Here is a 115343-nt window from a genome sequence, read left to right as displayed (position 1 = left end):
CACGATTTCTTTTAATCGGTCGTAAGGTACATAACCCGGTAAGACCTGTCCGTTCATCATTAATGTTGGTGTGCCAGTTAACCCCAGCGCGCTAAAAGTTTGGTGGTTGGTCATTAGCGTGTTGCTTTGTTCTGTAGTGGTGTCTAGTTGCGCTTCTGTTCCCGTCTTCTTAGCTACGGCTTGCAGTGACGATTTTGTGTGGCTACCGCTTTTTGCCATCAATAGTCGGTCTACTTCAGGGAACGCTTCTGGGTTGTCTTTCCATACTTTCATCGCGTATAGCGCTGCGTTGGTATTTAGGCCCGAAACCTGTTGCTGCTTAAACGATAAGTACACATTAATAACCTTAATGTCACTATTTTCAGAGGCAAGTTTAACTAAGCCTTTTTCTAAGCGTTTACAGAAAGGGCAGTTGTAGTCGGTGAAGTTAATAATGACCGACTTGCCATCTGTGTTTCCGGTGATTGGGTGAGCGTCATTGTTGTATAACCAATCATGGCTTTTCGCTTGGGCTTTCTTCGCCTGTTCTTGACCTGCTACGTACTGCTCTAAACTGGTATGCAGCCCTGAAATCGTAGAAGGATTCTCCTTCAGAAATTGATTAATTTCTTCAAGTTGTTGAGTTTGTTCTTCGTTTAATTCTGCGAAGGCATTAGTACTCATTAGTGAGCCTAAAATCAGTGCGCTTATCAGATGCTTTTTCATATTGTCTTTTCTCTAATTCGTGATAATCGTGAGCGCTTATTGGGTTGCGCTCACATTAATATTGTTTGTTAAACTGGCTGAGTCGGTTTATTCACTTATCTTTGCTCTGTTTTTCTTTGTGAGCGAGTTAGGCAAAGTAGGTTCTTAACCACAGCCCTATAGGAGAAGTAACGCCTGTTGCGATACTGCTGATCTTTTCGTCTTTGATGATGACGATGCTTGGAGTGACATTAACGCCCCAAGTTCTGCTGATTGATCCAGAGAGATCATTGATAACAGGGAAGTCATACTCTTTTGCATCCAAGTAGCGCTGGACACGTTCGTCTGGACCAGACGATAGAGCGATCGAAACCACCTGATGGGAATCGCTGAAGCTATTGACGGTTGGGCTTACAAATTTGCAGGCACCACACCAAGTCGCCCAAAAATAGACAATGACTGGCTTACCATTTTTGCTTAGCTCGATAACATCAATATCCTCACCTTGGAGTGATTGACCTACGATTGGAATCGCATCTCCTTGAGGCATGCTTCTGCTGTGATAAAAATCCATAGCAAACGAAACCATGCCAACGATCAGTATCATTGAGACAAGTTCCTTTCCCCACTTCTTAAGACGACTTGGCTTTTTAGCCTCACCCTTTACAGGCTGGTCTTTGGTAGTGTTAGGCTTCTCTTCATTGTTGGGAGTCTTCATCACTTATCTCGCAGCATCGATGGCTTGAACGACAGTGTCACTGTCCAGAATCACGGGCAGTGGAATACCGCTTTTATAGCTTGGGCCATACACGATATTAAATGGCACACCAAATCGCCCATTACTTTGTAAGTATTGAGTGACACTTTCACTTGGTGTTGTCCAATCACCTTTCATCAACACAATGTCTTCTTGCTGTAGGTGGCTGTAGACAGGGTCTTGAAGGATGACGCCGATCTTGTTGGCTTTACAAGTGATACACCAATCAGCAGTTACATCAACAAACACCGTTTTGCCTTCATCAACGAGCTGAGGGATTTGCTTCGCATCCAGCTTTTGCCAAGCGAGATCGTCAACAATCGGAGTTGCCCAGTTATCAGCGGTGACACTACCGACGATCAATGCAGCACCAAGCACCAAGGTTGTGGTTGCCATGATAGGTATGAGTACTTTACGACCCAGTTTCATACCAATCCAAACCAGTACTGAAATCACGATAAACAGTGACAACAATATGGTTGGGAATTTACCAATGAATGAGCTAAGGAGGCTTGTTAGCCATAGGCTGGTGATGAACATCATTAAGCCAAATACCAGCTTAACTTTGAACATCCACGCCCCAGGCTTTGGAAGCAATTTGGTTAGGCTTGGGAATAGCGCAAAGATCAACCAAGGCGCACTCATACCGATACCAAGCGCGATGAAGATAGCCCATAACTCTTGATAGCTTGCTCCAAGTGCATACGCGACAGCGGTTCCTAGGAATGGCGCACTACATGGCGTTGCTAGTAGCGTCGCAAACATACCTTGAACAAAGTGGCCTGAATGTGAGTCATCGCCTTTGGTTGCCATCCAAGTGTTTAAACCTGATGGTAGTCTGAATTCGAATAACCCAAGCAGGTTAATTGAGAACAGCAAAGTAATGATCAGCATGAACCCGATGAACCAAACATTTTGGAACTGGATTCCCCAACCAATCGCATTACCACCCATTTTTAGAGCGGTCATACCTAGGGCTAACAGCGCAAATGATGTAATGACACCTGAAGCAGAAGCTAAGAATGAGAGTCGAATATGACGATTAGATGCACCTTGGTTTTGAATGATGCTGTTTAATTTCATTCCTAATACTGGCAACACACATGGCATGATGTTGAGGATCAAGCCACCAATTAAAGCAAAGCCAATCATCGCAATAAAGCTGGTGTTACTTGATTGATAGGCAATAGGCTCTGAGCCAACTTGAGCAGTCATTTCTTCAGCAAAGTTGGTATCTGAAACCGTGACGCTAACGGTGCGGTCCGTTAGGTCGACTTCACCGATCCAGTTGCTCACATCAAATACAGCCGTCATTGTATTGTCTGTGATGTGGACGCTTGGTTGAGAGAAAAAGTCATCAATTACTTCTTGCCCGTCAATCAACACCATCGGTTTATCCCAGCCATCTTTACTTGTCAGCTGAGTGACCAGTTGCTGCTTGCTCTTGTCCCAAAATAGACCATTGACCGAAGTGTGGTTAGCTTCTCGTGGAGATTGGCTCATCCCTTGGTTGAACAAGAACATGGCTTCTTCATCGAGCGCTAAGGTTTGTGGGTCAATCGGCAGTTCGATGTCGTAATCGGTTAACACACAGATATTAGTGCACGACGGAAAGGTGAACGATGCCTTGAATATGGCTGGCTTAGTGTTGTCTTTCAGTGTGAGTGTGACCGGAAAGCTGACGTGCTTTTTGTAGCCCAACGTCATTACGTCTAGCTGCTCGTAGTACTTAGGTATCGGCCAGTGCCACTCTACTGACTCAATGTTTGTTGAACCAGACCAGTCCCAGCTTGGCGGAATGCCACCTTCGCCTGGGCTGCGCCAATAGGTTTTCCAGTCGCCGTCGAGCACGACATCGAGCACGGTTTGGATCTTAGAGCCGTCATCCGACTGTTGACCCGTCGACATCATTCGCATCTTTACAGGCGGATGCTCAGGCACACTAAGCCAGCCCGTAGTCTGTGACAAGACGGTAAATGACGTCATAACCAAAAGGGCAGTGACTAAGGTTTTCGCGCATGTACGCATAGAGAATGCCAATGAATCGACAAACTTAGTTAGTAGTGTGTTGTACACAAATGTATCTCCAAAAAATAAATAAAAGGGTGTAGTAGCCCGGTTATTTACTCTCTAAATATACAGTGCTTTAGATGCAGTCGGTGTTTTGTCGGTCGAGTAGAGCGATGATTGTCTCTAGATAATCTCGATATGTGAGGAGGTAAATTAAACGCAATAGCAATAATAAGTACGAATGGGATCAGCCAACCGGTTTTGGGGGCGGCAAAGGTCAGCATTTTCGAACTCAGGCTGCATGAACTTGAATTGGGGGACGTTAACATTTTTGAGGCTTCTAAGCCGAAAACGCTGGCGTATAGAGCCGACATTTTTTCTGAAGAAGCAATGTCGGTTTGGGGATTACTGGTCTCTGTATGAGTTTGTGCGCCAACTAGGGCTGATTGACTATTAGTGGATGCAGATAACGATACTTTCTTTACGGCCAGAGTGCTCGCCAGACAAGTTACGATAACCAGTCCGGTAAGGAAGAGCGCCCAAAGCGAATGCTTTTGTCGGCGGTTCTGTGTGGATAAGAAAAGCAGCGATGTGTTCAGCAAATTAGTCAGTAATCAAATCTGTTAGTCGTTAAAGCGAGCTCATTGAATTGTGGCTAGCTTAGATAAGTTCTCTTCGCGCCACAAGTCATAAAATTGTTAAAGTGAAACCATGTATAAACTAGAGAAACTATATAAACGCGGGAAACTGCAGATACACGATAAACGACGCATAACCCCCAACTCATGCGAATACGACATTGAGCTGTAGCTAAAGTTCACAACAACTGAAAGTTATCGCTAATTTATTCTGTATCGAGTGGTTTATTCGCGATGAGGTGATACAAAAAAGCCCAACAGATCTTATATGAACGTGTTGGACTTTAATCATTGGTGCTTTAGGAAAGGCTTAGTGAGTGCGGCGAGGGCCGTTACGTACTAAATCTTTACCGTTATCAAACACTTCTTTGGTGATCCAGCGAGCAAGCAGAACTTTGTGGCTGCTGTTGAATACAGCAACGAAGTGACGACCATCTGAATTATTGGTTGCCATGCCTACACCTTCAACGCCTTCAAGGCCTAAACCGCCAGCTTCCACTGAGATTAGGAACTTTTCTAGTTCTTCTAAGGATTCGATAATATCAAGTTCGTTGTTCATTTCTATACTCTCTTGCTGTTAGCTAACATCGGATTTAAGGCGTTTTTGTGCATGTGCTTAAGTGACGATATTGGCTGTTGTTCTTTGTTGGTTGCGTACTCTACAGATCATAAGAGGGGATTGGAACTCTCAAATATTAGATACGTACTGATATTTTGCGAATTTTTAACACAACATACGTTTAAATGCTTGTTATCCATATTCTTTTTACTACTATTTAAGGGGTCAATTTAGACATTCATAGGAATTAACATGATAAAGGTTTGGCGTTGTCTATTTTTAATGTTGGCGTTTGTTGCATCAGGGAGTTTTGCACAAAGTGTCGATAAAATAGCAGAAGTACAAGACCAGCTAATGCTGGACCTAACAACATTAGAAACAGCGCACGATGCTGAGAAGCCGTTTCTAGAAGATATATTAAGACGAAAGAACCAAGCACTACGTAAAGAGATTTCCTCCCAATTATCATCCGATAAGAAGGAAGGCTTAGACGCTGTTCTTGCCCAACAGGTAGAGCTTTTACAACATTTACTGTCATTGAACGAAGTTAAAATTGTCTCTATGAGCAAAGACAACCGTTCGGCTGAGGGGGATTCAAAAAAGCGTCTTGAATTGTTGATTCAAAAACGTATCGGAATGATGGATGATTACTATCAGCAACTCTCTAAAACCTTAAGTTGGTCAAAAGATCGAGGCGTTGATGTATCGGCTGCGGAAAGTCAGTTAAAAACCGCATTGGTTTCTCGTTCTCAATATCTGACCAATGCGATCCTGTATACCGACACGCAGCGTCAAGATCTAGAGCGTCGCTTGTCTTTTGTTAGTGAAGACGAAAAGGCGACAATAAAAACTGAGTTAATACGTTTCAGCGAACGAACCAGTGTAATGGTTGCCAGCCTAGAGACAAGTATCTCTATGATGGCCCCGTTTGGTGTGGATGTCACTTCGTATAAGCGCATTCTATTAGCGACTACTGGGGACATTAACGCCGATGTGTTGGATGTCGATGTTGCACTGGATCTATTGGATAGCTGGCTTCGATCGTTCAGTTCATGGGCGTTTGACAACACGCCTTCATTTATCGTTAAACTCGCTCTGTTTCTCGGTATTTTATACGTAACTCGCCTCATTGCTAACGTGGCTCGTAAGACTGTTCGTAAGAGTGTCTCGCACTCTAAAATGGACTTTAGCGTATTGATGCAGGAGTTCTTCGTATCCATCGCATCTAAAGCGGTCGTGTTTATTGGTTTGCTTATCGCTCTGTCTCAAATTGGGATTGAGTTAGCGCCACTATTAACCGGTTTCGGTGTTGCGGGTGTCATTATTGGTTTCGCATTGCAAGACACACTATCTAACTTTGCGTCAGGTTTGATGATCTTGATCTATCGTCCTTATGATGTGGGCGACATGGTTAAAGTGGCCGGCGTTCAAGGCACAGTAAAAGATATGAGCTTAGTGTCGACGACCATTCAAACCATCGATAACCAACGCTTGGTGATCCCGAACAACAAGATTTGGGGTGACGTTATTAACAACATCACAGCAGAGCGTGTGAGACGTGTGGACATGGTGTTTGGCATTGGTTATTCCGATGACATCGATAAAGCGAAAGCGGTATTAAACGACATCATCATTGCGCACCCTCTAGTACTTAAAAAGCCAGAACATATGATCAAGCTTCATACCTTGAATACGTCATCTGTCGATTTCGTGGTAAGACCTTGGGTTAAAACAGACGATTACTGGGATGTGTATTGGGATGTGACGGAAACCGTGAAGAAACGCTTCGATGAAGAAGGCATCACTATTCCATTCCCTCAACGTGATGTGCATGTTTACAACCACGAAGAGAGCTAATCCGGAGAGAACTAAGTTCGGCGTATCGTCGACTTCTTAAAGTGAAATTAAATGGACGCTGAATAAGCGTCCATTTTATTTGCTGTCAGTTTATACCAATCACAGTAAGTAAGTGATCAGAAATAGCGCAGGAAAAAGGCTTGAGAACAAGGCTGCTCTTTTCGACGAGAAGTTTTGATAAGTAGTTATTCTACAATCAAAAGTTCTAACGCCGTTATCGAGCGTTTTAACCAGCTAGGGTGAACAGTTATTTACTACGATTGGTATTATATTGAGCTTCATTCTTTTATCTCACTTCAACCATCTTAGAATTACGTTATGATGGGGCAGGCTCAGTTTGGACAGTTGAAATCGAATGGATGATTCACAGCAAAAAACGAATACTAGAAATACTACGGTAAGAAAAGCGACACGAATTGAAAGCGTTATGAACTCTGCGATGTGGCATTTAACCCAGAGGGATATGACGGAAAGCGAGCTGATTGCAAAGCTGAAAGTGAAAACCGACAATCAAGAATGGATCGATGAAATTTTGGGTACTCTGAAAGGCTTTGGGTATCTCAAGTCTGACCAAGTGTTTGCAGAACAATTCGTGGAACAAGCATTCTCTGGTGAATTTGGTTCTCGATACATTGTCGAAAAACTGAAGAAGAAAGGCCTGACGGATTCAGTGATTTCTGATGCCATACATAAGGTGTCCTTCGAAAAATCTATTGATGAGCAGAGCATCTTGATAGATCGAATCAACCACTATTACACCAGCTTTACCATGAGCCGTGAAAAGCTGGTTGCGACACTGCAAAAGCGTGGTTTTAGTTATCAGCAGGTAAAAGTCGCGATTGACCAGCACACGCAGTCGCATGAACTGAAGAGTAATATCCAAATCAAAGCTGAGAAAGCGGATTTGGAAAAAGAAGTGCTCAAGTATGCTCGTAAAGGCAAAGGCTTGACCGCTATCCAGCAAGAGCTAAGACAACGACAAATTGACACCAGTGAGTTGTCATCGTTAATCGACCGATTAATTAACGAAGAGCAATTGGATTTTTATTCTTCTTGTTTAGAACAGTTGCAGAAAAAATCCTATGACCTTAACGATCACAAGGAACGTTCAAAGGCTTACGCGATGTTAAGTCGAAAGGGTTTCTCTTCTGACGAGATCAAATTTGCTCTAAGTGAAGGCAATGAGTAGCGCGCGTAATTGAATTCAAGAAAAGTTGAGATCAAGAAACATCGAACGTTAAAATATAAACAGAAGAAGGGCACCGAAAACCTTGTTTTAACGTGTCGTGTGCACGTTCTCTGCAATACCTAAACCATTGCGCAAGGCAAATTGAATAAGGTCATTGTGACTGTTTAGATTCAGCAAACCTAACATGCGGTATTTGTGTGACTCAATGGTTCTCGAGCTTAAGTGAAGCTTATCAGCACACTCTTTTGCACTAAAGCCTTGAGCAATTAGCGCCAGAACCTTGGTTTGTTTTTTGGTGAGTAACAATAGCTTCTCACTGTCATCTTCTAATAAGTTTTCGTTTTGTTTGAGTGTTCTGGCTAACGTTGAATGTTGCCAATAACAGAGCCAAAGTTCACAGACTAACTTTAAGCGTTGGATGTCTTCAAGAGCGAAGGTGGTGTCGTTGTCGTGAAAGTTAGTAAAAGACAATGCACCCCAGCGTTGGTTAAACAGCTGCAAAGGAATGATGCAGTGCCACCTTCCCCCTTCTTTATAGAGCTTCTTTAACACGTAGTTTTTGCTTGAAACGAGTTCGTTGCTGGTAAAAGCGAGATAAGTTTCATTGGTTTTTAAAAGTTTGAGGTAATCAAGGTAGTTACCACCGACCATACTCTTTATATCAACAGGAGGTATGTGTGCTTTGGAAACTGAGCACGTTTTTCCTTCTTCAAGTAAGACCATTGAATTGGGGTAAAGTGTTAAACGATCAATCCCAAACCAATCGAGTACATCAAAGCTTGCTTCTGACCAAGTTGTTTGAAAGTTTTTTGGATCGCTATTAATGAGAGATGTCGATTGTTTCATTAACAGTTGTTCAAAACTAAGGTTTAAAGCAGACACATTTTTCCTTTATAGATACATTCATTTGGTCAATGCACAAAAGATATTCGTTCGAGTAGCTCAGTGCAAGATAAGATTATTATATATATCATAGGTTCTAATCTAAAGTTTTTTATAACTCTTAGTTCTATAACGTTGAGTGATAAGCAGTACATATACTGCATCAATTGAACGGTGTTTTTTAATAAGATCGGGCATTTCTATAGCCGAGTAAACACTGTGATAAGTTTAAGGACATTACTGCCTATTTCAGTCTCGATGTTGAGCTTTTTTCATCCGACTACACACGCAAATAATTCTCCAATGTTTGTGTATGCTCAATCACCCATTCATTCAAATGTACTTTCAACACAACTTCGTTCTGCTCAACCCAATCGAGCGGGAACCGTTGAATTCAAGTCCTCTTATACTCAGGCTAGTATTTGGGCGCACACGAGTGCCTATTCGCTCGATTACTATCAGAACCAGTCAAATATTGCTGTTCAGTGGCAAGCTTCTCCTGTCTGGAAATCCGAGCTGGATTACCGAGTTTTGACTGCAAAAAATAATGGTTTAGACAATTTTGTGATGGGGTTTCATGACCTGTTTCGCATTGGCCAGAATGGTCGCGATCAAGTGGCTGAAGATCAGTTCACCATGGATTTTCATAATGCAGGTGTGCATGTGTCTGGTTTTGAAGGTGATGATTTAACCAACGCACTGACGTTCTACAATGAGATTCTGCTTTATTCTAGGGGGCCAATGTCGCTCTCTGCTGGTGGCTCTTTGTTTTACAACAACGTAAGAAGCGGGCAATTTGCCAGAACAAGCTTCGAACAAGGCGTTCAACTCAATTACAGCTATATCACATCAAGGCATAACTTTTTTTCTACGGTAGGCTTGGTTCACCGTAACGGTGATGACTACTTAGTTGGTTTAGAAGGCTTAAGTTTTGAAAATGTAAGCGCTAGTTGGGCGGTGGGGTATGAGTATGTATTTAACGCTCGGCACAGTTTGTTACTTGAGTCTTTAAATTATCAAGGGTGGGCAAAGGATGAACCCGATTTCTCAGAACCTTCCAATGAAGTAGTTGTGGGTTATCGATATCGTTTTAACCAATTCGCCATCGAAGCCTTGATGATTGAAAACATTCGTAACATGGACAACAGTACTGACATCGGGTTTACGATTGGCTTGCGTTTCTCAATATAAAAGCCATATCAACATATCATTATGTAATTTAATTCATCATGGCTATAAAATTTGAGTAAATTTACGGTATATCAATAACGTAATTTTTTGAACAATAGCGCCACTCCAAAAGGCCGGACTAACAAGGCCGAATCAATATATACAGGTAGTGGTTATCATGAAAAAGACATTAGTAGCACTTGCGATTGCAAGCATTTCAAGTTCAGCTTTTGCTGTAAACACAAGCAGCCAAAACAGCCAGAACGAAGATATGTTTGCTTTTAACCCAATGCATAAAGATCAGTTCTCAGTATCTGGCTCTTTCGGTGTTGGTGGTTACTACGATACTGGCTCTAAAGCTTTTTACGATGACTGGGCAACAGGCCTTACTCTTGCAGTTAACTACCGTAACAACCGTATTGTTGGTTACTTCGAAACTGACTTAATGGTGAACTACACGACAGACAACAACGTATCTGCGAATGACGCAGCAACAGCTGGTTGGACAAACGGTATCGATACTGGTCCAGCAACAGATGTAGATAAAGCATGGCTAGGTTTCGATACTGGTTTCGGTATCGCTTCATTCGGTTGGGAAAACGACACAGCACTAGACAAAGTGGATGGCGCTGGCGATAACACTTACGAGTTTGGCGCTTCTGCTGGCGATGCTTCTGATGCATTCAACGTAGTTAAATTCCAAGGTGCAACTAATGGTATTGCTTACGCAATCTCTTACTTTGAGACTGATGACGATCATAACGACGCAGACAAAGGTGTGAACGGTTACGTTGGTATCGAGCAGGAAGTATTTAGTGTATACGCAGGTTACGAAGCTCGTGACGATGAGAAAGATTACGAAGTATACACTGTAACCGGTAGCATGAAGTTGGGATCAATGAAGTTAGGTCTTAACTCTTGGATCGATCAGGATGATGAAATGAAGAATACTGGTTTCTACTTCTCTGGTGGATACTCACTGAGTGATGATCTGACCATCGCAGCAGGTTACGCTTTCAATACTAACGAAGAAGACAATCTATCAGACGTAGACTCTTCGTACATCAACGTCGCAGCTATGTACCGTATTGCCGATAACGCAGACATGGGTATCGATATCAAGCAAGACATTGAAGGCGCACGTTCAACTGGTAACACGCAATACGACGAAGAAACACACGTATTCGCTGCTGCATACTACTACTTCTAAGAACTTGAACTCGCGAGAGTTTAAGAATTTATAAGACATTTGATGATAATGGTGTAATAGCTTGCCCGGTCGTTACACCATGCTCTCTTCTTTTTGCAGTGTAAGCATCCACAGTTCGGCATGTGGTATGTCACTCAAGTGCTACGAGTGGAATTATTATCTGGAGAAATGTAATGATTAAAAGCATTACAGCCAAGGGTGTTATTTATGGAAATGATACCCTGTTTACGTGTAAACCGAATCGTAATGGATTATTTGAATTGGCGCGTAAACATGGAAGAGTCGCAGGTACTCGCCCACAAGATCTCAAGAATAAGGTTTATACTGAATCTCTTGATGAAGCTTGGAATCTACTCAAAACAGAGAAGTTTTATATTGTTTTGACGGGGCAAGTATTTGGCATTCATCGAAAATCATTGCGAAGTGCTGATTCTGTTGATGTTGAGTTTGATACTGAAATTCGCTCGACATGTGTCACGGTATAGAGCCAAAGCTGAATACAAAAAGGACGATAAACTATCGTCCTTTTTTCGTTTTAGTTTTGGCTAAACCTTGGCTACAGAGGCTCAAACACAATCTATCAACTGTTGTTATCGGTCGTAGTTATCGCCCGTATTGCCCAACGATGAATTGCTCAAACTCATCACACATCTGATGGTTTGATTTGTCATTATTCGTTAACTCGCTTGTCCCATCAACGATCGATATCTTCGCATTCAAATCAGCAACTGGCGCACGCTCTCTTGTCGACAGTTGTTTGATTTTTTGCTCCTCAATACCCCAAGCTTCATCTGGCGATAAGTTGCACTCGTCAGCGAGGTATTTGGCATTAAAACCTTCCCCTGTCAGGTTTTCGATTGTCCCATTATGATCCACGCTATTTCCTTGGTGCCAATAGTGCTTAGCTAGCAAAGGCCCGATCTCTGGGTTATCCGTTAAGTATCCAAACTTGTCGGTGAAATACGCACGAGTTTGATACACCGCCATATGAGCCAACAGGTAACCTTGATACGCGCAAGAGGCTTCATCCGACAATAGGTGCGGGATCGCCATTAATGGGCGAGGGCTACAAGCCAATCCAAGAATCTTTTTCTCACTGCTACGAGCAAGAGCTGTAATTTTTTCAGGTGTCAGATCTTCATCCGCCAATTCGTAAAGTGCTCGCTCGAAATACGGAACTACTAAAATGCTGCGTTCTTGATAAGCTCTGAAGGGTTGTTTGTTATCGATGATTGCTTTGATTAACTCATCTGGTACTGCTTGGCCATCTGCATTGATCGCGTATTGTTTGAGCCAATCGGCGTCATTCAACAAGCTGTCACAAAACATGGATTGTGTTTCGGCATAAGCCATCGAGGTTGGTGCAAACTCTTGAGAGAAACACGGTGCATTCATTTTTACGTTAGCAAAGTGCGCAGCGTGACCACCTTCGTGAAATAGTGTATTGATGCCATCATAACCGCTGCCAACTTGATCGGGCTTTGCGTTGCTTGTGAAGTTAACTTGAGCGGCTACCCAAGTGTCTTGATCGTAGAAAGAAGGGATAGGTCCATGGCAGAAGCCATTAGGGTACTTACCTTTGCGATCAAGCAGATCCAATTTTAATGTAGCTTGAGAGTATTCTATGTTGAGGCGGCCAAAAGATTCAATCCAGCGTCGAAGGGACTTTGAGAATGGAACATAAGGATCGAGATCATTCATAACGTCACCTGCAAAAGAGTAGGTAAAGTTGTGGGCTTGAAGTGCATTCTCTCCTTTCTGCTCTGTCAAATTGACTAGGCTTTGCTTATGGCTATCACGCGTACGTGCTTCGAAGTCGTCCAGGATCGTAAACAGTTGCTCTGTCGTCATCTGTTCGGTTTTCACCACTGAGTAATCAAAAAAGGTTTTAAAACCCAGTGATTGAGCAAATTGATTACGCTTTTTGATTAGCTCAATGAAACCATTCACCAGCAACCACTGTTCTAAGTCGAGCAATGTTTGGTGTGCAGAAAGCCTGACCTTTTCAGTACTATTGGTTCTAACTGTTGAACCTAGAACGGGCAACGAGCCTTCTGTTTCTTCACCCGCCTCATTGACGTAAGTCATTATGTGATTTTGTTTTTTCTCAAACATTTCCGCTTCGAATTTGATGAGGTCAGCTTTCAGTTTCTGAGATTGTTGAGATTCAATCGCGTGAGATTTAAAGGTTGCTAGCCAACCATTCAATCCTGTTAGCGTACTCTCTTTTTCTTGGGGGTCTTGAATCTCATCGATAGCAGAAAGCTGGGCTTCGATAGCAGTAATTTTCTCGGCAGAACTAAGAAACTCAGTCCACTGGGTTTGTGCAAATGTTGACCCATCGTGGTCATCACTTATTCCCATGTAAGTATCCCAAAAGAAGTCTTCTTTTGCTTTGTGAGTCGCAAGATAATCTTGATTTAATTGGTTGAGATAGTTCGTTGCAGTCATGATGTTCCTTGAAAAATAACGCCTGATTTTCAAGATTATGACACATTCATAGGACGTATTTTGTGACGTTGCATATAACGGAATGTAAGTCACAATATCTCGGTTTACATTACGGCGTATGTGTGTAATGTAATTAACTGTTAATGATTTGTTGTTTGCTAGTATTGATTTTAAATAGTTCGCTGATTTCTCCAACCTTTAATTGAGTAAATTGATGTACTCAAGGTCAGCGCTTTTGTAAGGAAGAGGTTTAGGATGGATCCTATTTTATATATCGAAGTTGGTGGTGTTGTTTGGCAAGTATTTCCTGATGGTACTTGGCTTCAATTACCTGCTACGCAGTCAAAAGTTGAAGGCGTGCAAGTCGTCAATATTGAACCTCAGAATTTGCAAGAGGCTCAGCCCTTAACTGAACCACAAATAGAAGCTGTAGAGCAACAGTTGGAAGAGGTTGTCAGTCAACTCGTCAATAACATCGGAAGCACTCCTCAGCAACAGAATTCTGCGAACGATCAGCCTAGTTCTAGCGCTTCCTTTATTGCTTATGTCCGCTCCACATTAGATGAAACCCTCGCAGATGCGGGCTTTGATACTCGTCCCACTGAATATGAAGAGGAAGACACCACTTCAAACGATGGGAATCTAGATGCGCTGTTACCTAGTGCAGAACTGACCGTAGATATACTTGATGGCGGCGACGGTTACGAAAACCAGTTTGAAGTACCAGGTGTCACTATTAAGGGTACGGCTGTGGATGTTCGTGATGGACGAACAGTTGCAATTACCATCACCGATGTTAACGGCAACACATTAACTACCACCGCGATCACAACGAACGAAACTTATGTTGTGAATGGTGTCGATCTTACTTCTCTGGCTGAAGGCGATCTCCAAGTTGATGCGATCATTGCCGATGATTTTGGTAATAGTATCACTGCCAATGACTCCACAATCAAAGATACGCTAGCGACAATCGATGTCGACTTTGATGGCTTTGGTGATGAGTTTTATAACAAATTCGAAGTCAATAACGGTGCCTTAGTAGGTACAGTAACTAATGTTGAAGATGGTCAAACTATCTCCATCACGATTACGGATAGTAAAGGCCTGTCTGTGAGTTACTCAACAATAGTGTCTGGAAATAGCTGGACGCTCGAAAACCAAGATTATTCCAATTTCGCCGAAGGTGAACTCACTGTTGTTGCAAGTACCATCGATATTGCCGGAAACCCAACGTCAGCTAGCGATACCATTGTTAAAGATACGATTGACCGAATCCTTGTCAGATTCGATGGATTTGGCGATAACTATTATAACGAAAATGAAGTTAGCAAAGGCGCACTGATTGGTGCGATCTTCAATGTCGAAGATGGTCAAGCTATTGATATTACGATTACAGATAGTAATGGTTTGTCTGTTAACTACACCACAGTTGTTTTTGGCAATTTTTGGAGTCTGAAAGACCAAGATTACTCTGGCTTCGCGGAAGGTGAGTTGACGGTTGTCGCTGCCACGACGGATGTAGCTGGCAATACGATTTCGTCTACCGACACAATTATTAAAGATACCTTAGTGAACATTGGTGTTGATTTCTCTGCATCTGCTGATGAGTTTTATAATCAAGCTGAAGTCTCCAATGGGGCGTTGGTTGGTACTGTGGCAAATGTGGAAGACGGTCAAACTATATCTATCACGATCACAGATGCTAATGGCAAGTCGGTTGATTATTCAACTGCGGTATCCGGTGGTAACTGGACCCTGACTGGCCAAGATTACTCAGGTTTTGCAGACGGCGAGCTAACGGTTGAAGCTACGGTTACGGACATTGCCGGTAATACTGCTACTTCTAGCGATACTATCGTCAAAGATACACTGGCGGATATCAGTGTCGATTTTGAGGGCTTTGGCGATGAGTATTACAACTCTGCTGAGGTCAGTAATGGCGCATTAGTTGGAACGGTGACCAATGTTGAAGATGGCCAGACAGTATCAATCACCATCACCGATGTTGATGGTAAATCAGAAAATTATACCGCGACAGTGACTGGTGGCGAATGGACATTAGTCGGTCAAGACTATTCCACTTTTTCTGAAGGTACGTTAACAGTTGAAGCTACGGTTTCAGACGTTGCGGGTAATACGGCAACTTCTAGCGATACCATCGTCAAAGATACGTTGGCTGATATCAGTGTCGATTTTGATGGTTTTGGTGATGAGTATTACAACTCAACAGAGGTGAGTAATGGCGCATTGGTTGGTACGGTGACCAATGTTGAAGATGGCCAAACAGTGTCAATCACCATCACCGATGTTGATGGCAAGTCAGAAAATTATACCGCTACAGTCAACGCTGGTAACTGGACTCTGACTGGCCAAGATTACTCAGGTTTTGCAGAAGGCGAGTTAACGGTTGAAGCTACGGTTACGGACGTTGCGGGTAATACAGCAACTTCTAGCGATACTATCGTCAAAGATACACTGGCGGACATCAGTGTTGATTTTGATGGATTTGGTGATGAGTATTACAACTCCGCCGAAGTGAGTAATGGCACTTTGGTCGGAACGGTGACCAATGTTGAAGATGGCCAAACAGTGTTAATCACCATCACCGATGTTGATGGCAAGTCAGAAAATTATACCGCTACGGTCACCGCTGGTGAATGGACATTAGTCGGTCAAGACTATTCCACTTTTTCTGAAGGTACGTTAACAGTTGAAGCTACGGTTTCAGACGTTGCGGGCAATACGGCAACTTCTAGCGATACCATCGTCAAAGATACGTTGGCTGATATCAGTGTCGATTTTGATGGTTTTGGTGATGAGTATTACAACTCTGCCGAGGTCAGTAATGGCGCATTAGTTGGCACGGTAACCAATGTTGAAGATGGCCAAACAGTGTCAATCACCATCACCGATGTTGATGGTAAGTCAGAAAATTATACCGCGACAGTGACTGGTGGCGAATGGGCTCTAACTGGCCAAGATTACTCTGCTTTCGCTGAAGGCACGCTAACAGTAGAAGCAACGGTTACGGACGTTGCGGGTAATACAGCAACTTCTAGCGATACTATCGTTAAAGATACACTGGCGGACATCAGTGTTGATTTTGATGGATTTGGTGATGAGTATTACAACTCCGCCGAAGTGAGTAATGGCGCATTAGTTGGCACAGTGACCAATGTTGAAGATGGCCAAGAAGTTTCAATCACTATCACCGATGTTGATGGCAAGTCAGAAAATTATACCGCGATAGTTTCTGGTGGCGAGTGGAGTCTCATTGGTCAAGATTATTCAGCCTTCGCTGAAGGTACGTTAACAGTAGAAGTTACGGTTACGGACGTTGCCGGCAACACTGCTACTTCTAGCGATACGATCGTCAAAGATACACTGGCGGATATCAGTGTCGATTTTGATGGCTTTGGTGATGAGTATTACAACTCTGCCGAGGTGAGTAATGGCGCATTAGTTGGCACGGTGACCAATGTTGAAGATGGCCAGACAGTATCAATCACCATCAACGATGTTGATGGTAAATCAGAAAATTATACAGCGATAGTTTCCGGTGGCGAATGGACTCTAACTGGCCAAGATTACTCTGCTTTCGCTGAAGGCACGCTAACAGTAGAAGCAACGGTTACGGACGTTGCGGGCAATACTGCAACTTCTAGCGATACCATAGTTAAAGATACTTTGGCGGACATCAGTGTCAATTTCGATGGTTTTGGTGATGAGTATTACAACTCTGCCGAGGTCAATAATGGTGCATTGGTCGGCACGGTGACCAATGTTGAAGATGGCCAAGAAGTTTCAATCACCATCACCGATGTTGATGGTAAGTCAGAAAATTATACCGCGACAGTCACTGGTGGTGAATGGACTCTAACTGGCCAAGATTACTCTGCTTTCGCTGAAGGCACGCTAACAGTAGAAGCAACGGTTACGGACGTTGCGGGCAATACGGCAACTTCTAGCGATACCATAGTTAAAGATACGTTGGCGGACATCAGTGTCAATTTCGATGGATTTGGTGACGAGTATTACAACTCTGCTGAGGTCAGTAATGGCGCATTAGTTGGCACGGTGACCAATGTTGAAGATGGCCAAGAAGTTTCAATCATTATCACTGATGTTGATGGCAAGTCAGAAAATTATACCGCGACAGTCACTGGTGGTGAATGGACTCTAACTGGCCAAGATTACTCTGCTTTCGCTGAAGGTACGTTAACAGTAGAAGCTACGGTTACGGACGTTGCGGGCAATACGGCAACTTCTAGCGATACCATCGTTAAAGATACGTTGGCTGATATCAGTGTCGATTTTGATGGTTTTGGTGATGAGTATTACAACTCCGCCGAGGTCAGTAATGGCGTATTAGTTGGCACGGTAACCAATGTTGAAGATGGCCAAGAAGTTTCAATCACTATCACGGATATTGATGGCAAGTCAGAAAATTATACCGCGACAGTCACTGGTGGTGAATGGACATTAGTCGACCAAGACTATTCGGATTTTGCAGAAGGTATCTTGACTGTAGAGGCTACAGTTACGGACGTTGCAGGTAATACTGCTACTTCTAGCGACACCATAGTGAAAGATACGTTAGCGGACATCAGTGTCAATTTCGATGGTTTTGGTGACGAGTATTACAACTCTGCTGAGGTCAGTAATGGCGCATTAGTTGGCACGGTGACCAATGTTGAAGATGGCCAAGAAGTTTCAATCATTATCACTGATGTTGATGGCAAGTCAGAAAATTATACCGCGACAGTCACTGGTGGTGAATGGACATTAGTCGACCAAGACTATTCGGTTTTTGCAGAAGGTATCTTGACTGTAGAGGCTACAGTTACGGACGTTGCAGGTAATACTGCTACTTCCAGTGACACAATCGTCAAAGATACACTGGCGGACATCAGTGTCGATTTTGATGGCTTTGGTGATGAGTATTACAACTCTGCCGAGGTCAATAATGGCGCATTGGTTGGTACGGTGACTAATGTTGAGAATGGCCAAACAGTATCAATCACCATCACCGATGCCGATGGTAAGTCAGAAAATTATACAGCGATAGTTTCCGGTGGCGAATGGACTCTAACTGGCCAAGATTACTCTGCCTTCGCTGAAGGTACGTTAACAGTAGAAGCTACGGTTACGGACGTTGCGGGCAATACGGCAACTTCTAGCGATACCATCGTTAAAGATACGTTGGCTGATATCAGTGTCGATTTTGATGGTTTTGGTGATGAGTATTACAACTCTGCCGAAGTCAGTAATGGCGCATTAGTTGGCACGGTGACCAATGTTGAAGATGGCCAGACAGTATCAATCACCATCACTGATGTCGATGGTAAGTCAGAAAATTATACCGCGATAGTTTCTGGTGGCGAGTGGACCCTGACGGGGCAGAACTACTCAGGTTTTGCTGAAGGCGAGTTAACGGTTGAAGCAAGCGTTACGGACGTTGCCGGTAATACTGCTACTTCTAGCGATACCATCGTCAAAGATACGTTAGCGGACATCAGTGTCGATTTTGATGGTTTTGGTGATGAGTATTACAACTCTGCCGAGGTCAATAATGGCGCATTAGTTGGCACGGTGACCAATGTTGAAGATGGCCAAGAAGTTTCAATCACTATCACCGATGTTGATGGTAAGTCAGAAAATTATGCCGCGATAGTTTCCGGTGGTGAATGGACATTAGTCGGCCAAGATTACTCTGCTTTCGCTGAAGGTACGTTAACAGTTGAAGTTACGGTTTCAGACGTTGCGGGCAATACGTCAACTTCTAGCGATACTATCGTCAAAGATACACTGGCGGATATCAGTGTCGATTTTGATGGTTTTGGTGATGAGTATTACAACTCTGCCGAGGTCAGTAATGGCGCATTAGTTGGCACGGTGACCAATGTTGAGAATGGCCAGACAGTATCAATCATTATCACGGATATTGATGGCAAGTCAGAAAATTATGCCGCGATAGTTTCCGGTGGCGAATGGACTCTAACTGGCCAAGATTACTCTGCTTTCGCTGAAGGCACGCTAACAGTAGAAGCAACGGTTACGGACGTTGCGGGCAATACGGCAACTTCTAGCGATACCATAGTTAAAGATACGTTGGCGGACATCAGTGTCAATTTCGATGGTTTTGGTGATGAGTATTACAACTTAGCCGAAATTACTAATGGTGCCTTGGTTGGCACAGTGACCAATGTTGAAGACGGTCAAACGATCACTATTACCATCACCGATAGCCTTAATGTCTCCCAAGTTTATACGACCACAGTAGTTGGCGGAAACTGGACGCTGACAGGTCAAGACTATTCGGGATTTGCAGAAGGAATCTTGACCGTAGAGGCTAGCGTTACGGATGTTGCGGGGAACACGGTCACTTCTAGCGACACAATAGTGAAAGATACGCTAGCCAGTATCACCGCAGAATTTGATGATGCCGATAACATACTCAACACCGAAGAGGTTCAATCTGTTCGTCTACAAGGTGTTGTTCAAAATGTAGAAAATGGACAGCCTATTACCGTCACAGTTACCGATAGCAATAATCAGTCTATCACGTTACAAACCGTAGTTATTGCAGGTGCTTGGAGCATCGATGATATCGATCTGTCTGCGTTTGCTGATGGCAATATTACGGTAGAGGCGGTTACCGTTGATATTGCGGGTAATGAAACGACGGGGACTGACAGCACAGGGCAAATTAATACCGTACCGCCTGTTATTGATATTGATACCTTGTCTGGTTTCAACATCTTGGATTTCCGTAGCGGCGATTTAACCACCATGCAGGGGACAACCGATGTCTCCGAAGGCTTACCTGTTTACATCGAGATCAATGATGGTACTCAAACGCTGACTTTTGTTGGAGTCGTGGATGCGTCAGGTGGCTGGCTAGTCGAGAATATTGATGTCTCTAGCTTAGACCCATCTACTGAGTGGATTATAGATGCGAGAGTGGCCAATTTGATTGGCAATGAAGTCAGCGATGACATGCCAAGTATTATACTGCCAGGTTCAGTCTCATTTTCTGAAAGCACGGTCGGGATCTTCGGAGATCAAACCCAAGTTGCTGACATCAATATTCAGTTTGCTGACGAGTTCGCTTTTAGTGCAAACCAAGTCTCTGCCGAGGGAGTGACGTCTCAAGGTCAATCTATCGCTATTGCATTAGAGTCTGACGGCCAAGTGCTCAAAGCAACACGAACCGATGGAACACTGGTTTTCGAAGCTAAGATTGTTGGAGATACCGTTGAGATCACCTTTTACCAAGCGGTTGACCAACAAGCTGGTGAAGAGTTACTTCAAACGTCGATCATTATCGAAGGTCTTCAGATTGATGACGATGGAACCACTGAGCTCGTTTTAGGCGAATTACCGATCACGATTCTAGATTCCGAACCTTTGCTGTTCGGCGAGTCTTACTCGATGGTTGAAGGTGAAATATCGTCAGGCAACGTTCTTAGCAATGACATTGACCTTGATACTGCTCTAACCATTAGTAGCGTCGAAGTTGGTGGAGTCAGCAAGGACATTTCAGGTGCAACTCCTGCGGTGTTCAATACCGGGGATGGTGTATTGACCGTATTTGCCAATGGCCAGTGGACCTTTGAAGCAAATCGAAATCTAGATCATAACCAAGACCATACCGTTATCTTCAATTACGTTGCCGCTGACTCTAGTGGTGATTTTGGCTCTGCAACGGCGACCATTGATATCACTGATGGTGCGGCAGGACAGATATTGGATGATTCGAAAACGGTGACGGAAGTCGACGTGACCTCCGGTTCGCAAACCATCAATGCTCAATTTACTATATTAGGTGGGTCGGATAACCCAGACCCAGATTCTATACAATTTAGCCCTGAGACTGTCGCGCAACTAGAAGCATTAGGTATCACTTCGGGAGGCGACTCTACAGCACTTACTTATACTCTCAGCGCAGATGGTCTCATTATTACAGCTAAGCAAGGTGATGATGATGTGTTCTCGTTTTCAATGACGACAACGGTCGACGGGAACAATGTACTTGCCGATATTGTATTAGTGATTGAACGCCCACTCGATCATGTTATCACCAGCGATTTACTCACGATTCCGTTGAATATTATTGGTACAGATACTGATGGCACTGCTTTAGAAAACGGCCAAATATCATGGGTGATAGAAGACGGTAATGATCCGAGTTTAGTTCTTGATTCAAATGCTTCAGTCAACGAGTCTGATTTAAGCAATGCTCCTGTCGGTGAAGTCAGTAGCACCGGAACCTTCAGTATCGGGATTGGCAGTGATTACTTAGACAGTGTGTTCTTTGATCTAGCAGACCAACCTCTGCTCTTCAGCGGCGGTGAACAGATTTATTACACGGTTTCTGAGGATGGAACATTATTGACTGGCTACGCAGGGCCAGTAGCTGGTGGTGACGTTGCCTTTACTGTGAGTTTTTCCGCGCCCGTATCCGGTGATGTAGACAGCAGTGTGGATTATGTCTTCACTCTTTATAAAGGCTTAGATCAAACCAATGGTACGGATTCTCTTCCTTTTACTGTTACTGCTCGCGATTCAGATAATGATAAAACCAAACTAGACCTTAACATCTCTATTACTGACGGTGGTGAACCGTTTATTGGAAGTGGCACGGTTGAACTATCTGAAACACCTATCGCCAATACAACACCAGATGGCGTAAGACAAAGCGCAGTGGTCAATTTGGATATCACTGCATCGCATGATCCTATCGTTTATCTTGGTATTGATGTGACAAACGGTCAGGCGGTTTTAGATGGTGATGGTGAAGCCGTTACTCATAATGGTGAAGCGTTAACTTGGAGAGACAATGGTGACGGCAGTTTCGATGCGATATTAAGTAATGGCGATGTCATTATGCAGATTCGTCTACCTTCGGACTATTTCCTAGAAGCCAATGCTTCCGGTACGGTTGCCGTTGAGATTGATCTATATCGTTCTATTGACCATGGCACTGGGTTAAAAGATACCGAATTGAATATACCAACAACGGTTGTCGTTATTGATTCAGACGGTTCGCGTTCCACTCAAGAGTCAGACATTAAAATATACGATGGTAAGGATCCTACATTCTCGGTTGTAGGCAGCATATCTGTCGATGAAGATGGCCTCATTGGTGACAACGAACAAACTGGGACTGAAGAACCAAGCCCATCGATCGCGATTATCCAAGGTTCGGACGATATCGTATCAGTTTCAATCAACATCGATGCTTTTGACGCCCTCGGTTACAGCAGTGGCGGACGAGCTATATCCTTGCAAGAAGCAAATGCCGATGGTTGGTATTACGCTCAAGATACATCGGGTAACGATATCTTCCGAATTCGTTTTAACAACGATGGCACAACAGAGTTCAACCTATATGCACCGCTTGATCATGCCACGGGTGACGGTGAAAATAATCTTGCTGTGAATTTTGAATTGGTCGTTACTGATGCCGATGGTGATAGCTCAGATCCGGCTATTTATGCTGTTAATGTTACGGATGCAGTGCCAACTTCTCGCTCTGGATCCATTGAGATGGTGGAAGGCGATAATCTCAGCGGACAGTTCTTAACAGAAGAATTTGCTGGTGCGGATGGCGCCGTCATTGTTAGTTTTGACTATCGTGGTGATACCTACACTTTTACCGATGCAATTACGTCAATCGAGATTGATCTAATTAATGATTTTGATAATAGCGTCTACGGTCAGTTTGCGCTTAACTCTGATGGCAGCTACCAACTGACTACTAATGCCAATGTATCAACTGACCCTACCGATCCTCGATTAATCGATGACATTGATTATTTGGTTCGCGATGCCGATGGTGATGAGGTCACGAGTACTGCAGAGCTTGTCCTAGATGATAACGAAGGCTTTATTCGTTATGAGGATTCTGAAACTACAGAAGATAACGATGCCATTATTGTTGTGAGTGTTTCTACCGGAGACGTTGACCAAAGCGAAACCGTTACGGCTATTGAATTCTCAGAAGATTCTTTGCAAGGCGGTAGCTTGTACCTGAATGGGGTGCTGCTTGAGGTTGTAGACGGCAAAGTGACGCTTTCAGGCAATCAGTTAACGGCGATTGATAGCCAGTTTACCGGCCCGAATGGTCAGTTGACGTATCGTCCAGCTCTGAATGAATCGAATACGACCTCAACGGTTATTCTAGCGATCAACGCCATCATTAGTACTGACACGGTTCCAAAAGAATTGACCGCTGATGTTGCCGTTTCGGTATTACCCGTGGCTGATGCACCGGATTGGTCTGATTCAGTGTTCACCTACCAATCGGTGGAAGATGACGCAGACCCAATTAAATTAGATATCACTGCTCAGTTGGTTGACCAAGATACATCTGAAGAACTGTCTTACACCATTAGCGGTATTCCAGATGGGCTCAATATCACCTTGAACGGTAACGCCGTTAAAGAAGGCAAAGAGTACACCCAAAACCAAATCAACAAAATGGAAATCAGAGCTGATGAAAATCTTGCGGGTCGATTCGAGTTTGAGATTACTGCGATTGCAACCGAAGCGGGAAACACCTTCGCTGACCCCGATGATAAAACGGCCGATATTGTTAATACTGTCGTTGTAGAGATCTCACCGGATGCTGATACTCCAATTTTATCTGTTAAAGATTACAAAGGTCTGGAAGATGAAAGCATCTTCCTAAAGAATGTAATCAATGGTGCGTTGACTGATACCGATGGTTCTGAGTCGTTAAGTTATCAAATTGAAGTACAAGACGGCTGGGCGATTCAAGGCGGGTTGTTTGACCTAATTGGTCCTAATACTTATCTCGTTTCTGCTGAAGCGATAGAGAACGGAACCGCTTATCTAATACCAAAAGAAGACATCAGCTCCTTTACGGAAGACCTATTCATTAATGTGACTGCCGTTTCTTATGAATCGACAGTTGACTCGTTAGACCCTGTTAATGTGACCGCGCTTAGCGATACCAAAACCATCAATATTTTCCTCAAGGGTGTCGTCGATGAGCCTATTGTTGTGGATGGCGGAAATGCGCATTGGGAATATGACAGTGATACCAAAGTCATCAGCAACCAATCTGTTCTCAATGAAGATGGTTTGATTCGTCTCGATTTTGTAGTCCAAACCTCAGATGACGATGCCTCAGAAGAGATTAATATACTCCTGACCAATATTCCTGACGGCACCTTGCTGGTGGATTCATTGGGTGAGCCTGTGTCGCTGACCATCGCCTACATTGACGATGTAACAGGGCCAGTATTCCAAGTCTCTAACGCCCAACTGAATGATTTGTATCTCAAGCCAATTACTGATTTTAGTGGCGAGCTAGAGCTAACTATTATTGCTATCTCGACAGAGCCTGATGGTGATTCGGGCGAATTCCCGATGACCTTAAAGGTAGAATTAGCACCGATTGTCGATCAAGAAGATGGTCAAACGGTGAGTACTCAAGGTATTGAAGACAGTCAAATTGGATTGAATCTTGAACCATCGGTGAATCAAGATGTTGATGGCAGTGAGTCTTTAACGGGATATGTGATTGATAGCCTTCCTGCTGATCTGACTCTTTATTTCGATGGCAGTGTTATCGCCGTACCAGCTTCAGGGTTAGATTTAGAAAGTTTATTAGACTCTACGACGCCAACATTGTCCGAGCTTTTAAGTAGCGGAAGACTGTCAGTCACGGCTACTGAAGATTTGAGCGGTATATTTTCGATCCCAATTACTTACGAAGTTACCGACACTTCGCCGACAGGCACGACTGATGTAAAAGATATCTCGGGTTCAATCAGCGTCACCGTCGATGCGAGGGTTGAGTTAGATACTCGTTTAGAAAGTTCTGGTCAGCTATACATCAGTAAAGATGGTTCTCCGGTCAACGTGTCGGACGCCGTTACTTTTGTTGACGCTGATATGGATGGCTCAGAGTATTTAGATTATATCTTGATCGATGTGCCTGATGGTTATTCGCTGATTATCGATCACCCGAACGGAGCCGCTCAAGATGTTTCAGGAAACTGGATTATCTCTGCGAACGGCCTGACGAGTGACTCTATCCAAGAGTTGGCGCAAGAAATCTTGAGCGGTATGACGATCTCTAGCCCAAGCGATACTCCCGTTTTAGATATTGTGGTTCGTGCTCGTGTGATTGATGGTGAAGATTCGAAGTATATTGATACTTCATTCCAAATTCAGATCACTGGCCATGACGGTGGTGGCGGTACTTGTGACCCCGTTGGCCCACCAAGTCCCATTCAACCGGGTGGTGATATTAAGACTGATGAAGGTGAAGATATCGATTTAACGGGCTTGCTCAATACCAATGTAGCGAGTGACCCAGACAATACGATCTCTTTCTATATTCCTGCTGATTCTCTTCCTGAAGGCGTCGAGATTTCAGGTGATGGTGTTATTGCGGAATATGATGCGGCTGGCGAAGTTGTCGGTTACTCAATTACTGCCGATGGTCTCTCGAAACTGACGTTAACCGGATTGGACGAAGACTTTGCCGGCTGTATCGACTTTACGATCAAGACCATTGAAACCTCGCCGTGTAATGGCGATACATTAACAACCGAACAAACGATAAGTATCCAAGTGCTGCCAGTCGTGGATGACATTACCGTTGCCACAGATTCGACAACAATCCAGGAAGATATCGCCACGGATCTTAATCTTGAGCTCGTTCTCGGTGATAGCGTTGAAGATGGCCAGTTAATCACGGGTGAAGGTAACAGCGCTACCGGCAAAGAAACCGTTAACTCCCTGACGATTACGGTATCAAATGGCGGTACGTTATCAGAGAGTCCTGCTGATACTGGGTTGTTGGTTGATAACGGCAATGGTACTTGGACGGTAACGGATCCTAGCCGCTTGAGTGATGTGCTGGTGACACCACCTGAACATTACAGCGGCGAAATCACCTTAACGGTAACGGCAAATATTACCGATGAAGCGGATTGTGTCGTTGAAACGGATACTCAAGACAAGACAACCGTAGTGACGATCACCGTTGAACCTGTTGCTGATGCGGCGAACTTGGTGACTGAGGATATAGTTGGTGACGAAGACAACTATATTTCATTGTCATCACTAAGCGCGGAGTTGATCGACCAAGATGGCTCCGAAAATATGTCCTTGGCATTGAAAGGCGTGCCTGAAGGTGCGGTTGTTGCGATAAAGGTAGGCGACAGCTACGAATTAGTTCCTAACAATGGCGTCGATGGCGGTACCTTTGATGGTAACCCTACTTATGAATGGCAGGTTGATCCAAGTCAGCTTGCTAATCTCGTTATTCTGCCACCACGAGATTTTAGTGGTGATATGAATCTAGTCCTTGAGGCGATTACTCAAGAAATCGGCACGACAGAAATTCGCTATACCGAATCTGAATTCACCGTCGGTGTGAATCCTATTGGTGATAAAGTGGAGTTCTTCGATTTACCTGAACAGCTCACTGGAAGTGAAGATGATGGCATCGTGATTCCTCTTGATGCCAATAGCTTTGAAACCAACAGTGATGAGTTTTTAGCGATTACGGTAACAGTGAATGGAACTTCGGATCCATCAGGTTTAGTTGGGCTAGATCGAATTCGAATTGGTTCAGAAACCAGTTCTTTCACCAGTGTTGGTGGCATCATACAGGCGACGATCCTCGTTAAAGCAAGTTCTGTTGATGAACTCGAATTCTTTGCGGGCGATGCGTTTGGTAACCTCGATATTACGATTACCGGCCGAACGGTCGATCAAAACACGGTACTTGGTGAGTTAGTGGTCGACACGGGTGACCCGAGCTCGCAAGACATGACACTTATTATCACACCAGAGCCTGATGCTCCGTTATTGAGCGTTGAATACGCATCTATTGTGGCAGAAGCAAGCGGCACGATACCTCTCGGTTTAGATCTTTCCCTTGTAAACCCTGCCGATTCTGAAGTGGGCTTTATTACCATCTATGACATCCCTGCGGGTTTGACCTTCTCACACGGTTCTATGGTTGATGGTCAATACGTGGTGGATTTAGCAGATGTATCGAGTTTGGCTATTACTGGCGGCTACGATGACGTTGATCCATTTGAACTCACTATTGAACCCTCTGCTGAGATAGGCAACAACCAAGCGGTAGGGTTGCCTCAAACCGTATCGGTTGAATTTGTTGCTGAAGGGGACTCTACGGTTACCGCGACAGATGATAACGACCTGCTGGTTGGTGGGACGGGCTCAGATAATTTTGTGTTCGCATCTTCAGGCTTAGGGAGTGCAGAAGCCCCAAGCTACGATGTGATTCAAGATTTTGATGCGTCTCCAGACACTGATGCAATTGACCTCTCGGGTATTTTAGGAAGTCTAGGGCTCAATACAGGGCTAGGGGCAACACAATATCTAGATTTAGAAGAATCTGGTGAAGGCGTGACCATTTCTATTAAACCTAATGGCGACGAAGACGTTCAACAAAACATCTTATTAGCCGATGTTACGTACGATGATCTGTATCAAGGCGACAGTAGTGGTGCGTTAGAAGCACAAATTTTACAAAAAATGATAGAAGACAATAATTTAACGCTGTAAGTTAGAGGTACAGTCTATAAAAGGAAGTTTAGATTGGTAGAACAAAAAGACAGCTGGCTAGGTTGTGTTGAATGGTTATGTGAGCATTTTAATGTTCGCAGCCATCCTTCCAAAGTATTGTCTGGCCTACCTTTAGATGAAGGAAGGCTCAATGAATCCCTTTTTCCAAGAGCGATTGAGAAATCGGGGTTAACGCTGAGCCAGGTTAAAAAAGAACTACTGAATCAATGTCAGTTTCCCGTTGTTGCTGTTAATTCTGCGACAGGGAGTCCCGTCGTTGTTATTCAAGGCTCTGGTGATCACTTTCAAGTATTGGATTGTGAAACCCATTCCAGCCAACAAACTTCATTAAAAGAATTGGTTACTCAAGTCGAATCGTATGTTTGGCAAGTGGGTGCTCAAGCGCTTGATGATGCGCGTGTTCAATCCCATGAACGTAGCGAGAATAAATCCAACACCCGTTGGTTATGGCGTGTCGTCAAAGAAGTAAAACCTTGGTATCGAGACCTGTTTATCGCTTCATTCTTGATCAACTTGCTCGCGCTAGTCGTGCCTCTTTTTACCATGAATGTGTACGACCGCGTGGTGCCAAATCAAGCGTTTAACACGCTTTGGGTTCTGGCGGCAGGCGTTGGTATTGTTGTGATTTTTGATTGGGTGTTGAGAAGCTCACGAAGCTCTGTGACTGACATGGCTGGGCGTTATATTGATAACAAGTTGTCTTCTCAACTGTTCTCTAAAGTCCTTGGTATGAAGTTGGAAAATCGACCTCAATCGGTAGGCGCCTTTGCCAGACAGCTTCAAGATTTCGATAGCGTGAAAGATTTCTTCACCTCTATCTCTTTAGTCACTTTAGTCGACCTACCGTTCACCTTGTTATTCCTGTTCCTTATTGGTTGGCTAGGTGGTGCAATGATGTTTATCCCAGTCACAATTATGTTGGTATTGATTGTGCTGAGCATTGCGATGAAAGGTAAAGTCGAGAAAACATTCGATGAAACCGCACGTTTGTCGACACAAAGACAAGCACAGCTGTTTGATTGCTTAACAACCCTTCCGGATATCAAGCAAAACAATGCTGAGGGCATTACCCAAAAGCGTTGGGAGCAGACTATTTCATCGCTCTCTCAATGGCAGACTCAATCTCGTCATTACTCTAACATTGTGACTCATTCTATTCAGTCGAGTCAGCAGATCGTCACCATTACTCTCATCATATTCGGTGTGTATCAGATCTCTGAAGGCTTGCTGAGCATGGGTGGCTTGATAGCGGTGGTGATGTTGAGTGGGCGTGCTGCGAGCTCAGTGAATCAACTTTCTCTTTTAATGTTGAGGTTCCAACAAACCCGTTCGGCAGTTGAAGGCCTCAACCAGATCATGGACTTACCGCAAGAAGAATCTAAGCACCAAGTGATCGACAAGGGTGATTTTGCTGGTGGAGTCAGATTAGATGATGTCACGTTTACCTATCCTGATACTCAAAGCCCTGCGTTGAAAGAGATTTCTCTTGATATTAAGCCAGGTGAGCGAGTAGGCCTTGTTGGTGCGGCTGGCGCAGGAAAAACCACGCTTTTATCGATTGTTGCACGTCAGTATTTGCCAACAACAGGACAAGCTTTCTATCAAGAGATTGATGGGCAGTTATGGCCAACCAATGTTTTGCGTAGCGGAATGGGCTGGGTCGGACAAACCACTAATCTTATCTTTGGCAGTGTTTACGACAACGTCACCTTAGGTGCGACCAACGTTGATGAAGAAAAGCTAAGGCAAGCGCTACAACAGTCCGGCCTCAACGGTTACATGGGGCGCTTGAGCAATGGTTTAGAGACACCTGTCGGCGAAGGTGGCCGATTACTTTCAGGAGGACAACGCCAAGCTGTGGCTATCGCAAGGGCACTTTATCGCTGTCCAAAACTATTGATCATGGATGAGCCAACCAGCGCACTCGATAATCAAGCCGAGATACAGTTCTTCAATGCGTTGCAAAGTATGCCAAGAGAAACCTCGATGCTGATCAGCTCGCACAAATCTTCCTTCTTGATGATGTGTGATCGCGTGGTTGTATTGGATAAAGGCAAGATCGTGGCTGAGGGAGAACCAAAAGATATCCTCTCTTTACAAAAGAAAAGCGCCCCGAAGGGAACCAGTCGATTTAAGACTGTCTCAGTGGTGAAGGGAGGTCGTCATGAGTAATGATATTCAGTGGACCAACAATCATTTGGCCTTTCGTTCTCGTAAGCTAATTTGGCTAAGCGCGTTATTGATTGTGTCGATTATCGGTTGGGCGACCTGGGCAACATTAGAAGAAGTCGTGATCGGCGAGGGCAAAGTCGTTCCTAGCCTTTCGGTACAAACTATTCAGAGCTTGGAAGGCGGTCTTGTTCAAGAAATTATGGTGCGACAAGGTCAGTCTGTGATGAAAGGGCAGCCACTGGCTAAACTCGAAGACACGCGCTTTAAAGCCGCTTTTTTAGAGTCTGCTCAACAGGCGGATACCTTGCTTGCTCAACAATTAAGATTAAAGGCTGAACTGTCGACAGTGGTTTTAAACAACGATGCGAAAGAATGGTATGAACGAGTGGTTTTAGTACCGCAAGATATTGTCATCGATGTATCAAGCCACCCCGCATTAATGAACGCCAAAGCCAACTATCGAGAACGTTTAGGTCAATTGAAATCTGAACTGGAAGAGGCGGCACTTCGCATCGAGCAACAAGACCAAGCACGTGTCGATACGCTGAATAATATCCAGACACTTGAAAGCAGCCTCGATATTGTAATTCGTGAGCGGAACATGCTGAAAGATGTGGTGGCGAGTGGTGCTGTTGCGGAAGTGGAATTGCTGAAACTGAACCGTGATGTAGTCAAGCTGAAAGGCGATATTGCCAGCTCTAAAGTGGCGGCTCAGAAACAGATTGCTGCTTACTCGGAATCGATAGCCGATCACCGCAGCATCGCGTTAGATTTTCGCGCCAAAGTACAAGGTCAACTAAATGAAGTGGCCAGTAAAATAGCGCAGCTGAACGAAAGCCAACAGGCGATTGCCGACCAACTCAAGCGTACCGAAATTGTCGCGCCCGTTGATGGTACAGTCAAAGAGATCTTTGTGCGTACCATTGGTGGTGTAGTCCGTCCCGGCGAGCCGATTATTGAGATCATTCCATCAAACAGTGATTTGATTGTTGAAGCGAGGATCTCTCCGCAAGATATTGCGTTTGTTCATAATGGATTAGGCGCAACCGTTAAATTCACTGCGTATGACTTTGTTATCTATGGTGGCCTAAAAGGCAAAGTAACGTATGTCAGCGCCGATGCCTTACAAACGGAAGACGGCAACGCTTATTATCGAGCCCATATTCAGTTAGATGAAGACCAAAAGCATAATTCTGCGTTCAGCATAATCCCAGGTATGCAGGTTGCAGTGGATATATTGACGGGTGAAAAGACAGTACTGAGTTATTGGTTAAAACCTATTTTACGAGCTAAGGAAAATTCACTTCGCGAACGATGAAGTGGGTTAAAGCATAAATATAAAAGGAAGTGTAATGCATTCAAAAATCTTACTCTCTTCTTGCTTACTAGTGAGTGGGTTGTCTCAAGCAGCCTCACTAGAAGAGTCTGTGGCGTTCGCCATCGACTATAGCCCAGAGATATTGGCGCAGTACTCCCGATACCAATCGGTGGTCAGAGACGGGGACGCTGCGGGTGGTTTGTATATGCCACAAGTCAATTTGTACGCGGCGGCAGGTTATGAAGAGACTCGCTATAACAGCGGAAGCAAACTCGACACTGACGACCGTGGTCTAACGCGAACGGAAATCGGCGTAAAAGTATCCCAGTTGCTATTCGATGGCTTTAAAACGACGTCGAATGTCGACCGACTAACATTCGAAGCAGAAGCTGAACGTTTAACTCTGATTTCACGCGCTGAAAACGTATCGTTAGATGTAGTGAGAAATTACCTCGATATACTCAAAGCAGAGACGCTACTTGAACTGTCTAAGCGTAACGTAAAAGAGCACCAAGAAATCTATCAAGACATACAAGATAAAAAGAGTAAAGGTTTGAGCAGTAATTCGGATCTGGCTCAGATCTCCGCTCGTGTCGCGACGGCACAATCTTCATTAATTGCCGCTCAAAATAACCTGTTTGATTTACAAACTCAGTACCTACGCTTAGTGGGTAAGCCGGCTGTGAACTTGGTTTATCCCCGTTTTGATTACGCTCTATTACCAAGCTCAGCACAGGTCGCACTTGAACAAGCTGTCGAGAATCACCCAGAAATCAAAGCCTCTTTGCTTGATATCGATGCTGCTCGTAAAGAGATGCGTAGAGAGAAAGGCGATTACTATCCAGAAGTAAAATTGGAACTCCATGCCAACAAGAATGACAACGTCTCTAACCCACCGGGTGGTGTTGATGAAGACGCGAGAATCATGCTGACCATGGATTATGATCTGTTTAACGGCTTTTCTACTGACTCTCGTGTTGAATCGTCAGCATGGCGTGTTGAAGAGGCAAGGGCGATCAGATTAAGAACTGAGCGTGAAGTTAAAGAGGGTACTCAGCTCGCTTGGAACGCCTACAAGATGCTTGAACAGCAAAAGTCCCTTCTTCAACAAAACGTAGACGCAGCCAAAATTGCAGAGCTTGGCTATATTCAGCAATTCAATGTTGGCAGACGAAGCCTACTCGATGTGCTTGATGCGAAAGTCGAGGTATTCTTGGCTCGACGAAACTTCATCAGCACCGAATATGATCAAACGTTAGCGGCATACCGCGTACTGAACGCGATGGGCATGTTGACCTACGCGTTGAGAATTGAACACCCAGAAGAATGGCAAGGGGAGAACAAGTAATGAGACATTTTAAACTAGCGCTACTTAGTTCTATTTTGCTAATGGGTTGTGCAGAAACGCCCGACACGACAATGACTCGTCATCAAATTGATGATCTAGCGGATGATGACCGTGATGGGGTGATTAACCAACGCGATCTGTGTGCTGAAACTCCAGAAGGCGTGACGGTAGACATTAAAGGCTGTGCCAATTGGAAAATCGTCGAAGATGTTGAAGTGTTAAGCGTGGCATTTGACTTTGATAAATACGTTCTAAAACCTGAACACACAGCCGTTCTCAACGAATTAGTACGTTTACTGGGTGAGCAACCAGACGCCTCCGTTACCTTAGTCGGGGACACAAGTTCAGAAGGTACCAATGTTTATAACAAGGCACTGGCTAAGAAAAGGACTGGCGTGATTCGAGACGCTCTGATTGACAGAGGCATCGATGGAGAGCGAATCTTTGAACAAGAATTTACTCAGATAACCAGCTTAACTCAGCACCTTCACAAGCGTAAGCGTAGAACCATTGCAGTGTTAAAAACAGAGAGCATGGAAGTGAATCCATCTTGGAATATCTTTACCTCAGAGATGCAACTCGACAGCAATAGCGATGTTGAATCTAAGACATCGATTGACCCAGTAGGAGGCCAGTAATGAAACATCTATCTAATAAATCGGGCTTACTGCTTGCTGCTGTACCTGCGTTTTTTTCTGTATCAACATTAGCAAATGACGCCAGTGATATTGGTTTGGTCGCGATTGAGCCGAATATGCAGAGCCTTGTTGAAGACTTGCTTAAGAGCCAAGAGATCGACTTAGAGATCTTGTTGAGTGACAGTGTACCTGAGCAGATGATCATGCAACGTTCACGTGTTGGTATTACTTCCAAAAAGTGGACTGACAAAGAGATGGCTAGGTTCGACATGCGCTATGGCTACAGGCCAACTGAGCTGATGTTTACCGCAGACGTAATAGCTATTCTGGCGAATGAGAATAACCCAGCCACATCCATCAGCGTTGCTGAACTTATCGATGTGTTTGGTTGTTCTAACGATCCTAAACACCCTAAGTGGACACCTAGTAGTGATATTCGAGGTGGTGAGAGCTTAGACACACATATGTTGCCTTTCGCTATCGACCACAATCTGCAAGGTCATACTACGTTTTCGAGTTGGGTCGAATGTGGTTCTGACGGCGAATATGCGAATACTCAATTCTTAGCGGATCTACCGGATCTGATTAACAAGGTAGAAGACGAAGATGCCGCCATTGGTTACACCGTCTACTCAGATCAGATCTCTGATGTGAAATGGCTGAGTGTGGTTGATAATCTGGGGGTGAACTACGACTTAAACAAAGAAACGATCCTCTCTGGTCGTTACCCATTAGCCACGGTTTATTACATGTACCTGAATATTCCAGCGCATCGTAAAGGCTTTACGGAACAAGAGAAGTTCTTTGTTGGACTGACTTTGTCGGAAGAGCATCAAAGCGTGTTGAACCAATACGGCTTCATCAGTTTGCCACCAGAAGCAATCCAACGTAATAAAGTAAGACTATCGCTTGAAGAGCCTGCAATAGAAGGTGGTTATAAATAATTGGTATGATATGTTGTATATGCAGCATCGGAATGGTATTGTTATTTCCGTAATGGTTCTCAACGTGACGGATTACGTTATTCGGCGATAGAATTTATCTAGCGGGCATGTATGCCCGTTTTTTTTCGCCTAAAATTTGTGCCTTGAGCGGTTGTTTGTTGATTGGTCACGTATAATGGGCGCTTCATGTCGCGCGAAATAAGCACAATTAATGAGAACTCTTCCTGTCTTAATCCTACCTTTGTTATTGGCTCTGAATACCCTTTCATTCTCTGCGCAAGCGAGTGAAAGCTGGTGGTTGCGAACGGTATTCAATAGCAGCCCAATTCAACCGAGTTATCAAAACTATATTAACGATATCGATCTCATGGATTGTGGCGAAGTTGAAGGCACTCTGTTGTGCAGTGACCTCACTCAATATTACGATTTGGATGTTTATGTTGAACTGGAGTTGGGTGACTCAAGCGTAGAGGTAGTTCGCCTTAACCTGCCATATTCGAACCTAAGTTACACAAAGCTTCAGGCATACCTTCGTCAAGATGGCTTTGCGCTCAGCTCAATTAGCATTGGGGAGGATGAGTTCAATGTCGTCGCTCAACTTGAACAAGCGAAACGTGAGGGCGTTGGTTACGATAAGGTAGATAAACAACTCGTCGAATTCATCAATGCACCACATCATTCCTCTGAGCAAATGAGTTTATGGAATGTGCCTAGTTCTTCCTCATCTTCTTCTGGTTCTTCAGTTCCTTGGATTCAGCTGCATAGTGATAGTGACAATTTAACGGTTGAACTAAATCGTCTTTAATTGCTCAAATTTATAGATAGTTTCGTAATTCATTAGAGTCAACAAGCCTTTTGGGAGAACGTCTGACGGGCAGACAGCAAGCTATTATTCATTTAAGTGTTCGTTTTTCTGTGGCTCTCACATTTTTAGTAAGCGTTTACCTTTGCCATTTGTTATACGTTGAGCCTTCGGTAAAACGAGCTTAGGATACGTTCAGTATTGATAAAGGAGACAACCCATGGTTGCAAGAGTAACGACAGCGCCACAAGGCCCAGAACTTTCTGAGTTGGTGCAAGGATACTGGCGTACAGCAGAATGGGGTATGACCCCGCAACAACGCCTGACTTTCCTTAAGCAGCACATTGATCTTGGCATCACAACTGTTGATCACGCGGATATTTACGGTAATTACCAATGTGAAAAGTTGTTTGGTGAAGCATTAGCGCTTGAGCCAAGCCTTCGTGATGATATCCAAATCGTCACCAAGTGCGACATCAACTTGTGTGGTGAACACACTCCTGATCGCAAGATCAATCATTATGACACCAGCGCGCATCATATTTACCAATCAGTAAATAACTCTCTAGAGCGTTTGGGTGTAACCGAACTTGATGTATTACTGATTCACCGCCCAGATGTACTGATGGATGCAGATGAAGTAGCAGAAGCGTTCGCTGAACTACATAAGGTAGGCAAAGTTAAGCACTTCGGTGTCTCTAACTTTTCACCACGTCAGTTCGACTTACTGCAATCTCGACTCGGTAAGCCACTGGTGACTAACCAAGTTGAAATCAACCCATTGAACTTCGAAGTAGCCCATGATGGCACGCTAGATCAATTGCAGATGAATCGTATTCGTCCAATGGCCTGGTCTTGTCTCGGTGGTGGTAGCATCTTCAGTGGCGATTCAGCGCAAGCGACTCGCGTTCGTGATGAGCTAGAGGCGATTCGTCAAGAAGTGGGTGCAGATAGCATTGACCAAGTGATTTACGCTTGGGTTCGTCGTTTACCATCTAACCCAATTGCAATTATTGGCTCAGGAAAGATTGAACGTGTGGAGACTGCCGTTGATGCACTGAAAATCGAACTGACTCGCGAGCAATGGTATCGCGTATGGGTTGCATCTAAAGGCCACGGTGTGCCATAGAAAGCGATTCGAATAGATGCAAAAGCCAGCTAACAAAGCTGGCTTTTTTGTGTTCGCCTAACATGTTTCTTCAAAACTGTGATTAAAGTGGAATAATTTTCAAAAACACTCATAATGCACTCTGTTTTTCACCAGTTGGATATTTCCATTGAGCACTTCAAAATTCTCTTCAATCGCCCTTAAGCCAGAGCTTCTAAATACGTTAGATTCTCTTGGTTATACTGAAATGACGCCTATTCAAGCGTTGAGTCTTCCTACTATTCTGGATGGCAAGGATGTTATCGGTCAGGGTAAAACGGGTTCAGGTAAAACAGCTGCCTTTGGTTTAGGCGTGCTGCAAAACCTACGCGTTAAGCGTTTTCGTGTTCAATCTTTAGTATTATGTCCGACTCGTGAGCTTGCAGACCAAGTAGCAAAAGAGATCCGTACTCTTGCTCGTGGCATTCACAATATTAAAGTGCTGACACTATGTGGCGGAATGCCAATGGGACCTCAAATTGGTTCATTAGAGCATGGCGCACATATTCTTGTGGGCACTCCTGGTCGTATCCTGGACCACCTCGAGAGAGAGCGTATTGACCTGTCTGAGTTGAACACACTTGTGTTAGATGAAGCCGATCGCATGCTAGAAATGGGTTTCCAAGATGCACTAGATGCTGTTATTGAAGCAGCACCAAAAGATCGTCAAACTTTATTGTTCAGTGCAACTTTCCCTAAACAGATTAAATCTGTTGCAGACCGCATCATGAATAACCCTGAAATGGTGAAGGTTGAATCAACGCACGATCACTCAAGCATCCAACAACACTTTTATAAGGTTGAAGGTACTGAAGCTCGTGATGACGCACTAGAGCTAATGCTTCTTCATCATCAACCAGAGTCAGCGGTTGTGTTCTGTAATACTAAGAAAGAAGTGCAGAACGTAAATGATGAGCTAAGCCACCGTGGTTTCAGTGTTATCGAGCTTCATGGCGACATGGAACAGCGTGAACGTGACCAAGCTTTGGTTCAGTTCTCAAACAAAACCATCTCTATCTTGGTTGCAACCGATGTTGCCGCTCGTGGTCTTGATGTTGATAACCTAGATGCCGTGTTCAACTTTGAGTTGTCTCGCGATCCTGAAGTACACGTGCACCGTATCGGTCGTACTGGTCGTGCAGGAAGTAAAGGTGTCGCAATTAGCTTCTTTAGCGAAAAAGAGATGCACCGTGTTGCTCAAATTGATGAGTACATGGATATGCCAATCGAACCGTCTCAGTTGCCAGCTAAACCAATAGCTAAGCCGTACTACTCAAACATGGTAACCATCCAGATTGATGGTGGTAAGAAAGCGAAACTTCGCGCAGGTGATATCCTTGGTGCGTTGACAGGCCAAGGCGGCATCGATGGTAAGTCAGTAGGTAAGATCAACTTGTTCGCGATGCGCGCTTACGTTGCTGTAGAAAGATCAGTGGCTAAGAAAGCACTAGGTAAAATCGAATCAGGTAAAATGAAGGGTCGTCAATTCCGCGCCCGAATTCTGAAGTAATTCGAGATTGTCTCCCTTTACTGCTAAGTCATGCTAGTGATAATGCAGTAAAGGGTGTTCCACAGTCAGCAACGTATCAAGCGTTTATTCGTCGGGTCTGATCGAATAGAAATCGTTGATATGTCCTCCTTCGCTAAGATACCAAGTCATCGCTTCCTGTCGATTATTAGCGGATATCGTAATTGTGGTTAGTCTTCCATCGTCAAAATAACAAAGCTCGTACTCTAACTTGCTTGTATAATGAGGAGTAGCGGCCATAGCTTACCTCCCAAATATTAATCATTTTAAAATACGTCACCATTTCTTTTATAGGGTTCGTATTACCTCAAATGAACAATAAAAATTAAGTTTTATCACTGCTATTAATTATTTTTAATTTAATCATTTGTCGAAATGGTTAGATTATCAAGGCTAAGTCTCAATTTATCTGAAAGTTTTACGTGAACCTGATTTTGTAGCTAGTGTTATAAGATCGTTTAGAAATTCGTCGTTCAGTAAAATGCTGTGAGAGGGTGTAATGAGAAAGTGCCGTTGGCTAGTCGTATTGATCTGTTTTCTATTTGCTGGGTGTGGTACGAAATTCGCCTATAACAACATAAGCTGGTTTGTTGTGAGTTATATTGAAGACTTTGTTTCTCTAACTAACAGTCAAGAATCAGAACTTGAAGAGCGATTGGATTTGTTACAGCAATGGCACAAAAAAACTCAACTACCGTTGTACGTCTCGCAATTAGAAGTGATTGAAAATGTTGATCGCTCCGAGCTAACCTCTGCTTTTATCGTTGACCAAAGTGATCAAATTAAAAATCATATTCGCAAGATCGTTAATAAGTTTGCACCCGATGTTTACGCGTTAAGTATGCAGCTAAGTGCGAAACAAGATAATCAGTTCCTCAAAAATTTTCGAGAGAAACAACAAGATTCCTACCAAGAAAGATTGTCATTGAATGATGAAGATTCGAGAGAGCGATATCGAGATCGAGTAGAAGAAAGGCTAGAACGATGGCTAGGTTCGGTATCGAAAGAACAAAAACAGATTATTTTGGCTTGGTCGCAAGAGTGGATAAATACCAATGATAGCTGGCGACAATATCAAAATAATACATATCAGGCTCTATCGACGCTTACTGAAAAGAAGACTGATTTGCATATTGCTCAGCCTATTATTATGAAGCTGTTGCTTAACCATGAAGCTTATTATCCTGATGGCCTTGAATCCACGCTTACTAAGAATACGGAAACATCCGCCAAATTCTTGGTCGATATCGCAGCCACAAGTAGTGATAAGCAATGGGTATATTTTATGAATGAATTAGATAGCTTCAAGTCAACGCTGGTGGCACTGCAAGAGTAGGGCGGCTCTAAGTAACACTCGTATATAATAAGGCTGATTTCGCGAAACGAATCAGCCTTTATTTCGATCTATGGCTTGTAGTTGATAGCTTTAATTGCGATTGCTCATTAGCAGCTTTGGAATCGAGCCTTTAGCGGTCTTAGATATTTTCTGCATCAGTTGAAAGCTCGGCTGTTGAATACCGTGATCACTTTGCAGTTCATCAATCATCAATAACCACAATCGTGCTGTCATTTCTGAATCGGCTAACGCTCTGTGGAAAGTACCGTCGTTGTCGATATTCTTAAAACGCACAAGGTCGCCTAGCTTATGAGTCGGTGCGTCTTGGATGAGACGGCGAGCAATCAACATTGAGCAAGCGAACTTGCCTGTGTAGTCTCGGCCAATAAATTCTAATTCCGCATCGAGAAAGCGCTTATCAAACGACGCATTGTGAGCAACAAGTTGGCTGCCTTGGATAAAGTCTGCAAACTCATCCATCACTTCACTGCAACTGGCCGCCGTGCTTAACATACGGTTACTGATCCCGGTATAGCTTTCAATGAATCCGCTAACTCGAAACCCTGGGTTCATGAGTTGCTGGAAGGTGTCGACGACTTCGCCGTTAACTAATTTAACCGCACCGATTTCAATCGCTCTGTCACCCATATTTGGTGATAAGCCTGTGGTTTCGAAATCGAGAACGATAACGGAGTCTGCGGAGTTTGGAGCCATCGTGTTTCCTAATTACTATTGGGTTGTATCGCTTTATATGGAGCGCTTAGTGTTGTTACGGGGCAATCTATTGCGTGTTCTCGCTGATAGTGAGCTCAGTGTAACCCGTCGAATCGTCATGCTCTCTGTTGAAGGTCAAGGTATCGTAGCGATGAACTATCAATTCAGCCGTGGTCGCGATAATCGTCCCTTCAAGCAAGTGCCCACCAATTACATCGCCATTTTCATCAGCAACGGATATATGAACATGCTGGTGGTTTGGGGTTAGTGTTGCTATTAGTGACACAATTTCGAACGGAGCTGTAATTAGCTTGGTGTTGTTCGCATTAGCCAAACGGATATTGAGTTGAGAAACACACCCGACACACGACGCGACAGAGCCCGCTGAGATATTGTGCGCTGTCACAAGCTTTTGGAGTTCAAGCTTTAGATCTTGGCCTCGGGTCAATCTCGTTGCGATAGGAGTGATCATCTTATTGCCTCAGTTTTATTTGTATTTCAAAGAACAAAACGAAGTCACATAGGGCTTCGTTTGATTTTCATTTTGGCTAATATTTTCTGTAGCTGAAATTACTTAGTCTTGTTGCTGTTCTCTTTTCTTCTTAGGAACGAAGTTCAATACTGAAATTGGTACTTCTTTGCGTGGTTCGAAACCTTCAACAACGCGACGTTCAATCAAGTGGCCAAGACGTTTTTCAATGATGCACAGGTTCTTGAAGTTATCTTTCGATAGGAAAGAGATCGCTTCACCAGAAGCATCAGCACGGCCTGTACGACCAATACGGTGAACATAGTCGTCTGCTGGGAATGGGATGTCGTAGTTCACTACGCGGCTTAGGTTATCGATATCGATACCACGAGCAGCAACACCTGTCGCAACGAGATATTTTAGACGACCTTTTTTGAAGTCAGCCAGAATCTTTTCACGAATCGCTTGGCTACGTCCACTGTGGAAAGCTTCAGCTTGGATGCCACGCTTTTCCAGTTGAGCAACCAACTTAGCCGCGCCGTGCTTAGTCTCGATAAAGATAAGCGCTTGGTCCCACTCGCCGTCTGTGATCATGTGGCTTAACAGTGCAGATTTACGGTCTTTATCGACTGTAACTAGCCATTGTTCAATGTTCGCTTTAGATGCGTCAGTCTTGGCGATAGAAATCTCTTCCGCTTCACTGATTGCACTTTTTGCTAGCGCACGCACTGGCGTTGATAGCGTTGCTGAGAACAACAAGTTTTGAATATTTTGTGGCAAACGCGCGATGATTTTGTTGATGTCTTCAATGAAACCCATGTCTAGCATGCGGTCGGCTTCATCAAGAACCAGTACTTCGACTTCATCAAAGTGAACGGCACGTTGCCCGTACATATCGATCAAACGACCTGGTGTTGCCACAAGAATATCAACGCCTTCAATAAGACGATCTTTCTGGTGTTGGTAAGACACGCCACCGTACATCGCTAATGATGTAAGGTTTAGGAACTTCGCGTACTTAGTAATGTTTTGTTCTACCTGAATCGCAAGCTCACGAGTTGGTGTCAGAATAACAGCACGGATACGTTTTTTACGTTGTGTTTCACCTTTACTTAGCATTTCTAAGATAGGGAGAACAAAGCTCGCAGTTTTACCTGTACCTGTTTGTGCAGCAGCAATAAGGTTCTTACCAGAAAGCACAATCGGAATTGCTTTTTCTTGAATAGAGGTTGGCTTTTCATAGCCTTGTTTTGCAACGGCTTTAACAATAGGTGAGCTTAATCCAAGCTTGGAAAATGGCATAAGTTTCTCGGTATGATTTGGCTAAATAGCGATGGAAAGGTTCAACAATCTTATATGAGGATAAGATTAATGGCTGCATTCTACCATGTTGCTTGTTTACCGCTAGTCACATGCACATAAAAAAAATCCAGTGTCGACAAGACACTGGATTTTCAGTTTTGGGTGTTCGCTATTTAGCTCGGGTTTATCGAAAGCGCTTAAGCGATCTCAATCTTCTCTGCTTGGTTTTGCTCTGCCATTGATAGTGCTAGCGCTTCTGCAGCCTTAATACCATCGATACCAGCAGAAAGGATACCGCCTGCGTAGCCTGCACCTTCACCAGCAGGAAAGAAGCCCTTAAGGTTGATGCTTTGGAAGTCTTTACCACGCTTGATGCATACAGGAGAAGACGTACGAGTCTCAACGCCAGTTAATAGACCGTCTGGCGTAGAGAAGCCTTTAATTTTCTTCTCGAACGCTGGGATTGCTTCACGAATCGCTTCGATAGCAAAATCAGGTAGCGCTTTTGAAATGTCAGTTAGGTGGATACCCGGTGTGAATGATGGTTTTACTTCACCGATTTCACTTGGATCGCGACCTTTTAGGAAGTCACCGATTTTCTGTGCAGGGGCATCGTAGTTCTCGCCACCTAGAACATAAGCGGCACTTTCTAACTCACGTTGTAAACGGATACCTGCTAGTGCATCACCTGGGTAATCACGCTCTGGGTCGATACCTACAACGATTGCGCTGTTTGCGTTGCGCTCTGCACGAGAGTATTGGCTCATGCCGTTGGTTACAACGCGGCCTTCTTCAGACGTCGCTGCAACCACAGTACCACCCGGGCACATACAGAAGCTGTATACAGTGCGACCATTTTTACAGTGGTGAACCAGTTTGTAGTCCGCGGCACCTAGGATAGGGTTGCCTGCGTTCTTACCGAAACGAGCTTCATCGATCATCGCTTGCTTGTGTTCGATACGGAAACCAACAGAGAAAGGCTTAGCTTCCATGTAAACGCCACGTTCGTGCAGCATTTCAAACGTATCACGAGCACTGTGGCCAACAGCCAGTACTACGTGACGAGATTTAATCTCTTCACCGTTAGAAAGCGTCAAGCCAGTGATTTGACCGTCTTCCATATGAACGTCATCAACGCGAGTGCTGAAACGGATTTCGCCACCTAGCTCAATGATAGAAGCGCGCATCTTTTCGATCATGGTAACCAGTTTAAAGGTACCGATGTGTGGCTTACTCACGTATAGAATTTCTTCTGGTGCGCCAGCAGCTACGAATTCTTCGATTACTTTACGGCCGTAGTGCTTTGGATCTTTAACTTGGCTGTATAGCTTACCGTCAGAGAAAGTACCTGCGCCACCTTCACCAAACTGTACGTTTGATTCAGTGTTCAGCGTACGCTTACGCCAGAAACCAAAGGTATCTTTCGTACGTTCACGGACTTCTTTACCACGCTCAACGATGATTGGGTTGAAGCCCATTTGAGCAAGCACTAAGCCAGCGAACAAACCACAAGGGCCAAAACCGATAACGACAGGGCGTTCAGTTTGGTTCTCAACGGCTTTCGCAACGAATTTGTACTCCATGTCGGGAGTCACTTTTACGTGTGGGTCGCTAATGAATTGCTCTAACAACTCAGCTTCGTTTTCAACGAGAACGTCAAGCGTGTAGATAAGTAAGATTTTTGATTTCTTACGAGCATCGTAGCCACGTTTAAAGATATTAAAAGAAAGTACCTGATCAGAATTAATGCCAAGCTTCGCTTCAATAGCGTCTTGAATGGCTGATTCTTCGTGGTCTAGGGGGAGTTTAATTTCGGTTAAACGTATCATTTTGATGTCTCGTTTTTATAGGTGTCTTAGCTAGACCGCTTCTAAACGCAGAGTTTGATGAAAACGCTGATGTTGAAAGAAGCGATAAGCTCACAATGGCGCGCATTTTACGAGAAATTGATTTATCTGTCATACTAATTTGGAAACATGGAGCAAATAGACACGATATTAGAGCCGTATGATGTTGAATTTTGCCTTGGGATGAGTATTATCCTCCATTCTTCAATTTTGACTAACTTATAGAGCAGAGCATCATGGCATTTGTCGTAGGCGATAATTGTATTCAATGTAAATACACAGACTGTGTGGCGGTATGCCCCGCAGATGCGTTCCATGAAGGCCCGAATTTCATGGTAATCAACCCAATCGAATGCATTGATTGTGGTTTATGTGTACCTGAATGCGACGCTCAAGCGATCTTCCAAGAAGATGAACTGCCAGAAGATCAAAAGATCTTTATTGAAGTGAATGCCGAGCTTGCTGAGATCTGGCCGGTACAAACGGAAGTAAAAGCACCGATGGATGAAGCTGAAAAGTGGAATGGTGTCGCTGATAAGTTGGCAATGCTAGAAAAGTAATTCTGCTACTTGAAACAAACCTTCCGAAAAAAAGATCCCCAACTCAGTCGTCCCTCCTTCTTGAGGATGACGGCTGATGATTCAGTTAATTATTGACCTACTTGCCAACATTATATTTCAAAATCTACTTGATGTTTTGTGCGGTGAGAGCTGGTGGTTGGTTTTGTCTCTACTTCTAAGTTACGTCATTCCCTGCTGCGAGGGACGAGCAAGATAGGGAATCTTGCTCTTTTTATCCGCTAATTCTAGCTAGCCGCTGATTCTTGAATCGATTAGCTATACTGACGACGCATGTTGTCGAGAATAATACCTGTCGCCATTGCTACATTCAGAGACTCTGCGCCACCGAATGCTGGAATCGTAATCTTATCCGTCACGTATTTAGCGGCGTGTTCACGAATGCCGTGAGACTCACTGCCCATTAGCAAAATGCCGTTGGCAGTAAATTCCGTCTTATGAACACTTTCGCCCTCTAAGAACGCGCCGTAAACAGGCAGGTTCGCTTGCTCTAAGTATTCAGGTAAGTCGGTTTGGCTTACGTGTACTCGGCCAAAGCTGCCCATAGTTGCGCTGATCGTTTTCGGGTTATATGGGTCTGCACAATCGCTGCTCGCAACGATATGCTGAATGCCATACCAGTCTGCTACGCGAATAATAGTACCTAGGTTGCCCGGATCAGACACGCCATCCAGCGCAATCATCAATCCAGTTGCTTTTGGTAATTCAAACGTTGGGATCTCAACAACAGCAATCGCTGCGTTGTTACTTACCAAAGTGCTTGCCTTGGTTAGGTCATCTAGTGAGGCTTCAACACAATCAAACTCAATCAATGACGCGTGATTTTCAGACAGGAAATCAGCGGTAGCAAAGACGTTCTTCACGACTAAGTCACTATTGAACAGCTCAAGAACGTTCTTTTCACCTTGAACTAGAAACAGGCCGTGGGCTTTACGTTGTTTCTTTTGGCCCAAAGCGCGAAGGAGTTTTAATTGGTTTTTTGAAATCATGTTTTTATCCTAGATATAAGCCCGCGCATTATAGAGCAAAGGTTGGAGAACCAAAAGCGTGATGACTCAATGCGATCCACATAAAAAGCAAAAGCGACCCACTTAAAAAAGAAAAGCGCACTAAATAGCGCACTCTTATGAGATTTACTTACCTAAGTCTCGCTGAACCGAGAAGGTTAGGCGAACTGTGAAGGCTAGGTGAACTTACAGCTTAATACGGAACAGGGTAGCGCTTAAACACTGTGTTGATATCAGTGAGTATCTGTTCTGATAGAGGCTTGCTGAAAGCTGCTACGTTTTCTTTCAGTTGTTCCATGGTCGTTGCACCAATAATTGTGGAGGTGACACCATCAACTTGATTACACCATGCCAATGCAAGCTGGCTTGGTGTAAACCCGTGAGTGTTTGCGACTTCAACATAGCCTTTAACCGCTTCATTGGCAGATTCAGTATCACGGAAGATGCCTTTACGTTGCATGTAAGTCCAACGGCTGCCTTCCGGTCTTGCGCCATCGATGTACTTTCCACTCAACATGCCTGCAGCTAAAGGTGACCATGGCAGATAAGCGACATCTTCATGCACACAGTTCTCAATTAGATATGGCCAATCTTTTGCGTGCAGCAAGCTAAATTCATTTTGAATCGAAACCATACGCGGTAAATCGTGTTTCTCGCTCAGCTTGAGGTATGTGTTAATGCCCCAAGTGGAATCATCTGAAAGCCCGACATGGCGAATTTTACCCGCCTTAATACAGCTAGCTAATGCTTGTAGGATTTCTAACATCTCAGCTTCATGCTGATTTCGGTCAATATCACTGAATCGAATGTGATTCGGGAAGTGCTTACCAAAGTGAGGCGTTGTGCGATTTGGCCAATGAAGTTGGTAAAGGTCGATATAGTCTGTTTGTAGGCGTTTTAATGATGCATCAACGGCTGCGATCACGGCTTCACCGGTTATCGGACCACCATCTCGAACCCAAGGAAGCCCTGGCCCGGCAATTTTGCTTGCGATGATCAACTCTTGGCGACGCTGTGGGTTACGCGATAACCAGTTACCAATTATCGCTTCTGTTTTGCCATAGGTATCTGGAGAAGGTGGAACCGCGTACATCTCTGCAGTATCGATAAAGTTAATACCTTGGCTTAATGCGTACTCAATCTGTTGGTCGGCTTGTTGTTGCGTATTTTGTAGCCCCCAAGTCATGCTACCAAGGCAGATACGGGAAACGGGAATTTGACTACTTCCTAGTTTTGAATATTCCATTGAATTCGGGGTTCCTGTGGTTAGGTTCTCTGGTACTCGCATTAGAGTTTTTGAAAAGAGGGCGAGTGAGGAATGAAAACGAATATGAATTATTAGCACAAAATGACACGACAAGGTATGGCATCGGGGAGTTTAGTGAGTCATTTCTCAGCGCTGCAAGCTAGCGTGTGCAATGCGTGAAAATACATTCGTAAGAAATTGTGAGCCAAACGGTGATCGAGAAGTGAAGAACAAGAAGTAATGAGCGAAGGTTTAATTAGCCGCTTTTGTTGGGTGCGGGGTATGAAAATACATCAAGAATAAAAAAAGCTCTACAGGATAGAGCGTAGAGCTTTTTTATAGGGGTCTTAATAGTGCTAGGTATTCATTGAGTTACGAGGTCGCGTTTGTGTCTAACCCACCCTGGGTCTGCGCCTGTCTTAGAGCTTCCTGCCTTTGAACTTCTTTCTCAGTTAATACTGGTTGAAGCGTTTCCTCAGAGGCTTGAGGAGAGAAAATGAAATATTTATTAATCGTCATAACTGTGTCTCCGTGTAACGTATGACAGATTCTGCATCAAGGATAAATTGTGATCATCATCCACTTTGTACTTTTGTTAGGCTGAGAGCGGAGGGCGTAGAATACGTACAAAGTGATCTCTTATCATCCGTATGCAATGTTGAACTGACGAAACCCTCTGTTTTCAAGTATAGGAAGCGCATCTAATTTCGCACAATAATGATTTAGAGCAATTACATACATGGTCAAGGGCGTAAGATAAAAAACCTCGCGACTGACTCTGCGTACGTATTTACTTAACAATGCCTCGCTGATCTACATGAATAATAAAGTCAGTAAATCAATTACTTAATCCATGGTGGAATGAATTATGGAAAAGCTTGTAGAACGTTTTCTGAATTACGTTACTTTTGATACCAAATCCGATCCTTCTAATCAGCAATGCCCAAGTTCACCGGGTCAAATTACGTTTGCTGAAGCCTTAAAGTTAGAATTGGTGGAATTAGACTTAGTTGATGTGTCTTTAGATGACAATGGATATTTGATGGCGAAACTGCCGTCGAATGTCGATTATCCAGTGCCTGCGATTGGCTTTGTAGCGCATATGGATACCGCTCCTGACGCATCAGGTTCCAACGTGAAACCACAAGTGATTAAAGATTACCAAGGTGGAACGATTGAATTAGGTGAAAGTGGCGAGAGTTTGAATCCAAACCAATACCCAGATCTTGACTCTTTGCATGGCCACGACCTTATTACGACTGACGGTACGACTCTGCTTGGTGCCGACAATAAAGCGGGCATCGCTGAAATCATCAGCGCGATTGCTTACCTAAAAGCGAATCCAGACATCAAACACGGCGACATTTGCATTGGTTTTACGCCAGATGAAGAGATCGGTCGTGGTGCAAACCTGTTTGACGTTGAGAAGTTTGGCGCCGAGTGGGCGTACACCATCGATGGTGGACCGGTAGGGGAGTTGGAATTTGAGAACTTTAATGCCACGAGCGCTGACGTTATTTGTCATGGCGTGAACGTTCACCCCGGTACCGCAAAAGGTAAAATGGTGAACTCAATGAACATTGCAGCGCAATTCCAATTGATGATGCCAGCGCAAGAAACACCAGAGTGCACAGAAGGGTATGAAGGTTTTTACCACCTGAAATCAGCTGAAATGGGTGTGGCTCGCTCTGAACTGGGATACATCATCCGTGATTTTGAACGTGAGGGTGTAGAAGCGCGTAAGGCATTCATGCAACAGAAAGTGGATGAGCTGAATGAGCGTCTCGAGAAAGGCCGTGTTGAGTTGGTGCTAACCGATAGCTACTTCAATATGAAAGAGATGGTTGAACCGCATCAACATATTATTGAATTAGCGAAGCAAGCGATGATTGATTGCGATGTTGAGCCAATGATCAAGCCTATCCGAGGTGGTACAGACGGTGCTCGTTTATCTTTCATGGGACTACCATGTCCGAATATCTTTACTGGTGGCTACAATTTCCACGGTATTCATGAGTTCATTACCATTCAAGGCATGGAGCACGCGGTAAAAGTGATTGTCGAATTGTCTCAACGTACAGCGACGCATTACCAAAAATAGAACATCAGAGCGTTATATCTCTTTGTATTTTTGAGAGTATTCAATAATACTCTCTTTAAGCATAAGGGAGTACGCGATGAAAAAGTTAGTTTTACTTTGCACCCACTTAGCCGTGGGTGCTTTTGGTTTTGGACTGGGTGTTTACGCATTACCTATCTTGATTGAGCCTGATTCTCCTTCCTCAAGTTCTGTTGAAGCGATCAGTGAGCAGGCTATCTACACGGGTGAGTTCACTAAAGATCGACAAGACAGTGACTTCTTGCACTGGGGAGAAGGCATCGTCTCAGTATCTGAAAGTGCGATCGCTTTTGAAGGTGAATTGGCGCCGGGGCCTGATTACAAGGTCTACCTCTCACCTAATTTCATTGAAACCGAGCAAGCTTTCAATGACAGCAAGAACGAGTTATTGAGAGTCGGAGATGTGAAAACATTCGACCGTTTTATGGTTTCGCTTCCCGAAGGTACTGATCTTAATCGATTTAATACGGTTGTGATTTGGTGTGAAACTTTTGGTCAATTTATTACTTCTGCCAAGATAAAATGATAGCCTTACCAATAGCTGATTTAGGCACGTAAGAAAGCGCTTAATAATTGAGCGCTTTTTCATAGCGAAGTTTCCGCTAATCGTGAAAAATGCTAATCGTTGTAAAGCTCGTCGTTATAAAGCTAAAGGAATAAGTAATGGAAAAGTTGTGGCAAGTAATTGATTTTCTACTCGCTCATAAGTTTATTTTTAGTGCGTTGATTATCACTATTATTTTAATCATTCGCCGAATCACCTTATCTCAAATAAGAGGTGATGTTGCTTTCCTTAGTGAAGACCAACGTAACTGGATGTCACGAACCAAAAATGGCACATTCGCGATTATTGTTGTGACGTTATTTGTGCTGTGGAAATCCGAAATCAGCGAATTTGCGCTGTCGGTAACAGCCATTGCTGTTGCTATAGTCGTCGCATCTAAAGAGATCATTTTGTGTTTCACTGGTTCTATTCAACGTGCGAGTTCTCGCTCATTTAGAATCGGCGACTGGATCGAAGTGGGTAAAATCAGCGGCGAGGTGATTGAGCACAATTTGATGGCGACTGTGATTCAAGAAATCGATTTGTATCATGGGCAATATCACTTCACTGGCAAGACAGCTACGCTACCCAATAGCATGTTTTTTACGTATCCGGTAAAGAACCTCAACTTCATGAAGCGCTATGTTTATCATAACTTTTTTGTGACAGTGAAAGACTTTGTAAACCTATACCCTATGGTGCCGGGTCTTATTGTGAAAATTGAAGAGCATTGCGAAGAGTTTATCGATGTTGCCCGCCGTTACAACGGTGTGATTGAAAAGCACGCTGGCGTTGACCTTCCGGGTTCTGAGCCTCACATCCATATCACAAGCAGTTCGACAGGTGAGCAAGAAGTGCACTTTATGATCTTCTGTCCGACCGAAAAAGCGATTCATTTAGAGCAAGATATTCGTAAAGACTTTATGGAAGCGTATGCGGAAGCATTCCCAACGAGCGCTTAGTTTGCTCATCACTCCATAGCGACCGAGCTATAGTGTCTAAACTAAAGCGTCTAAGCTATAAGTCCAAACAAAAGAAAGCCGAGAGCGATAATATCGACTCTCGGCTTTTTTGTATCCGAAATTCAGCTTAGATGTTAGTCCAATTCAGCGAGTGGTAACCAATCCACTTTTACACCAGCTTGCTCAAACATATCTTGGCTGACTTTAATCTTGTCGCCCCAGCGAGAAAGGAAGTCTTCACTTTGCTCTGGGCAATGTACCGCTGAAATACCTGTTTGGATGATTTTTGCCGCACAGTTTGGACAAGGGAAGTGCGTCACCCAGATTTCACAACTGTCCAAATCACGCTTAGCGAATAAAATTGCATTTTCTTCAGCGTGAAGCGTCTTGAGGTACTTCATCTCTCTGTCATCAGTATCCGCACTATCAGACACACCATGTGGGTAACCATTAAAACCAACTGAAACAATACGGTTATGCTTAGTGATTACGGCGCCAACTTGAGTTGAAGGATCTTTACTCCAAGAGCCGACCAATTCCGCCATTTGATAGAAACGTTTTGCCCATTTTGAAATCATTCGAATTACCTTAACGAAGAAGTATGAGTGTTTAGCTTTGAAGTTACATTATGTTAGACAATATACGCGGAGAGTGGAAGTAGGAAATGGTTATTTGATCACAAATTGTTATTGGTTTGTAATTGATTGATATGTATCTAATTTCAATTTACATGTTGAAACACTTTTGCGAGTTATAATTGATATTCCTCGGACATTTGAAGCAATTGTGTTACGTAACTTTTATGCTGTTCAATTTCTCATAAGTGACGGTATAACCATGCGTAAAAAGTTAATCCTTACGGCTCTTGCAAGCTCTTTTATTCTTGCTGGGTGTGGGCAAGACGCCCAAAATACCAACCAAGCGCCTTTACCTCTCGTAGCTGTACAGGATGTTAATGTTATTTCTCACCAGCAAAGCAAATCGTATATCGGCCGTATTGAAGCCGTTGAAGACACGGCGATCACTGCGCAGGTTTCAGGTTATTTACAAAGCCGTCATTTCCAAGAAGGTCAAATGGTCGAAAAGGGTCAATTGCTTTACTTGATCGAACCTTCTTCATTTGAAGCTGAAGTTGCGAGCGCAAAAGCGTCTGTTGCTCAAGCGAATGCAAACCTCAAAAAAGCCGAGCTTGATTTCAACCGTGGTAAGAACCTACTTCCAAAAGGCAGTATTTCTCAATCGGAATTTGACGCGTTGACAGCTTCATTACTCGGTTCTCAAGCACAACTTGAAGCAAGCCATGCTCAGTTAAACGCCGCGAATGTTCAGCTTTCTCATACTAAAATTGTTGCGCCTTTCTCTGGAAGAATCAGTGACACTAAAGTAAGTAAGGGTGATCTAGTATCACCGTCTTCAGGTGTATTGACTACATTGGTTAGCTTAGACCCAATCCATGCCTCATTCAGTATTAGTGAGCGCGAACGCATTGAGTTAGGTATGGACCGCATTGAAGGTGATGGCAGCAGTGATTCTGCTCGCGTTGAAGTAGAGATCGTGTTGGAAAATGGTGAAGCATTCGAGCACTTAGGCCAACTGGACTTTTTAGGCAACCGTATTAACCTCAATACTGGTACGATCGCGATGCGTGCGATTGCCGATAACCCCAACCAACAATTACTTCCTGGTCAACATGTTCGTGTTGATCTGCGTGATAAACAATCTATTGATGTTGTGACTATTCCCCGCCGTGCGGTGCAAACCGATCTTGAAGGTGATTTTGTGATGGTATTGGTTGAAGGCGAAGCCGAACCCGTTGCTGAGCGCAGAAACATCGAGATGGGGCGTCAGGTTGAAGGTGGTGTGATTGTTCATTCTGGTCTAGATAAGAACGACGTGGTCATCACTCAAGGCTTGCAGCGTGTACGTAATGGTATGTCTGTTCGTATTCAACCTTCTGCTGAACAAGCTGAGTAAGGGGGCTATTCATGTTAAGTCGTTTCTTTATTCAAAGGCCTAAGTTTGCCCTTGTAATATCAATAATATTAACCCTAGCGGGTGCGATTTCTCTCGCTATCTTGCCAGTGGCTGAGTATCCAAAAATTAGCCCACCGTCGGTCAGTGTGTCGGCATTCTACACGGGCGCAAGTGCTGAAGTGGTGGAACAGGCAATAGCCGACCCCATAGAAACGTCGGTTAACGGCGTAGAGGATATGATCTACATGTCTTCTAAAAGTGCTAACGATGGTTCGTATAACCTTAATGTAACCTTTGACGTTGGTACCGATGCCGATATGGCTCAAGTCAACGTTCAGAACCGAGTTGCACAAATCGAATCGAAACTCCCTCAAGAAGTAAGAATGGTGGGGGTGACGGTTAAGAAACGTTCACCTGACCTTTTGATGGTATTGAACTTCTACTCGCCAAACGGTGAGTATAACGACCAGTTCTTGATTAACTACGTTAACTTAAACATCAAAGACCAATTGGCTCGTGTGAAGGGTATTAGTGAAGTTAACGTATTGGGTGGTGGTGAATACGCGATGCGTGTTTGGTTAGATCCTGAGAAAATGGCTAACCTCAATATAACCACCTCTGACGTGAATCGCGCGTTGGCGGAACAGAACGTTCAAGTCGCTGCTGGTCGTATTGGCGCTGCACCTTATAACAACGCGCAAGAAGTGCAGTTCAACTTGGTAACAAAAGGTCGATTAGAAACGGCTGATGAGTTTGAAAAGGTTGTTCTGCGTGCAAATCAAGATGGTTCAACGGTTTATTTAAAAGATGTTGCTCGCGTTGAGCTTGGTAAAAAGTTCTACGACGGTAATGGTAAATACCGTGGTCAAGATGCTTCAATCGTAACGCTGTCACTTCAGTCAGACGCTAATGCGCTGGAAAGTGGTAAAGCAGTAATGGCAATGCTCGATAACCTGAGTAAAAACTTCCCTGAAGGCGTTGCTTATGAAGCGAGTTATGACACTACACTCTTTGTTGCTGAATCGATCAAAGGGGTAGTTAAGACGCTAATCGAAGCTATCTTGTTGGTAATTGCGGTGACTTACCTATTTTTGGGTAGTGCTCGTGCAACGTTGATCCCTGTGGTTGCAATTCCGGTATCTCTGATTGGTACGTTTGCCATCATGCAGATGACAGGCTTTACCATTAACACGGTAACCTTGTTTGGTTTGATATTAGCGATTGGTATCGTGGTAGATGATGCGATCTTAGTTATCGAGAACGTTGATACCACGATGGCCAAAGATCCGACGATCTCTCCGCGACAAGCAACACTTATTGCAATGAAGGAAGTAACAGGCCCAATTGTTACTTCAACCTTGGTTCTGTTAGCGGTATTCATTCCAGTAGCTATGCTGCCTGGTATCACTGGTATCATGTATCGTCAGTTCGCTTTGACTATCTGTATTGCCGTTGTTATCTCGTCTATTAACGCTCTAACGCTGTCACCAGCATTATGTTCATTAGTTCTTAAACAGGGCGGTGGTAATACAGCACGATGGTACCAAGCGTTTAACCGTGGTCTTGAATCCGTAACCAATAAATATGGTCAAATTGCAGGCTTCCTTGTGAAAAAGGGTGTTTTACTGTTTACCTTCTTTGTTGTGGCGCTGGCGGCGGTAACTTACTTCGCGAAAACAACGTCTACGGCGTTCGTACCTCAAGAAGATAAAGGTATCTTGCTAGTTAACGTACAGCTTCCTGATGCGGCATCACTGTCTCGTACAGAAGATGTGACTGAGCAGTTGCTAGAGATGGTTGAACAAGAGCCGGGTGTTGATGGTGTGACACTAGTTAACGGCTATGCATTTATGACGGGCGCTTCTGCTTCGAATGGTGCGTCGATGTTCATCAAGCTTCACGACTGGGATATGCGTAACGCTCTGGATGGTCAACATTCAGCGCAAGCTATCTCACAACGTATTAATGGTCGAGCAGCTACTGAACTGCCTCAAGCTGTTGTATTTGCAATGGGACCTCCAGCAGTACCGGGTATGGGTGCAGCATCTGGTTTTGAGTTCGTTCTCGAAGATACATTAGGTCGTAGCCGCACTGACCTTGCGATGGTTATGAATGACGTGATTGCTGAGGCCGCTAAACAGCCTGAGATCTCACACACATTCAGTACCTTCCGTGCCAATGTACCGCACTACTATGTCGATATTGACCGTGAGAAAGCGCAACAACTTGGTATTCCGTTGTCGGAAATTTTCCAAACACTACAAGGTAACCTTGGTTCGCTATACGTGAACGATTTCACCATGTTTGGTAAGAACTTCCGAGTAACCATGCAAGCTGACAGTGAACACCGTAGTAGCATGGATGATCTACAACGATTCCACGTACGTTCGTCTAATGGCGAGATGATCCCACTCAGTACACTTGTGACTTACGACCAGATCTTCGAACCCGATGTAGCATGGCGTTACAACATGTACCGCAGTGCCGTGATTCAAGGACAACCAGCGCCGGGTTACTCGAGTGGTGATGCCATTGCAGCGATGGAACGTGTCGCGGCTGACGTATTGCCTCAGGGCTACCAGTACGAATGGACTGGTATGGCTTACCAAGAGGTACTAGCAGGTAACCAAGCAATCTTTGCGTTCGCATTGGCACTGATCTTCATTTACTTGTTCATGGTGGCTCAATACGAGAGTTGGACCATACCGATTGCTATTATCTTAGTGGTACCGGTTGCAACTTTAGGTTCCTTCTTGGCGTTGAACCTAACAGGCACACCGTTGAACCTTTATGCTCAAATTGGTTTGGTTCTCTTGATAGCCTTGGCCGCGAAGAACGCAATCTTGATTGTGGAATTCGCGAAAGTTGAGCGTGAAGAGAAAAATACATCAATCGAAGATGCAGCTGTAAAAGGGGGGACGTTGCGTTTCCGTGCTGTGAACATGACGTCTTGGTCATTTATATTGGGTATCTTCCCGCTTATCTTCGCTGCGGGAGCTGGTCACGTGAGTCAGAACTCGTTGGGTATTTCCCTAATCGGCGGTCTGTTATGTGTGTTATTGGCTGGTACGTTCCTAATTCCTGGCTTCTATGCATTCATACAACGTAAGCGAGAGAAGGCACACGGTGGTAATACTAAGTTGATTCCGCTTGATGACGAATAGGGAACTCAGAGTCTTGTATGATTAGTCCTTTATAAGAGACTAATCCTTGGTAATTAATTCCTTATAAAAAATGAGGCTTAGCATCGCGCTAAGCCTTTTTTTATTCCACTTGTGAATAAAAACACTATTTATATAATAAAATGTTTATTATGTGGTAGAGCTAACACTCTAGATTGGGTTTTGTAATAAAATGATGTTTTATTGGTAAGTTGCTGTTTATTATAAAAATAGTAAGGTTCAGCTAACGGTTGTATGCTCGAAAGCATTTGCACAATAGTGTGAAGTGTTTCAAAATTACGAAGTTATATTGAAATTTTTTGTGCATTGAGGTTCTTATGAAAGTCATTGATTTATTTAAACACCGAGGCGACAGCGTTTCTTCGCAACACTCAGAGTTTATGCAATGGATGTCTCCAGCTCTTAGAGATTACTGGGACGACTTTCTTAATCGTACGCAAAATAGCCATTTCTTTGCGTGGGTTCGTGATCACCACAAACCTGCAGTAAACGAAGATGGACCAGAGATTCCAGTGGAACAACCGCTCGTATTAAAGCCAGAAGCACAGCTTGTGTTTGATGAGCTTAATCAGCAGATCGGTGAAGTAATCCATACTGGCGACTGGATCAACGTAAGTCAAGACCGTATTAACCAGTTCGGCCTTGTGACTGAAGATATGCAGTGGATCCACACTGAGCCTTCTAAGGCAGAAACAGACTCTCCGTTCAAAACAACCATCGCACATGGTTTTTTAACTTTGTCTCTGCTTCCTCGTCTTACTGACAGTGTTGACCCTGACAAGTCTCAATTCCCAACAGCGAAGATGGTTGTAAACATTGGTCTTAACCAAGTTCGTTTCCCATACCCTGTAAAATCAGGCAGCAACGTTCGCGCTAAGAGCACGTTGACAAAAGTAACGCCGATTAAAAAGGGTCTAGAGATTGAACGCGAAATCCGCGTAGAAATCGAAGGCATTCGTCGTCCTGGCGCTATTATTGTTTCGGTGATTCAACTTCACTTCTAAGTGGTTTGTAAAGAAGCGATTTATAAAGATTCAAAAAAAGAGAGAGCTTAATGCTCTCTCTTTTTGTTTGTGTCCTATCAAATCGACATCACCAGCATAGCTAATAAGATCGATAAAGGTACGCCACCTACTTAATGCGTGTGTAGCCGTACTCTTCGATAAGATCTTGCCCTTGCTTTGACTTCACGAACTTGATGAAGTCTTTGCTTTCGTCAGAAACTGAGTCTGTCTTGTGCAGCAACAAGAATGGGCGAGCCAACTCATAGCTGTGGTTGGCAATGTTTTTAGATGTTGGTTCTATGCCTTCAAATGTAATCGCCTTAATTGAACGGTCGATCGAACCAACAGAGATAAAACCAATTGCATGCGGGTTATGGTTAACAATCGTTTTAACCATGCTGTTACTGTTTACAACCAAGTTATTTGGGTTGATATCAGATACTAGACGGTCATTAATTATTTTCGTTAAACCAAGCAGGCTTTCGAAACTATAGCGTGAACCAGAAGACGCTTCACGAGTGACTACTGCGATAGGCTGATCTGCGCCACCCACAGCTTTCCAGTTCGTGATCTTACCTTTGTAGATGTCGAACAGCTGCTCTCGTGTAACGTTGCTTACAGCGTTCGAGCGGTTAGTTACGACAGCTAGGCCGTCAAAGGCAATTGGAAATACCTTCAACTTCTCGTCTTGTTCACGGTCGGTTAGATAACGCGAGCTCATACCGATGTCAGAGACACCTTTATTAACCATGGTAATACCTGCTGTAGAACCAATCCCCTGAACCGCAATATAGTTATCAGGGTGAGTCTTGTTGTACTCCTCAGCTAATACATCCATCACTCGTGATACCGAAGTGGAGCCCGAAATAGTGGTTTCTTGTGCCAAAGCAGCATGAGAAGACAGGGCTAAGGATAAAAGAGAGGCAAGCGCGACTCGTAACATAAACAACTCCTAGTTAATAACATTTGTCGCATATGATAGGTCGGTTATATGACACTTTTGTGAAATTCTATATGCTCGATGTATAGCTACCGGATTCGTTTTTGAAAGTAAGATAACTTAGGAGATTAGGATTCGTTTCTGGGAGCAGAGCGGGTATTTTGTTTTTGCTGGTTCGCTAAAATGTTCGTTGAGTCCTAAGCTAAGTAGAGGAATTCACTACTTAGAAGTTTCTATGAAGTTACAAGGGGTGTTATGTCCGTTATTCATATAGAACTGAATCGTCTGTTAATTGGAGCTGAAAGGCTCTGTACTTCTCGAAATAGCAATTTACCGGTAGAGCTAGGCAAATCTCTATATGAAGAGTGTGAGGGCGGTGTACTGTTTTCTCAGGCGCATTATCTGCTTGACTCATCTCATAGTGATTATACAAACGAGATAGTCTGCGTGACCTTTGATGAATCGTTATCTTGTTGGTTGGTAATGGTGCCACTCGAAGATGATGTCGAAACTGACTCCGTCAATTGGGGACCTTATCCGTACCTGCCTAAATCGAAGGATCTTGAAGCTATTTTAGCTGAAATTGAAAAAGACCCGAAATCGTACTTCTGGTCATAGTTACTTTGTTTTCACGATTGCTGGTGATCGGCTCGCAGAGCAAATAGCTTAGTGTCTAAGCTTAACAAACTAATCTCATAGCCAAATAACGCAGTCTCAAAACTCAATCACTGAATCCCTAAGCCAAATGATCTCATCTCACATCCAAGTGGCTTAATATTGAAGCCACTTGGTTTACACCAGTTCACCGCGAATACGTTCATATCAATTTATGTGTTTAAACTTGCTGCTTTATGCTTTGCAGTTGTGCTTGTGCCACTAACGATCGGAAGTCTTTTGGTGTTTTGCCATGATACGTTTTAAAGGCAGTGCTGAAGTGAGCGGCACTTTTAAAACCGGACTCATACGCGATTTGAGTGATCGACTTATCCGATGTTCTTAGCTGAGTGGCCGCATGAGCAATACGTTTGATCTTTAATAGGTTTGAGAACGACAGATCTTCAGCCGATAAGCGACGTTTCAGCGTAGCCGGTGACATCCCCATGTAACTGGCGAGGGTATCCAAAGAGATATTGTTTTCAATGTTTTGTTCGATGTAGTGAATGACTCTTTGGGTCACGGTCAACCTTGAAGCTCGAGCAATAATAGCCAGTAGAGCAGGGTACTGTTCCACCATCAAAGACAGCAAACTTAAGCCTAATTGAGTGAGTGCGTAGTCATTCTGGTTCGATGAATGAGCAAGTGACATGATGAGATCTTTCAACTGGCAGATCTCGGTATCTGTTTGATTGAACTTAATGTACTTATCTGGGATTCGAGTGGATTCTAAATCGCTGAACTGGTTAATGAACTTTTGGAAAATATCCAAATCAAAATCTAAGCAGGTTGCGCTGAATTCACCATTTTCAGTGTTAACGCTGATGTCTTTAATCTGACCAGAATTATAAAGGGTGAAATCTCCGGCTTGCAACGAGGCTTGAGTCCCATTGGGTAACACAAAAGAAATACTGCCTTTCGATACCATAAAGATACCGTTTTTAGAGGCAGGATAACGTTCTCGTTTCCTGGGAATAAAGTTTCTAAATTGAGTAACTGTTATCGATGACATAGTGCGCTTCTTTGACGTTGTAAACGAGTTGCTTATTGGTTTTAGTATTGTTTAAGCATGAGACATTTACAAAAAAGGCGCTAATAATTAGCGCCTTTAGAAGTGAATCCTACCAGAAATCAGGCTTCGGTTTCATTTGTCGTTTCAGGCTCGCTAGGCAAGTCCGCAAATACTTGTGTAGGCTTTGCTACCAAGTTACGGTTTTCCTGATTAACTTCTGAGAGAACTACTTCTAAAACGTCTCCCAGTTTGTATACCATTTCTTTATCGATAGATACAGTACCCATATCACCGTTGCACTCTATTCTTTCTTTATTATTAAGAATGAGAGAGCCAGGGATAAATGCAGCCGCACCATTTTCAAGTAGACGTACACGCATACCAGCACGGTTAATGTCGAAGATCTCTGCTTGGAAACGAATTTCTTCAACTGGAGCGTTTGCTAGAGTACGAGCATACAACCAATCGCCAACGTTACGTTCAGCCATACCGTGATGACGGCGGTGTAGAGCAAGTTCATCACCAATGGTTTCGTCTGGTGTTTGAATTGGCGCTTTACCTAAGATGTGTGCTTTAAGCATACGGTGGTTAATCATGTCGCCGTATTTACGAATTGGAGAAGTCCAAGTTGCGTAAATATCTAAACCCATAGCATAGTGAGGTGCAGGCTCATTGCTGATCTCGCTATACGCTTGGAATTTACGAATACGGTTGTCGTAGTAGCTGTTGTCTAAAGAACCCAACCAACGGCGTAGCGTTGCGAATCCTTCAAGAGAAACGATTTGCTCTTCAGTGAATGGCGTTTCCGCTTGCGGGTTCACCAGTTCAAGAACGTCAGCAACTTTCTCAGCCTTGAAACCAGAGTGGCAGTTAAACACACCTTGGTTGAAGTTTTCTTTTAGTACTCGGCCCGCACAGATGTTCGCGCTGATCATAGATTCTTCAACCAGCTTGTTTGCACTGCGACGCATGTCAGCGTGGATAGCGACAACATCGTTATCTTCGCTAAGTTCAAAGCGGTAGTCAGGGCGGTCTGGGAACACAACCGCATTCGCTGAACGCCACGCTGAACGCGCTTGAGCAAATTGGTGAAGATCAGAAACAATCGCAGCGATTTCTTCTGACGGTTGCCACTTCTCTGATGCACCTGTTTCTAACCAGTCTGATACGTTATCGTAAGCAAGGCGAGCGTGAGATTTGATGTTTGCAGCGAAGAAGTTAATGTCATCACCGAGAACGCCATCTTTAGATACCGTTACTGTGCAGCAAAGTGCAGGGCGAACTTCGTTCTCGATCAGTGAACATAAGTTGTCAGCCAGATCACGAGGTAACATTGGAATGTTACGGCCAGGCAGGTAAATAGTGAAACCACGCTCACGAGCCACTTTATCCATTGCATCATCTGGAGAGATGTAAGCTGTTGGATCAGCAATTGCAATAGTTAGCTCAAAGTCACCGTTCTCTTTCTTTTTCGCGTAAAGCGCATCATCCATGTCTTTTGTGCTTTCGCCATCGATAGTCACAAAAGGGACGTGCGTCATGTCTACACGTTCAAGATCGGCGTCATCGTTAATCTTCCAATCATCGATACCTTCTGGCTCGCTGTTTGGTAGGTCGTTTTGTGCCAGTGTTACCCACCAAGGTGCAATCTTGTCGTCAGCGTCTGTGATTTTCTCAGAGATCTGAGCTAAGAAGCCATTGTCACCTTTTAATGGGTGTTGAACGATATGAGCAACAACCCAGTCACCTTCTTTAAGCGTTTCAGGGTTTAGGCCCTTCTTTGCTTTCGCTTTAAGTTGTAGCTTTTTCAGTTGCGGGTGATCAGGAACGACGTTCAAACGACCTTTAAATAACTTCACTCGAGCAATAAAACGAGTAAGGCCTTGTTCAATCAATTCCTCAGGCTCTGCTACTTCGCGTTCTTTCTCTGTGCGAATGATGGCAATAACTTTGTCACCGTGTACACATTTCTTCATGTATGGAGGTGGGATAAAGAAACTGGTCTTGTTATCGACTTCGAGAAAACCAAAGCCTTTTTCAGTGGCTTTGATTGTACCTTCCTTTTTAGGGAGGGTTTCTTGGATTTGCTGTTTGAGTTGAGCGAGTAGAGGATTATCTTGAAACATTTGACTTTTATCTATCGAGGACAATTGAGCACACTATAATCATTGCGAGGCTTGATTACTACTGAAAGGCGAAGTGAGCGCAAATTAATTGCCCTCTTATTTAACTACGTCAATTTGTTCGAAGTTTGGTGCTATGACGAGATATTCATCAAGTTTTGACGATATGATAGCCAGTATTGATGTAAAACCGAAAAATATGTGATGTATTTCAATTTTTTCTGGCTTTTTTTATGCATTTAGGGAATAATCCGCCTCCCTTAGACGTCCCTAATGGCTTGAAGTGTTTTATTACTGCTTCGTAACTCTGAATGGAATCAGTATCTGATTGGATCAGTATTGGAATTGATAGAGCTCCCGGGACCTTTTGTTTACTTATATATAGTGGGATCCCAATGTCCGAATCTGTAATTCAATTTAATGAATTAGCCCTAAACGATAACATTCTTTCAGCTCTTGATAGCATGGGTTTCGTTTCTCCGACTCCAATCCAAGCAGCAGCTATTCCTCTTCTTCTTGAAGGCCGTGACGCACTAGGTAAAGCACAGACTGGTACTGGTAAAACAGCAGCATTCTCTCTGCCTTTACTTAACAAAATCAACCTGAACCAACATAAACCACAAGCAATCATCATGGCTCCTACTCGTGAGCTAGCGATTCAAGTTGCTGCGGAAATCAAAAACTTAGGTCGTGACATCAACGGTCTTAAAGTTATTGAAATTTACGGTGGTGCTTCAATTGTTGACCAAATGCGTGCTCTAAGCCGCGGTGCTCACATTGTTGTTGGTACTCCAGGTCGTGTTAAAGATTTACTAACTCGTGACCGTCTACACCTAGATGAAGCACACACATTTGTTCTTGATGAAGCAGATGAAATGCTAAAAATGGGTTTCGTAGATGACGTTACTTGGATCCTAGAGCAAGCTCCAGAAACTGCACAGCGTGTACTTTTCTCTGCAACTATGCCTCCAATGGTTAAGACTATTGTTGACCGTTACCTACGTAACCCGGCTAGAGTTGACGTTGCTGGTACTAACCACACAGTTGATAAAGTAGCGCAGAATTACTGGGTTGTTAAAGGCGTAGAGAAAGACGAAGCAATGTCTCGTCTACTTGAAACTGAAGAAACTGACGCGTCAATCGTATTCGTACGTACTCGTCAAGATACTGAGCGTCTAGCTGACTGGCTATCTGCACGTGGCTTCAAAGCTGCTGCACTGCACGGTGATATTCCTCAGTCTCTACGTGAGCGCACTGTTGATCACATCAAACAAGGTGTAATCGACATCCTAGTTGCAACTGACGTTGTAGCTCGTGGTCTTGATGTTCCACGTATTACTCACGTATTCAACTACGACATCCCATTCGATGTTGAATCTTACATCCACCGTATTGGTCGTACTGGCCGTGCTGGACGTAAAGGTAAAGCGATCCTACTAGTTCGCACTAACCAAATTCGTATGCTTCGCACTATCGAGCGTGTAACTAAGTCTCAAATGGAAGAAATCCAACTTCCACAACGTGACGAAGTTGCTGCTGCACGTGTTGCTAAGCTTGGCGCTGAGCTTGAAACTGAGAAAGAGAGCAAAGCTCTAGAAAACTTCGCAGGTTTAATCTCTACTCTACAAGAATCTCTAGAAGTTGATGCTGCTACTCTAGCTGCAATGCTTCTTAAGCGTCAGCAAGGTAAGAGCCCTCTATTCTACGTTGGCGAAGACCCAATGATCGCTGCTATTGAGCGTGATAAGAACCGTCGCAAAGAGCGTCGTGAAGATCGTGACAATGGCCGTGATGGCGGTGGTCGTAACTTCAATACTCAAGATTGGGATACGTACCAACTACAAGTTGGCCGTGAGCAAGGCGTTCAGGTTAAAGACATCGTTGGCGCACTAGCAAACGAACTTGGCCTAACTAAAGGTTCTATCGGTGCTATCAAGCTAGACCAAGGTTCTACTTACGTTCAACTGCCAAAAGCAATGAACTCTGAAACTGCTGGTAAGCTAAGCAAACTTCGTATTCGTCAAAAAGAAGCTGGCGCTGTAGTTGTTGATTTCAACGACTTCCGTGAGCCTCGTCGTGGCGGCGGCGGTCGTGATGGCAACCGTGGCGGCGGTCGTGGCGGTCGTGATGGTGGCGGCTACCGTGGTAACCGTGAAGGCGGTAATCGCGAAGGTGGTAACCGTGAAGGTGGCAATGGCGGTCGTGGTGGCTACCGTGGCAACCGTGATGGCGCACGTGATGGTAACTCAGCTGGTGGTCGTGATGGCGAGCGTCGCTTCGATCGTAACCGTGGTGGCGATCACCGTGGTAACCACCGTGGCGAACGTGGCCATGGCAACGCAGCAGGCAATGGCGGCAACCGCGGTCGTCGTCCAGAGCGCAACGAAGGTTAATCAGCCTTTAGTTTAAGCTGAAGCTTACAAGCCTAGTGCTTATAAACGAACAGCTTAAACACTGAATTTAAAAGCCGAGCATAATGCTCGGTTTTTTTGTGCCTGCTATTTGAACTTAATCTTTGTTGGGGTCTATATAGAGTCAGCTTACCTCTCTAAGCTTCACCCCAATAACTAATCTTAGCTCCTAAACTTCGCTGTATCGCGTTCTAAGCTTATACTGAAAAAACGTGCTACAAGATACTAAAGCAAAGATCGAAGACAATCTAAGCGACGTTACAGTGCATCTAATCGCAAAGTTGTGCTCGAAGGTAACCAAAAGAAGATCAGGTATCGTCGTTCACTATTCCAACCACTGTGATCTTTTTGATGCAAACACTGAGCAATTGATAAATCGAGTAAGAAAGTTACCGGTAATGATCAGGAGAAAAAAGGGATGGGTGGCTGTTTTCTAGGCGGATTGTCTACATTTGTTCAAGTTACTCTAACTAACTGAACCAAGTTAAAAATAACGTGAGCACACGTTTGCGTCACCTGTTCATTAATTTTCTTATTCAACTATTTTTTAATTCCACTCTCGAAATAAATAATTTGATGACTAAGATCAACTTAATTGTGTTCATTTGGTGATTTTTTCAAAACAAAAGTTGAAAGATTCAAAAATTATTGAATAATGGGCTTAACTAAAATTGAAGTAAACACTTCATCCAATTCGTACTGAAACAGGATCCATATCCAATGTCTAATTCGTTTGTTCTGGTTATTAACTCGGGTAGTTCATCCCTTAAATTTGCTGTAATCGATTCTGTTTCTGGTGAAGCAGTATTAAGTGGCCTAGGGGAGTGTTTTGGTCTTGAAGATGCTCGTATGAGCTGGAAATACCAAGGCGAGAAAACTGAAATTGCCATTCAAGGTGAAGATAACCACCACAAAATTGCCATTGGCAAATTGGTTGGCCTGATGGAAGATTTAGGATTCACTGCTGATATCGTGGCTATCGGTCACCGTATCGTTCACGGTGGTGAGAAGTTCACTCAAACTGTTCGTATTACTGAAGAAGTAACAAGTGAGATTGAAAGCCTATCTGACCTAGCTCCACTTCATAACCCAGCAGGTGCTATCGGTATCCGTGCTGCAATTGAAGCTTTCCCTTCTCTACCTCAGTTCGCTGTATTTGATACTGCTTTCCACCAAACAATGCCTCAACGTGCATTCACTGGTGCAATCGCAAAAGAGCTATACACAGACTTCGGCGTACGTCGTTACGGTTTCCACGGTACTAGCCACTACTTCGTTAGCCGTGAAGCTGCGAAAATGGTTAACAAGCCAATCGAGAAATCGAGCTTCATCTCAGTTCACTTAGGTAACGGCGCATCTGTATGTGCTATCAAAGACGGTAACAGTGTTGATACTTCTATGGGCTTCACACCGCTTTCTGGCTTAATGATGGGCACACGTTGTGGTGACCTAGACCCAGGTATCATCGAATACCTACTTAAGAAAGGTTGGTCACAAGAGCAAGTATTTAACTCACTAAACAAGGAGTCTGGCTTCCTTGGCGTGTCTGGTCTTACGAGCGATGCTCGTGGCATCTTAGAAGCAATGGAAGAGGGCCATGAAGGCGCTAAGCTTGCTTTTGAGGTGTTTACTTACCGCGTAGCGAAATACGTTGCCTCTTACCTTGCAACGCTAGACTCTTTAGACGGCATCATCTTTACTGGTGGTATCGGTGAGAACTCTCTACCAATTCGTCGTGAAATTCTAAACAACCTTAAGATTCTAGGTTTCGTTGAAGATGTAGCAGGTAACGAATCTGCTCGCTTTGGTGCTGAAGGCATCATCGCTAAGTCTGAAATGTTAGACGCGGTAGCAATGGTTATCCCAACCAATGAAGAATTTGTGATTGCTAAGCAGTCGGTAGAACTTCTGTAATCTAGTTATTGCTTAAGCAAAAAACATGAATAATTCAAAAGCGAGCCCAGGTGGCTCGTTTTTTTGTACATTGAAATATTTTAGTTGCTAATGATACTAGCACCCAACTAATCGAAGTGTGTGATAGTCACCTTTTGAGCTGCGGGTTATCTGATCGCAAAGTAATGAGTGGCTTTGGCTCACCACTGAATGGTTTCATCAATGTTATCGAGGGCAACAAATAAAAATGATAATAGATAAGAAATTGTTTTACAGCGTCGACTGTCAATAAAAGACGGCTAAATAAGCCTTATAAAGTCTGCATTACTAATAAATAAGGAATGCAGTGATGAGTGTTTATTTTAAATTGTTCGTTGTCATTATAGTGGGGACACTATTGATTTTGTTGGCTTTCGCAGAACTCCCTTCCTTTTCTTTTACGCCTGATGTTGAACATCACTATCCAATAGGCAGTTTCGAAGTCTATGCTTTTTTTGAACAGCACTGGCATTCCTTATAGTTAAAATTCCACATAAATCATCGTCTTTATCTTTTTTTATATCGCGATTTTATTTCATCATTTTATTTCATTTTAAAATTCTCGAAACGAAATACAGATTAAGGCAAGTTGAAGAGGAACAAAAATCACAATGAACCCTACACATTTGGAGTTTAACTATGACAACTAAAACAGCTCTTAAGCCTGGTATTCAATACAACGCAGAAACCGTCCTTTACACAGGCCACTTTATTACCATGAATGAAGAAGTTCCAAAGGCAGCTGCGGCCGTTGTACAAGATGGAAAAATACTATTCGCAGGCACCAAAGACCAGGCTGAAACATTTTTAATCGGAAAGAACTTAGAATATCGCGTAGACACGCAGTTTGAAGGAAAAACCATTGTCCCGGGCTTTATTGAAGCTCATATGCATCCCCTAGTCGCTGCATTGTTCACTGGAATGTTCGAATATGGTGGGCAATATGACCGCTTAGGTGTCGAAGGAAAGTTACTAAAAGGTTGCTCGACCTCAGAAACATTGAAAGCACGTTTACTTGAGATTAAAAAAGAACATGATGGGGCTGGCAAAACGGGTGAATGGATAAATCTATGGGGTTTAGATCCACTGCTAATGACCGATGGGACCATTGTGAATCGTGACTTCTTGGATTCTGTTATTGATGACTCTCCGGTATTTTTCATGCACGCAAGTTGCCACTTAGCAGGGCTCAATACATTAGCCCTTGAAATGTCAGGGTTCAGTTTGGAGGACAACCCTGAATTTATATTGCGTGAAAATGGTCGATTAACGGGCGATATTGCCGAAATGAAAGATATCTATCGTGCACTTGATGTTGGCGCATTTAATTACGGAACTGACCCTGCAGTGATCGGAAAAACCTTGATCGATTACGCGAATATCGCACACTCACTGGGTGTGACTACAGTATCGGATTGTGGCATGGGCTTGCCATCGAATCCGTATCCGCTTTATCAAGCATTGAGTACCAACCCTGCGTTTAAGCTTCGTATTACGGCTTACCCTATGGTAGGGCCTTTCAATTTGGAAGACGTAAACACCATGAAGCAGAACGATACAGACAGGCTTTGTATCGGTAGCGTGAAGTATGTGAATACCGATGGCTCAATTCAAGGTTTCACTGCGAATCTATTGGATGGCCAAACTTACTACAATGGCAAGCCGAGTACCTCGTTGACTCGCGACGTAGAAGAGATCTACGAATCCGCTTTGCCGTTCCATAAAGCAGGTTACAACATATCGTTCCACTGCAACGGCAATGGTACCACAGAAAAACTGCTGAATATTATCGAGCGTATGCAGAAAGACACCCCAATGCCAGATGCCCGTCACTGCTTAGAACACAACCAAATGGTGACTGACGAGCAAATGGACAGAATGGTCGAACTAGGTGTGTGTCACAACCTGTTTGGTACTCATATTCCGGTTTGGGGTGACGTACACGCAACACAAACCGTTGGACCTGAGTATGTTAAGCGATTGAACCCGTTCCAAACCTCCGCGAAAAAAGGTATCCCGTTCTCTATTCACTGTGATGATGGCGTAACGCAGGTTAACCCGTTGTTTATGATGTGGGGGGCAATGAATCGTAAGTGTATTTTCTCTGGTAACGTATATGGAGAAGAAGAGTGCCTAACCGCTGAACAAGCTCTACACGCTGTTACACTTGGTGCGGCTTATCTAATGGGGCACGAAGACAATAAAGGCTCGATTTGTGCTGGGAAATTGGCTGATTTTGCTGTGCTAGACGCAAACCCCCTCGAGACGCCAAAACAAGAGATTAAAGATATTCGAGTACATGCCACAGTGTTAGGTGGTGATGTCTCGGTACACAAAAAAGAAACAACGTCAGTGAAAGAACCAGAAATGGCTTAATCATATAAATACAACTTTCACATTCACTCAAAGAGCACATCCGTGCTCTTTTTTTGTTTATAGCTTTTTTTATTTATAGAAAACCCTTTGAGTAACCAGCATTTATACCTTGACTAAACATGCTATGAGGAGCCACTTAAGATACACTTTTTAGTGATAAACCAAGGTTGTTGGTTTTTAAGATTGACCATAGAGTGATTGGTATTTAGCGGTAGCTTTAAGATGTTTACAAGCAAACAAGAATACCCTGGAACTCAATAAGCCTAGAACCTATAGTTTCGATTCATGATCGGATGCGTGCTATAGACTGCGATAGGTCATCAGGGTGTTTCGATAGCCAAATAAACATCAACTGGGAGGGTAATGGCTGGAAGAAGGTATGTTAGGGCGTTTATCTGGAAAGATTCCTTTGACAGTGTTTAGGCACGCTTCGTGCCCCCTTGCTCAGAGGATTGATCGCTTGATCAAATGATCCAAAAGACAAAGGCCAACCCGTTAAGGTTAGCCTCTCATTAGAGATTTAGAGGGGCGCTTGAGGCTCGGGAGAGGATGGGCGAGGCCTTGAGCTCGGTTTGTCGATTAAAGAGCTGACATATCCACCGAGTAGTGAAATCAACACCAGAACCATCATCGCTAAGTTAAAACCAAAAACGCGAGCGTTTGCATTTTCATTTAATAGATATTCAGCTTGATGGTTATCTAACTGATAACTTTTAATCAATGTGTTAACACGGCTATCATCAACATAGGGTACATGAGAAAGTTGGTTCAAATCCGAAACGAAATCTTGAGGGTAGTAGGTCGCGATCTCATGGTTAGAGCGAATGTTGTGGTCCATTGCACCTTGGTTTAATCCGCCAAATAGACTGATACCTAACACCAAGCCAATGTTTCTGAGCGTTGCTTGTAAGCCACCAGATTGCTCCGCATCTCTTTCACCTAAGGCGTTTGTAATGATGACAGGACATTGGGAAGCCAAAATACCCATCGCAGCCCCTAGCAACGCCATACCCAAATAGAAAGGGGCTAATATTTGTTGGCTTTGGCTCGATAATATCAATGTTAACCCGGCGAAAAACATTGTGATGAAAGCAATTTGGCAGAGTTTTTTCTGTGATTGCTGTTTAAATATGATTGGAGTCGCCACTGATAGAACAATCATACAGGCAGAGAACAGAAGAATAATGCTACCAGAGTGAGCAGAAGAGAGCGAGATGGCGACTTGCAAGTAAGTGACGGTGACAAAGCTACTTCCGCCTAGTGCAATGTACATCAGTGAGAGTACGATAAACCCCGTTCTTGACGCACTATTTTTGAACCAGCTAAACGGTAAAAGCGCAAAGCCGTGCTTCCTTTCAAACCTAATTTGCTGAATAACAAACAGCGTAAATAGTAAAACGCCTAGGCCGAGCAAAAACAGGGCAGGGCTTAATGGGTAAATCACGTTCAGCCAGTAAGGAACCTTTGCGCCATTTAAGACTGTGAATACGCCCCAATAAGGCATCTTAATTAGCCCTAGAAAAACAGCGACCGTGCTTACTGCACCGAGTATTGCACCAACAACATCGAACTTAGTCGGGCTATTAGTATGAATAGGACGAATAGCAAAGATGGCCGCCATTAAGCTTGAGAAATAGCACACTGCAATAATAACGAAAGACCAATACCAATCGGTGTTGTCATGTAGCCAACCACTTAACAAAGGGATGATTGCTGCTGCAAGTCCAGTCGCAGCAGCCATAAAGCCGAACCCAACAGCACGACTTTTACCTGGGAAATGAGCAACCACAAGCGCCAGAACAGCGGGAAGTATGAGTGCGGAAGCAATACCTGCGAGTGGGCGGACTACAAGGGAGATTGTGGTTATATCATCGATTGCGATAAAGCCAAGTGTGGAGACAAAGCCGATGCTTGTGCCAAGGATCAATAATCGTCGCCAACCAATAATCAAACCGAAAATGCTTGCAGAAAGCATTAAAGCCGCGCCAACAAGTGGTTGAACACTGCTTAGAAACTGGATGTTCGAAATGTCTGTTTGAAAAACATTAACCAGTGCGGAGGTTGAGATAGACAGGTTGGCGACATCTGCCGAGAGTGTGAATTGTGCTAAGCAGAGCGCGATGAGTAACCAAGTTGTTTTGCTATCGTTCTTCTTATCCATAAAATCTCATTAGGTGATTGAAATTACGTCGGGTGAAACGAATAAAGCCCCGGCATTGCCGAGGCTTGAAATGTTACTCTTCGCTCTTCATTAATGAACGTTGGGGAAGTTTAGAGCACAAGGCTAACCCACCAAGCATTAATCCAATCAAAGTAAATAGCGCATAGTGAACCGACTGTAAGCGAGACTCCGCCATGACTTCGATGACAATGCGTTGCTCTTCTTTATCTGCAATCAGATTCTCCATAAGGTCAACTGCCATAGCGTTTGATACGAATGGTAGCGAAGGTTGCTCAATAATGATTTGCTTCGTTTCTGCTGATAGCGCCTCATGTTCAGCTACGTTTGACTTAATCGCACCAGTTAAAGAGAACAGCATCACTGAACCTAGGATAGCCACACCAAACGCTTGTCCTACGTTACGAGACGTCGCTTGAATGCCACCTGATTGTTGAGCCTCACGCTCACTCAGTGCAGACGTTACAACAATTGAAGCTTGAGAAGCCAGTAGGCCGGCGCCTGTACCAAAGATGGTTAGAGAAATGTATTGCCAGAAAGTGATACCTTCAGTGGTAAAGCCTAAGAACATCAGGGCAGTACCTATCGCAGCTATACTGAAGCCTAATTGGCATATACGTTGACACGTTAGGTGAGCCAATTTAACTGGAGCACCAAGGGAACCAATCATCATGCCAAGAGCGAACGCACATAATGCCATGCCAGATGAGAATGCACTCATACCCGCGACAAGCTGCATGTAAGAAACGTTGATGAAACCCGTAGCGCCAAACAGTAAGAAGATCGTCGCACACAAGACTAAGCCGACCACAACTTGTGGATTTTTAACATAAGAAGAAGGAAGAAGAGGTGTGCCACCTTGCTCTTCAAAACGGCGCTCCCACACCATTAGCACTTTAAGTAGTGTAGCGCCTAATAGTACCGTTGGAATCGCTGGAGACATGCCCAAAAGGTTTAAGTCAGTCAGAGGTTTGATCAATCCCCAATCAGAGATTTTAAGCAAACCAGTCACGAAACAAAGAAGGCCAGCACCCGCTAAGGCGATACCGATAGTGTCGAGTTTACCTTTGAAAGGGCTAGACTCAAGCGTTGGCAGTTTCATGCTACCGAACATCACAAATAAGCAGTAAATGCCTAGGCCACTGAAAGCAACTTGGAAGCTCGCGACATCCAAAATAAAGCCAAACAATAATGGCGTGACTGCACTTGCGAGGCCAACCAGAGCAGCGATCGCAGAGAACGCGATTGCTTGGTCTTTACCTTTGTAAATACCCGCCACGTTTGCCAGCACTGCTGGGATTAGCAAACAAGCACCTAAGCCAGAACCCACACGAGCTCCATAATTTAAGACTTCCATATTTGGAGCGAATGCAGCTGCAAATGACCCCACTGCAAGCATGCCTGCTCCGATGATCATTTGACGCTTCCATCCAATAATCAGACCGATCAGGCCACCAGCGATCATGCCGGCGCCTGCAATTAGCGGGTACATTGCATTAGCCATTTGAATTTGTGGCATGCTTGCACCGTGAAGGGCTATAAGTGCCTCAGTAGAAATGGCCAATCCAGAGTTATCGGCCATGGTTGAAAATTGGGCTGCGAGGAGAACAATCAGAGGGAACCATTTGGCTAACCCTGATTTTTCTTCCGGAGTAGGGAGTGTGGTTGCGGATACCGTCATTGTAGATACCTTTATGTTGAAGAGCGAAAGCTCAAGTCGTTATAGTTATGAAATAATCTTCATCACCATTTAACCCTGTGAGCTCACTTACTCTCCAACCAAAAAAAGTATCTTTAGAAGAAAAAAAATTGTATTTGTAAATTGAGAGGTAAAAAAAAGTAAATTAGTTCTAACTACCTGATTTTTTGTCTAAAATATAAGATACATCTAAGCCTGCACTTTGCTCGACCTCAATGAAAATTCGACCTTGATCGAGGTTCCAAGCATTCAGACGGATCAAGTTACTACCCAGTGGTATGTCAATATTAGTATTTTCGATAAAGGCTTCTAAACCTCTCACTTCTCTCTTCTTTATTTCGAAATCGGTACTGACGTGATCAACACGTTTTAATTCTAATGTGACATCGTAGGTGTAGTTAAATTCGTTGTACCGATTGCTTATTGAAAGTCGAATCCCATCGTTTGCGACTAACATCATTGCATTACTGTCAATCCTTGAGTCATCAATATAGACAGCCCCTTTCCCTTCCCATGCCCCTTCATTTAATCGGAGAGGATGATTTAAATATTGATAAGCTTGTGTGCCAAGTAGACCAGAAACGACGACGGCAATGACAATAGATAAAAGGGCTAAAGTTCGATTTGCTGGCATTCTAAAACTCCTTTTATCTCTGAACAAATTCGATAGAACGACTTATTCTTAGACACATATTTTGTCGAGTCTCCAGGTTGTATAGGTAACGAGCTGAGCTCCTGCTCTGTAGCATTGAAGAGTATCCAGTGATTGCCATATTGGTGGCTAATACGCTCAGGTTGATCAGTAAAAAGGCCAGATGCGCAGAGGGCGAAAGTAACGATAGAGATAGCCAGTAATAGAGTGATTGAATTAACGATACTCCGTGGTGTGGCTTCTGTTTTGGTATTATTAGTAGTTACTGAGTTGCTCCGTTCGCTGGTGGTGTCAACTGTCTCTAACTCAGTACTTGATATTGTCTGGGCAGTTATTGATACGTCTACGGTCAACTCGTTAGCGTTTGACTCGTTGAGTTTTGGTACTGTGTTGTTGTCAATCTTTGGTGCAACTGCCAGAACATAGCCTTGCTTGGGGATGGTTCTAATCAAAGTTCTATCAGTGTCTTCTAAAGAAAATCTGAGCGCTTTGACTGTTTGATTAATTGTTGCATTTGTCGCGTACGAGTCTTTCCAAAGTGTTTCTTCGATCGACGAACGTGAAAGGACTTCAGGGAATGTCTTGATGAGTTCGTGAAAGAGGTTGGATTCTCGTGCTCTTAGGCGACTTCGCTCTCCCTGGCTATCTATCACAGCAGAAGTTGGTGAATAATAGAGTTCACCAACTTTATATACTGGTGGCTCTAGGCATAGTTTGAGCATTTAGTCTTCTCACTTACGTAACGTCTTTAAATATGCTAACTGGTATATGTGGTTTTTCATTTTGATCCACAGCAATAAATGTTTCACATCGAAATGCGAATATTAAAAAATGAGAATTTAAGCAGAAATAAAAATAACCATGTGTATTTTAATATTAATTAAACTATATCTAGTGAATATGTTTTGTCTAAATATAAATTTATTGAATATTAAATGAGAGGAGGACGAGTGTCATGTATGGGAAAGAGTGACAAAGTTAACGTTATTTAAGGTTTCGTTATTTGATACTTTTATCCCTACTTTTTTTTATTTTTTGTCTCTTTATTTTGTTATCTAGCGGGATCGAATTTCTCTAAAGTGTTTTGGAACTTGGCTTAACTAGGCTAAGAACCCAATAACGTATAATAGGTTTTTGATCATGACTAATTATAAAAAAATAACACTCAGTAGTGCCCTTATTCTTTTCTCATCTCATGCATTGTCAGATGACCACATCACACCAGATGATGCCCCAGACCCCGGCGACCACACCAAGGTTTCATCTGTTATCAACGTGACTTACGGCAAGCAAAGTTTCAGAGAAGAAGATAACGACTTCGCGCAAATCCAGGCTCAGATTTCCGGACAAAAGAGCAATGAGAACTTGTTTCTTGGCCAGTTAACAATACAAGGTCAAGATAACGGAAAAGTGGGGAGTGAAGACTTTAACTTATCTCAAGTTCGCGCTCGTTATTTCGAAGTAAGCCGAACTGATTGGCAGCATGCGCCAATGGTTGGTGTATCGCTTGATTATATAGAAACCAGTTTCACCGATGCTATTTCAGATCGTTTGTTCGCAGTCGGTGGTCTGATTCGTGTAAATACTCCGTTTGATAACTGGTTATCTTTCCCAATTTTGGCCGGTGCAGTAGGGCAAAACAACAGCGATTTTAGTCGCTTAGGCCTTACCGATGACTATACTTATGGCGTTCAATTTAATTTCTTGAACTCGATTTATTTGCATGAAAACGGCACTCATGTACAAATAAACCCTCAATTTAGCTTGCTTGATTTTGGTGGCAGTGTCGGGACTATAAATCAGTTGCAACTTGACCTCGCATTTCAAGGCCCACTATCGGACAACCGCCAGCACTGGGGTAAAGTGACGTATACGGAATTCTTCGATGATACGGAGCAAAGCTTTGGTCACAATAGACAGGGAACAGAATTGAAGTTTACCTACAGCTATTACTTTTAACTGGGTGCAAGGTAAATCTTAGTGAGTTATTTACTTCATCTAGTGCTGTTTTTAGGTTTATTTAAATAATGTGAGATCGCAAGACTTCATTCTTGTTGTTCTGTTTTCCTCACTGAATTTCAAGACCATAAACAAATTGCTCTAGTTTTCTTTATCGCTAGAGCATCTAAATATGACACATTATATCGTGGCAGTTACGAGGCTTCGTTTATCGTCTTACAGTAAGTTTACGAAATGTATTGGTCGTCTAAAAAATAACTGAGTTACTTCATTCATTACCTTGTTATGTGTTTAGTATAAATTATCAACGACCAATCCGTCTTCGTTGTTGATTGAGATAGTATTTTGCTACAAAACGCGCATAATCTTGCTATACAACACTTAACGAAGAAATTACCTATGACTACCTTTCAATACTACTTTCACCAACTGCCTTGCTTCGACTGTAAAAAAACAACAGTAAGTACTGATCTTGGATGGTTAACGCCTGCGATGAAAGACGCTACTATCGCACAAGTGACCGCGACTCTGGCCCAGGGGGAGGTTACGCCTGACCTTTCAGCTGAAGTGGTTTGTACGAAAGATGAAGCGCGTGAGTACTTGCTGCTGAACTTCTTTGGTTATTCAGAAGAAGAGCTAGCAAGCGGTATCGAAGCGGATGATGAGAAAGAAGTCGCTGATGAAATCGCAGAACTACTAGAAGAAGGTAAAGACACAATCACTTTCGAACATGAAATTGCGCTTCAGTGCTGTGTTGACTGTGATGTTGAAGAAGAGTCAAACTAAGCACTCGTATTAGAAGATACATCCATCAATAGGGTGTGATGTTCAAATGATTAAAGGCGTTAGTGAATTAAAGTTCACTGACGCCTTTTTTATCTCTAGGTCGTTAAGACTTTTGAGTCTCTATAATGCCTTTCTCGTTCAGTTGAGAAAGGATCTCTGCGGTTTTCTCGCGGAATAGATCTCTCAATAAACGAACGGTTGGGGTGATTGATTGACGACTCGGGCATACTAACCACAGTTCGGTTGAGGTTGGCTTGAACTCGGACATGACTTTAACCACTTCGCCAGAAAGCAGATGACTCGACATATCTAAACAAGACTTTATTGCTACTCCTTTCCCAGCAACACACCAGCGTCTAACAAGGTCAGCATCATTCGAGGCGCGATTCCCTTTTAGTTTCACTTTATGATCTTGTTTACCGTCGTTAAACACCCATTCGTCTTGCAACATATCATGCAGCTGATACAGCAAACCATTGTGCTCTGCTAAATCGCTTGGCTGGTTTGGTGTTCCCATCTCGGCCAAGTATTCAGGCGATGCACACAATATTCTCGGCACATCGCAGATCTTAAAGCCGTACATGTTGGCATCATTCGGAGAACCATAACGCAAAGCCATGTCTACAGAATCACGGTAAAAATCGATGTTGCTGTCACTGATGCTGGTGCGAAGTGTTGCCTTTGGGTATTCAAGCAGAAATTCATCAAGCCAAGGAGTAATGAGGTTACGTCCTAAATCCGAAGAAAGCGCGATGCGGATTTCTCCATCCAGAATACCAAGCTCTTCACGTATGTTGAGCTTTGCTTGCTCTAACATCTTCAAGGCTTGCTCACACTCAGGTAAATAGCGTTCGCCTGCAGAGGAAAGCCTTAGGTGGCGAGTGGTTCTTACAAACAGTTCAGCGCCCAGTGCGGCTTCGACTCGTTTGACGGCAGCACTCGCGGTTGCCGTGCGCATGTCTAGGTTGGTGGCTGCTGCGGTGATACTACGAAACTCCGCCACCTTTAAAATTACCTGTAGGTCTTCAAGAAGCATTTCATTCCCCTGTGCTAAGCCTTGAATCGGCTGTTCTGTTAGCCATAAATTTAGCCACTTTCTAATGGTTAATTTTAGTATTTTGTTTACATGTATACATCTTATTATCAAAAATAATTTGATAATAATTCAAAAATTAGGCGGTTTATCTAAATTGAGAGTCAACTAAGATTAACTTGTCTAATTCAAGGAGAAAGCACAATGTCAGTACCATCAAAAATGAAAGCTATCGGATTTACTCAGTCACTTGCGATTGCAGAGCAAGACAGCCTAGTTGAGTTTGAAACAAACCTTCCAGAACTAAAAGAACATGATCTACTGGTAAAAGTGAGCGCGACGTCTATCAATCCAGCAGACGCGAAAATTCGAATTCGTAGTGCTCAAGATAAAACTCTCGAGCAACCAAAAGTCCTTGGTTATGACGCGGTTGGTGAAGTTGTCGGTAAAGGTACAGACGTTGAAGGCTTTGAACTCGGCGACCGTGTTTACTATGCAGGTGACGTAACTCGTATGGGCGCTAACGCGGAATACCAAGCCGTTGACTACCGTATTACGGCTAAAGCACCAACGAGCCTTTCTGATGAAGCGGCTGCAGTTATGCCGCTAGCAACACTTACTGCGTGGGAAGCGTTGTTTGATCGCCTACGTGTTCGTCCAGAAGAGAAAAAATCCATTCTGATCATTGGTGGAGCTGGTGGCGTAGGTTCAATCACGATTCAATTAGCGAGCCAACTGACTAACCTGACTGTTATTGCGACGGCTTCAAGACCTGAAACTGAACAGTGGGTAAGGGATATGGGTGCAGACCATGTCGTAAATCACCGTAACTTGGTTGAGTCTGTTCGCGAACAAGGTATCCAGCATGTCGACTACATCTTCAATGTCGCTGATACCAAAGGACACTGGGAATCGATGGTTGAGCTTATTGCTCCACAAGGCATGATCAGTTCAATTGTTGAGTTCGATGGCGGAATAGATCTTTCTGCGCTGCAAGGTAAGTCTGCAGGTTTTGTGTGGGAGCTGATGTTTACACGCTCACTGTTCAACACAGACGATATTCAGAAACAACAAGATATCTTATTCCAAGTAGCGAATCTGATCGATTCAGGCCGTATTAAGTCTACGCTTACTACCACATTGAATGGTTTTAGTGTTGAGACACTGAAAGATGCACACCAACGCATTGAAAGCAGCGCCTCGATAGGTAAAACAGCTATCAAATACTAAGTACTGATGATTTGAATAGTCGACGATTTAAATAGAACAAACCCTTGATATCTAATTGTTAGTCAAAAGGTATCAGGGGCTTTTATTTGTTTGCGGTTTAGTCCGTTTCTGGTGATGTGATAGGTTGCGATGTTTTGAATTGAAGCTGTATTAGGTCTAGCTCGAAAAGTGAGGGCTGCCTATCTGCAATCAAAAGGCCGATTTGTTTGATGTCTTGTGCTTTGAGTTCTGGTGCTTCACTGAGCAATCGACCTCTGGACACGGCTTGAAAGTCCTTTAGTTGGAAGGTTTTCTTAAGTTGCTCGCCTTTGATGGTCTCAAAGTTGTGCTTGTATTTGGTTCGATAACCGTCTTTCCATGTGGTGAACCTCAATTGGTAAGTACGACCATCGCCAACAAACGTCAGCTCCACGCCGTTCACTTCAGATCTTAATGATTCAACAGAGCGGTTGATTGAGCTAAAGCCACCATTATTCTCTAACGACAACTTGCCCTTGAACTGACTTATCCCACCGTCATAAATAAGCCCACCGGTTGAGATTCCGCCCATCACGTTGTCGTTGGTCGCTGTCCAATTCTGATGTTCGTTCGCTTGTGTGAAATCAATCATTTCTGTCCCTGCTGTTGACGCTTTGGACCATAAACAAGAAAGGCTGAGCATTAGCCATAAAGGAGCCACTCGCTTACGTAACGCACATGTTTTAAAAGCTGATTCGTTCATTATTTTCTCCGTTAGCCGTTAGCCGTTAGCCGTTAGTCTATTCACGTTTTATGGAGAAGGTTCAGTGGCGAGCATATCCAGACAATACTCGATGAATTCAGAATAGTTTGCAGCGTTGTCGTACTCAATTTTTAGCGAACCATGAAACATCAGCGTCACGGTGACGTCTTTAAAGCTCAACCAACATGTGTAGCCATCGTAATCGTGCCACGCCGCTATCTCGCCGAGTTGATATTTACTATCCAATTGCTTGCCCGAGGAGCGAATGCAATCGAACACCCTGAGAAATTCTAAAATGGTGATTCTGTTGTCCATGTACCACTCCCGCTGCGCAGTCGATGTAAAAATGCTAAGTGCTTGTATTCAAATTAACTACGGTTTGATTCTGTACCCCGATCACTGAAAGGTATTATCTTCTCGATAATCCCTGGATATATCGTGAGCCACAAGTTTGGAAAACAAAGTGAGTTCTCAAGACAAATGAGAGTTTATACGTGTTTTTAACGGTTCATTAGAACCAGAGGCGTTAAGATCAAAATATTGAGTCTATGTTGTTGGCTGCAATGGAATCGATAAAAAGTGCGTGTAAACACGATAGAAAAACTGAAGAAGGAATGGTTTCTTGTAGGGATGGTATTGGTTAATTGATATGCCAAGGCAGAGTTGCTATCGAATTAAGAAGTTCATCTTGTTCTGAAGTGTTGAGATCAATAACGCCTTTCATAGAGCAGTGAAAGGCGTTTGTTTTTAGTTTTACTTCACTTTAACTAGAGTGCTTGAATCTGTATGGGCAAATGCGTTGTCGTAGATCTCTAAGCCTGTTGTTTGAGAGTAAGTCAGCGTCTCGTCTGAAATACTGATGTTCATTGTGAAGCCCGTAGTGGTTGCGTTGTCTGTCATGTATTCTGACTCAGCGATACCGCGCTTAGACGCGACTAACGTCATTGTATCGCCAGCAGGGCCTTCCGCGGTGACACATGTGGTGCGTGGCACACAGTAAGAGTTGTACACGATCTGATTCTTTTGGTCGTAGATGAAGTAACCACGTTGATCGTGGAATTTAGAATCGTCGGCCTTTCTGAATACTTCCTGCTTGTAGTACAGAGCAACAAGATACTGGTCGCTGGCATTGGTCGCGTCTGCGGCAACCTCGAACGTCATCACTTCATAAAACGGTGTGACTGCAGGGCCACCCGCACCCACTTCTGTACCTTCTTGACCTGGGGAGATATCAACGCCGCCAGTTTCGACTGATTTCCATGTGCCGACTAGCTTAGCAAGTGGACCGAAATCCATTCCGTTGATTGTATTGTGGTCGGCTACTGCTGGAACCGAGATTACTGCTGCAATACTAAGTGCTAATAATTTTTTCACTATAACTTCCTTTTTTGTAATTATCTGACCTTATTAAAAGTAAGGTTATTGTGAAGCCAGTTTATTAACCCAGATCAGTGTTCTTGGTTAATATGAAAGCGATTTGTAACTTGATGTATCAGTCAATAAGAGAATATTAATGTGACTAAATATTGAGCGAAGAGCCGTAATTTGTTCATCGAGGTTTGATTCAAAATTGCATTAATCTGAGCCTTAGTAATTTTGCTATTACACATTTCAAATTCTCATGTATGATGTGCGCCATAATTGTATGACAAATGTGTAATCTTCCTTCTGTATGAATAAAGCTGTTAACCACGCCATTTTACTTTTGGTGCTCGCAAACCTACTTGCGTCCTTTTCAGATGTATCGTTGAAGATACTGAATGGCGAAGTCCCTACGTTCCAGTATGTGTTTATCCGTCAGCTATTGAGCGTGATCTTGCTGCTTCCATTTTGGTTAAAGTTACCGAAAGAGACACGTATGCAAGGCGGTTGCCGAATCAACTTTTTAAGGGCTCAATTTATTTTAGTGGGGAGTGGCTGCGCGATGATCGCCATTACACACCTTACTTTGGCGACAGCAAATGCGATGTTTTATGTTGGACCAATCCTTATGCTGCCTTTGTCGATCGTGCTGTTGAAAGAAAGGCCAACATCATCAAAAGTGATCGCAACCCTGATTGGTTTTGTGGGCGTGTTGATCGTATTACGTCCTGAGCAATTTCACTGGGCGGCGATTGCTGGGCTAGGCAGTGCGCTGGCGATGGGCGTGGGTAACATCTTGATTAAACGCTTGAACGCAGAGCAGCACATCATCTCTACTCTGTTCTGGACCAGCATTATGACTCTGCCACTCGCGCTGATATTCGCACTGCCAACTTGGTCTGTGATCGAATGGCGTCATGTGGGTTGGATCATGGCAATCAACTTGTTCGTACTCGGGTATCATGCGCTTGTGGTGGTGGCTTACAAAAAAGCACCGGCCAACCAGATTGCGCTCGCAGAGTATTCCGGGTTGGTGTTTGTGACACTGTTTGGTGTTATGTGGTTCGATGAGATTCCTGACACCCTGACACTGGTGGGTATTAGTCTCATCGTCATTCCTATGATGCCGATAAAATGGAAGAAGGTTTTTAAATGGAGAGACCGAGCCGCTTTAGAAGTTGAGGCTACTCCGCCTAAACCATAGCGGCTTGTCTCTCAGTTATTCTGGATTCCAAATAACTCACATCAGGGAAGGTCGTCTAAACTTAGGGTTTGTATCGCTTCAAAATACGACAGTTTTGGCTCTAAAAACGTTCTCGAAATAAATGCAAATTAGTGCTTTACCTCAACTTAACTTGAGGTATTAGGATATGCAACGTTGCTTACGAGAATACTTTAAGGAGAGAAGAATGATCCAACTTGAACATGTGAATTTAGTCGTTAAGGACATCCCTGAAATGCTGACTTTCTACAAAGCGGCGTTTCCACACTGGTACGTCCGTGATGAAGGAAAAGGCGAATGGTCAGGCAAGCCACGTAACTGGCTACATTTTGGAGACGAGTACCAATACATCGCATTGAGTGATCACGGAGAGGGGGAAAATAGAGATTTGGCAGGGCACTCAGTTGGTCTAGCACATTTTGCTTATGTGACCAATAACATCGAAAGCGTCACCCAACGTCTTATCGATGCGGGCTTCCCGATTGCTAAACCTGGCGCTGAGGAACCTTACCGTAAAAATGTCTACTTTGTGGATCCGGCTGGCTTTGAAATCGAGTTCGTTGAATATCTAAGTGATGACCCCAAACTGCGTAATGCTACAAGCTAGTAGCGTCTTTGTGTAGAAAGTACCAAAAAGGGCATTGTGGAATATTCCGCAATGCCCTTTTTAGATCTATTTAATAGCTGCTGGCTAACTGCTCTTTCGTTCCGTTATCTACTTAGCCTTGAACGGCACTAATAGCTGTTTACCAAACACGTTAATGAGTGCGCCAGTAACAATCAGGCCACCACCTAGATAAGTCCAAACCGATGGGATTTCATTGAAGATCCACACACCTAACAGTGCCGAGAACACAATCTGAACGTAAGAGTAAGCAGAAGCTTTGCCCGCTGCTTGTGTCTGCATCGCTTTGGTTAAACCGTATTGGCCGATTTGCGTGAAGATCCCGACGAGCACCAGCATCACGGTTAAGAATAGGCTAGGCCACACAAAGTCATTCCAGATAAGGGCTGTTGAGATTGGTAGCGCCACCAGTGGGAAGTAGAAGATGATGACAGAACTGTCTTCCGTTTGGCTCAGCTTTCTCACTATCACATAAGCGATTGAGCTACCAAACGCGCCACATAACGCCACCATAATGCTGAATAACGGCAGTTCGCTGCTCGAACCGCTGTTCATGCTTGGCTGTACCATTACCAGTAATCCCGCAAGGCAGAATGCAATGCAGATCATGGTCGACTTCTGGACTCGTTCTTTTAGGAACAACACACCGAGTAATGCGGTAAATACAGGATGTACGTATTGCAGAATGGTCGCTTCTGCTAACGGTAGCGTGGTCACAGCGTAGTACACACACATCAGTGCCGCAGTGCCAACTGTGCCTCGAACGAACAACAGAGGTCTGTTATTACCCCAGATAGAAATGCCTTTTCGTTTTACGTCGATGTAGCTAATGATCAAAGACACCAACGCCCTTGCTGCAACGATTTCAAATACAGGTATGCCGTAGTTGCTGATGTATTTCACACAAGCTGACATCAGTGCGAATCCAAAAGCAGAAAGGATCATGAATCGAACCCCAACAGGGATCATTGAAAAAGAGAAAGAAGGCATAAAAATATCAATCGGTTGAGGGAGAAGGAATGATAGCTTAGTTTAGGAGAGGCGACCAAAGTCTTTGTCTTGTTCTCGTCAACTTGATTCAATTAATTCTCATTTCTACTCTTCACGCATATAGGTACAACACCATAAAGCGCATATCACATTTTGCTCCACATAATATCGGCTATAGCTCAATTTTATAAAATCAATATCAACAGAAGGTGACGCTAATTCAACTCTGATTTATCCGCCGTTTAAATTGTCTTTATCACTCATATCATTCTTATGAATTTATAATGAGAGATATGTTCTATGAAACCAATAAATACCCTACTCATATCCACACTCGCGCTTTGCTCTTTTAGTTCAGCCACTTACGCTGACACCATTTTGCATGCTTTCAACTGGAAGTACTCAGACGTGACAGCCAATGCCAACCAAATAGCCGAAACTGGCTATAAGAAAGTGTTGGTTGCTCCGGCAATGAAATCCAGCGGTAGCCAATGGTGGGCGCGTTACCAGCCACAAGATCTGCGTACCATTGATTCTCCTTTGGGCAATAAGCAAGATTTAGCCGCAATGATCGCCGCACTCAAAGCTGTGGGCGTCGATGTTTATGCCGATGTAGTGCTGAACCACATGGCGAATGAAAGCTGGAAGCGAAGTGACTTGGATTACCCTGGCACAGAAGTGTTAAACGATTATGCCAGCCGTTCAAGCTACTATGCCGACCAGACTTTGTTTGGCAACCTAGCACAAGGTTTTGTCTCGGTTAACGATTTCCATGCTGCAGGCTGTATTACTGATTGGAACGATCCGGGTCATGTTCAATATTGGCGTTTGTGTGGTGCCGACGGCGATGTGGGTCTTCCGGATCTAGATCCAAATAACTGGGTAGTGTCACAGCAACGTTTATATCTAAAAGCGTTAAAAGACATGGGCATCAAAGGTTTCCGTATTGATGCGGTGAAGCACATGAGCCAGTACCAAATCGACCAAGTATTTACCCCTGAGATCACCGCGAACATACATGTGTTTGGTGAAGTGATCACCAGCGGTGGAGCCGGAAACAGTGGCTATGAGTCGTTCCTAGCGCCTTACTTGAACAACACTAATCACTCTGCGTATGATTTCCCGCTGTTTGCTTCAATTCGATCAGCCTTCTCTTTGAGCGGCGGTTTAAACCAACTGCATGATCCTAAAGCGTACGGCCAAGCATTGGATGATAACCGCTCGATCACTTTCGCGATCACGCATGATATTCCGACCAATGACGGCTTCCGTTATCAAATCATGGATCGACAAGATGAGCAGCTCGCTTACGCTTATATCCTTGGTAAAGATGGTGGTACACCGCTGATCTACAGTGATGATCTTCTTGATTCTGAAGACAAGGATAACGGTCGTTGGGGCAATGTTTGGAACAGTTCGACAATGAAGAACATGCTGAGTTTCCATAACGCGATGCAAGGCAAAGCAATGACGATGATTTCGAGCGACCAGTGCACCTTGTTATTCAAGCGTGGTAAAGAAGGGGTTGTGGGTATCAACAAGTGCGGTGAAACTCGTGGAGTTACTGTAGATACCTACCAGCATGAATTTAACTGGAATGTTCAATACCAAGATGTATTAAGCAGAGCGACAGAAACTGTGACTTCTCGTTATCACACCTTCAACTTACCACCACGCAGTGCGCGTATGTTTAAGCTTTAGTGCTTATTTTATAGAGCGAACACGACTGGTAAAAAGAATAAGCCGCAGCACGAGCTGTGGCTTATTCGTATCTGGGCTTAAGGTCTATCGCTCTTGTTAATCGGTAATTACACCAAACCAATGGTTCTGATGAGATAGTGCCTTCAACAATTCGATCTCTTTCGCCGTCTCTATTTTAAGCCAATCAATCAAACCACTGATCACAGGTGAGTGAGTGCGCTGGTGGATGAAATAGGTCCACGCACTGTGTTGGATCTTGGCATTCTCTGGGCAGTGCAAGAAACCGCGTTGCAGATCCTGCAAGACCAACAGCAGATCCGTCACCGTGACACCTTCACCAGATAAGCACGCACTGAGCGCCATATCCAAAGACAAGAAGCTGGTATTTCTGACGGGCTTTTTCGGAGGCGATTCGACATCGGCTAGCCATACTTTCCAGTCATGGTGATCTAAAGTCGGGTGCAGCCGTGGCATGGTTAAGATCGAATCGAGGTCGGTATCTTTCTTAGTTAAACCAGCAGCATTCGTTAAGCTCGTGGAGCATACGGGCGCCATAAACTCTTCACGCAAGAAAGTGATGTCAGGAGCGTTGTCATAGCGTTTTTTGAATCGAGTATGGAAGATCAACAAGTCGTATTCGCTGCTGTTGATCGCTTCATCTTCTTCGATCACAGGAACGATTACGATCTCGTAATCTGGGTAACGCTCGTTTAATTCACGAACCTTAGAGATCAACACGCGCGTAGCGAAACTCAGGGTTGCCTTTATCACGATGCGTTTCTGTTTCGGCTCACTCCAAGAGGCGATAACCGATTCGATATTGCCGTAGCTTTCACGCAAAGCGACATACAAATCATGACCTTGCACTGTTAATTCAATCGCTCGATGCTTACGAATGATCAAAGATGCGTTCAGCTCATCTTCAAGCTGTTTGATCTGACGGCTTATCGCACTCTGTGTCACGTTGAGCTCATCGGCAGCCAACGTAAAGCTCATCAGCCTTGCAGCCGCTTCGAAGGCTTTTAAGCCATTATGGGAGGATGGCAAGCTAGGATATGGGGTCATAATTCGTTCGCATGAGTTTTTGGAATGTTAGAGTCGCAAATTTATCAATTGAACGCTAGCCTCATCGATCGTATTTTGGGCGAAATTACCTGAGGCGCTCATGAAAAAAATACTCACTCTTGCATTCCCTTTGATCATTTCACAGCTGATCTCTATGGCTTTAGTCCTTACTGATGTTTGGATGATGTCGCGTATCAGCGTGTCAGCCCTTGCGGCGGGTGGCTTAGGTGCCTCTATCTACTTCTTCATCTTCATTATTGCGAGCAGCACAGTCGGTTGTGTCGCGAACTTGATCGCGATTGCTTATGGTCAGCGCGTCGCTCGCCCAGAGTTTGGTAATACTCAAATTAGATTGGCGGTGAAAGGCGCAACCATGTTGGCGTTCGTGCTTAGCGTGATCTTAATGGCCAGCTTCTGGTTTGCTCCGTTGGTATTGGAAGCTGCAAAACAGCCGCCAGAAGTGATCACCTTAGCCATGGAGTATGTCCATGCGTTGAAGTGGGTGATGTTGCCTTCGCTTATCTTATTGGTGCTTCGTGGCTTAACCAGTGCGTTTGGCAATGTGCGTTCTATTCTCGTGATGTCGATTATTACTGTGATTCTGAATGTACCAGTGAGCTACTTCCTCACGTTCCAGTTAGATATGGGCTTAACCGGCTTGGGCTTGGGCACGGCTATCGCGGCATTTATCGTGATGGTTGGATACACGGTTTGGGTGTTCAAACGTGATGAGTTCAAACAGTTCGCCCCTTGGCTCAATACCGAAGAGTATTCAATCAAGTTGATGAGCCCGTTGCTGTTAATGGGTTTACCTATCGGGTTGGCGGCGTTGCTTGAGCATGGCTTGATATACGGCGGTACCTTAATGGCGGGTACGATCAGTATTGCTTCGTTAGCTCTGCACCAAATCCTGCTTCAATGTTTAAGCTTTACTTGGAACTTCAACTTCGGTTTCTCGCAAGCTGCGGCAATTTTGGTTGGTCGTGATTTCGGGGCGGGTAATTACGAAGGAATCAAAAGAACTTCGATTCTAAGCTTTATTTTGGTTTCAGTGTTGAGTGTGGCTTTGTCTGCCGTGTTCATCATATGGCCTGAAATGATCGCTTCTATCTTCAAGTTGGATGATGGCACTGGCGCAATGACATCGCTATTGGCTTCAGTTATCTGGGTTGTCGCTCTGTGCTTTATTGTTGATGCTTGGCAACTACTGGCGATTAACTTGTTAAGAGGGATGAAGATTGTCTCTATGCCAACGGTGATGACAGCGATTGGTTACTGGATGTTTGGCCTGCCTGCTGCTTGGTACTTGATGCCAAAATTCGAGCTTGCCGGAATCTGGGGCGGGATTGGTGTTGGCTTAGGTATGACAGGTATTCTGCTGCTTATCCATTTGATGGTCGTGCTTAACAAGAACAGCAAGACGTCGGGTTTGGATTGTTCAGCTTACTCTTAAGCTTAATTGAAATGCAAAAAAGCCACAGCAATGTGGCTTTAGTTTATCTAGGGCGTGTTGATCTTTCGTGGTTAAATTTTGTTCGAGATAAAAGCGTTTTAATCGCGGCGAGGGAGAAGTAGCCTAGTCATTCTAAGCAAATCTCCCTCAACAAAGAGTAAAACGCTTTTAGCCGAACCCTCTGGGCAGCGTTTGCTGGTCATTTCTACTGCGTTATCGGCTTCTCATGTAGGCTAGCTACACATCAAAGTCTCTGCCTTGTATAAATACCCAGCAACTCGCTGCAAAAATCAGCTCGAAAGATCAACACGCCCTAATAGATTCTTGGGGGAGGGAATCAATATCAGGATGAGGGGTCGCTAGTTTCTACCAGATGACTTATCACCAGGCTATTCTCTACCAAACTATTTTCCACCAGACAGCGCAGACTTCATCATGGTTTTGAATTGCTCTTTCTGCTCTTCAGTCAACACATTGTAAATGTTGTTCTTAAGACGCATCTCTTGCATCACCATCGACCTTTCGGTTGCTTGAACCGTATCAATGACCTTTTCCATCTCAGCTTCATCGAATTCTGGCTGAGTTACTAGGGAGATCTGTTTTTTCTTAAGCTCTATCGCTTTATCCATATCAATTTCAGTTCTATCGGATTGATAGTCTTGCACAAGAGTGAACACTTCTGCTTGTTGTTCTTCCGTTAGATTCAAAGAAGCAATAACCATTTGCAGTGGGCTAAGCGCTGGCTGTGGCGGTTGTTGTGGTGTTGAAGCACTCACAAACGGAGCGGTAACGAGTAAAGCTGAAGCAGTTAATACACAAAGCGACTTTTTCAGTGATTTCATTGAGTTTCTCCTGTTAGTGGAAACAAGAGTATAGGTGAGCAAGCTGAACTCGATATGAACACGCTGTTCAGTTTAGTTCGTCCAACTGGTTATGTTCAGAAATTTATATTCAGAAAGATATGTTCTCGTGGACACAGAACGAGTTAGACCTTGGTCTTACAGAAACCGAGCGCAAAGGTGACTAGAATGATTTGAATTGCTCACCGTTTTATCAAGGAATACACAAATGGAAGTTGGATTGTTTTGGGCTGAAAAAGGAATGTTAGTGCTTGGTGCACTGTTTGTTTTGACGAGCATGATGCAGTACGGAAGACGAAGTAGTGATTGGAAGGGCGTGATTACTATGTTTTACAAGCGTATCCCAATGAATATTGCGGAATACAAATGGTACCGTTTAGGCATCGCTTTATTGGTGTTTGCTGTGGTGATACGTTTCGCATTACTGATCCTATGGCCGTCATACCAGTTCTAGCTTGTTTACATTTACTCTGATGTATAAGACATCTTGTATTCGCTCTCTTGTATTGGATATATAGAAGCGATAAATGCATGAGCAAACCGAGCCTTAATAAACCGACTTATTAAGGCTTTGATTTAATAAAATAGTGTTAATACTCCACAATATCGAGTTGTTATTATCTTTGTAGCATATTGTTTTTCATAAAGAATAATGCGAGTTAATAGCTCACCTGCTTGTTTCATCATTCTTACTAATAATCTACATATAAATCCATTCACCCCGTACCTGATACCATAATGTTCTGTTACACTCGTCCGAGTTAGCTTTAATTTGTCGGTGGTGCATTTATGTCGTTCCCAGTTCTTATATGTGATGATTCTGCGTTAGCAAGGAAGCAGATGGCTCGATCACTGCCTAGTTCTCTAAATGCAGATATAACTTTTGCTGTTCATGGGCTTAATGCACTTGAAGAGCTCGCTCAAAACCAGTTCAAACTGATGTTCCTCGACCTCACCATGCCGGAATTAGATGGCTATGGCACATTGGAAGAGATGCAACGTTTAGGTGATACCACGCCTGTTGTGGTTGTTTCTGGTGATATCCAACCAAAAGCGCAGCAGAAGGTCATGGATCTTGGTGCTAAAGCGTTTTTGCAAAAGCCGATTGATAAAGAAGCGTTAAAAGCCATTTTACGTGAGCATGTTGAGCCACCAAAACAGCCGCAACTCGTTATTCCTAGCCCATTAGAGCTGCCGATTCTGCGCAGACGCGATATCTACATGGAAGTGGCGAACGTTGCGATAGGCCGTGCAGCTGATGCATTGGCGCGCCACTTTAATGTATTTGTTCACTTACCATTGCCGAATGTGAACATTTTCGAAGTAAGTGAATTGCACATGGCACTTCGTGACCTAGCAGACAACGACCAAGTATCGGGTGTTTGCCAAGGCTTTAGCGGAGAAGGCATCGCAGGTGAAGCGCTAGTATTGTTGAGTGATTCCAGTGTGAGCGACCTTAAAAAGCTCATGAAGGTGCCAACCGAAAGCGAACAGCTCGAAGAGTTAGAATTACTGATGGATGTATCGAATATTCTCGTTGGCTCTTTCCTTAACGGGTTAGGGGAGCAATCTGAGGTTCGCTTCTTCCAAAGTTCGCCGGTTCTGCTTGGGCAACACATCTCGATTGATTCGGTTATCGAAAATACCAGTGGCTCATTTAAGAAAACCATGACGTTCGAAGTCAGCTACAACATAGACGGCACTTCCATCCGTTGTGACCTTCTATTTATGTTCGTTGATGAGTCTCTGCCTCTTCTAGACAACAAATTGGCCTACTTAATGGAGGAGTTTTAATATGTTGAATCTTCCTGCTGAATTTGAACAGTTCCACTGGATGGTGGACATGGTTCAAAACGTCGATATGGGGCTGGTGGTCATTAACCGTGACTTTCAGGTACAAGTTTGGAATGGCTTCATGACGCACCATAGCGGTAAGCAATCGCATGACGCGATTGGTAAGTCTATCTTTGAACTGTTCCCTGAAATCCCTGAAGAGTGGTTTAGGCTTAAGACTAAGCCGGTTTACGATTTAGGCTGTCGCAGCTTCATTACATGGCAACAAAGGCCTTATCTGTTTAAATGTCGTAACGTTAGGCCTGTAACCCAACAAGCCGATTTCATGTATCAGAACGTGACGCTTAACCCGATGCGCTCGCCAACAGGCCAAGTTACCTCATTGTTCTTGTCTATTCAGGATGCAACGGCAGAAGCGTTAGTATCTCAAAAGAACTAGATCATTCTACTCGCCAAACAACGCTTTCCTATACGCGTATTAGAATCAGTCTAATCAGCGAATAAAAATGGCTAAGGTTAATCACCTTAGCCATTTTTTGCTTTCTATTCTTCAAATCTTATCTTTCCCCCAGTTTTCACGCCAACCAATCCTCTTTTTTGGAGCGCTTTGCAGAGTCTTCTAGATTACATGAACGAAAGGGCGGCGACGAAATGTGCTTTTGGAACCGTAATGCTACGGGTTAAAAGAAATTGGATTTATAAAGTACAAACTGAAAGGCGCATTTAATGGAGTGTGAAGGTCGAATTATCAAACCCAAGTGAGTATTGGCCTCTAGATTGAGTCGTTTTCACTCTACTTTCCCAAGTGACAACAAAACAAAAACGTCACAAGACTGCCCAATTTGGTCTAAAACAGATAAAAATTAGAAAAAAATCGAATTTATTTAAGAAAAAAGGCATTTTTTTGTTGGAGAAAAGTGTGATTTTTATGTGATTTCGAGGCACTTTCTTCACATTATTGCTTAACGAGGGGGATATTGAGCGAAATAGGGAGGAAAACGATTGCGCAATAAATCGACAGCGTTTGCGTGAATAGTTCGCTAAGTTATTAATTAGTAAGAATTTAGTTGGAAAGTAAAGTTGAGGGGTTTGTAGCAGATATGGAATCTTTGAGAGGATAGCATAAAAAAAAGTGAAATATCAGACTTGCTGTTAGTAAATCACAACCTATAATGCTGAAAACCGGAGCGTCTGCCAACGCTCCGGTTTTTTTGTGTCCGAAGAAAAGTAAACTCGTCTGCCAACGGTTTTACTGCGCATTTCGCGAGAGACACATAATTTTATGAATCAAGGAAAACACCATGCGTATCGAACAAGAACTTAAGTTAGGTTTCAAAGATGTACTCTTCCGTCCGAAGCGTTCTACCCTTAAAAGCCGTTCTCAAGTTGAATTAACCCGCGATTTTACATTCAAGCATAGCGGTCGTCAATGGTCTGGTACTCCAGTAATTGCAGCTAACATGGATTCGGTAGCAAGCTTTGAAATGGCAACTGCTCTAGCAGAGCACGGTGTTATGACTGCAGTACACAAGCACTACACAGTAGAGCAGTGGGCTGAGTTTGCTAAAACAGCAGACAAGAAAACTCTAAACAACGTTTTTGTATCAACAGGTACTTCTGAAGCTGAGTTCGAGAAAGTTAAGAAGATCATGGCGCTTAGCGAAGACTTCGTATTCATCTGTATCGATATCGCGAACGGCTACTCAGAGCACCTTGTTGAGTTCGTACAAAAAGTACGTGCTGAATTCCCGACAAAAGTTATCTCTGCGGGTAACGTTGTAACAGGTGACATGGTTGAAGAGCTAATCCTAGCTGGCGCAGACATCGTTAAGGTTGGTATCGGCCCCGGTTCTGTTTGTACTACACGTGTTAAAACAGGCGTAGGTTACCCTCAACTTTCTGCAATCATCGAGTGTGGCGATGCGGCACACGGCCTGGGCGGCATGATCATCGGTGACGGTGGCTGTTCATGTGCGGGTGACGTTTCTAAAGCGTTCGGCGGCGGTGCTGACTTCGTAATGCTAGGCGGCATGCTAGCTGGTCACTCTGAGTCAGGCGGTGAAGTAGTAGAGCAAGACGGTAAGCAATACATGAAGTTCTATGGAATGTCGTCTCAGTCGGCTATGGACAAGCACTCAGGTGGTGTTGCTAAGTACCGCGCAGCGGAAGGTAAAACTGTTCTACTTCCATACCGTGGTTCAGTTCACAACACAATTTCTGACATCCTTGGTGGTGTACGTTCAACTTGTACATACGTAGGCGCAGCAAAGCTTAAAGAGCTAACTAAGCGTACGACTTTCATCCGTGTACAAGAGCAAGAGAACAACGTATTCGGTAAAGAGTAATCTGAACGGATTCGAATAATTTGAAGATCAAGAGCCGCTTTTAAGCGGCTCTTTTTTTTGGGGATTTACGGCAGAACCTGTTGGATTTAAAATGGATGATATTAAGTACTGGTGTTCCGGTGGGAAGCCAAACCTATCGAGTACGTGATGCAAAAAACGTATATGAGTTGTTTGAATGATAGACGTTCATCCAACTGATCCGCATCATCAATGCTAGACACCAAGTTAAGCGACTTTTCCATACTTCACGTAATTCATGACATGTTAATGTTCTGATTTGCGAAACTGATTTCTGTCCATAGGTGTGTTGACTGGTGGTGTAACACATCTTTGTCCAAAAGAGTGATGACGTGGTCTGTAAAACTTAAATACCCCGAAACATTTTTGCTAGAGCTCTCTTTTCATTGCATTTTAATGCTGATGGTTAATTTATTAGACGTTATAAGGGTAGCCTTATAACGTCTAATATTTGAACTGTTTAAACGGTAGTCTTCTAACGCCTAATGCGTATGAAAATTTGCACCATTAGTTTCTAGTTGTCCGCTGGTCAGCAAATACTGTACAAACTCATCACGTTCCATATCCATCGCATCTGAAAAATCAATTTTACGGTATTTATCCCAGTCTTTCAGCTTTGCGATTGTACGATTTGCATCAGTCAGATCGAGTAATTCAAGGGTCAATCTCTGATGTTGTTTTTTTATCGTATATTTTTTCGGTAGTCCCTTGTCATTGAGCCAATCTATCGAAACTTGATATCCGTTAATGTCACCTTCAAACCGTGAAACAGAGCCTTGTTCTGTACGAAAGGTCTCTTTTTTTTCAAGCGCCTGTAGCCAACGATATGGGATAACTTGGGTTGTTGTTTCCCAATCACCCGATAAATTGAAGGCTCTTAAATCACCGCGGGTATAGTGAATACTGCTGTCATAATTGGGGAAGTGGCGATAAAAAATATGTCTTCCGTTGTCACGTTTAACCCAATGCTCAATAATATTATGTTGCGGTAATTCTCGGATGACGTGGTTATCCGTCACAGTAAACGCCATCAGGCTAGTTGTTACCTGAAAACCCAAGTGCTCTGAAATTTTATATTGAGCAGAGTAGCTGTCATCCATGGCATGGACGCTATTATTCGCACTGATTGTATGTGTAAAAATAAGTAAGAGTAGAGTAATTAACTGCTTCACGTTGAATACCAAATTTATTGTTTTACTTGCCGCTCCTCGAGCCTTAGCTCGAGGAGCGTAGGGTTAATTTATTGCTGCTTCCGCGTTTTCAATCAAGTTACCGGCTCGCTCCATGATATGAAAAATACTGTTTTGTTCCAGTACACCGCGAACTTGTTCAGAACCTGGACCAATCGCCCAGATTCCCACATCTTCACCGGCGTGAGATTCTGACGGTAAAGGAACGGTTGTTTGCTGCGCGTAGCCATTCGCCATGGTTTCTTCCGATGTGCCTGGGTCTTTACGTGCCCCTGTATCATCAAAGGAACCCTTGAAGCTAAAACAGCCGTAACCTGGGTAACAGAATTCAAATTCATCGGTACCACCATTTAAGCCATTGGCGTAGTGCAAGGCAGTGAAGGGAAGTCCATCATCCGCTAACATCAGTTCATCATTTACATCGTGAACGAGATCCAAAATGTGGTTACCACGTTTGGGTTTGCCACCAATGGTAAATACATGGGAGTGATCGGCCGTAACAATGATGAGTGTTTCATCCGCAGCATCTTTTGTCATTTCCAACGCTGTTTCAATGGCTTGATTAAATGCCATAAAATCGTAAAGTGCATTCTTTGAGCTACCAAAATGATGCCCGTGGTCGATTCGACCCCCTTCGACCATTAAGAAGAACCCGTTATCTTCATTCTTCTGTAACAGTTCTAGCGCGGAACTTGTCATCTCAGAGAGTGACGGTTGATCGGTATCTTCTCGGTAGAGGTCAAAATCTAGTTGAGACTCGGCAAACAAACCAAGAATGGTGTTGTGTTGATCTATATTAAGGTTTGCAAGCTCATCACCACTCTGAATATACGCGCCATTTGGGTTTCGTTGTTTCCATAGCTCGATCAAATCTTCATCTTCGCGATCGCCTTCTGAAAATGATTCTTCAGAGTTAAGGGTAAAGTAACTTCTTCCGCCCCCGAATATCACATCCATACCTGAATTGAGTTCCGTGGTAAAACCACCGTATCCATTGTCAAACTTATGTTGATAGTCAATAAGCTGCTTTGCGATGTCAGGGATACATCCGTCTAATCCAGCAGAAGTGTCCGTTTCCCAGTTTCTATTAGGGCTAAAGGCGTAGGTAGCGGCAGGTGTTGCATGCGTGACTGCAGTCGTGGTGACAATACCTGTCGATTTTCCTGCCATTTTGGCTAAATCTAGTGCTGAAATTAGTTGAGAATCAAAGAGGTTCGCATCACATTGGCTGAACCAAACATTTTCATCTAACCCTATCACAGACTGTCGATTTTTTACGCCTGTCATCATGGCATTCATTGTGCCGGCAGAGTCGGGAACCGTTGCATCCGAATTATATGTTTTTGACAGCGCGGTATGTGGGAATTTTTCGAATACAACTTGGTGTTCCTCCCCTAATTCCATGCCATAACGTGTTTGAGCTTCTAATATACGACCAGCGGTCAACGTCGATATCCCCATGCCATCACCGACGAAAAGAATGATGTTCTTTGCTTTACCCTTGGTATTAAAAGAGGCAAGTTCAAATTCAGATTGAATACTGTCAATGCGCTCCGCACCCTGGTTAAACCATGAGTTAACCCGCTCAGTATCAGAGACGACAGGTGTACCTAATGTCCAACCAAAATTAGGTTTTTCTACTTCATCACCTGAAGTTGATGAGTTGCAGCCCGCTAGCAAGAATGCTGAGGTCATAGCAAGGGTGAGTGTTTTCAATGTCATTTTACTATGCCTTATTTAGTTTGGTATGCCTGAGCACCTAGCTCAGCAGCTTGGTTGATCACATGAAAAATCGAAGTTTGCTCTGATGTCCCTCGTACCAAGTAACTTCTTGGTCCCATTGCAAATACCGGTACATCTTCACCTGAGGATGTTGAAGCTTGAAGAGGAACGGTTGCTTGCTGAAGGTAGTCAACATTTTCAGTATCTTCCAAACCAGGGTCGACACGATTACCTGAGTCATCTCGAGTAAATTGAGCGCCAGGACCATTTGCGTAAGCTAACGTTGTGTATTCAAAGCCATCAGTAGCATCTGCAGCACCATCTAATCCTTGCCCATCGTAGGTTTCAGAAATGCCTAAAATTGGGTTGCCACGTGCACCAAAGCCGCCAATAGAGAGCGTGTATGAGTGGTCGGATGCAACAACAATTAATGTGTCTTCCAGTAATCCGGCATCCGCAAGGTATGATTGAGTTTTCTCTACAGCATGGCTTAGTGAAATGGTTTCCGTTAAGGCTCTAGCGGCGTTGCCTGCTTGGTGCCCATGAGAAATACGGCTTGCAGACACACTTAACATGAAGCCATTCTCTAGGCCTCGCGGAGTGTTTGTGAGCAATTTCAGTGCGGCTTCCGTCATTTCAGATAAAGAGGGCTCTAATTCTGGGTCCCGGTCGACTTCGTAAGACATATGACTCTCGTTAAACAAACCTAAGACTCGATCAGCTCGACTAAAATTTGTATTATCAAAATCTTCACGAGAACTGAGGTAGGCGGATTCGTTGCCAAATCGCTCGGTCCAGTCCGTTGTTAAGTTGCCATTTTCTCGTTTACCATCTTCCGATGTAGGGAGAAATTCTCTACTTCCGCCACCAAGAACAACGTTTATTGGCGCCGCTTCATGAACCAGTTGGTAAGCAATATCAGAAACTTGGCCTGAGCATTCTGTAGACACAGATGACTCCCAGTCTCTATTTGATGTATGAGCGTAAAGCGGTGCAACACTAGCATGGGTCACTCGTCCTGTAGCAACAACGCCCGTTGCCATTCCTTTATGGGTTGCGAGTTCAAGTAATGTGTGCAACTTCTCGTTTTGGATATGACAATCACTGCGCTCAATATTGTCTGTCAGGCCAATAACACCTGCTTTTGTTTTAACGCCAGTAGACATTGCCGTCATGCTGGCGGCGGTGTCCGCAACTTGTTGGTTTGTGCTGTAAGTTTTAAGTAACCCCGAATCAGCTAACCGTTCAAATGATAAACTGTTCTCTTCCCCATATTCTTCTCCACGTAACTGCGCTTCATGAATACGAGAAGCGGTCAATGTGGTTGGCCCCATACCGTTGGCGAAAAAAACCACCACGTTTTTTGCGGCGGTATTGGGTGATTGCTCAAGCTGAGAATCGAGTTTCTTTTCTGAATTTATATACCAGTCACTATTGACTTGATGGGCCGGTAGTATTGATGCACTTGCATGTGTTGCTGACATTGCTAATGCAATAGAGAGAGCAACCGTCTTTATTTGAAGCATTTCTATTAACCTTGTTATCAAATTTGAAAGCTTGCACGATCCGTGTGTCGAATTACGCAATCGCAATCAATATAGAAATGCCATAAGTCGCTTTTGTGAAATAGTTATCTCTGGGTAGGAAAAGAGATAACTCCATCGATATAAAAAAATCTAAATCATGCTCTAAAGTGAATGTGTTCAGAGGATAGCGTAAGTTGATATTGATACCGTGCCGTTTTTGAATCTCTATTAGATTCAAAAAGATATGTTGTTGAAAGCTCGCCAAGTTCACTCACTAAACGCTCTTTTACTTTATTCCGATTCAGATCCAAGTTTTTGGAACGAACCCCAATGCCGTGTAGGTCATCAATGGTTTTCGCGGCGCCGTTGAATTGAATCATAATGTCAGCTAAATTTGCCCCTGCAATTCGATCGGGTTTATTGACACTTGGATTGGTATAAGCGGAAAGCCCTTGAGACTTTCGTTTTGCATACCAGTAGTAATAAAAGAAAGGTGTTTTTGATAACTCAATACCCAAGCCACGGATGTAAATGTGACGTTTTGCTGCATCAAGCTCCAAGCTATCTTCTGCCTTAGCTACGCGCCAGGCATAATCTAGGCAGTCTGTTCTTGAAAAAGCCCAAAGAAACCATTTCAGTTCGAGTTCGCTTAGTAATTTAAGGTTATCAAACGCTAATAAGCGCACCATATCTTCTGAACGAGCGCCACATTCTAATAGCCTGTCTTGCTTGCTTTCATTTGGACTTTGATCGTTTTCTTGGATTGGGGAGCGAACGACCCAAGCACTGCCCAACAACAGGCAGCTAAAGAGAAACAAATAGAATACGATTCCACTTAGGTTGTAATGGTGCTCGTACTCAAGTGAAATACCAATAACGTTATCGTCCAAATTAAGGTAAATGTCACTGGCCTGCTGAATAGCGGGATAATTTATCGTGGCAACGTCAACTGTACTCGACGATATCACTGGAAATAGAGTCGCTGAGTGATCAACGCGAGTCGATGAAGCTGTCCATACGTTCTCAAAATGAGTGAGCATTTGTTCTATCGATTCATAGGAAACGGAATACTGATCAATCGTATTCAATACCTCACTCAACTGTTCCGAGATCTGTTTTTCTATATACGCTTTAGAGTTGAAGGTTAACAGTATCCCCATCAATATGTTTAGCGTAGCGAAAGCGATCACACTAGCAACGAACCTGACCGTGTTATTCATTTGGAATCCCTGAATTTGCTCGTAAAAACGAACTGAGAAATGTTCTGATTTTGTCGGCGGTAGGGTCTGATACCGAATTGTGTAAAAACCAAGAACCAAGTTCCAACTGGTCATCAATCAATATGGACTCATAGGATGTCTGATTGAGCTTGGGTAATTCGAATGACGTCAGCGGTAATAAATCGACAGAGTGTTGTTTGAAAGCGTTCAACATCGAATCACGATTCTTGAAGTATTGAATATTCAATTGAGAAATATTCAGGCTGTGGTTATTGAGATATTTAAGCGGCGCCATATAACCAGACTGACTTCTTTGGTCATCCAGTAAGGCTATTTTTGCTGTGGTAAATGTGTCTTTATTCACTGGTGAAGTTGACACCCAATACACTTTATACTTTGGTAGCTCAACGATTTCATGATAAAAATCAGCATATCCTGGGAGAATACTCTGTAAAAAATAATGTCTAGACAGGACGAGAGTGAGCGGGTCGCTGGTTAAATGGATTGCTTTTAATTGAGATCGAGGAGTGAGATGAGATCGTACTTGTGCGTAGTGGCTTTTGGCGAGAAGGGACTGACAGAATATGTCATTAAATTTATCAAGATCACTCATCATGGGGACGTAGATGTGAAATACCTTGTCGCCGGTTGAATCAACGACATCGCAAATCTGTTCATTTGGCATAGCAAAATCAACTGTCCCTATATGGTGAGATGAAGAGACCAAATTTAAAAACAAAATAGAGCAACCTAGCGTTAAGCCTAATCCTAAAGCAATGAACTGAGCCTGTTTACTCATTAGTCTTCCTAGCAATTAAAACCTAAAAACACTAAGGGTTTATTGTGTCAAATTTATGAAGATATGAAATCAACTTAAAATACTGTTTCTCTTCTTTGAATGTGTTGTTGGTGAAACTATAAGCAAACCCTAATTCATTTGTAGAGGATTAATAAAACTAACAATTAGTTTGGAAGTGATTGAAACTATTTTTCGTAGCAGTAGTTATCCTAGTTATAACAGTCAGCGGGGATTCATAACTCACTTTTGTCCGGAAACGTTTTTAAAATTGATCAAACGCTATTGTCCTCCGACAACAATGGCTAGATAGAGAGCGAGTATAAGGTCAGATAGAGTTTAAAAGTAGGTAGTGGTTAGGGGGGAATTGGTGATCTTAATTACACATCCCTGTGTAACGTATTCTGAATGTCAGCTGGCTTTAAAGAGCTTCATAAATTGACTAAAGCATGGAATCAGGCTTTGCACAGTCGGCGCATCGGGAATCTCATTTACAAAAATCATAAAGCGCTGTGCTTTACTTTTATCACCTTGAGCAGTCCCTGCTAGTATTGCTTGAGCTAAAATTACATGCTCAGCGGTAACGTCCTTATTCGAAAATTCGTGAATCAACATAGAAAATCCTAATAAGTATAAATACGGATGTAATAATACAATATATCGATGTTTATATCGATAGCTTATGGCATTCATCAATGTCAGATTTGTGTGAAAATAATACAGGACAGTGAGCTTAGTGACTTTCCATACTTATGCTAATTCGTGATTTGCTAATACTTGGTTCTCCGAAACACATTTCTGTCCAAAAACGTCACAATCTGAAATTTAACACATGGCATTTTCTAGCTCGAAAATGCCCCAAAGTGCGTTAGAGTAAATACTCATATATGTTCTGCTAATGCTGGCCGCCCTTAATAGTATTAATCCGAGATAAATTCATCGAACTGTATCGAGATTATGATTTACCTATTAATTGCAACGTCTTGGGCTTAAAGATAAACGAAGTTGACCGTAAAACTGCATTCAGGCTTCGCTAAGTTTAAATGCTCTCAGTCATTCCCTTTAACTATCCTTTACCCCATAACCTCTGAAATATGTTGATACTTGCTAGAACTCTCAAAACAGATCTTGACTGCCATTGTTAATGGGACGGAAAGAATCAATCCCACCGGTCCTAATAGCCAGCCCCAGAGTAGCAATGACAAGAACACAATTAGTGGCGATAGCCCTAGCTTACTTCCCAATAGTTTCGGTTCGACAAAGTTACCAACAATAAAGTTGATGGCAAAATAGAGCGACATGATCATCAGGGTTTCGTTAATCCCCGTTTGCAGTAACGCACATACAGTAAGCGGTGCAGCTGCCAATAGTGGACCAATGTTTGGGATAAAATTAAGTAAGAACACCAACACAGCAATGAGCACGTAATACTCAACTTCAAAGCCCCATAAGATCCCACCGACTAGCAAGGCTTTACCTAAGCTAATCGCAGATTTAGCAAGCAAGTAGCGGTTCATTGAGTGCACAAACTTATCAATACTGATTAACATTTTTTCTGAGCGCATATGGCGGTGTAGCTTGCTGTGAAGAAAGGGCGCTTCTGCGACAATAAATCCTGTCGTGACCACGATAATTATAAAGTTACTCATGGTGTTGCCAGCTTTGGAGGCCACATTGAGCATAGATTGTTCCGTAGTCGTAAATAATGACTCAATATTCACTAAGCTTAGGTCGATAGGTAAACCTGCACGGTCGGCGTAAAGGTTTATGCTGCGAAGAGTTTCTTGCAAGCTTGATTGGTAACTGTCGATATTCACCAAAATGTCACGGGTTGAATTCCCCAATATGCCACCTAATGTGCCAAGCCCTGCCAAGAAAAACAGCATAACAAGCAAAGAGGCTGCGACATGTGGGACTTTCGCACGCTTAACTAAAGTAATCATAGGGTAGACAGCAAACGCGATAAAAACTGAAACAAGCAGAGGAGCAAGTACCCCATCAAAAAATTTTACAGCGGTTAACACGATGGTTATTGCTGCAATATTTATCCATGTTAGGGCTTGTTGGCTCACATTGATGCTGTGTGATTGGTTAGGCTTACTCAAAGGCATGGTGTTACTCAGTGATTAGAACGAGCTAATATCGTTGCACAAATTTGAGTAAAAAAACGGCTTTGATACAAACCTCGACAATTTAGCGAAATTGATACAATTTGCGACAAACTGGTGATTGCTTGGCAAATAATATCAACGCTTGATTCGTATAGTGGCGGCACTGTTTATCAATGAGCCCATCACCTATGCAGCGTTCATCCATTCTAATTGCGAGTTTAAGTACTATATTGGCAGGTTGTGCTTCTACGTCGATGCCTGCTGATCCTGCACCTATATTGTCGGAGTCACTTCCTCAGCAGTTTACCGCGACGACAATTCAAAATAGTCATAATGAAGCTAATCACAGTGAAATGGTGGCAGCATGGTGGCGAGCATTCAATGCCCCTCAGTTGGATCGTTTAATCACCCAAGCTTTAGGTAATAACTTCAGCTTTCAAGCAGCAATCAACCGTTTACAGCAATCTGCTACCAAAGCGACACAAGCAGGGGCGAGCTCATCACCAACGCTTGATGCTACATTCAATGCTGACCGTACGACACAATCTTCAGATTCAGCTACCGCATTCCAATTTGGCGTGATGGCGAGCTATGAGCTTGATTTATGGTCTCGCCTGTCTGCAACCAAGCAAGCCGCGGAATTTGACTACCTTGCGAGTCAACAAGAGCTAGATGTCGCAGCGATTACATTGAGCTCTGAAATTGCATTGAGCTGGTATCAAGCGGTCACTCTTAACGCGTTGTTCGAGTTGTATTCACAGCAATTAACCGTGCTTGATAAACAACTAAATATGCTGACGCTACATCACCAATATGGACAAAGCAATATTGAAGATATCTGGCAACAGCAGCAATTACAGCAAGCGCAACAAGCTAAGTTACTGGCGGCTAAAAGTGAGTTAAAGGTGATCGAGCTGCAACTCAAGGTACTCACTGGCGATCTCTCTTTTGCTCTGACAGACTTGCCACGTTTATCAACCTTACCAACGATGCCAAATATTGGTGTCCCAGCGCAGTTACTCAATCAAAGACCTGATTTGAAGCAAGCGTGGTTTTCGGTGCAAAGTCAGCAACAAAGCGTTGTAGTCGCAGAAGCGGATCGTTACCCACAAATTCAAATTACCGCTTCACTGCTTTCAAGCTCAACCAACATTTCAGACTTGATGAGCGATTGGGTAAGTAAGTTAGCTGGCTCAATTTTAGTACCGATTCTTGACGGTGGTTCGCGAGATGCTGCGATTGAAGAGCAGCGAGCTGTACTCAATGAGAGTTTGAATAACTACACCCAAAAAGTCATCGAAGCTGTCAGTGAAGTAGAAACCGCGTTAACCCAAGAGCAAAGCGAACACCTTCAGCTAAATAATATTGAACAGCGCTTAGCACTGGCTTCAAAAACAGCACAAATCAAACAGCTTCGCTATCAAAACGGCAGCGTGGACTTTCTGCAAGTGCTAACCGCACAGCAATCAGAACTGGACTTACAACAAAGCAAAGTTGAGAGCCAAGGCAACCTATTTGCTTTACGTATCGCTCTGCATCGTTCGATAGCAGGTAATCTGAATACGTTTGAATCAAATACTGTAGATAACCAAACAAACGATCAATAAGTAGAACAGGATATGGACTAATGAAAATCACTACCCCCACCCTTAAAAAAGTCGTTGCACCCATTCTTGTTCTCTCGCTTGCTTGTGGCAGTGCGTGGCATTTGATGGCATCGACACCAAAAAGCCAGCGCGCAAAACCAGTGAAAGTTGAGCGATTAGTGGATACCTACCTTGTAGAAAAAAATACCGTTAATATTCAGTTGAATGCGCTCGCGACTGTAAGTGCAGATAAGATGATTTCGTTATATTCGGAGGTTGAGGGCCAAGTGATTGCGATCAAGCCAAATCTTGTCGCGGGAAGCCAGATCAAGAACAACGAACGTTTAATTGAGTTAGATAATGCTGAGTATTTGATCACACGCCAAGAGATGCAAGCCGCTGTGATTGAAGCTGAGTCTGATTTAAAACTCGAACTTGGTCGTCAGAGTATTGCCAAGAAAGAGTATCAACTTACAGGTCATAAACTAACAGAAAACGAACGTGCTTTAGTGATGCGCTTACCACAGCTTGAAGCAGCAAAAGCGAACTTAAACCGTGCTAAAGCGAACCTTGCGAAAGCCGACTTAGATCTTGCCCGTACTCAGATTAGAGCGCCATTTTCTGGGCAAGTGATCCAAAGCAATGTTCATATCGGTAGCCGCGTTTCGACTAGCAGTGACTTACTTCAATTAGTCTCTACTGACCGTTTTCTATTAACAGTTGAACTGTCAGAAGCGGGCATGCAGTGGCTTGAGTATGCCAATCAAAGTGGCAAAGGCAGCTCTGTTTCAATCACAAGCTCACATTGGAATGGTCAAACCCGTAGTGGTGAAGTGATCTCGATTGCACCAAACATGGATAGCCAGTCTCGCATGGTTTCAGTGGTGGTTGGGATTTCCGACCCATTGGCGCTGTTAGCTGAAAATCGACGCAAACCGCGCGTGATGATTAATGATTTGCTTGATATCACCCTTAAGGGAAAGGCATTAGATAACGTGAGTGTGCTGCCCGATCAACTGATGCGAAGTGATAACCAAGTTTGGATCATGAATCAAGATAACAAGCTTGAAATACGTAGCGTAACCCCAGTGTTTAGAAATGCCACCTTAGCCTATATTGGCGATGAGCTAAAAGTCGGCGAGCGAGTGGTGAGCTCTTATCTCGGCTCTCCTGTATCGGGAATGCCACTGAGAACCGCGATTAAAACTATTCAGAATCCCCAACAAGAGAACTAAGCCCGATGAGAAGCCCAATTGCATGGATGGCCAAAGATAAGGTCACGCCAAATTTACTGATGTTAATGCTTATCTTAGGCGGTTTACTGGTGAGCTGGAACATCAAAAAAGAGATCACTCCGGCATTTGATCTGGATGAAGTGATCGTCGATGTTGAATATTCAGGTGCAGCACCAGACGAAATTGATTTGAGCGTTGTGCTTCCTATCGAGAATGCTATCCGCAGTTTAGAAGGGATTGATGAACTGACGTCGTCATCAAAGTCAGGCAAAGCATCTGTTTCAATGACGGTGATTGATGGTTTTGATGTCAATTATTTGCTGCAAGAGGTAGAGCAAGCGATCAACCGTTTATCGACTTTGCCCCAAGAAGCAGAAAAGCCACGCGTCTATATTAAGAGCCGTAAAAAAGATGTGATGGAGATTGTTTTGCATGGCAATGTCGATAAAAAAGCTCTACACACTTTGACGGAAGGCGTACGTCAGCGCTTATTGCAAGAGTCGGGCATTACCCAAATCGATCTAGAGCAAGATCTTGATCATGAGATTCAAGTTAATGTTGACCATCAACAATTGCAAAAGCTTAACCTCACGTTAAACGACATCTCAAACGCTATCAAAACACACGCATTTGACCTTGGTGCCGGTGAGATTGAAACCGTATCAGGTGATATTAGCGTGCGAGTACATGGACGCTTAGAGACCGCGCAAGACTTTGCCGCTATTCCGATTAAAACCACACAAAACGGCAGCACAGTACGCTTAGGCTCGGTAGCGACAGTTGAAGATGGGCTCAATGATGATGGTCATCAGATGCGCTACAACGGTGAGCCTGCGTCAGGGTTAACGGTATATCGAGTGGGTCAGCAAACGCCGGTTGGTGTTTCTCAAGCAGTTCGAGATGTTTTACCTGAAATCGAGACGAATCTGCCCCCGGGTGTGAGCATTGTGATTGCCGATGATGACTCAATCAACTACTACAACCAGATGAGCATCCTACTCAAGAACGCGTTCTTAGGATTGGTGCTTGTGTTGGTGATGCTGAGTATTTTCTTGGAGTATCGCCTCGCATTTTGGGTGACGATGGGCATCCCAACCTCGTTCCTTGGCGCAATGTTACTGCTACCGGGTATGGATGTGTCTATCAACACTGTATCCATGTTCGCCTTTATTATTGCGTTGGGCATTGTGGTCGATGACTCGATCATTGCGGGTGAAAACATCTACCACCGCCGCCAGCAAGGGATGAGCTTTATGAAAGCAGCGATCCTTGGTGCGAAAGACGTTGCTGTGCCACTGACCTTTAGTATCTTAACCAATATGGTCGCGTTTTTGCCGATCCTGACACTGCCAGGGCAAATTGGCAAACTTCAAGCGGCAACACCTTTAGTCGTGATTAGTGTTTTTGCGATCTCATGGATTGAGGCGCTGTTTATTCTGCCTGCTCATTTAGGGCGAATGAAAGATAAACCAAAAGGAAAAATAGGCCAAAAACTGGATAGCTGGCAAGGCTCTGTCGATAGAAGACTGCAACATTTCATCCATCAAATGTACAAGCCAGCACTACAATCGGTGATTAATTATAAGTATCTATCACTCTCTGTGGCGATCGCAGTGATGGTTTTGATCGGTGCATGGCTTACCAGTGGTCGTTTAGGCTTCTACCTCATGCCTCGTTTTGAAGTGAATGGCGTGCGAGTGGTCGCAACCTTGCCTTACGGAACCGCAGAGTCGCGCATGGAAGAGGTCGCGAAATTATTAGAGCAGAGCGCTGAGCGTATCGTTGAACAAAATGGTGGTGACGAATTTGCTACGGGGTTAACCACATCGATCAAAGGCACGACAATGAGAGTCTCACTTTACTTAGGCGACCCAAGCCTGCGTTCACTCAGCACTAGAGATATAGCGAATCTATGGCGTGCAGAAAACAGTGAGATTACCGGTGTAGAGAGTATGCGCTATACAACTTCTGGCGGTGGTCCCGGTGGCGGTCCAGCATTAACAGTACAAATGAATCACGCAAATACTCAAATTTTGCGTGAAGCGAGTGAGCTATTAACCTCTGAATTGCATGCTTTTTCAGGAGTGAGTGAAATTTCGAGCAGTTTTTCCAGTGGTAATAGCCAGTTAGATGTGAGTATTAATTCGGTTGGTTTTGCGATGGGGCTAACTGCAGATGCTATTTCACAGCAATTAAGACACGCCTTTTTTGGTGTGACGGCACTAAAACAGCAACAAGGTATTCATGAGGTTGCGGTGAAAGTTCAACTTGATGAGCAGTACCGCCAGAGTGAGTTAGATCTGCACAATTTGATGATTCAAATACCGAGTGATCATTATGTGCCGCTTTCTCGCGTGGCAGATGTGGCGCACAGTGTAGCGCCATCTGAAGTGACACGCCGTGATGGTCGTCGTTCAGTCGAAGTGACCGCTGATGTAGGTGATCGAAGTAAGACACCACAGCTCGTAGCATCATTACAGCAAGGTATCTTTACTGAGCTTAAGCATCGCTATCCAAGCTTAAAAATCAGCTTAGGTGGACAGCAAAAAAATGCAGCAAGCAGTATGAGTGCACTAGGTAAATCGAGCTTACTTGCCTTGATTGTGATTTATGCGTTGCTGGCAATACCGTTTCAGAGTTACACCCAACCACTGCTTGTGATGGCAGCGATCCCATTTAGCATAGTGGGGGCGATTTTGGGGCATGTGATTCTTGGCCATCCGCTGAGCATCATCAGTATCTTAGGGGTAATTGCGTTATGTGGTGTGGTTGTGAACGACAGCTTGATGTTGATTACCACTTATAATCGTTACCGAGTTGACGGAGAAAGTTGGCGAGAGGCGATCGTCAATGCGGCAGTAAGACGTTTCAGACCAATTTTTCTGACCACTGTGACCACTTTTTGTGGACTGGCACCGATGATTTTTGAAACATCGAAAGAGGGACAGCTAATGATCCCAATGGCAATTTCGCTTGGGTTTGGCATTTTGTTTGCGACAGTGATTACCCTTGTCATCATTCCTTGTATGCTAGGAGTTGGACAAGACATGAAGCAGTGGTTATCGCCATCTTCAACTCGCGCGATAACAAACCAAAGAGTGTGCAATGAATAAACATATATTGGTGGTCGATGATCACGACGATATTCGAACCCTATTAGGACGTTACCTCTCTCAGCATGGATACGCCGTGGTGGAAGCCAATGGCGGTGATGAAATGCGAGCAGCGATTGCCACGCAAAGATTTGACTTGGTGATCCTCGATATCATGATGCCCGGGGATGACGGTTTAACCTTGTGTAAAGAGCTGCAAGAGAAACAGAGCACGCCTTTTATCTTCTTAACCGCCATGAGTGAAGATGCAGATACCGTGGTTGGCTTGGAGTTAGGGGCAGATGATTACCTCACCAAGCCATTTAGCCCTAGGGTACTACTGGCTCGTGTGAAAGCTGTACTGAGGCGCGTAGAAAAAAGTGCCGATGCTGGACCGCCAAAGCAGCAGAGTTCCATGATTAAGTTCCCCGGTTGGCAGCTTGATATTCATCAGCATCAATTAACCCGTGATGATGGTTTGTTGGTGGCGTTAAGCGCGGCGGAATTTCGTTTGTTAAAGGCGTTCTTAGCCCATGAAAGACAAGTTCTCAGCCGCGATCAGCTGATGGATTTAACCAAAGGCGCGGAAGCAAACCCGTTTGACCGTAGCATTGACAACCAAATCAGTCGCTTACGTAAAAAAATAGAATCTGATCCGAAGAACCCGACGTTAATAAAAACCGTTTGGGGTGGCGGATATATGTTTACCGAAAAGGTCGAGTATTAATGTTAAACCCTGCTGAAAATCTTGTCCGAAATTTAATCAGTCGCCTTAGCCAAAAGGTAGGGCGTAGTCTGTTTTCTCAAATGCTGCTTGCGGTACTCAGTGTGCTGTTGCTCGCTCAAATTGTCACCTTTGGTATTTTGAGTGTGATCTACAGCGGCGCGATTTCCGAAGTCAATGAGAGCCAGCAGATTCAAAAGTTTGTCACGGTTGTAGAAACACTTGAGCGAGCAGAAGGAGAGCAAGACTATGGCTCGATTCTTAACCCGCTCAATAATGATTATGTCCGTTACAGCACTCAGAAACGCATGGATCTAACCAGTGTGATCATGAATGAGTCAGAACAGGCCGTTGTAAACAAAATTACGGCTGCGCTTGGTCAAAACTATCAGGGTCGAGTGTGGGTCAAACAAGAGCGTCAGCCTATGTTGATGTCTGGCGCACTCCAGAACGCCAATGAGCGTAACGATAAGGCATTAACCGAACTAAGAATTGCTGTGCATCTACAAAACGATCGTTGGTTACAACTCAATGCCACTTCTTCAACGCTGAGTGCCATTGCTATAAAACAAGGGATGACCTTTTTTGCCCTTGCGACACTGCTGACACTGGCATGTATTGCTGTGATGATTAAAAAAATCACCAAGCCTTTACAGTTCTTGTCTCAAGCATCTCAGCAGCTAGGGCGAGGTGAAGTGGTCGAACCTATCTTAGAACGGGGGGCAGACGACATCACCGAGACTATTCGTGCTTTTAACCAAATGAATCAACGAGTTCAGCTCTTTGGAGAAGATAGAGCTAGGTTACTTGCCGCGCTATCTCATGATTTACGCACCCCCATCACCAGTATGCTCCTGCGCGTGGAGATGATGCCAGACAGTGACGACCGTGATGCCCTATTAAAAACACTCGAAGAGATGCAGTTGATGTCAGAGTCGACCCTCACATTCATGAAACAATCCTCAGACACAGAAGCGACAAAGCCCGTTGAGGTGAATGCCTTTTTAGGTAGCCTATGTGAAGACTTGGTTGGAGTAGGTTATTCGGTTGAGTTTAATGAGTCTGACTCAGCGACACTATCATGCCGTCCAGTAAGCCTTAAGCGTGCGTTAAGAAATTTGATTGAAAACGGTGCAAAGTATGGCGCTCACGCCGAGGTGTCATTTTCCACGCCTGTTCAAAGTTCATTAGTTATCGAGATTCAAGACAGTGGCGATGGCATACCAGAAGAGAAGTTTGAGCAAGTATTCGAACCGTTTTATCGTCTAGAAACCTCACGCAACCGAGAAACAGGTGGAACAGGTTTAGGGATGGCGATAGCTCGAAACATCATCCGCAGTCACGGTGGTAATGTTGAATTAAGTAATCAGCAGGCAGGATTGTTAGTGCGAGTAGAGCTACCAACATAAGCCTATAACTGTGGGGTTCATCGCCGGCAAATCGGCTTAATCTAAGGTTGTGAGTGTTGTGGCTGCGCAAATTTTATAACTAGACTAGAGGTCTTGTGATACAAAAAGTAATCCATTAAATCCTAATTTAGGAAAGTCGCTGACACGTTTTTGTCCAAAACTTTGCTCGCGCTGTTGGCGTTTAGACAAAGGATGAAGCTCCGCGAATGAGGAGTGACGAGGTGTTTGTGCCGGAATACTTAAAGTAACTTTCTCACCGCAGTAGCTTTACTGACATATTCGATTCACAAAAATATCAAATTATGGTTGTCCTATACGATATCAAAATATGGCTGTTTTACGGCAGAACTATTTGGATTTTAAATAGATGATATTAAGTTCCGGTGTACTGATGGGAAGCCTTGCGTTAAGCATGAAAAAAGCCAGCAGGTTAAGGCGCCGGCTAATTAGTCATCAATACATCTTATGGTGAGGCAGCCAAATGTCGCCTGTTATTGGCGGCGTGTCGGGGGCCGTCGGTGCTTCATTTACTGTGATATAACCATCTTTATTTTTATCTAAATGATTAAAACGCTTGGTGCCTGCCTTAAATTCAGAAGATGATACTTTTCCATCACCATTTTTATCCAATCGATTGATGAACTTATTGCTCTGGTTTTGGTTTTTATTGTGGTTATGAGTTTGACTTCCTGAGCGAACTTGGCTGCTTACACTTGCACCCCTCGTAGTATATTCGTTGATCTTTTCAGCTTGAGGTGGTGTGTTAGCTTGATCCGAGGAGTCTTCATAACCGCCTCTTACACTACGCGCATAATTATCAACCCGAATATAATCGCCTTGTGGACCTCGTGACATCGGTTGGCCCGCTTTAGGGTCACTACGCTGGGAACCCGCACCGTGTACATCCATTATGTTCCCATGCATTTGACCCAAAGCTTTACCAAAAGACACATAAACTGCGCCAGACTCTGGGGTGGGGCCATCAAGGTGAGTGGTTGAACTCCAATAATAAGGGTAGTCTTTTTCACCAGCTTCATTTGTTATTGGAGATGTGTAGAAAATAGGGTCGATGGCTGCTGAGTTAGAGGATTCAGGCGAGCGAGTATAATCCACAATGCTTTGTAACTCTTTTGCATTCGGTAAACGCCAATCAGTCTGGTCTGCTAATGTTAGGTTTTCTGAATACTCTAGTGCTTCTTGCCAATTCAAACCTACTTTGCTGTCTTCCTGTTGCCAAGTTAAACCTGTCGCTAAATCGGTGATGGTGCCATTATTGTTATCAATAAAGTTGTTTTTACCGTAGACCTTATTCCCTCTAACAAACCTAAAGTACATTTTATTCGGCTCTTTGGTGCGAGGGTTAAACTTTGGGTAACCTTTGATACGACCATCAACAAAATTAACCCCAAAAACCGTATCATCATTTTTCATGGTCTTGTCAACATACTCAGTACTGGACCAAGTTTGTGCATCAATTTCTCGCTCACCAATCTGTGTATTACCGAGAGGTTGGTTAAAGAAACTCGTATCAATGAAAGATGTGATCGCTTTTTGCCCTTTAACTTGACCTGAGAACTGAATAAGTGAATAGAGTTCTTTAATGGTAGGAATGCGCCAGTCATCATGACCTGCCAAATTCAGACTGCTTATTTTGAGCAATGCTTCATCGTAACTAAGCTTTTCCCCCATGTGTTTTTGCCAGATTAAGCCGGTAACATTATCGGTGATAGTGCCATCATTATTGTCTGTGTATGAAGGTTGGTTCGAGCTGTAGTTGGAATCCTGACCATAAAAATCATTCCCACTAACTGGAGATGGTATCACTGCATTATTGTTGTATGATTTTCTTTGTCCGGTATCGACTATTGCGTAGCTCACGCGATTTTCATTGTAAATAGGCGAGCCAGATCCAATGATAGTAGCAGTAAGTTTATCTTCCGCCTGAACTGAGTTCATTATCAATGTCATTAAAACAACAAACCTGAGTAGGGGTATTTTCATAAATTCCTTCTTATGAAGTGTGTTGAAAAAAGCGTAGATAGGTAAAGGGAAAACAAGGTATAGAGTATCAATGAGAATTAAATTGAAAATTGAATTTACATATTTTTACAGCACTGATTAGAGCTAACGAAATTAGGTATATAAAATTCGAGGCCTACTTAAATAAAAATTTCCTCTTTGTTATTAGGCGACAATTAGCTTAACAATAAGGTTATAGTAAGGTTTGAAAAAAACTCCAATTTCAAACGGTTAAGCCTCAAGTCTCTTCTACGTCTTATAATTCGAAGTAAACAGTGCTCGTTTCGCTTCTCCATCATGTTCGGTTTCAAATTCAACGCAAAAAGCCCCTGATGGTATGTCAGAGGCTTGATGGTGTTCATTGTGTAGGGAAGGCTAGGGAGCCTTAATGTTTACCCTATTAGAAGCGGAATTCAGCACTGAGTGCGTAACTGTTGTCTACGATTTTTGCTTCGTACATTGTGTATTCCAGTGCAACACGAACAGGACCTAGAGTAACACCCGTACCCACACCGTAGTAAATGTCGTCTGTATCACCTAGGTTACTTTGGAAGTGACCGATACCTAGACGACCGTATACGTCAAAAATCGTAATAGGTAGTGTTAGTTTTGTACTTGCTAACCATGCATCTGAATAAATGTGTTCGAAGTCTTTGTGTGTATCAACAAAATCCGCGTATCCAGCTTCAACCGATAGTAGGTCGTTAATCTGGTAGCCTATGTAGAGGCTGTAACCGCTATTCTCATCACTGAAATCTGTATTGTCGCTTTCAGCTTGGTACTCAGAATATAGGTAGCTAGCACCAATGTATGGGTCAGCGCTTGCTTGAGTTACAAAGAAGATAGCAGCGATAGGAAGAATAAATTTGTTCAGTTTCATGGTTTAAAGCTCTTAATATAAAGGTTAACTAATGTTCCCTAGTCCGTCAGCGGGTGATGTGTCTACATCAATTCTTATGTCCTTATTGCAAGTGACTACAGGGAACGTTATGCCTTTCTCTCGTTTGCATGTCGCCCCTCACTTGCGGTGTGGAGCTATCATGCAGATTTTGTGATTCGCTGACATAACGTAAAGCTCACCAGTTCATAAAGTTTCATAACTTCAATATCAAGAAAATATAAAGTTAACTATTACAGTTAGTTAGGCTCTATTTTTGTTGAGAAAATTTTGGGGTAACTCGTATTAATTTTTGCTTGTTCTGAGTTTTCACAATAACCGCCGTGAATTTTATGGAAATGCTTATGAATGATGTCGGCTGAAACGAAAATTGTGAAAAATTACACACAACTGGTCGAAATTATCAGCAAAATCATTGGATTGGAGCTATGTTTAGACGATAAGAAGAGCCATAGAGAGTGAGTGAACGTGAATGCTTGAGAAAAACATCAGTTTTATCGTAGATGAGTGGCAGTTTATGCCTAACGAAGGGCAGATTCAGTTTGCAGGTTCGTGTATTACGATTGATAACCGCCTCACTAAGTTGCTTGAGTTCTTATGTTTGAACCCAGGGTTGACTCATACGCGTGATGAGTTAATTGAAGAGGTTTGGAATGGCAGTGTATTAACCGATCAAGTTGTCACCCAAGCGGTATTTGAACTACGAAAAGTTCTGAAAACATACAGTAAAAGGACAAGCAGTTATATTGTTACCGTTCCAAAGCGTGGTTACCGATTTGATGGTGAAGTGAGAGTTGAGAAAGTAGAGCTCCAAAAACCTGATTTCCAAAAACCAACTCTCCAAAAACCAGATCAGCTTGATGTTAATGGACGCCAATCAGCGCCTGAAAGCCAAGAGTTTGTCGAAAGAGAAGGCCGAGAAGAGGGCTATGTAAAGCCATCAGAAAATTCTCCAAGAAGTAGAAAACTGCATTACATACTGGCGTTTTTGGCTGTTGTCATCGTTTTACAATCATCATATATGTGGTTTTCTCAGAACAAACAAAGTCCTTCGCAAGCAAGCTCGACTCACTCATTAAGTCATTATGAATTTCGTTATGTTGTACTGAATGTAACGGAAGAAGTTAAGGCGCAGCCAGAGCTCTATGGAATCGTAATTAAACTGATTGAACATATTGGTTTTTATAGCAATATCAGAGTAGTTAAGTCTGATGAGCATAAGAAGTTGGCCGCGATTGAGTTTAATATCTCAACGGCGAAAAGCAGTGACGGCAAGAAAACTCGTTTATTGGTGAAGTATGTTAATCGAGCGTCGGGAGGCGTGCATTTAAATCGTCGTTATTCCACCAACTTTGCTCGTTTCCATGAAACGTTTCCAGCGATGATCGATGATCTATTGCGCGCTATGTATATCGATGTGCCTGAAGAAGAGTTACAGCGCAATATTTCTGTGTTCCCACAGGATAAAGAGTCGGTCAAGGCGCTGATGTCTGCGACTGGGGTTTCTTATAGCACCGTGGATTTTGATAAGGCGCTTAAGTATTTTCGAGAGGCCAGAGCACTGGCTCCAGATAACGCTTATGCTATTTCGGTGAGCTATATCAGTGAAGTGTTGGCGGTTTTCTCTAAAGATGAGGAAAATATTCAACCTAGAATTAAAGCGTTGAACGAGCAATATTCCTCGTCTTTGTCTGCCATTCTCAAGCGAGGAAACAATCCTCGTGTTTGTGAAGCGAACGCAATATTAGCGCTGTCTCAAAGTGATCCTGATAAGGCGTTACAGATTTTGTTGTCGATTCCTTATAATCAACATACCCCTTTGACTTACCTGTTAATGGCTAAAGCAGAAGAGGCACGTGGCCATATCACGGGTGCCAAAGAGCTGTATCTGCAAGCGACACAAAATACCTCTTCACCGACTGCATTGACGTTAGCTGGTCCGCTGTTCTTTGACAGTAATTTAGACAAACTGATTGAACAACTTCAGGGCGTCAAACTCGACGTCGACGGTAAATAGTGAAAGTTAAAAGCAGATAAAAGCGGTAGTAGCAGAATTAGCAATCGCATTAGAAATAGCAATCGCACTAGAAACAGCAATCGAAACCCAAATAGCGCGTTTTGTTTCTCTATTACATGACAAGGCCTTGGTTACCGAGGCCTTTCTGCACGTGGAGAGTTCTTTTTTAATACCTTAGTTACGCTTTTCTGCAATAGCAGAGAATTCGGGTAAGCAATTAAGTTACCGCTTGGGTGTTTGATTAGAGTATGAAACATCTTAATCTCAAGGATCTTTCCTTCGATATCATCCCCATCTGCAACAATTATTGAGTCGCCAATTCGGTAAGGGAATACAAAGAAGATCAGAAAGCTCGCGGTGATATTACTGAGAATTGACCATTGGGCGATGAAAGCGACGCCAAAAACGGTCACCAAGGACGAGATGAAAATGGTGAAGTTTCCATAGCCAATCCCACTGACGATGATATAGGTCGCAAACAACAGTATGAACGAGAAAATGTTGAAGCAGCGAATGATGAACATTGTGCGTGTCGTCGCGACAGACTTTACCTGTGCAAGGTTGATAACGGTCGTCGAAATAAAGCGCTTGAGAAGCCAATAGGCAAGAATAAATACAAGGGCAAGCAGCAAATCATATTGCTTTAGTGTATTAAAAATGTGGACTAGAAAGTTCGGCATAACGACCTCAATTGTGATGAGCCGTTATTGTGTATCGTTGCTTGAGTGTGCGCATCATCAAACGATTATCGTTTTATAATACGAGAAATGAATAGAAGTCTTTTTGATTTCCACAAACATTGTCGATATGGATTATTAGTAATAAGTTATTGATAGGTATTACTTTATTTTTTGTTTATATTTTTATAACTGATATATAAGTCTTCTGTGATGCCTAATATCATTCAATTTGTAGAATAAGCGCTCCTTTGTTCTTCATCGAGTTAGTCATGACAATCATAGTTATAAAATTAGTGTTTATTTATATTCATAAAAGGCGAAAAACCAAGCAGTCAAAGCCGTTAGAAATGAGGTTCCTTTAAGATGCTGACCTTACTCATTACTCAATTTATTATTTTCTGGACAGTGGTTGGTCGTATTCGCGCAACGTCTGTTTCTACACGCTTAAAATCGAGAATCGGTACTGCTTCTAAAGGCTTTAAAGGAAATAGATAAGGATTGCTTTATAACTGGCGAACTGGATAGCAGGCGAACAGTATGGAAGAACGAGCTTAACTCACCAATCAAGCTCTGTTTTGACAATACGGCTCAGCACGGAACTGAGCTTCGTATTCATGTTCTGAACGCTTAACTGGTGAGTGTCGGTAATAGAGTTCTTGTTACTGTTACTGTTACTGTTACTGTTACTGTTACTGTTATTGTTACTATTATTGTTATTCAGCGAAGTTAGACGGGAATAACGCTCTAAGCGCCTCTTCATCACGTTCGGTTTTAAATTCAACGTCTTTGCCTATTTCGCGGGCACGCAGTGCGGCTGGGCGTGTGTTGATTGCGTTAAACCAACGCTTCAAGTTAGGGTAAGGTTCTAGACCTTCTTCACCAAGCACGACAGGTGCTTTATCAATCCAACCCCATGCCGCGACATCGACAATGGTGTACTCATTTCCGACGAAAAACTCACGACCTTCCATATGTTTCTCTAACACTTCGTAATGACGTTGTGCTTCACGTAGGTAACGGTTCACGGCGTAGTCTAGGCCTGTTGGCGCAGCATGACGGAAGTGTACCGATTGACCTGAATAAGGGCCAAGTCCGCTTGCGATAAACATCATCCAAGATAACAGTTCAGCTCTGTCTTCTGGCTGACCAGCTAGCTTGCCTGTTTTCTCAGATAGGTACAGCAAGATAGCGTTAGAGTCGAATACACGTTGTCCTTCATCTTCAATCGCTGGCGTTTTGCCATTTGGATTGATTAAACGATATTCCGGTGAATGCTGCTCACCCTTTAAGGTATCGACAGGAACAAGTTCAAAATCTAGGCCTGTCTCTTCCAAAAACAGAGCGATCTTCATTGGGTTGGGTGTTTGGTGAAAATAGAACTTAAGCATGGGGTAACTCCTTGTATTGGTCATTCATTAAAGCACCACTTGAACGATCGTTCAATGGCTGATTTTTGAATTTTCTGTGAATTGACTGATTTGATATCACACTCTGTGCTTTTTGACCTTGGTTGAGCAAACGTGAATGAGCGTCGACTTGTAGGGAGATAGCGTTTTAAGTTGCTGAAATAATGACCATAAAACGCACATTCAGAAATAAGACAGGGCTTCGAAACTTACGGGTTTAGATTGAATAGGCAGGTGGGATTCGAAGTTAAATATTCCAAAGACATCAAGGGAGCTACTCATAACTCGAAGCTATCTGGATAGTTGAGCTTACTCTGGCGCATAAAATCGTGATCTGCAGCCACACCTTATGCAACAAATGAATATTAACCTCAG

General features: G+C 43.6%; 83 protein-coding genes (1 of these 83 running past the window's edge). 43 read left to right on the top strand and 40 right to left on the bottom strand.

Going from position 1 to position 115343, the window contains the following annotated elements; all coding sequences use genetic code 11:
- The 4 genes from ITG09_19970 to ITG09_19955 all read right to left on the bottom strand — a co-directional run.
- On the bottom strand, positions 1–705 hold the 5' portion of the coding sequence (locus tag ITG09_19970) for a DsbA family protein (protein UPR53668.1). 15 nt of this gene lie to the left of the window's left edge; the window shows 705 of its 720 coding nt (coding positions 1–705); it begins with the start codon at positions 703–705; its stop codon lies off the left edge, out of view.
- A 127-nt stretch (positions 706–832) separates the two neighbouring features.
- Complete coding sequence (locus ITG09_19965; protein UPR53667.1) at positions 833–1402, bottom strand: protein disulfide oxidoreductase; 570 nt, start codon at positions 1400–1402, stop codon at positions 833–835.
- 3 nt (positions 1403–1405) lie between these two features.
- Positions 1406–3469: a thioredoxin family protein gene (locus ITG09_19960; protein UPR55223.1), complete on the bottom strand. Its 2064-nt coding sequence runs from the start codon at positions 3467–3469 to the stop codon at positions 1406–1408.
- Between the two features lie 930 nt (positions 3470–4399).
- Positions 4400–4648, bottom strand: a complete 249-nt coding sequence (locus ITG09_19955) for a hypothetical protein (GenBank protein UPR53666.1) — start codon at positions 4646–4648, stop codon at positions 4400–4402.
- A 252-nt stretch (positions 4649–4900) separates the two neighbouring features.
- On the opposite strand from ITG09_19955, the gene ITG09_19950 reads away from it, so the two are divergent.
- Both ITG09_19950 and ITG09_19945 read left to right on the top strand, forming a co-directional pair.
- The gene (locus tag ITG09_19950) at positions 4901–6505 is read left to right on the top strand and encodes a mechanosensitive ion channel family protein (GenBank protein UPR53665.1); all 1605 of its coding nucleotides are present in this window, start codon (positions 4901–4903) and stop codon (positions 6503–6505) included.
- Between the two features lie 355 nt (positions 6506–6860).
- Positions 6861–7694: a RecX family transcriptional regulator gene (locus ITG09_19945; protein UPR53664.1), complete on the top strand. Its 834-nt coding sequence runs from the start codon at positions 6861–6863 to the stop codon at positions 7692–7694.
- An 87-nt stretch (positions 7695–7781) separates the two neighbouring features.
- Here the strand turns inward: ITG09_19945 and ITG09_19940 are convergent, their stop codons facing one another.
- The gene (locus ITG09_19940; GenBank protein UPR53663.1) at positions 7782–8576 is read right to left on the bottom strand and encodes a response regulator transcription factor; all 795 of its coding nucleotides are present in this window, start codon (positions 8574–8576) and stop codon (positions 7782–7784) included.
- 174 nt (positions 8577–8750) lie between these two features.
- Here ITG09_19940 and ITG09_19935 point away from each other — a divergent pair, with 174 nt between their 5' ends.
- From ITG09_19935 to ITG09_19925, 3 genes are all read left to right on the top strand, one after another.
- A complete protein-coding gene (locus tag ITG09_19935; GenBank protein ID UPR53662.1) occupies positions 8751–9767 on the top strand; it encodes a DUF3187 family protein in 1017 nt (338 codons plus the stop codon).
- 157 nt (positions 9768–9924) lie between these two features.
- Positions 9925–10956 carry a porin gene (locus ITG09_19930; GenBank protein UPR53661.1) on the top strand — a complete coding sequence of 344 codons (1032 nt, stop codon included), beginning with the start codon at positions 9925–9927 and terminating at the stop codon, positions 10954–10956.
- A gap of 173 nt (positions 10957–11129) precedes the next feature.
- On the top strand, positions 11130–11441 hold the full coding sequence (locus tag ITG09_19925; protein UPR53660.1) for a hypothetical protein: 312 nt from the start codon (positions 11130–11132) through the stop codon (positions 11439–11441).
- 118 nt (positions 11442–11559) lie between these two features.
- Here ITG09_19925 and ITG09_19920 read toward each other — a convergent pair whose 3' ends face one another.
- Positions 11560–13407, bottom strand: coding sequence for a M3 family oligoendopeptidase (locus ITG09_19920; protein UPR53659.1), 1848 nt, complete (start codon positions 13405–13407; stop codon positions 11560–11562).
- A gap of 255 nt (positions 13408–13662) precedes the next feature.
- On the opposite strand from ITG09_19920, the gene ITG09_19915 reads away from it, so the two are divergent.
- The 9 genes from ITG09_19915 (at position 13663) to dbpA (ending at position 37893) form a co-directional block, all read left to right on the top strand.
- Positions 13663–27993, top strand: coding sequence for an RTX toxin (locus ITG09_19915; protein ID UPR55191.1), 14331 nt, complete (start codon positions 13663–13665; stop codon positions 27991–27993).
- Positions 27994–28026: 33 nt separating this feature from the next.
- Positions 28027–30186 (top strand): type I secretion system permease/ATPase, encoded by a 2160-nt coding sequence (locus ITG09_19910; protein ID UPR55190.1) that lies wholly within the window; start codon positions 28027–28029, stop codon positions 30184–30186.
- Complete coding sequence (locus ITG09_19905) at positions 30179–31504, top strand: HlyD family type I secretion periplasmic adaptor subunit (protein ID UPR55189.1); 1326 nt, start codon at positions 30179–30181, stop codon at positions 31502–31504. The genes ITG09_19910 and ITG09_19905 overlap by 8 nt, the downstream gene beginning before the upstream one ends.
- Positions 31505–31538: 34 nt before the next feature.
- The gene (locus ITG09_19900; GenBank protein ID UPR55188.1) at positions 31539–32852 is read left to right on the top strand and encodes a TolC family outer membrane protein; all 1314 of its coding nucleotides are present in this window, start codon (positions 31539–31541) and stop codon (positions 32850–32852) included.
- Complete coding sequence (locus ITG09_19895; protein UPR55187.1) at positions 32852–33490, top strand: OmpA family protein; 639 nt, start codon at positions 32852–32854, stop codon at positions 33488–33490. Before ITG09_19900 ends, ITG09_19895 begins: the two co-directional genes overlap by 1 nt.
- Positions 33490–34434, top strand: a complete 945-nt coding sequence (locus ITG09_19890; protein ID UPR55186.1) for a phosphate ABC transporter substrate-binding protein — start codon at positions 33490–33492, stop codon at positions 34432–34434. Before ITG09_19895 ends, ITG09_19890 begins: the two co-directional genes overlap by 1 nt.
- Before the next feature lie 211 nt (positions 34435–34645).
- Positions 34646–35239 carry a hypothetical protein gene (locus ITG09_19885; protein ID UPR55185.1) on the top strand — a complete coding sequence of 198 codons (594 nt, stop codon included), beginning with the start codon at positions 34646–34648 and terminating at the stop codon, positions 35237–35239.
- Positions 35240–35456: 217 nt separating this feature from the next.
- Positions 35457–36365, top strand: coding sequence for an aldo/keto reductase family oxidoreductase (locus ITG09_19880; GenBank protein UPR55184.1), 909 nt, complete (start codon positions 35457–35459; stop codon positions 36363–36365).
- 148 nt (positions 36366–36513) lie between these two features.
- Positions 36514–37893: an ATP-dependent RNA helicase DbpA gene (gene dbpA / locus ITG09_19875; GenBank protein UPR55183.1), complete on the top strand. Its 1380-nt coding sequence runs from the start codon at positions 36514–36516 to the stop codon at positions 37891–37893.
- Between the two features lie 84 nt (positions 37894–37977).
- Here dbpA and ITG09_19870 read toward each other — a convergent pair whose 3' ends face one another.
- Entirely contained in the window at positions 37978–38151 is a 174-nt protein-coding gene (locus tag ITG09_19870; GenBank protein UPR55182.1) for an RNA helicase, read from the bottom strand.
- Between the two features lie 259 nt (positions 38152–38410).
- On the opposite strand from ITG09_19870, the gene ITG09_19865 reads away from it, so the two are divergent.
- Positions 38411–39247: a DNA polymerase III subunit alpha gene (locus ITG09_19865; protein UPR55181.1), complete on the top strand. Its 837-nt coding sequence runs from the start codon at positions 38411–38413 to the stop codon at positions 39245–39247.
- A gap of 90 nt (positions 39248–39337) precedes the next feature.
- Here the strand turns inward: ITG09_19865 and ITG09_19860 are convergent, their stop codons facing one another.
- From ITG09_19860 to ITG09_19845, 4 genes are all read right to left on the bottom strand, one after another.
- The gene (locus tag ITG09_19860; GenBank protein ID UPR55180.1) at positions 39338–39961 is read right to left on the bottom strand and encodes a 3'-5' exonuclease; all 624 of its coding nucleotides are present in this window, start codon (positions 39959–39961) and stop codon (positions 39338–39340) included.
- A gap of 67 nt (positions 39962–40028) precedes the next feature.
- Positions 40029–40433, bottom strand: coding sequence for a DUF296 domain-containing protein (locus ITG09_19855; protein ID UPR55179.1), 405 nt, complete (start codon positions 40431–40433; stop codon positions 40029–40031).
- A gap of 102 nt (positions 40434–40535) precedes the next feature.
- Positions 40536–41732 carry a DEAD/DEAH box helicase gene (locus ITG09_19850; protein UPR55178.1) on the bottom strand — a complete coding sequence of 399 codons (1197 nt, stop codon included), beginning with the start codon at positions 41730–41732 and terminating at the stop codon, positions 40536–40538.
- Between the two features lie 197 nt (positions 41733–41929).
- Positions 41930–43561, bottom strand: coding sequence for an NAD(P)/FAD-dependent oxidoreductase (locus ITG09_19845; GenBank protein UPR55177.1), 1632 nt, complete (start codon positions 43559–43561; stop codon positions 41930–41932).
- A gap of 254 nt (positions 43562–43815) precedes the next feature.
- Between ITG09_19845 and ITG09_19840 the strand changes: the two genes are divergently transcribed.
- Positions 43816–44139, top strand: coding sequence for a ferredoxin family protein (locus ITG09_19840; protein UPR55176.1), 324 nt, complete (start codon positions 43816–43818; stop codon positions 44137–44139).
- Positions 44140–44411: 272 nt separating this feature from the next.
- On the opposite strand, the gene ITG09_19835 is transcribed toward ITG09_19840, so the two are convergent.
- From ITG09_19835 to ITG09_19825, 3 genes are all read right to left on the bottom strand, one after another.
- Complete coding sequence (locus tag ITG09_19835; GenBank protein ID UPR55175.1) at positions 44412–45146, bottom strand: RNA methyltransferase; 735 nt, start codon at positions 45144–45146, stop codon at positions 44412–44414.
- A gap of 211 nt (positions 45147–45357) precedes the next feature.
- Positions 45358–46410 carry an aldo/keto reductase gene (locus ITG09_19830; protein UPR55174.1) on the bottom strand — a complete coding sequence of 351 codons (1053 nt, stop codon included), beginning with the start codon at positions 46408–46410 and terminating at the stop codon, positions 45358–45360.
- Positions 46411–46782: 372 nt separating this feature from the next.
- Positions 46783–46929 carry a hypothetical protein gene (locus tag ITG09_19825; protein ID UPR55173.1) on the bottom strand — a complete coding sequence of 49 codons (147 nt, stop codon included), beginning with the start codon at positions 46927–46929 and terminating at the stop codon, positions 46783–46785.
- Between the two features lie 349 nt (positions 46930–47278).
- Here ITG09_19825 and pepT point away from each other — a divergent pair, with 349 nt between their 5' ends.
- The 3 genes from pepT to ITG09_19810 all read left to right on the top strand — a co-directional run bounded on the left by pepT (position 47279) and on the right by ITG09_19810 (position 50035).
- Positions 47279–48511, top strand: coding sequence for a peptidase T (gene pepT, locus ITG09_19820; GenBank protein UPR55172.1), 1233 nt, complete (start codon positions 47279–47281; stop codon positions 48509–48511).
- Between the two features lie 76 nt (positions 48512–48587).
- Positions 48588–49055, top strand: a complete 468-nt coding sequence (locus ITG09_19815; GenBank protein UPR55171.1) for a DM13 domain-containing protein — start codon at positions 48588–48590, stop codon at positions 49053–49055.
- A 137-nt stretch (positions 49056–49192) separates the two neighbouring features.
- Complete coding sequence (locus ITG09_19810) at positions 49193–50035, top strand: mechanosensitive ion channel family protein (protein ID UPR55170.1); 843 nt, start codon at positions 49193–49195, stop codon at positions 50033–50035.
- 134 nt (positions 50036–50169) lie between these two features.
- Here ITG09_19810 and ITG09_19805 read toward each other — a convergent pair whose 3' ends face one another.
- Positions 50170–50613 (bottom strand): cytidine/deoxycytidylate deaminase family protein, encoded by a 444-nt coding sequence (locus ITG09_19805; protein ID UPR55169.1) that lies wholly within the window; start codon positions 50611–50613, stop codon positions 50170–50172.
- Between the two features lie 259 nt (positions 50614–50872).
- Here ITG09_19805 and ITG09_19800 point away from each other — a divergent pair, with 259 nt between their 5' ends.
- The 3 genes from ITG09_19800 to ITG09_19790 all read left to right on the top strand — a co-directional run bounded on the left by ITG09_19800 (position 50873) and on the right by ITG09_19790 (position 56195).
- Positions 50873–52009, top strand: coding sequence for an efflux RND transporter periplasmic adaptor subunit (locus ITG09_19800; protein ID UPR55168.1), 1137 nt, complete (start codon positions 50873–50875; stop codon positions 52007–52009).
- An 11-nt stretch (positions 52010–52020) separates the two neighbouring features.
- Positions 52021–55173, top strand: coding sequence for an efflux RND transporter permease subunit (locus ITG09_19795; protein ID UPR55167.1), 3153 nt, complete (start codon positions 52021–52023; stop codon positions 55171–55173).
- A gap of 335 nt (positions 55174–55508) precedes the next feature.
- Positions 55509–56195 carry a MaoC family dehydratase gene (locus ITG09_19790; protein ID UPR55166.1) on the top strand — a complete coding sequence of 229 codons (687 nt, stop codon included), beginning with the start codon at positions 55509–55511 and terminating at the stop codon, positions 56193–56195.
- 127 nt (positions 56196–56322) lie between these two features.
- On the opposite strand, the gene ITG09_19785 is transcribed toward ITG09_19790, so the two are convergent.
- Positions 56323–57138 carry a phosphate ABC transporter substrate-binding protein gene (locus ITG09_19785; GenBank protein ID UPR55165.1) on the bottom strand — a complete coding sequence of 272 codons (816 nt, stop codon included), beginning with the start codon at positions 57136–57138 and terminating at the stop codon, positions 56323–56325.
- A gap of 252 nt (positions 57139–57390) precedes the next feature.
- Between ITG09_19785 and ITG09_19780 the strand changes: the two genes are divergently transcribed.
- Complete coding sequence (locus ITG09_19780; protein UPR55164.1) at positions 57391–57753, top strand: DUF3024 domain-containing protein; 363 nt, start codon at positions 57391–57393, stop codon at positions 57751–57753.
- A gap of 217 nt (positions 57754–57970) precedes the next feature.
- Here the strand turns inward: ITG09_19780 and ITG09_19775 are convergent, their stop codons facing one another.
- Together ITG09_19775 and rnb are read right to left on the bottom strand one after the other, a co-directional pair.
- Positions 57971–58801 carry a helix-turn-helix transcriptional regulator gene (locus ITG09_19775; protein UPR55163.1) on the bottom strand — a complete coding sequence of 277 codons (831 nt, stop codon included), beginning with the start codon at positions 58799–58801 and terminating at the stop codon, positions 57971–57973.
- A gap of 119 nt (positions 58802–58920) precedes the next feature.
- Positions 58921–60927 carry an exoribonuclease II gene (gene rnb, locus ITG09_19770; protein UPR55162.1) on the bottom strand — a complete coding sequence of 669 codons (2007 nt, stop codon included), beginning with the start codon at positions 60925–60927 and terminating at the stop codon, positions 58921–58923.
- A gap of 308 nt (positions 60928–61235) precedes the next feature.
- Between rnb and ITG09_19765 the strand changes: the two genes are divergently transcribed.
- The 3 genes from ITG09_19765 (at position 61236) to ITG09_19755 (ending at position 67643) form a co-directional block, all read left to right on the top strand.
- Positions 61236–63317 (top strand): DEAD/DEAH box helicase, encoded by a 2082-nt coding sequence (locus tag ITG09_19765; GenBank protein UPR55161.1) that lies wholly within the window; start codon positions 61236–61238, stop codon positions 63315–63317.
- Between the two features lie 738 nt (positions 63318–64055).
- Entirely contained in the window at positions 64056–65249 is a 1194-nt protein-coding gene (locus tag ITG09_19760) for an acetate/propionate family kinase (GenBank protein UPR55160.1), read from the top strand.
- Between the two features lie 657 nt (positions 65250–65906).
- Positions 65907–67643: an amidohydrolase gene (locus ITG09_19755; protein UPR55159.1), complete on the top strand. Its 1737-nt coding sequence runs from the start codon at positions 65907–65909 to the stop codon at positions 67641–67643.
- Between the two features lie 520 nt (positions 67644–68163).
- Here the strand turns inward: ITG09_19755 and ITG09_19750 are convergent.
- The 4 genes from ITG09_19750 to ITG09_19735 all read right to left on the bottom strand — a co-directional run bounded on the left by ITG09_19750 (position 68164) and on the right by ITG09_19735 (position 72895).
- On the bottom strand, positions 68164–69804 hold the full coding sequence (locus tag ITG09_19750; GenBank protein UPR55158.1) for an MFS transporter: 1641 nt from the start codon (positions 69802–69804) through the stop codon (positions 68164–68166).
- A 73-nt stretch (positions 69805–69877) separates the two neighbouring features.
- Positions 69878–71503 (bottom strand): MFS transporter, encoded by a 1626-nt coding sequence (locus ITG09_19745; protein UPR55157.1) that lies wholly within the window; start codon positions 71501–71503, stop codon positions 69878–69880.
- A 169-nt stretch (positions 71504–71672) separates the two neighbouring features.
- Positions 71673–72155, bottom strand: a complete 483-nt coding sequence (locus tag ITG09_19740; protein UPR55156.1) for a hypothetical protein — start codon at positions 72153–72155, stop codon at positions 71673–71675.
- Positions 72134–72895, bottom strand: a complete 762-nt coding sequence (locus ITG09_19735) for a winged helix-turn-helix domain-containing protein (GenBank protein UPR55155.1) — start codon at positions 72893–72895, stop codon at positions 72134–72136. The genes ITG09_19740 and ITG09_19735 overlap by 22 nt, the downstream gene beginning before the upstream one ends.
- A gap of 418 nt (positions 72896–73313) precedes the next feature.
- On the opposite strand from ITG09_19735, the gene ITG09_19730 reads away from it, so the two are divergent.
- A complete protein-coding gene (locus tag ITG09_19730; GenBank protein UPR55154.1) occupies positions 73314–74132 on the top strand; it encodes a hypothetical protein in 819 nt (272 codons plus the stop codon).
- A 399-nt stretch (positions 74133–74531) separates the two neighbouring features.
- Complete coding sequence (locus tag ITG09_19725) at positions 74532–74918, top strand: hypothetical protein (GenBank protein ID UPR55153.1); 387 nt, start codon at positions 74532–74534, stop codon at positions 74916–74918.
- Between the two features lie 103 nt (positions 74919–75021).
- On the opposite strand, the gene ITG09_19720 is transcribed toward ITG09_19725, so the two are convergent.
- Positions 75022–75954: a LysR family transcriptional regulator gene (locus tag ITG09_19720; GenBank protein UPR55152.1), complete on the bottom strand. Its 933-nt coding sequence runs from the start codon at positions 75952–75954 to the stop codon at positions 75022–75024.
- Positions 75955–76155: 201 nt separating this feature from the next.
- Between ITG09_19720 and ITG09_19715 the strand changes: the two genes are divergently transcribed.
- Positions 76156–77181, top strand: a complete 1026-nt coding sequence (locus ITG09_19715; protein ID UPR55151.1) for a zinc-binding alcohol dehydrogenase family protein — start codon at positions 76156–76158, stop codon at positions 77179–77181.
- Positions 77182–77278: 97 nt separating this feature from the next.
- Here the strand turns inward: ITG09_19715 and ITG09_19710 are convergent, their stop codons facing one another.
- From ITG09_19710 to ITG09_19700, 3 genes are all read right to left on the bottom strand, one after another.
- Complete coding sequence (locus ITG09_19710) at positions 77279–77902, bottom strand: CIA30 family protein (GenBank protein UPR55150.1); 624 nt, start codon at positions 77900–77902, stop codon at positions 77279–77281.
- A gap of 48 nt (positions 77903–77950) precedes the next feature.
- Positions 77951–78217, bottom strand: coding sequence for a DUF3081 domain-containing protein (locus ITG09_19705; GenBank protein UPR55149.1), 267 nt, complete (start codon positions 78215–78217; stop codon positions 77951–77953).
- Between the two features lie 438 nt (positions 78218–78655).
- Positions 78656–79276 (bottom strand): FABP family protein, encoded by a 621-nt coding sequence (locus ITG09_19700; GenBank protein ID UPR55148.1) that lies wholly within the window; start codon positions 79274–79276, stop codon positions 78656–78658.
- 298 nt (positions 79277–79574) lie between these two features.
- Here ITG09_19700 and ITG09_19695 point away from each other — a divergent pair, with 298 nt between their 5' ends.
- Positions 79575–80468, top strand: coding sequence for a DMT family transporter (locus ITG09_19695; protein UPR55147.1), 894 nt, complete (start codon positions 79575–79577; stop codon positions 80466–80468).
- A 205-nt stretch (positions 80469–80673) separates the two neighbouring features.
- On the top strand, positions 80674–81093 hold the full coding sequence (locus tag ITG09_19690; protein UPR55146.1) for a VOC family protein: 420 nt from the start codon (positions 80674–80676) through the stop codon (positions 81091–81093).
- Positions 81094–81201: 108 nt separating this feature from the next.
- Here the strand turns inward: ITG09_19690 and ITG09_19685 are convergent, their stop codons facing one another.
- The gene (locus ITG09_19685; GenBank protein UPR55145.1) at positions 81202–82101 is read right to left on the bottom strand and encodes a DMT family transporter; all 900 of its coding nucleotides are present in this window, start codon (positions 82099–82101) and stop codon (positions 81202–81204) included.
- A gap of 300 nt (positions 82102–82401) precedes the next feature.
- On the opposite strand from ITG09_19685, the gene ITG09_19680 reads away from it, so the two are divergent.
- Positions 82402–83802: an alpha-amylase family protein gene (locus tag ITG09_19680; protein ID UPR55144.1), complete on the top strand. Its 1401-nt coding sequence runs from the start codon at positions 82402–82404 to the stop codon at positions 83800–83802.
- A gap of 96 nt (positions 83803–83898) precedes the next feature.
- On the opposite strand, the gene ITG09_19675 is transcribed toward ITG09_19680, so the two are convergent.
- A complete protein-coding gene (locus ITG09_19675) occupies positions 83899–84867 on the bottom strand; it encodes a LysR family transcriptional regulator (protein UPR55143.1) in 969 nt (322 codons plus the stop codon).
- A gap of 100 nt (positions 84868–84967) precedes the next feature.
- Between ITG09_19675 and ITG09_19670 the strand changes: the two genes are divergently transcribed.
- Complete coding sequence (locus ITG09_19670; protein ID UPR55142.1) at positions 84968–86320, top strand: MATE family efflux transporter; 1353 nt, start codon at positions 84968–84970, stop codon at positions 86318–86320.
- 404 nt (positions 86321–86724) lie between these two features.
- Here the strand turns inward: ITG09_19670 and ITG09_19665 are convergent, their stop codons facing one another.
- Entirely contained in the window at positions 86725–87162 is a 438-nt protein-coding gene (locus tag ITG09_19665) for a Spy/CpxP family protein refolding chaperone (GenBank protein UPR55141.1), read from the bottom strand.
- 226 nt (positions 87163–87388) lie between these two features.
- On the opposite strand from ITG09_19665, the gene ITG09_19660 reads away from it, so the two are divergent.
- The 4 genes from ITG09_19660 to ITG09_19645 all read left to right on the top strand — a co-directional run bounded on the left by ITG09_19660 (position 87389) and on the right by ITG09_19645 (position 91319).
- A complete protein-coding gene (locus ITG09_19660) occupies positions 87389–87634 on the top strand; it encodes a hypothetical protein (protein ID UPR55140.1) in 246 nt (81 codons plus the stop codon).
- Positions 87635–87969: 335 nt separating this feature from the next.
- Positions 87970–88974, top strand: coding sequence for a response regulator (locus ITG09_19655; GenBank protein ID UPR55139.1), 1005 nt, complete (start codon positions 87970–87972; stop codon positions 88972–88974).
- A 1-nt stretch (position 88975) separates the two neighbouring features.
- Positions 88976–89413, top strand: a complete 438-nt coding sequence (locus ITG09_19650; protein UPR55138.1) for a PAS domain-containing protein — start codon at positions 88976–88978, stop codon at positions 89411–89413.
- An 862-nt stretch (positions 89414–90275) separates the two neighbouring features.
- Positions 90276–91319, top strand: a complete 1044-nt coding sequence (locus ITG09_19645) for a GMP reductase (protein UPR55137.1) — start codon at positions 90276–90278, stop codon at positions 91317–91319.
- A gap of 500 nt (positions 91320–91819) precedes the next feature.
- Here ITG09_19645 and ITG09_19640 read toward each other — a convergent pair whose 3' ends face one another.
- The 7 genes from ITG09_19640 to ITG09_19610 all read right to left on the bottom strand — a co-directional run bounded on the left by ITG09_19640 (position 91820) and on the right by ITG09_19610 (position 99902).
- The gene (locus ITG09_19640) at positions 91820–92509 is read right to left on the bottom strand and encodes a hypothetical protein (protein ID UPR55136.1); all 690 of its coding nucleotides are present in this window, start codon (positions 92507–92509) and stop codon (positions 91820–91822) included.
- Positions 92510–92572: 63 nt separating this feature from the next.
- Positions 92573–94264: an alkaline phosphatase gene (locus ITG09_19635; protein UPR55222.1), complete on the bottom strand. Its 1692-nt coding sequence runs from the start codon at positions 94262–94264 to the stop codon at positions 92573–92575.
- Complete coding sequence (locus tag ITG09_19630) at positions 94261–95775, bottom strand: alkaline phosphatase (protein ID UPR55135.1); 1515 nt, start codon at positions 95773–95775, stop codon at positions 94261–94263. The genes ITG09_19635 and ITG09_19630 overlap by 4 nt, the downstream gene beginning before the upstream one ends.
- A 155-nt stretch (positions 95776–95930) precedes the next feature.
- Positions 95931–96995 (bottom strand): hypothetical protein, encoded by a 1065-nt coding sequence (locus ITG09_19625; GenBank protein ID UPR55134.1) that lies wholly within the window; start codon positions 96993–96995, stop codon positions 95931–95933.
- Positions 96988–97794, bottom strand: a complete 807-nt coding sequence (locus ITG09_19620) for a hypothetical protein (protein UPR55133.1) — start codon at positions 97792–97794, stop codon at positions 96988–96990. The genes ITG09_19625 and ITG09_19620 overlap by 8 nt, the downstream gene beginning before the upstream one ends.
- A 408-nt stretch (positions 97795–98202) precedes the next feature.
- The gene (locus ITG09_19615; GenBank protein ID UPR55132.1) at positions 98203–98406 is read right to left on the bottom strand and encodes a pyrophosphatase; all 204 of its coding nucleotides are present in this window, start codon (positions 98404–98406) and stop codon (positions 98203–98205) included.
- A gap of 458 nt (positions 98407–98864) precedes the next feature.
- Positions 98865–99902, bottom strand: a complete 1038-nt coding sequence (locus ITG09_19610) for an AI-2E family transporter (protein UPR55131.1) — start codon at positions 99900–99902, stop codon at positions 98865–98867.
- Positions 99903–100075: 173 nt separating this feature from the next.
- Between ITG09_19610 and ITG09_19605 the strand changes: the two genes are divergently transcribed.
- From ITG09_19605 to ITG09_19585, 5 genes are read left to right on the top strand one after another with little or no spacing between them, the layout of a single operon-like run.
- Positions 100076–101509 carry a TolC family protein gene (locus tag ITG09_19605; GenBank protein UPR55130.1) on the top strand — a complete coding sequence of 478 codons (1434 nt, stop codon included), beginning with the start codon at positions 100076–100078 and terminating at the stop codon, positions 101507–101509.
- Positions 101510–101529: 20 nt separating this feature from the next.
- Positions 101530–102723, top strand: a complete 1194-nt coding sequence (locus tag ITG09_19600; protein UPR55129.1) for an efflux RND transporter periplasmic adaptor subunit — start codon at positions 101530–101532, stop codon at positions 102721–102723.
- A gap of 5 nt (positions 102724–102728) precedes the next feature.
- Positions 102729–105836 (top strand): efflux RND transporter permease subunit, encoded by a 3108-nt coding sequence (locus tag ITG09_19595; GenBank protein UPR55128.1) that lies wholly within the window; start codon positions 102729–102731, stop codon positions 105834–105836.
- Positions 105829–106542 (top strand): response regulator, encoded by a 714-nt coding sequence (locus ITG09_19590; GenBank protein UPR55127.1) that lies wholly within the window; start codon positions 105829–105831, stop codon positions 106540–106542. The genes ITG09_19595 and ITG09_19590 overlap by 8 nt, the downstream gene beginning before the upstream one ends.
- Positions 106542–107948 carry a HAMP domain-containing protein gene (locus ITG09_19585; GenBank protein UPR55126.1) on the top strand — a complete coding sequence of 469 codons (1407 nt, stop codon included), beginning with the start codon at positions 106542–106544 and terminating at the stop codon, positions 107946–107948. The genes ITG09_19590 and ITG09_19585 overlap by 1 nt, the downstream gene beginning before the upstream one ends.
- A gap of 453 nt (positions 107949–108401) precedes the next feature.
- Here the strand turns inward: ITG09_19585 and ITG09_19580 are convergent, their stop codons facing one another.
- Together ITG09_19580 and ITG09_19575 are read right to left on the bottom strand one after the other, a co-directional pair.
- Entirely contained in the window at positions 108402–109949 is a 1548-nt protein-coding gene (locus ITG09_19580) for a DUF1566 domain-containing protein (GenBank protein ID UPR55125.1), read from the bottom strand.
- A gap of 418 nt (positions 109950–110367) precedes the next feature.
- A complete protein-coding gene (locus ITG09_19575) occupies positions 110368–110847 on the bottom strand; it encodes a porin (GenBank protein UPR55124.1) in 480 nt (159 codons plus the stop codon).
- A 490-nt stretch (positions 110848–111337) separates the two neighbouring features.
- On the opposite strand from ITG09_19575, the gene ITG09_19570 reads away from it, so the two are divergent.
- The gene (locus ITG09_19570) at positions 111338–112882 is read left to right on the top strand and encodes a winged helix-turn-helix domain-containing protein (protein ID UPR55123.1); all 1545 of its coding nucleotides are present in this window, start codon (positions 111338–111340) and stop codon (positions 112880–112882) included.
- Between the two features lie 131 nt (positions 112883–113013).
- Here the strand turns inward: ITG09_19570 and ITG09_19565 are convergent, their stop codons facing one another.
- Both ITG09_19565 and ITG09_19560 read right to left on the bottom strand, forming a co-directional pair.
- The gene (locus tag ITG09_19565; protein UPR55122.1) at positions 113014–113562 is read right to left on the bottom strand and encodes a mechanosensitive ion channel family protein; all 549 of its coding nucleotides are present in this window, start codon (positions 113560–113562) and stop codon (positions 113014–113016) included.
- A 713-nt stretch (positions 113563–114275) separates the two neighbouring features.
- Positions 114276–114950, bottom strand: a complete 675-nt coding sequence (locus ITG09_19560; GenBank protein UPR55121.1) for a glutathione S-transferase family protein — start codon at positions 114948–114950, stop codon at positions 114276–114278.
- Between the last annotated feature and the right edge of the window lie 393 nt (positions 114951–115343).

The sequence above is a fragment of the Vibrio cyclitrophicus genome (assembly GCA_023206055.1).
GTDB lineage: Bacteria > Pseudomonadota > Gammaproteobacteria > Enterobacterales > Vibrionaceae > Vibrio > Vibrio cyclitrophicus_A.
Note: the sequence above shows the minus strand (reverse complement) of the source record. Positions and strands in the feature narration are given on the sequence as shown.

Bases quoted from the DNA above. Each gene is read 5' to 3' on its own strand.
- ITG09_19845 (UPR55177.1), bottom strand. From the start codon at position 43,561: ATGATACGTTTAACCGAAATTAAACTCCCCCTAGACCACGAAGAATCA.
- ITG09_19585 (UPR55126.1), top strand. From the start codon at position 106,542: ATGTTAAACCCTGCTGAAAATCTTGTCCGAAATTTAATCAGTCGCCTT.
- ITG09_19950 (UPR53665.1), top strand. From the start codon at position 4,901: ATGATAAAGGTTTGGCGTTGTCTATTTTTAATGTTGGCGTTTGTTGCA.
- ITG09_19560 (UPR55121.1), bottom strand. From the start codon at position 114,950: ATGCTTAAGTTCTATTTTCACCAAACACCCAACCCAATGAAGATCGCT.
- ITG09_19575 (UPR55124.1), bottom strand. From the start codon at position 110,847: ATGAAACTGAACAAATTTATTCTTCCTATCGCTGCTATCTTCTTTGTA.
- ITG09_19795 (UPR55167.1), top strand. From the start codon at position 52,021: ATGTTAAGTCGTTTCTTTATTCAAAGGCCTAAGTTTGCCCTTGTAATA.
- ITG09_19930 (UPR53661.1), top strand. From the start codon at position 9,925: ATGAAAAAGACATTAGTAGCACTTGCGATTGCAAGCATTTCAAGTTCA.
- ITG09_19805 (UPR55169.1), bottom strand. From the start codon at position 50,613: ATGATTTCAAAATGGGCAAAACGTTTCTATCAAATGGCGGAATTGGTC.
- ITG09_19660 (UPR55140.1), top strand. From the start codon at position 87,389: ATGGAAGTTGGATTGTTTTGGGCTGAAAAAGGAATGTTAGTGCTTGGT.
- ITG09_19720 (UPR55152.1), bottom strand. From the start codon at position 75,954: ATGCTTCTTGAAGACCTACAGGTAATTTTAAAGGTGGCGGAGTTTCGT.
- ITG09_19745 (UPR55157.1), bottom strand. From the start codon at position 71,503: ATGACGGTATCCGCAACCACACTCCCTACTCCGGAAGAAAAATCAGGG.
- ITG09_19945 (UPR53664.1), top strand. From the start codon at position 6,861: ATGGATGATTCACAGCAAAAAACGAATACTAGAAATACTACGGTAAGA.
- ITG09_19840 (UPR55176.1), top strand. From the start codon at position 43,816: ATGGCATTTGTCGTAGGCGATAATTGTATTCAATGTAAATACACAGAC.
- ITG09_19735 (UPR55155.1), bottom strand. From the start codon at position 72,895: ATGCTCAAACTATGCCTAGAGCCACCAGTATATAAAGTTGGTGAACTC.
- ITG09_19655 (UPR55139.1), top strand. From the start codon at position 87,970: ATGTCGTTCCCAGTTCTTATATGTGATGATTCTGCGTTAGCAAGGAAG.
- ITG09_19900 (UPR55188.1), top strand. From the start codon at position 31,539: ATGCATTCAAAAATCTTACTCTCTTCTTGCTTACTAGTGAGTGGGTTG.
- ITG09_19925 (UPR53660.1), top strand. From the start codon at position 11,130: ATGATTAAAAGCATTACAGCCAAGGGTGTTATTTATGGAAATGATACC.
- ITG09_19905 (UPR55189.1), top strand. From the start codon at position 30,179: ATGAGTAATGATATTCAGTGGACCAACAATCATTTGGCCTTTCGTTCT.
- ITG09_19960 (UPR55223.1), bottom strand. From the start codon at position 3,469: ATGCGTACATGCGCGAAAACCTTAGTCACTGCCCTTTTGGTTATGACG.
- ITG09_19580 (UPR55125.1), bottom strand. From the start codon at position 109,949: ATGAAAATACCCCTACTCAGGTTTGTTGTTTTAATGACATTGATAATG.
- ITG09_19650 (UPR55138.1), top strand. From the start codon at position 88,976: ATGTTGAATCTTCCTGCTGAATTTGAACAGTTCCACTGGATGGTGGAC.
- ITG09_19860 (UPR55180.1), bottom strand. From the start codon at position 39,961: ATGGCTCCAAACTCCGCAGACTCCGTTATCGTTCTCGATTTCGAAACC.
- ITG09_19765 (UPR55161.1), top strand. From the start codon at position 61,236: ATGGAATCAGTATCTGATTGGATCAGTATTGGAATTGATAGAGCTCCC.
- ITG09_19915 (UPR55191.1), top strand. From the start codon at position 13,663: ATGGATCCTATTTTATATATCGAAGTTGGTGGTGTTGTTTGGCAAGTA.
- ITG09_19670 (UPR55142.1), top strand. From the start codon at position 84,968: ATGAAAAAAATACTCACTCTTGCATTCCCTTTGATCATTTCACAGCTG.
- ITG09_19785 (UPR55165.1), bottom strand. From the start codon at position 57,138: ATGTTACGAGTCGCGCTTGCCTCTCTTTTATCCTTAGCCCTGTCTTCT.
- ITG09_19895 (UPR55187.1), top strand. From the start codon at position 32,852: ATGAGACATTTTAAACTAGCGCTACTTAGTTCTATTTTGCTAATGGGT.
- ITG09_19790 (UPR55166.1), top strand. From the start codon at position 55,509: ATGAAAGTCATTGATTTATTTAAACACCGAGGCGACAGCGTTTCTTCG.
- ITG09_19890 (UPR55186.1), top strand. From the start codon at position 33,490: ATGAAACATCTATCTAATAAATCGGGCTTACTGCTTGCTGCTGTACCT.
- ITG09_19810 (UPR55170.1), top strand. From the start codon at position 49,193: ATGGAAAAGTTGTGGCAAGTAATTGATTTTCTACTCGCTCATAAGTTT.
- ITG09_19570 (UPR55123.1), top strand. From the start codon at position 111,338: ATGCTTGAGAAAAACATCAGTTTTATCGTAGATGAGTGGCAGTTTATG.
- ITG09_19825 (UPR55173.1), bottom strand. From the start codon at position 46,929: ATGACGATTAATAAATATTTCATTTTCTCTCCTCAAGCCTCTGAGGAA.
- ITG09_19715 (UPR55151.1), top strand. From the start codon at position 76,156: ATGTCAGTACCATCAAAAATGAAAGCTATCGGATTTACTCAGTCACTT.
- ITG09_19870 (UPR55182.1), bottom strand. From the start codon at position 38,151: ATGGCCGCTACTCCTCATTATACAAGCAAGTTAGAGTACGAGCTTTGT.
- ITG09_19625 (UPR55134.1), bottom strand. From the start codon at position 96,995: ATGAATAACACGGTCAGGTTCGTTGCTAGTGTGATCGCTTTCGCTACG.
- ITG09_19865 (UPR55181.1), top strand. From the start codon at position 38,411: ATGAGAAAGTGCCGTTGGCTAGTCGTATTGATCTGTTTTCTATTTGCT.
- ITG09_19760 (UPR55160.1), top strand. From the start codon at position 64,056: ATGTCTAATTCGTTTGTTCTGGTTATTAACTCGGGTAGTTCATCCCTT.
- ITG09_19780 (UPR55164.1), top strand. From the start codon at position 57,391: ATGTCCGTTATTCATATAGAACTGAATCGTCTGTTAATTGGAGCTGAA.
- rnb (UPR55162.1), bottom strand. From the start codon at position 60,927: ATGTTTCAAGATAATCCTCTACTCGCTCAACTCAAACAGCAAATCCAA.
- ITG09_19675 (UPR55143.1), bottom strand. From the start codon at position 84,867: ATGACCCCATATCCTAGCTTGCCATCCTCCCATAATGGCTTAAAAGCC.
- ITG09_19830 (UPR55174.1), bottom strand. From the start codon at position 46,410: ATGGAATATTCAAAACTAGGAAGTAGTCAAATTCCCGTTTCCCGTATC.
- ITG09_19855 (UPR55179.1), bottom strand. From the start codon at position 40,433: ATGATCACTCCTATCGCAACGAGATTGACCCGAGGCCAAGATCTAAAG.
- ITG09_19695 (UPR55147.1), top strand. From the start codon at position 79,575: ATGAATAAAGCTGTTAACCACGCCATTTTACTTTTGGTGCTCGCAAAC.
- ITG09_19885 (UPR55185.1), top strand. From the start codon at position 34,646: ATGAGAACTCTTCCTGTCTTAATCCTACCTTTGTTATTGGCTCTGAAT.
- ITG09_19740 (UPR55156.1), bottom strand. From the start codon at position 72,155: ATGCCAGCAAATCGAACTTTAGCCCTTTTATCTATTGTCATTGCCGTC.
- ITG09_19750 (UPR55158.1), bottom strand. From the start codon at position 69,804: ATGGATAAGAAGAACGATAGCAAAACAACTTGGTTACTCATCGCGCTC.
- ITG09_19955 (UPR53666.1), bottom strand. From the start codon at position 4,648: ATGAACAACGAACTTGATATTATCGAATCCTTAGAAGAACTAGAAAAG.
- ITG09_19815 (UPR55171.1), top strand. From the start codon at position 48,588: ATGAAAAAGTTAGTTTTACTTTGCACCCACTTAGCCGTGGGTGCTTTT.
- ITG09_19705 (UPR55149.1), bottom strand. From the start codon at position 78,217: ATGGACAACAGAATCACCATTTTAGAATTTCTCAGGGTGTTCGATTGC.
- ITG09_19680 (UPR55144.1), top strand. From the start codon at position 82,402: ATGAAACCAATAAATACCCTACTCATATCCACACTCGCGCTTTGCTCT.
- ITG09_19595 (UPR55128.1), top strand. From the start codon at position 102,729: ATGAGAAGCCCAATTGCATGGATGGCCAAAGATAAGGTCACGCCAAAT.
- ITG09_19665 (UPR55141.1), bottom strand. From the start codon at position 87,162: ATGAAATCACTGAAAAAGTCGCTTTGTGTATTAACTGCTTCAGCTTTA.
- ITG09_19615 (UPR55132.1), bottom strand. From the start codon at position 98,406: ATGTTGATTCACGAATTTTCGAATAAGGACGTTACCGCTGAGCATGTA.
- ITG09_19690 (UPR55146.1), top strand. From the start codon at position 80,674: ATGATCCAACTTGAACATGTGAATTTAGTCGTTAAGGACATCCCTGAA.
- ITG09_19775 (UPR55163.1), bottom strand. From the start codon at position 58,801: ATGTCATCGATAACAGTTACTCAATTTAGAAACTTTATTCCCAGGAAA.
- ITG09_19645 (UPR55137.1), top strand. From the start codon at position 90,276: ATGCGTATCGAACAAGAACTTAAGTTAGGTTTCAAAGATGTACTCTTC.
- ITG09_19565 (UPR55122.1), bottom strand. From the start codon at position 113,562: ATGCCGAACTTTCTAGTCCACATTTTTAATACACTAAAGCAATATGAT.
- ITG09_19725 (UPR55153.1), top strand. From the start codon at position 74,532: ATGACTACCTTTCAATACTACTTTCACCAACTGCCTTGCTTCGACTGT.
- ITG09_19850 (UPR55178.1), bottom strand. From the start codon at position 41,732: ATGCCATTTTCCAAGCTTGGATTAAGCTCACCTATTGTTAAAGCCGTT.
- ITG09_19755 (UPR55159.1), top strand. From the start codon at position 65,907: ATGACAACTAAAACAGCTCTTAAGCCTGGTATTCAATACAACGCAGAA.
- ITG09_19685 (UPR55145.1), bottom strand. From the start codon at position 82,101: ATGCCTTCTTTCTCTTTTTCAATGATCCCTGTTGGGGTTCGATTCATG.
- ITG09_19620 (UPR55133.1), bottom strand. From the start codon at position 97,794: ATGAGTAAACAGGCTCAGTTCATTGCTTTAGGATTAGGCTTAACGCTA.
- ITG09_19800 (UPR55168.1), top strand. From the start codon at position 50,873: ATGCGTAAAAAGTTAATCCTTACGGCTCTTGCAAGCTCTTTTATTCTT.
- ITG09_19880 (UPR55184.1), top strand. From the start codon at position 35,457: ATGGTTGCAAGAGTAACGACAGCGCCACAAGGCCCAGAACTTTCTGAG.
- ITG09_19920 (UPR53659.1), bottom strand. From the start codon at position 13,407: ATGACTGCAACGAACTATCTCAACCAATTAAATCAAGATTATCTTGCG.
- ITG09_19965 (UPR53667.1), bottom strand. From the start codon at position 1,402: ATGAAGACTCCCAACAATGAAGAGAAGCCTAACACTACCAAAGACCAG.
- ITG09_19600 (UPR55129.1), top strand. From the start codon at position 101,530: ATGAAAATCACTACCCCCACCCTTAAAAAAGTCGTTGCACCCATTCTT.
- ITG09_19605 (UPR55130.1), top strand. From the start codon at position 100,076: ATGAGCCCATCACCTATGCAGCGTTCATCCATTCTAATTGCGAGTTTA.
- ITG09_19610 (UPR55131.1), bottom strand. From the start codon at position 99,902: ATGCCTTTGAGTAAGCCTAACCAATCACACAGCATCAATGTGAGCCAA.
- ITG09_19630 (UPR55135.1), bottom strand. From the start codon at position 95,775: ATGCTTCAAATAAAGACGGTTGCTCTCTCTATTGCATTAGCAATGTCA.
- ITG09_19835 (UPR55175.1), bottom strand. From the start codon at position 45,146: ATGATTTCAAAAAACCAATTAAAACTCCTTCGCGCTTTGGGCCAAAAG.
- ITG09_19730 (UPR55154.1), top strand. From the start codon at position 73,314: ATGACTAATTATAAAAAAATAACACTCAGTAGTGCCCTTATTCTTTTC.
- ITG09_19710 (UPR55150.1), bottom strand. From the start codon at position 77,902: ATGAACGAATCAGCTTTTAAAACATGTGCGTTACGTAAGCGAGTGGCT.
- ITG09_19590 (UPR55127.1), top strand. From the start codon at position 105,829: ATGAATAAACATATATTGGTGGTCGATGATCACGACGATATTCGAACC.
- pepT (UPR55172.1), top strand. From the start codon at position 47,279: ATGGAAAAGCTTGTAGAACGTTTTCTGAATTACGTTACTTTTGATACC.